Consider the following 113608-nt stretch of genomic DNA (forward strand, 5'->3'; position numbering starts at 1 on the left):
GGATAATCTTTTTCAGATTCAATCAATAATTGAACCGCTCTTTCTCTGATTTCAGGGGTATATTTTGGTTTTGTCATTGGAACATTCTCTCAAGAAAGTTGGTCTCCGACAAACCCGGTACGGTTCATTATTTAAAATAATCAGTACCTTTTCCTGGTAGGAACTGCGCCATTCAATTTTTTTCTCATCAAACCAAATATGCGCAAAATCCTTAAATAGGGGTGTTGATGAGCTCAGTACAGCTTTACGTTGCTGTATCTCACTAAACTGTGCAACTCGTTTGCTTTTAGGAAAATACTTTGCATACTCGAAAGTCCCTAAAGTAATTTCTGCCTCAAGCTGTTCTAAACGTTTCTTTAAAAGTTTACGGTTTTGGGCCGTATCTTCGAGATTGGTTGTTTCTCTGCACCGTACACCTTGATAGCGGAAGTCGACAACGAGCTTTCCATAACGTTCTTGAATATTCGCCATATGCAGGACTCCTTATTGCAAAGTGGTTAGCCCTAGGCTGGTGAATTTCAACATATCTTCTTCGATACGTTCCCATACAAACAAAATTTTGCGTCCACCGAATGGGCGGATGTAATGAATGCCCTCAAGGAAAATACTGTCCTTAAGTTGGTTACGGATGGTACGTGGGTCGTAATGAATTTTTTCAGCCAACTGTTGGGCTGTCATATAGGTGTATGTCATAATGATATTCCTGTAAAACTTCATCGGATGTGGAGATAAATTACATCCTTGAAGATAAATTAACTCTAAAATTGCTCAAATGCAATGAAAAAGTAATCGGATTAGAGGAATTTATTGTGATTATTTGTAAACTTCCAACTCTTTTGGCTGAAAGAAGGATGAGGGTAGCAGATCTTATCCGTGGTACTGGTATTAATAAAACCACATTGCATAAGCTTTATAATGGAGATTTGACACGAATAGATTTTGATACTATTGATCGGGTATGTGATTTTTTAGATATACAGGTTGGGGAGTTATTTATATTTGAGCGGACTAATGATTTGTTAGCGCAGTCAAATAATAGAGATACCGATGATGAATAATAAAATAGATAATCAATAATTTTTGTGTAATTACATGATAGGGGCTTGGTCATACAGATTCGGCCAACTTAGAAAGTAGCGCGTAAAAAAATAGAGTCACTTTTTGGTCACCATTTGGTCACCAATTTTAAATGTAATGTTCTGTTAACTTGCTTTTTTAAGTATCAGAAATTCTGATAGATAATAATACTATTTAAAATCAATAAAAAAGCCCCCATCTTTCGATGAGGGTTTTTTTGAATTTGGAGCGGGAAACGAGACTCGAACTCGCGACCCCAACCTTGGCAAGGTTGTGCTCTACCAACTGAGCTATTCCCGCATGCGGTGTATAATACATGATGCAAAAATAGGGTCAATCATTTTTTGCATGTCATTGTACTGACTGAATAAATAAACAACATTTTTGGAAAATAGTGCGGTTAAATGACTTAGGTTGTTTGTTTTATAAAAGTTTTCATTGTCTGCAAAAATATTAATATCACTTACAATGCGCTGCAGCTATGCGAAAAATAAAAGCATCAGACATAAAAAATCCGCAGTACTAAATTTCTAAAAATGAAGCCGACTGCGGATTTTTTAGGTGATTCAAAATAATTTTATTAAATTTAAATAATTGAATTTAATCAACATTATTCCACTGTTACGCTTTTTGCCAAGTTTCTAGGTTGATCGACATCAGTACCGCGCAAAACTGCCACATGATAAGACAACAACTGCACAGGAATGCTATACACAATTGGCGCAAGCAACGCGCTGACTTGCGGTACATAAACCACATGCTGACGCTCTTTATCTGCAGGAATGCCGCTGTGTTCATCTGCAAATACAAACAGCTCACCACCACGTGCCTGTACTTCTTCCATATTGGATTTCAGTTTATCCAGCATGTCATCTTGCGGTGCTAAAATCACCACAGGCATGTCATTGTCTACCAATGCCAATGGGCCGTGCTTTAATTCACCCGCAGCATAACCTTCTGCGTGAATATATGAAATTTCTTTCAGTTTCAAAGCACCTTCCAAGGCAATTGGGAATTGTGTGCCACGACCCAAGAACAAGCAGTGATTTTTCTCTACAAACAATTCAGACAAACGTAAAATTGCCGTATCATTTTGCAAAGTATCTAAAATTACTTTTGGTGTGTGCCACAAGTCTGCAATAATTTCCGCTGTTTCTGTCGCTGCAATTGCATTTTTCACCTGACCAATTTTGAGCACCAACAGCATTAATGCTGCCAACTGTGTCGTAAAGGCTTTGGTCGATGCCACACCAATTTCAGGACCCGCAAGCGTTAACAAACTATGGTTGGTTTCACGTACCATTGACGACGTTGCCACGTTACAAATGGTCATGGTTGTGATATCTAAACCTTTTGCAGCAGCACGTTTTTGTGTATCACGTAACGCAGCTAAAGTATCTGCAGTTTCGCCAGATTGTGAAATGCACACATACAACGTGTTATTCACAATGACTGGGGTACGATAACGGTATTCGCTGGCAATTTCCACATGACATGGCAAGTTAATCAGCTGTTCAAACCAATATTTTGCAATCATCCCTGCATGGTAGCTGGTACCGCAGGCAATAATCTGTACCTGTTGGATGTTGGCAAAATCAAGTTCAGCATCTTTCAGGAAATCTTCACGTAAAGCGTTGCCATTTAATGCTTGTGAAATGGTTTGTTGAATTGCTTCAGGCTGCTCATAAATTTCTTTGAGCATGTAGTGTTTATATTCACCTTTCGATGCATTGCTTACAGTTGCATCCAACTCTTTTACAGGGCGTTCAACCGTTTGACCGTTTACAAAAACTTCAATGCTGTCGCGGGTTAAGCGGGCGATATCACCTTCTTCCAAATACATAAAACGGTTGGTGATCGGCAATAACGCCAATTGGTCTGAACTGATAAAGTTTTCGCCAATACCGACACCAATCACCAAAGGAGAACCTTCACGTACCGTGATCAATTCATCTGGATAATCGGTATGGATAATTCCCAGAGCATAAGCACCTTTCAGTTGAGGCACGACTTGCTGTACCGCAACCAATAAATTCGGTGCAGTTTTAAGAGCATGGTTGACCAAGTGCGCAACCACTTCAGTATCCGTTTGAGAGCTGAACATATAGCCTAAAGCTTCTAGCTCATCTTTCAGTTCTTGATAATTTTCGATAATACCGTTGTGTACGACAGCAACATTGCCAGAAATATGCGGATGTGCATTGTTTTCTGTCGGTTTGCCATGTGTTGCCCAACGTGTATGGGCAATACCGAGTGAACCTGTGACTTGAGAATCTAGTACTGCTTGCTCAAGATTTGCTACTTTACCGACACGACGCTCACGCAAGACCTGACCTTGACTAATCAATGCCAAACCTGCGGAATCATAACCGCGATATTCTAAACGCTTTAAACCTTCAATGAGGATATTGGTAATACTACGTTCTGCAACGCCACCGACAATACCGCACATAGGAACTTCCTCTTATTTTTTCAATTTCTGTGGACGTTGATAATTTTCTTTAGTGAACTGTTTAGAACGTTCCACAGCTAAACACTGTTCTGCAACATCACGGGTAATGGTCGAGCCTGCGCCTACCGTTGCACCATTGGCAATGGTGACAGGTGCAACCAATGAACTATTTGAACCAATAAAGACTTGGTCACCAATAATGGTTTTAAATTTATTGGCACCATCATAATTGCAAGTAATCGTACCTGCACCAATATTGCTGCCTGCACCCACTTCGGCATCACCTAAGTAGGTAAAGTGGTTGGCTTTGGAGCCTAAACCAATTTGACTGTTTTTCACTTCAACAAAGTTGCCAATATGCACTTCATTGGCCAATACCGCGCCCGGACGTAAACGTGAGAATGGACCAATTTGCGCAGCTTCACCTACAACCGCTTGGTCAAATACGCTATACGGCTGAACTTTAGTGCCCGCAGCAATTTTGGTGTTTTTGAGGATACAACCTGCACCAATTTCTACGCCATCACCCAGTTCGCAATCGCCTTCAATAATTACGTTAATATCAATGCGAACGTCTTTACCTGCAGTGAGATTACCACGTAAATCAAAACGGGTTGGGTCAATTAAATGCACACCTTGTTGCATGAGTTGCTTGGCTTGAAAGTTCTGGAACTCGCGTTCTAATGCAGCCAATTGCACACGGTCATTCACGCCTTCTACTTCAAAAGCCAGTTGAGGTTCTACCGATGCAACTTCTAAGCCATCGGCAATTGCCATCGCCACAATATCGGTCAGGTAATATTCACCCTGCGCATTGTTATTGCTCAGTTTTGGCAGCCATTCATGTAATTTGGCATTGCTGACGCAGTAAATACCCGTGTTAATTTCCTGAATTTGACGCTGGGCTTCAGACGCATCTTTATGTTCAACAATCGCTTGAATTTTACCGTTTTCACGTACAATACGACCATAACCCGTGGCATCAGCAAGGGTAAGTGTCACCAAGCCAATTTGGGTTTCACGTGAAACATCGAGTAGCTTTTGTAAAGTTTGCTCTGTAATACAAGGTACATCTCCCGATAAAATCAGTGATACACCTTCACGTGGTAAAACAGGCAAAGTCACTTTGACTGCGTGACCTGTGCCCAACTGTTCAGCTTGTTCGACCCACTGTACCTGTTCATGCGCAAACGCATTTTGCACCAAAGCACCGCCATGACCGTAAATGGTAATTATATGATCTGCTTGTAATTTTTTTGCGGTATTAATCACGTGACCCAAGAGTGGGCGTCCTGCAAGAGGTTGTAATACTTTTGGTAAATTTGAACGCATGCGCGTGCCTTTACCTGCTGCAAGAATAATCACGGTGGTAGACATGTTGAATCCTAGTGATGGCTAAACCAAAGTAAAAGATAAATAAATATAAATACATAATGCGGCCCAAAGACCCGCAATAATATCGTCCAGCATGATGCCAAAACCACCTTCGACCTGACGATCAATGACACGTATTGGCCAAGGTTTCCACACATCAAATAGTCGGAATAGGGCAAAACCCACAATTACCCAGACCCAGCTGATTTGATTGATAAAAATCAGGGGTAAAAAGGTAATCGATTGTCCTGCAAATTCATCCCAAACAATACGACCATCATCATGTACGCCCATAACCTGTGCAGTACGTCCACAGATATATATGCCAACGAGGGACATGATGGCAATGGCAAAAAGGCTTGGAATGAAACCAAGCGCGAACCAAATGGGAATGAACAGTAGGGCAAAGGCCGAACCAAAGGTACCGGGAGCTTTGGGTAGTAGACCTGAACCGAAGCCAACACCACAGCATACAATCAGTCGGTCAGTCCAAGACATGGCTTTGAAATTAATCGCGGGTTTTTGCAAAGTGTTGGTATCCATGAAAATGAAGTGAACGATCTACGCCATTCTGTTCAAAGCTTAAGCGGTTTTGATTGTTAATTTTGCCAATAATATGAATAGGGGTATTCAGCGGTTTTTGCAAAAGCTGCTGATAATTTTGTGGGCTTATTGTAAAGCATAACTCATAGTCATCGCCACCTGCCAAGGCATATTGCCACTGCTTTTGTTGTGGTAATTCGGTTAATGCAGCATCTATAGGCAGTTGGCTGAGTTCAATACAAGCACCGACCTGAGAGGCTTTGAGAATATGCCCTAAATCTTGTGCCAAGCCATCTGAAACATCAATCATGCTTGAAGCCAGACCTTTGAGTTGTTGTCCAAGTTGACAACGTGGTGTTGGGTAGTCGAGACGTTGTTTTAAAGGATGATCGAGATGATCTAAACCAAAAGCGGCATCACCGACTTGTCCGCTGACGCAAATATAATCACCGACTTGCGCGCCTGAACGTGGAATGGCATGTCCTTGTTCAATCCAGCCTAAGGCGGTAACGGAAATGGTGAGATGCGGGCTTTGTGTGGTATCTCCACCAATTAAACTTACCCCAAATTGATCGCAACAATCATGTAAACCCTGACTAAACCCTTTGAGCCAGTCGTGATCAATTTGGGGTAGGCTCAATGCCAATAATATACTGTGTGGGGTGGCACCCATGGCGGCAATGTCAGATAAATTGACCGCAACCGATTTCCAACCAATCGCATGTGGGTTGGTATCGAGGGGGAAATGTCGTCCAGCGACTAAAGTGTCGGCACAAATGACCAATTGTTGTTGCGGCGGAGGGGTGAGCAGAGCTGAGTCATCACCGACACCTAAATCGACTGCATCGGGACGCGGTCTGTTGAAATAGGTCTCAATAATGGAAAACTCAGCCATACAACAATCGACTCAATACTTTGAATTAGCTGCTTTGTTGCTTTTCTGCTGCACGTAAGCTGTTGGCAAGACGGTCTAATACACCATTGATGTATTTGTGGCTGTCTGCACCACCAAAGTGTTTTGCCAATTCAATCGCTTCATCCAATACCACACGGTATGGAATTTCCAGATGTTGTTCTAACTCATAAGCACCTAAACGTAAGGTGGCGAGTTCAACACCATCGAGGGCTTGAATGTCACGATCAAGAACAGGCACCAGTAATGCATCCAATGCTTCATGATTGGCAACCACTTGAGTCAACAATTCATGATAATAGCCGAGATCCACTTTGTGCATGGCATTTTCCACACGGGTACGTGCTTCAATTTCATGTACTGGATTGTGGCTCATCTGCCATTCATAAATACCTTGCACAGCAAAACGACGTGCTTTACGTTTTGCTGCATAAGTTGCTTGAAGTGTTTGCGACATAGCGTTAAATAGCCTTTAACAAGTTAACCATTTCAATTGCAGTTAAGGCAGCTTCACTTCCTTTATTACCTGCTTTTGTTCCAGAGCGTTCAATTGCTTGTTCAATACTATCCGTAGTCAATACACCGTTAATCACAGGTAAGCCAGTATCTAAACCAACCACACCTAAGCCTTTGGCACATTCACCTGCAACAAAGTCAAAGTGTGGAGTGCTACCGCGAATCACTGCGCCGAGTGCAATAATGGCATCATAACCATTCGATGCAGCTAATTTTTTAGCCACAACAGGAAGTTCCCAAGCGCCTGGTGCATGAACAACGGTGATATTATCCTCTGATACGCCATGACGTTTCAATGTGTCAATTGCGCCATCAAGCAAATGCTCAACCACAAAACTATTAAAACGACCGACTAAAATCGCATAACGGCCTTCGCTAGCGAGATGTAATAAACCTTCAATACGGCGAATTGCCATAGCAACCTCGATTATTTCTCTGATGTTGGATCTGCGGTGATATATTCCACCACTTCTAAGTTAAAGCCTGATAAAGCATTGAAACGTAATGGTGAGCTGAGTAGCTTCATTTTTTCAACGCCTAAATCACGTAAAATTTGTGCACCCACGCCAATGGTTTGGTATTGCTGTGACAATGCAGCATTGGCTTTGCCTTGTTTCGGGGATTTAAGGCTGTCTAGAGCAGGGCCCAAGTCTTGCAATTGAGCTTGACCAATCCAGACCAAAACACCACGTTCACTGTTGGCAATTTCTTTTAAAGCACGGTCTAAATTCCAAGTTGCCGAACCATCTGCTTTTTTCAGCTTCAGCAAATCACGGGTTGGATTAAAACCATGCACACGTACTGTGGTAACGCCTTCTTTCGGCTCGCCTTTGACCAATGCCAAGTGAATGTCTGGGTTCCCCAGTTCACGGTAGCGATATAAGTCAAAAGTACCATATTCGGTGTCGATGCTTTGCTGATCCAAACGCTCTACAGTTTGTTCATTGGTCATGCGATAGTGGATTAAATCGGCAATAGTACCAATTTTTAACCCGTGCTTTTCAGCAAAAATTTCTAAATCTGGACGACGCGCCATCGTGCCGTCTTCATTGATGATTTCACAAATTACCGATGCAGGCTCTAAACCTGCCAAACGGGCAAGATCACAACCTGCTTCGGTATGTCCTGCACGGTGCAATACACCACCTGGCTGTGCCATGAGTGGGAAAATATGCCCAGGCTGAACAATATCGGCAGGCTTGGCATGTGCAGCGACAGCGGTTTGAATGGTATGCGCACGTTCTGCGGCAGAAATACCCGTGGTAATGCCTTCAGCAGCTTCAATCGACAAAGTAAAGTTCGTACCGTGTTGTGCACCATTGGCATCAACCATTAACGGTAGGTTTAATTGCTGGCAACGGTCACGACTTAAGGTTAAGCAAACAAGACCACGCGCGTGTGTGATCATGAAGTTGATATCTTCAGGGCGAACGTGGGTTGCGGCAATGACTAAATCACCTTCATTTTCACGATCTTCATCATCCATGAGGATGACCATTTTTCCTGCACGGATATCTGCTACAAGCTCTTCGACAGTATTGAGCGGCATCAACCTTCACCTTCTTATTTGTCTGAAACGACATTGAATGAGAGAGATGCATAGTCTAACGGTTTTTTACCTGTTTTGCCTATGCTTATCATTTTCATTGCGTGACTTATGGTTATACACAGTGTCATCAGGCTTGGAAAGAGGTGAAAAGGAGGATTTGCTGCGTTGCTGTAGATTGTTTAGGCAATTAAGATGAAATGCAAAATCTGTGAAAAATAAAACTGTAGAGGGCATAGGATATTATCGCCCTCATTCTCGCCTTCACTTGAGCCCAGTTGGGTTTTGGGAGAAGGCAAGAATCAGAGATGAGATAATTCATTAAATTCAGGTATAAGAGAATTTCTGTTTAGCGCTCACGTAAGGCTTCTTTGGCTTTGTTGAATGGTTTGATCAGATAATCCAACACCGTTTTTTCACCCGTTTTAATATCGACTGTTGCGACCATGCCCGGGGTAATATCAAACGCTTGTCCTGCTTTGTTGCTGAGTTTGTCTGAATCGGTACGGATATAAACCCTTATCTTGGGATATTTTCTATTTCATATTACATCTTGTTTTGAGCGTTTTGGTTGTAAAATAAAACTGATTAAAAAATCCACAAAATGATCAACCTTTTTGACTGAGCGCTGAAAACATAAAAAATAAACACTTTTCTGTGATTAATTGCACAATAAATGCAAAAAAGTCATGTCTTGCATATCCTTAATTGTCTTTGTGTGGTTAGAATATAACAACTGTGCCCAAGATCTCTCACGTCTGTTATGAATATATTAATCGTTGATGATCATCCGCTGTTTCGCCATGCCTTAATTCAGGCGGTTCGTTATAGCTTACCGCAAGCTCAAATTCATGAAACTGCTGCAGTTAATGAATTGTACGAACGTTTGGAAAATGGACCTGAGCCTGATCTTGTTTTATTGGACTTGAATTTACCAGGGGCATCGGGCTTTTCTGCATTGGTGCATGTGCGTGCGCAATATCCATCTATCCCAATTATTGTGGTGTCCGCTCACGAAGAAGCATCGATTATTCAACGTTCAATTGCGCATGGGGCGATGGGTTATATCCCAAAATCGGCACATCCGAGCCATATTGGTGAAGCAATTCGTCAAGTTTTAGAAGGTGAGATTTGGTTGCCGCCAAACTTGGCTGCGAATGTTAACTTTGACCCTCGCGCTGCAGATGAAACAGCTTTGGCTGAACGTATTCAGTCTTTAACACCACAGCAATTCCGTGTATTGATGATGGTGGCAGAAGGTTTGTTGAATAAGCAAATTGCCTATGAATTAGATGTTTCTGAAGCGACGATTAAAGCGCATGTGACCGCAATTTTCCGTAAATTGGGTGTGCAAAATCGTACTCAGGCGGTATTGGCAATCAATGCTTTAAATATTGAAGAAAAGAAAATGTAAGATGTGACTGATCTGTAAAAGATGAGTTTAAAACCGCTGTGTTGATCTGGAAGATTGAGCAGCGGTTTTTTTATTGGGTGGGTGGTTGGCTGATTATGACCTTTTTAAAAAGCTAATTCGCTTTAGGATGTGACATTTAGCGTTCAGGTTGTTGATGTGCTTAAAACCTAAAAGGAATATTGTCTTATTCCTTTAGCTGTATGGCATAAACATATTCAGGCTTTCATGTCGATAAAACTGACAAAAATCGACATGAGAGAGTTGTCATGTCGATGACATAAACATATTCAGGTTGTCATGTCGATAAAATGGGTAAAAATCAACATGAGCTGAATAGCTATCAGTCTAATGCAGGCGATATGCTTCTTTCAGATTCTTAGGCTTTGATTGTATCTGTACCCATAAATCCAATAGTGTGAAGTTGTCCGCAGCGGGAAAACCCGCCACTAATAAGAAATACATAGAAGGACGAATATATTTTAATAGTAATAGATGAATGGTGATTTGAATAAATCATACCTAAGTGAGTAGGGGGCTTCCCCCTATATGGGTTCAACTTTTAGAATTCACGATAACCAAGCCCGCCAGCCGTGATATGTGCTAGATTTCGATCATAGGTAATTATTTGGCTTTCTTTTCCGATGGTTTTATTTTTCTGACTTGAGCATCTGTAAGCATTGCAATGATTCCACAGAATTGGGGGTATAATTTTGGGGGTAATTTATTATACCCCTAGTTATACCCCCAACAAGATCAAGCTTGCAATAGATAAAGTAGATTGCATTAGACATAAAAAAAGCTTAAACCCTTTAGATTTAAGCTTTTTAAGATCACATGAGACTTCATGAGAATAATGTTTGGCGGTGAAAGAGGGATTCGAACCCTCGATACGCTATTAACGTATACACACTTTCCAGGCGTGCTCCTTCAGCCACTCGGACACTTCACCATAGGCGGTGGATAATAACCAAAAAATAGTACAAAGCCAAGTTGAAAAATTTGATTTAGAGAAAAACTTTCAGCGTAGTGCTATGATTCTCAAAAATACCGTCTAAATCGAAGACACCTATGCAAAGTACTGCAAAAAAAGCAGCCTTACCCGTCATTACCTTGGCTGCACTCGGAGTTGTATTTGGGGATATCGGAACCAGTCCTCTGTATGCCTTCAGACAAACTTTTTTAACGGCGCATCTTGCAATTACTCAAGCCAGTGTATTGGGAATTTTATCCCTAATTTTCTGGTGCATGATGCTCACCATCAGCTTCAAATACGTCACCATTATTATGCGTGCCGATAACAATGGCGAAGGCGGGATCATGTCATTATTGGCATTGAACCTGCGCACCACCCGTATTGCCGAAGACAAAAAAATCTTCCTGATCGCACTTGGCTTTATTGGTGCATCCCTGTTCTTTGGCGATGGCATTATCACCCCCGCCATTTCAGTATTGTCTGCCATTGAAGGACTAAGTATTGCCACGCCTATCTTTAATCAATGGCTCGTACCGCTCTCCATTGGTATTTTGGCAGGACTGTTCATTGTGCAGCGTCATGGTACAGGCACTATGGGCAAATTTTTTGGCCCACTGACTTTGCTGTGGTTTTTAGCCATTGGCGGTGCAGGGCTGCTCAGTATCATCCAAACCCCATTTGTATTGGCCATGGTCAGTCCACACTGGGCGTTTAACTTTGTAGTAGAGCAACCCTTTGTTGCATTTCTCACCATGGGTGCGGTGATTTTAACCATGACGGGTGGCGAAGCACTCTATGCCGATATGGGGCATTTTGGGCGGATGCCTATTCGCCTCGCGTGGTTTTTGATTGTCTTACCTTGCTTGTTATTGAATTACGCAGGACAAGGGGCATTATTGCTACGTAACCCTGCAGCGATTGAAAATCCGTTCTATATGTTGGTGCCTGAATGGGGCTTATACCCGATGATTGGTTTAGCCACAGCTGCAGCGGTGATCGCTTCTCAAGCGGTGATCACAGGGGTATTTTCAATGGTCAATCAGGCCATTCAATTGCGTTATTTACCACGCCTGACTGTACGTCACACGTCCGATGTTGAACGTGGTCAAATCTATTTGCCATTCATTAACTGGGCCTTATTTATTTCGGTGCTTATCTTAATTTTATTATTTGAAAATAGTGCCAGACTTGCCAGTGCTTATGGCGTGGCAGTGACCATGACCATGCTGTGTGGCACGATTTTAATTTCAGTGCTGGCCTATGGTTTTTGGCGTTGGCCGATGTGGAAAGTTGCCCTTTTTGCAGTGCCATTTTTAACCCTAGATTTAATTTTTGTGGCTTCGACCTCGCTCAAAATTGTGTCAGGGGGATGGGTGCCAATTTTAATTGGCGCCATCATGTATACCATTTTAATGACGTGGAAAGATGGTCGTGCATTGGTTTTCAATCGTTTGGAAAAAGATGCCTTGCCGATAGACCTATTCATTCACAGTATTAGTATGGGCAATGAAACCAAATTTGTCCCTGGCGATGCGATTTTTTTGACAGGTACGCCTAACATTGTGCCACATGCCATGTTGCATAATATTAAGCACAACAAGGTCTTACATGAACGCAATATCATGGTAACGGTCATCACGCGTGATATTCCATTTGTGGCGCAGCAAGATCGGATTCAAGTCGAAAAACTGGATGATCGTTTTTATCGGATTGCCATGTATTACGGTTTTAAAGATCAGCCAAATATTCCAAATGCCTTGAAACAAGCCTATGAACAGCTTGAGTTTGAATTCGATATGATGCAAATGAGCTTCTTTATTTCGCGTGATCGAATTGTGCATACGGTGGGCGATGGCATGTCACCGTGGCGTGAAAAACTGTTTATTTCAATGCAGCGCAATACCAGTCCTGTGAGTGATTTCTATCAAATTCCAACCAACCGTGTGGTGGAATTGGGTAGTCAAATCGAAATTTAAAAACTGCTCAATAGATTTTAAAAAACCAGCATTATAAAGTGCTGGTTTTTTATTTTTAGCTCAAGATTGGTCTTAAACAGATCTTATTGTTCCGTATCACTTGGTTGTAGATGGCTTAAATCTATATCGTTTACATCTGCGCCCTGTGCCGCAGGTGCTGTGGTTTCAAGCCGTTCAGTCGTGGGCAGATTGGCTGCTGCTTGTTCAGATGCAGCAGGGTTTTGTGGTGCAGCATTTAGCGCTTCTGCGGTGACATCCACATCATCGCCAGCATTTACAGGTAAATCGGCTGAAGATGACAATAATGGCGCAGAGGTGGCTTGTATGTGTTGTTCGCTCACTTGCTCTGCCTGCGCTGCGTGTTGCAGTTCGGATTCAGTCCCGACAGGCATCGTCATCGGTACATTGTCTTGAGCCAGATTGGCTTGTTCGGCTGAAATTTGGTTTGCAGGCTGTTGCGCTATATTTTCTGCTGGACTTGTTAAGTTTGTATCTGTACTCGGTACAATGCGTATCTGACCATTGGCGATTAATTCTTGTAGTGAGCCTGCTTGCCCATTAATCGTGGTGCTTATTTTGACTTTAGATAAACTTTCTAAAGTATCACCTGCTTGAATGGGTGGTTCGGCAAAGGCAGAAATGCTGATACTGCTACCAACCAAAGCACAAGCAAAAAGATGAAAACGCATGTATTTCTCCATCAAAAATCGCAAAAATAAAGTTAAAATCAATTTAAATCGTCAATGACATCCAGCTAGAGCAGCGCAATGCGCTTGGGTGTCGCTGAGCGATGTCTTTAAGGTGTATTTAGCTTGGCAGATTCGCTAAAACGGATGCAATCAAATCTACCAAACTTGATCTAGACTGATGTCAAAAGTGCTTAAAACTCAGGCTGTGTATGGCTTTTGTGGTGTTGTGGCGCGGGTTTTGTTTAATTGTTAGACGAACAAGAGGTGCTTCATATACAAGCTGTGAGTGGATTGTTAAGCTCGGGCAAACTCTGCGGATTTAGAGCGAAGTCACAGTAACGGTTATGGCAAGAAAACGGCGCAATTCCAACAACATTTGGACTCAAATTTTCAATCAAAACAGCTTGAAAGTGCTACTCGGTGTAGTGGCAACAGGGAGTTTTGTGATTGCTTTTGGTCAAGAAAAAATTAGCCAGTGGACTTCACTGGTGCCGAGTTCAGGAAATAGTGCTTGCCTAACCCAGTTCTATCGAGAAACGCCGCCCTATTTACTGAAAAATAGCCTGCAAAAAGACAGCTATCCGCTGTGTTTTAATGACTTTAATGTGATGTATTCAGGGGTATCCAAAACCCCGTTATGGGTGGCAGAAGCCTTAACACCAGCGCGTTTGAGTCAGCGGATTCCACGTGAAGATAACTTTCACGAAGAACCGCGCGTCAAAGCCGAGCATCGTGCGACTTTGCTGGATTATCGTGGTTCGGGTTATGACCGTGGACACATGGCACCGAATGCCGACATGACCAACTTGGCAGCCCAGTTTGACAGTTTTTCTTTGGCAAATATGGTGCCGCAAGCCCCTAAAAATAATCAGCAGGTCTGGCGTGAACTTGAAGAAGCCACCCGAGCGGTGGTGACTAAGCAAAAGCAAGATGTGTATGTGATTACGGGGCCAAGTTTTAATGCCAAGCGTCTAAAAACCATTGGGCAGGGCGTTATTGTGCCGACTGCGGTGTATAAAGCTGTGTATATGCCCAAAACAGGCGCGATAGGGGCTTATTACGCGCCCAATAACGACTCGTTACAGGTGCAAGTGGTGAGTGTCTGCTATTTAGAAGAACAGTTGGGCATTAATTTATTCCCACAATTAAGTGAAGAACAAAAGCGCAATACCTATAAATTGCCTTTGACTGCAAATGCTGTAAAAGCCAATACACCGATTGCCTACTCACATTGGGATGCAGAAAGCCAGTGCGCAGAAGATGTATCTGCTGAGCAATTACAAGCCTTGCAAACCGAATTTAAACGCTCAGGCAGTAGTCCTGCATCGGGTGCTAGCATTGATGCAGATACCCAAGATGCAATTGTGAAGCAATTGATTGAAGCTTTATTGCAATATATTTTACAGTTGTTGAAATCTTAAACTGGGTTAAGATGATGGATATTGCATCCTTCATGCTAAGGTGAATTCAATGTTTAAACCGTTTCAAAATGGGACTGAATCACATGCGATTCATGACTTAACCTTAGAAAATGATTTAGATTGCATCAATGTGTATGGCAATTTGCAAATCAGCAAAGATCAGGCGGGTTTACAGGCAGCCAAAGCACTACAGGCTTTTTTGAATGAAGTTGTTGCAACTTTGGAGCAGACTCCGAATCTGCCTGAAAAGTTAGATCGTCCCGAAGCGGGTGAAATTGAAAATCCATTTTTATAATGGATGCCATCTCAAGATATTAAATCTACTTTAATCTGCTCATCTAAGCCATTAAAAAGCCCGCTCAAACGCTTGAACGGGCTTTGTTGTTTTGTGTGTTTTTAGATAAATCCCAGACATCTTGAAAAGCTGTGGATTTAAAGTTTTGAAGATCAGTCTTCAGCTTTTGCCATAGCGCGATACAGCACCGCACCAATCACCGCACCTACAATCGGTGCAACCCAGAAAGCCCAAAGCTGGCTGAGTGCTGCAGTTTCAGCAAAGAACGCCACACCTGTACTACGTGCAGGGTTCACGGAAGTATTGGTTACAGGAATACTGATCAGATGGATTAAGGTCAGTGCCAAACCAATTGCAATTGGAGCAAAACCTGCAGGTGCACGTTTGGCGGTTGAACCCATAATCACCATCAAAAAGCCAGCAGTGAGTACCACTTCAATCAATAATACTGAACTGAGGGCATATTTTCCTGGAGATAAATCACCATAACCGTTGGTCGCGAAACCGCCTGTGCCTGCAAAACCTGCCTGACCCTGTACAATCAGATACAACACCAGTGCGGCCAGAGTCGCACCAATAATTTGTGAAATAATATACGGTGCGAGTTCTTTGGCTTCAAAACGTCCACCTGCCCACAAACCAATACTGACTGCAGGGTTAAATTGACCACCTGAAATGTGCCCAAGTGCATAGGCCGCGGTTAATACGGTCAGACCGAACGCGAGGGATACCCCCACAAAACCAATGCCCAATTCAGGAAAAGCTGCAGCCAATACCGCACCACCACAACCACCAAATACCAGCTAGAATGTGCCAGCCAGTTCTGCGAAATACTTATTCAATTTGATTCTCCAGTGCTTATTTTTTGAGTTAATTAATCAAACTTCAATTAAATTTATCGCATTTTAGATCGATATTGTGATGAATTTAACATAAATTAAAGTAAAAAGAAGCAATCATGAAGCACGTTGCATCCGCCATTGTTGTGGTGTGTGCTGCGTCCATTGTTTAAACGCACGCTGAAAGGCACTTTGTTCTGAATAACCCAGCAATAGCGCAATTTCTTGCAGACTTAAATGTGGGTCTTGTAAATATTGTTCTGCCAACAAACAGCGTACTTCCTGCATGCGTTTTTGGTAGGTCGTGCCTTGCTGTTGCAAATGACGTTGCAACTGACGTACAGAAATATGTAATTGCTGAGCAATATGTTCAATTTGATACATATTTTTTTGCAGCCCCGTCAAAATGGCTTGCTGTAAACGCTGATCGGTTTGGGTGCTATTCGGTAGCTTTTCCAATAAGGCTTGTGCCTGTTGCAACAATAAATGCTGTAAGGTCTGATCGCCCTGATGAAAGGGTTTTGCCAGTTCGGAAACAGGCAGCAACACTTGGGTAATTGGCTGAGAAAAACGCACTTTGCAATGAAAATACTGCTCATACAGTGCAATATTTTTAGGCGCAGGATGATGAAAATGTACTTCGTGCAGGCAAATATCTTCAAACTGCATAAAGTGCTTCAAAAATTCCATCATTAAAGCAATGGCAATTTCATCGGTTAATTGTGTGGTCATGTGCACGGGCAATTCTGACCAACGAATGGATAAATAATCGTTTTGTGCTTCGACTTGCAACGGGCCACCATCGTAAATCAAGCGATGAAAATCGTGGTAACGCTGTAATGCTTCACCCAGATGATCACAGGACAAGGCTAAATATGCAATGATGCCTAAATGTTTGGGCTGCACGTATTTGGCAATTTCCAAACCCAAAGCAGGTTGTGGTAATTGTTGCTCCAAAGTGCTGAGCAAGTCACGCCAGAGGGCATAATCAAAACGTTCCAGATTTTGAATCTGATGTAATTTTTCTGGAATGGGCAGCTTTTTTGCTTGGTAATAGCACATCAATAAATGCCCTAAGCCACCATAGACCGAGCCCGTATATTCTTTGAATTGTTGCATGTGTTATCGGTTTATTTTTGTCGTCATTTGTCAATGATATTGATTTTTTTGGTCAAGATCTAGTCAATCTCACATGCCTATAGTGAACATCAGAGTCAAGATGTCCTGTGTTTAAGGAGAAATAGCGATGTGGAAAGGATTTCTAGCAGGTTTGGTGGTTGCCAATGGTTTTGAATGGGTGGCACATAAATATATTTTGCACGGAACGCATCGAGCAGGGCAGCGCCGTTATAGTCCTGTGCCTGAAAGTATGAAATCACATTGGGAACATCATCGTGAAGTGCGTAAAACCAGTTTTCACGATCATGGCTATGTCGAAGGGATTCGCAACTGGCGTACCAAAAATGAAATTGTGTCTTTGGCTGTGGTGGCAACGGTGGCCAGTGGCGTGTTCTATCCAATTTCTAAGGGTATGAGTTTGGCTGCGCTATATAGTGCTGCGAATTATTATTATATTCACCGTCGTGCGCATTTAGAGCCAGAGTGGGCAGTTAAGAAAATTCCGTGGCATTATGACCATCACATGAACAGCAATCAGGATGCGAACTGGTGCGTGACCAAACCGTGGTTTGATTATATTTTAGGAACGCGAGTGATTTCAGCACCTGCCTTACAGGAGCAAAATCCGTTAGGCATTGCCTTACCTCGGGTGATTGCACAGGGTTTAAACCATCTGTCTGCTGCATATTTTCCTGCCAAATGGGTCGAGAAAAAATTAGCTGTGGCAGAGCAGTTATCTTAACTGTATTGCAGCAAATGAAGGTTTGTACTGACAGCTTGGGCAAGTCTTGTCGCAAATGGTCAATGTTTTTGGTGTTTTTGGTCAATATTTCAGCTAAAGCTCTGCGTATATTGTGTGCAGTGAAATATCCACGGATGTTTCGGTTGAATATTGTGTGATGATAAATTGATTTTGTTGATTATTTTTTTATAAGTCTATTTAAAAAGATAAAAGAACCTCAGCGCTGTGGTTTTTTGAGTTGATAGGAGTCTTCGGACTCCTTTTTTTCTGCCTAAATTTTACCTTTACTTCAATTTTAAGCTAAAAAAAGTGCAATCCTCAGATTGCACTTTTCACAGTTCGTTTGCACTATGATTTTACAAACGCATTTCAATGCCTTGCGCTGCCAAATATTGTTTGGCTTCTGGAATAGTGTGCTGACCAAAGTGGAAAATTGAGGCAGCTAGTACCGCATCTGCACCGCCTTTTAAAATACCATCTGCCAAGTGCTGTAAATTACCTACACCGCCAGACGCAATCGTCGGTACAGTCACACGGTCATTGATGGCACGCATGAGCGCCAAGTCATAGCCTGCCTTGGTACCATCGGCATCCATTGAAGTGACCAATAGCTCACCTGCGCCGTAGTCCGCCATTTTCACAGCCCATTCAATTGCGTCAATACCAGTGGGTTTACGACCACCGTGGGTGAAAATTTCCCATTTGTTATCACCCGTTTTTTTCGCATCAATGGCAACCACAATACATTGCGCGCCAAAACGCTGTGAGGCTTCTTGCACAAATTCAGGGTTAAAGACGGCTGCAGAGTTAATGCTGACTTTATCTGCACCTGCGTTAAGTAACAGGCGGATGTCCTCAACCTTACGCACGCCACCACCAACGGTGAGGGGCACGAACACGGTTTCTGCCATACGTTCTACGGTACGATAAGTCGTATCACGACCATGATGGGTAGCGGTAATGTCTAAAAAGGTGATTTCATCGGCACCTTGTTCATTATAACGACGCGCCACTTCGACAGGGTCGCCCGCATCACGAATATCAAGGAATTGCACGCCCTTAACCACGCGACCATTATCTACGTCTAGGCAAGGAATAATACGTTTCGCTAGCATAAATTTTTCCAATTATTACAGCCGATTATGAAACTCACCCACACAAGCGCTACACCTTGGCAGATGGAGCGGGTATTCTATCAAACTTAGCTCAGGTTTTTCGCAGGTTTTCTATGTCGGTTTATACTCCTTTGACTTTAAAGGAAGTTCAGGTCTTTGCAGCGCCTTATGGATTGGAGGTGGTCGAGCTGATTCCCATTCAAGGGGGGATTCAAAATACCAATTATTTTTTGCGTTGCGACAATCAAAACGAGTACGTGCTGACCATTTTTGAAGAATTAGATCAGCAAGCGGCAGGCGAATTAATTCCTGTATTACAGCATTTGGGGCAAGCGGGTTTGCCTGTGGCAGTGCCTTTATCCTATTCGGGACAAGCCATTCACCAATTAAAAGAAAAACCTGCACAAATTGCACCGCGTTTAATTGGGCAGCATCCGACACTGGCAACAGTGGCGCAAGTGGAAGCGATTGCGATTGCACAAGCCAAAATGCATGTGGCCTTACAAAATTTTCCTTTGCAGCGCGATCATGTACGTGATCACGCTTATTGGGCAGGGGTCGCACGCCAATTAAAACCAAGCATGCATGTGGCCGATCAAGCCTTACTGTCCAAACTTTTGGGCTTGTATGAAGCCTTAACCGCAGTCTATCCGCAGCGTCCTAAAGGTTTTATTCACTCGGATTTATTCCGTGACAATACCTTGTTTGTAGATGATCAGTTGCAAGGCATTTTAGATTTTTATGAATTAAATCAAGATGAATTGCTGTTTGATATTGCGATTACCCTAAATGATTTTTGTACCGACTTTCCTGAGTTGAGCTTAAATGAAAGCAAGGCGATGGCATTTTTAAATGCCTACGAAACCGTGCGTCCTTTAACCCAAGACGAAAAGGCTTGTTTAGAACTGTATTTGGCAATGGCGGCAGGACGTTTTTGGTTAATGCGTTTGCAGGTGGCTGCTAAAAATGCGGCAGAAGGGCGGACAGGCGCAGATATTCTGCAGAAAAATCCAGATGAAATGCGGAATATGCTGATTGAACGCTTAAAGTTTGTGACAGCTTGAGGGATATAGAACATGCGTGATCAAGGGCGTTTAGTCGAATGGTTTGATGAGCAGGGTTATGGGTTTATTCAGCCGAATGACCACCAAAAAGATCGCGTGTTTTTACACATTAAGGACTTCGCCCGACAAGGTCCACGTCCAATTGTGGGCTGTGCCTTGGAATATACCGTGACTGTGGATGAGCGTGGACGTTACCGAGCGCAGCAAGCGGTGTATTTAAAAGCTACACAGACCAAAGCAACAGCGGCATCTTCTGCGAAAGCCAAAACATCCAACAGCACACAAAAAATGCAGCCCATGCAGATGCTATGTGTGGCCTATATTGTTGTTTTGGCTTTGTTGACCATGTTGGGGCTACTGAGTGGGATGTTGTTATTATTCATCAGTTTGATGAATGCTCTGAGTTATTGGCTGTATGCACAAGATAAAGAAGCTGCACAGCAGGGCGGGCGTCGTATTCCTGAAAATAACTTGCATATCGTGGCTTTTTTAGGGGGTTGGCCTGCAGCATGGTTAGCACAACAAAAATTACGCCATAAAACACAAAAACAACCCTTTGGTAAGATTTATTTTTGTACGATAGGCTTAAATATCTTTCTGATTTTATGGATGATTTCTCCGTTGAATCAGCTTAACATCTAATTGGGAATATTGTTCCAGTAACAGGCTTGTCAGGTGCATTATGTCAGACGCAGAGCATTCATATTCAGTAGATCAAGACCCACATCGTTCATTGACCATGATTTTATATGTGCTGTATATCGTGGCGATTTTTTCTGCGGGGATATTGGCTGTTATTGCTTTAATCATCAATTATTTAAAACGTGGTGATGTGCAAGGTTCAATTTTTGCCAGTCATTTTACTTGGCAAATTCGTAGCTTTTGGTGGTATTTGGTCTGGAATATCGTGGCATTCATTCCCTTTGTTTTTGTGCTGTTCAGTCAGGATGTACAAGGCTTTGCCAGTATGACACTGTTTGCCACCCTGTTTTGTATCAGCGTGGTGGGGCTGTCATGGTTATGGATTGTTTATCGTGCCATTCGTGGTTTAATTCGGGTGAATGATAATCTGCCGATGTACCATTAAAAATCCTACACTTATTTTAAATCACAACAGCGCTGCAAAGGTCGGGCTGTCGGGATGCCTGTATCAAGTGTTTTAAGGCATGGTTTATGTTCAGGTTTAGGTTTGGGGTTTAGTTTTAGATTTAAAAAGTTTAGGTCGCCATTCACTGATGAATACGCCTAAAACAACCAAAAGCCCACCAAATAATGCCAGAATGGGTAAACGTTCTCCTGCTAAACGCCCAATCAGGGCTGCCCACACCGGTTCACCTGCATAAATAATGGCGGCTTGCGCAGGGTCTACCTGACGTTGTGCCCAGTTCATCACCCATTGAATCAGGGCACTGGCCATCCCCAAACCCAGTAAAACCACAACCAAGGGCAGCCGAAATTCAGGCAGTTGCGTTTCACCTAGCCAAGGTGCAACAGCAAAACACAGCAATGAAGCAAAAGCCAGTTGTAGCAGCGTCACACGTTTTAAATTGACCCGTTTGGCAAAATAACCAATCAAAATAATTTCAAATGCAATCGCAATGGCGCCAATGAGCGTCATGATTTGCCCAAAATTAAATTGCAGCGCACCCAAGCCATTGCCTGTGAGCAATAGCAGTCCCATAAAAGCCAAGACTGCGCCCAGCCAAGTCATAACATGCGGACGCTGACCAAAGCATAACCAGAGCAGCAGCGGCACAAGCGGGACATACAGCGCAGTCAAAAATGCAGATTCACTGCTGCTGATACTTTGTAAACCTATGGTTTGGGTGGCATAACCCAGTGCAATCACAGCACCAATTGTAAAACCTGCAAAAACTTCATATAGGTTGATCGCACTTAAACTACGCCATGACAGCAGTGCAACGGCTAAAGTTGCTGCAGTAAAACGTAAGGCCACAAATAAAATTGGGCTGCTGAAATTCAAGCCATATTGCACTGTAATAAAGGTCGCACCCCAAATCAGCGTGATGAACATTAACGCCAGTTGAGGTGCTTTATGACGCAATGTATGGGTAAGATGAGGCATAGAAATGGATCAAAAATAGGTGAGGAAGAGCAAAAATCAATAAAAAAGAGGTCCGTAGACCTCTTTGAGCATCTCAGAACCAATTACAAGGCTTGTTCATCTAACAGCAATTGCGCTTCACGCAGGCTTAAAGTGCCTTCATAAATTGCACGACCTGTAATAGCGCCTAGAATGCCTGGCTGACCTTTTAAGTTGCGTACGTCATCTAAGTTGGTTACACCACCCGACGCAATCACAGGCAAGCCTGAATATTGCGCCAAGTTCACGGTTTGCTCAACGTTTACACCTTGCATCATGCCGTCACGGGCAATATCGGTATAGACAATGCTAGATACGCCTGCATCGGCAAAACGTTTGGCTAAATCAGTCGCTTTGACGTCAGTCACGTTGGCCCAACCATCGGTTGCCACCATGCCATTCATGGCGTCAATTCCGACAATAATGTGTCCTGCAAACTTTTTGCATGCTTCTTCTACAAAAGCAGGCTCTTGCACGGCTTTAGTGCCAATAATCACGAAAGACACGCCAGCATCTAAATAGTGTTCAATGGTTTCGAGTGAACGAATACCACCACCAATTTGAATTGGAAGCTCAGGTTGTGATTTTGCAATGGCTTCGACCACAGGCTTATGAATTGGCGTACCTGCGAAAGCACCGTTTAAATCGACTAAATGCAAGCGACGCGCGCCTTCATTTACCCAGTGCTGTGCAGTCGCCACTGGATCGTCAGAAAATACAGTATCATCTTCCATACGACCTTGTTTTAAACGAACACACTTGCCATCTTTCAGGTCAATTGCAGGGATGATCAGCATGCTTTCGCTCCTTGCCAAAAACTTAATGAATTCAATCTGTGCATCTTAACAAAGTATTGTTAAATCTCTAAGCATCTGTTGCAGGTTTTGTTTTAGATGGGCGAATCCGCAATTTGAGTGAGCTGTTGGGAATGTGATCGGGCAATAAACCTAAACGCCCTAATTCTTCAAATACCAATACAGGTGCGTAGGCATCGGCTGCGGCATAGGCAATTTGCGCTTCACTAAGTGATTGACGTGCCCAGTTTGAGGTGCTGATGCTTTTACTTTTGGGAAAATTCACATGAAATAACAGAGCCATGGCATTTTTGAGCCCCAATGGACTTTTAAAGCCAAAGCTACCAAAACACTTGGATAATTCAATCACGCTATTCAACTGCATGCCTTTTTTACGAAATAAATGGGCATCATTTTTAAGCCCAAAACCGACTTTAATTTGATCCCGATTGGCAAAAATCGGTTGTAAAAATTGCCAAATATCGGCATTGACCTGAAATAAATAGGCTTTTTCTAGCGTTGCCAGTTGAATTAAATGCGGGCCCGTAGACACTTCACCGACATTAAAGGTGGGTTTAGATTCGGAGTCGAAACCCAAAACGGCTGCGGTTTTTAATTCTGCTTCCACTTCAAGGCATTGTTCCAGCGTTTGAATCAGCATAATCTGCGCGCGGGGCAGATTTTCAAAGTGTGGTAATTGTTGAATTTGCTCAGGGCTTGGCAGGGTGCGCAAACGGGTTTGATCCATAATATTCAAAGCGGTAAAGAAGCCGTTTTAGCCTAAAGAATTTTGCAGAATTTGGCAAAGTCTAAAATATTGAAATATCACTTTGCTTGAAAATTTTAAAAGTTAAAAAATAGCCCAAGCGGTGTGGACTATTTTAAACTTCAATGGGGTATGATTTAGGCCGCTATGCCATAAAGCCAGAAAATAAGCCGCCAAGGATTGCCAAAATAATTAGGACAATGAAAATCCAAGCCAGTACTTTTTCCCAACCTGCGGTTGGACGTGGCGCACCATAGCTATTCTGACGGTCATCGCCCGGGGCAAAGATCAGATATAAACCCAGAATAATGTTGACCACAGGCACTAAAATCAGTAAAGACAACCAACCCGTATGATTGCGGTCATGTAGGCGGCGGATGGTAAAAATAAAGCTAAAGTAGAATGCAACGATATAAATAATAACAAGTAAGATCATGCCAATGCCCATAGAGCCTGAGCTTAGATCGACCAAAAGATTAGGTGCAATAATTGCAATGACTAAAATAAGCAGGGTCAGTGCGAAACTGAGTAAGCAGTTCCAAGCTAAAAAAGACATGCGACCAAAACGCCCCGTTGCACTCAGTGCAGAATCTTCTACATATTGACTCATTGTTGTAATTCCTTGGTTTTTAAATTGAGTTAAAATTTTTTTGAATTAAAGGTATAAAAAACGTGCTAATTTTAAACAATAAAATAGCAGATGAAAAGTGAAAAACATTCACGCAAAAATAAAGCCGAGATTCACTCGGCTTTAGAAAAAATTCAGTGCTTTGAAAAACTTAAATTTTCCATTCCACAAAATTTTTAAGTAGCTGTAAGCCCGCAGTATGGCTCTTTTCAGGGTGGAACTGCGTTGCAAACAAGTTATCTTGATGCAGTGCAGTACAGAAGGTCAGACCATAATCACAGGTTGCAGCCACAATGCTGTCATCTTGTGGTTCAACATAGAAACTGTGCACGAAGTAGAAACGCGCGTCTTGTTCAATGTTGTTCCACATTGGGTGGCTCGGGTCATGTTGATGTACCTGATTCCAACCCATGTGCGGTACTTTTAAGCCTTCCACTTCTGGAAAGCGTTTAACCGTACCAGCAAAAATACCCAACGCATCTGCACCGCCATTTTCTTCAGAACGTTGCATCAAGGCTTGCATGCCCACACAAATGGCGAGTACAGGCTTATTAAAGACTGCATTACGTACCACCTCATCAATTCCTGCTTCATGCATGCCCTGCATACAGTCACGCATGGCACCCACACCTGGAAACACAATTTTATCGGCTTGTGCAATCAGTTTTGGGTCATTGGTCACATCTACCGTTGCACCCACATGCTCTAAAGCTTTCGCTGCAGAGTGTAAATTTCCCATGCCATAGTCAAGAAGGGCAATTCGGGTCATTAGAGTGTTCCTTTGGTTGATGCCACTGTATTTTCAGCACGCGGATCGACTTCACATGCCATGCGTAAAGCACGTGCAAATGCTTTAAATACGCTTTCAATTTGGTGGTGGCTGTTTTTACCTTTGAGGTTGTCGATGTGCAGTGTCATTAATGCATGGTTGACAAAGCCTTGGAAGAATTCTGAGAATAAATCCACATCAAAAGTACCAATACGTGCGCGGGTAAATGGAATATCCATAAATAAACCCGGACGACCCGATAAATCGACAATCACACGGCTTAAAGATTCATCAAGTGGTGCGTAAAAGTGACCGTAGCGTCGTAAACCTTTTTTATCGCCCAAAGCTTGAGCAAAAGCTTGTCCAAGCGTGATACCACAGTCTTCTACAGTGTGGTGATCATCAATTTCCAAGTCGCCATCACAATGAATATCAATATCAAACAAACCGTGTCGCTTGATTTGATCAATCATATGGTCTAAAAATGGAACTCCAGTGTTGAGTGTGCCTTGACCCGTACCGTCCAGATTCACACGAACTCGAATTTTAGTTTCGTTGGTATTTCTCACCACTTCACTGATACGTTGGGTCATAGACACGTTCCTCAAAAAACGTCAAAAATGATTGATGTAAAATGTTTTCGCTGTGACGAAGTCTCAGCATATTAGATTGCTCAGGAGGGTTAATCAATGCCTATTACCGTACATGCCTATACTTCACTGGAAAATACCGAAGTGCGCAGCCAGCTTGAGCGACTGTATGATACCAGCCCTGAATTTGGCGATGGGCAAGATGCGGTAAGCCAACTTGAGCAGAACTTGGCTCAGTATACCCTACTTTACACGGCAGAATTTAATACTAAAGTGATTGGTGCGATTTGGTGCACAGGGCAAGATGATCATCGTACGCTTGAATATATTGTGGTGCATCCTGCAAACCGTGGTCGAGGTGTGGCAGATCGTTTGGTGAGTGAGGTGTGCCGTATGGAAGAAGCCAAAGGTGTGCAGCACTTTCAGCCGGGTTGTGGTGCGATTCATCGTTGTTTGGCGCATTTGGGTAAGTTGTGAGTTTTTAAAAAGCTGACGTTGTGTCTGTCTTTTCAGTTTATCCGTATAGGTCAAAATTAAATTAGTATCGAAAATCCCTTCTCTTGCGCCATATATGGCTCAGGGATGAGGAATATCTTCCGTAAGAGGATGATGGGGGATTGAAGTATGGTTTTAATCGGATTTGTGAAAGAAGTTTATCTAAATCCTATATTGTTTTTTGTGCTTGCACAGCCACAATTTTTAGCTAAGGTTTAAATAGCTTTGCGTAGGCATCTTCCTACTTTGGCAAGACCCAAAGTAGGCAAAAGTCTTTTGTTACCCATACACGACATCCTTGTCGTGATGGGTAACGTGGGGCATCCGTGCCCCACATTCGCGTATCGGAAGTTTGTCAAAATTTAATTGGAAAAGAACTCATTTTTAAATTTTTGGGTGATATTTCAGCAGAAATAGAATGAGGTTGCTGTAAAAGTAAACATTTGCACTGAAAAGCGAAAAAGACTATTGACGATTTACAGCTGAAACTGTTTAATACGCGTCATTGGCGTGATAGCTCAGTCGGTAGAGCAACGGATTGAAAATCCGTGTGTCCCCAGTTCGATCCTGGGTCTCGCCACCATATTCAAAACGGTTAAACGTTTTCAATCCCTGATCCCATCAGGGATTTTTTTTGCATAAAATTTATGCGATCAAATAAAAAAGTGATGATTTTTATTGACTATTCAGCCGAGATACGGCTTAATACACGGCATTGGCGTGATAGCTCAGTCGGTAGAGCAACGGATTGAAAATCCGTGTGTCCCCAGTTCGATCCTGGGTCTCGCCACCATATTCAAAAAGCCTCAAACACTGTTTGAGGTTTTTTTTTCGCCTCTAGGTTGGTCATAGAGAATTATAATTACATGCAAAGCGCATTAAAATTCCAAGAAAAATTGCATACCCATAATAGATTTAAGAAAGTGAAAAAGACCGTTTATCCGAGTCAAGGTGAGCCAAAATTGATTTTCAGGTAGGCTATAAAACGTATACGGTTGCAGTGAAAAATTTTTTTCTTGCATGGTGTAAAACTGCATTGTCCTGAAATTACGTTGCGAGACAAGTTTATGAAATTTATAAAAATATATCCTTTGCTGCTGATATTGGGCTGTCCATGGAGCATGATGGTCCACGCGGATGACGCGGTGACCTTACCCACCCTGCACGTACTGGCCGAGCCAGAGTTACGTACAGAAACCGGGATTGTGCCGTATCAGAATGATGAAAAAAATCTCCGTGCTTTACAGCATCAAGTTATTCGTAATTCACGTGAAGCACAAAACTTTATGATCGACAGCCATGTGGTTGCCAATCTGGAAATTCAGCCCTTACAAGCACAACCCGACCTAAATTCGTTATCGCCCTTTCTACAACAGTATGTATTGAGTATTGCTCAGGGTTTACAGTCGAGTGATCCTACACAAGGCTTGTATATTATGTTGCAACCCTTTGGTATAAACCGTAGCAACAGTATGCAGCATATTGATCGTAGCAATAGCAACAGTATGCAGCCCATCGATCGTGATATGCATATACAGCTCGACCTGAAAAATGTCAGCATTGGTACGATTGAACATTCTATAAATAATTTTTCTGTACCTGAGCTACCGACACCGAAAAAGTAATCATTTTTCTTTTGAAAAAATCCTTAGCTTTGCCAGCGAAGCCTATATTTGCCGCCGCGAGAAAGTGGCAAATGCCTGCGCAGTTGAAAATTGGGGCTGTTTTCAGCCTGTGAGCTAGTCATGTTCTTCAGAGATCATTACTCCGTTATATGCTCAGCCAGTCGGGAACCACCGGGTCAGTTTTAATCCTGCCCAGAGCTGGAAATTGGCTCCATACGATGTTAAATATTATCAATTGAATGATCAGCGGGTGCTCATTGCCCAGACCAGTTTTAGAATTGATCAGGTCATTGATTAAATTTATAAATATTATGAGCATCGTTAAATGAAAGATCTGTTTTCTGATGACAGCTTGCGCTATAAACAGGCCCGTCCGGCTTATTCTGCAGAAATTGTCCAGGAAATTTTAAAGCATGTACCTGAACGAACTTTTGCCTGGGATTGTGGTGCCGGTTCGGGGCAGTTTACCCAGTTATTGGTACCACATTTTCAGCAGATTTTAGCCACAGATTTAAGTCAAGCACAGTTGGATTTGGCACCGCAGTGGGCAAATGTGAGTTATCGTATCTGCTTGGCGCAAGACAGCGGATTGGCAGATGCGAGTGTGGATTTAATTACCGTTGCACAAGCGATTCACTGGTTCAATTTTGATGCCTTTTATGCCGAAGTGCATCGGGTGCTAAAACCGAGTGGAATATTTGCTGCGGTGGGCTACGGTCTGATTCAAGCTGTAGATCCTGAGGTGAATACCGCAATTCAACGCTTGTATTTTCAGACCTTAAAAGGTTGTTGGGATGCTGAACGTCGTTATATTGATGACTTATATCGCACGATTCCTTTCCCATTTCAAGAAATCGTGACACCCGAACTTTGCCTGAAATATCGTTGGTCGGCAGCACAATTGCTGAATTATTTAAACACTTGGTCGGGACTGCAGCATTATTTAAAGCAACATACTGATACGCCCTTGCTTGAATTACAACAATTGTTGCAGCAGCAACCTGCTCAGGGCTTGGAAATTCAGTTTCCAGTTTTGCTGCGTTTAGGTCGCTTGGTATAAAAAGTCAATGTATTGAGTGATTTTTGAACTTAAAATATAAGTTGGTGAAAAAAGGATGTTTCTCCACAGGTGTAATTTACCTATGTGCGAGGTGTCCAATGTTAAAATTTTCTCTCCCTATTTTATTCAGTCTTGCGCTGAGTCTCCCTGCGACTGCTTTTGCCAATCTTGATCAGCCTTTACAGGTCTTGGATGATTGTGCATTAAGTGCAGAATATGGGCAATCCAACAGCTTAAATTTGCTGCATGATCAATACCGTTTTACCGCGCAAGATGTGGTGAATCAAGTTCGAGCTGAACAAAACCTAGACTTAGCAAGCAAATTTGCAACTTTGGGTTCTCGTTTTTATATCAACCCGCAAGGTCAAACTGTGCTGCAAATTCAACGTGATGTGGTGTCTTTGGGTGTGATTGAAACCACACTCAGTGTGGATGGTTTACGCCAGTTAGGGCAGCATTTTATAGATGAATTTAAAGCTTTGGCATTTGAGTAAAATGGAGTGCGTTGTCGCAAATGACCTTGTGACAATCTAAGACATAAAAACTTAAGACATAAAAAAACGCCCTGAAAAATCAGGGCGTTTTTTATTGCACGCGAATTATGCTGGTTGCGCAGATTCTTGTTGTGCAGGAGTCAACATGTGACCGTGTTCTTCGAAGTTTGCATGCCAAGATAATGCTTCACGAAGTAGGTGAGGAGTGTGACCACCTTTTGCACATGCACGCTCAAAGTAATCATTCAATGCATTGCGGTACATTGGGTGTACACAGTTGTCGATAATCGCACGAGCGCGTTCACGTGGTGCAAGACCGCGTAAATCTGCTAAACCTTGCTCAGTGACTAAGATGTCAACGTCGTGTTCGTTGTGGTCTACATGCGCAGCCATTGGAACGATAGATGAAATGTCACCGCCTTTCGCAATCGATTTAGTCACGAAAATCGCCAAGTGTGCGTTACGCGCGAAGTCACCTGAACCACCAATACCGTTCATCATTTTGGTACCGCATACATGGGTTGAGTTCACGTTACCGTAAATATCAAACTCAAGTGCAGTGTTAATACCAATGATGCCTAAACGACGTACTAACTCAGGGAAGTTAGAAATTTCTTGTGGACGTAAAATGAATTTGTCTTTGTAGTGTGCAAGATTACCAAATACGCGATCGCCACATTTTTCAGACAAAGTCATTGAACAGCCAGAAGCGAACTTCATTTTGCCTGCATCAATCAATTCAAACGTACAGTCTTGGAGTACTTCTGAGTACATCACCAAGTCTTCAAAGTTAGAGTGTTTGAAGCCTGTTAATACTGCATTTGCAATTGAACCGATACCTGCTTGTAAAGGTGCCAAGTTTTTCGGTAAACGACCTTGTGCTACTTCGTTTTCAAAGAATGCGATCAAGTGATCTGCAATTGCTTGAGTTTCGTCATCTGGATCGGTCACGTTAGATGGAGAGTCAAGCAAGGTATCGTTAAATACAATACCCACAACTTTTGCAGGGTCTAACTGAATACCTTTGGTTCCAATACGTTGTTCAACGTGAGTTAATGGCACTGGACCACGTGTTGGACGTGCTTCAGGAATATAAATGTCGTGTAGGCCTTCAAATTCTGTGCTTACAGTGGTGTTGATTTCGATAATGACTTTATCTGCATATTCAACAAAGCTTGCAGAGTTACCTACAGAAGTTGTTGGAATAATTAAGCTGTCTTCAGTAATTGCAACTGCTTCAACAATCGCGATGTCTGGGCGTTTTAGCGTGTTGTTACGCATTTGCTCAACAGTTTCAGACAAGTGTTGGTCAATGAACATAACTTGACCTTGGTTAATTGCTTTACGCAAAGTGTTGTCTACTTGGAACGGCATACGACGAGCCAAAACACCTGCTTCAGTCAATTGCTTGTCTAAATCATTACCAAGACTTGCCCCAGTAATTAAGTCAATTTTTAAAGGATTGGTTTTAGCGCGTGCCACCAATGCAAGTGGAACAGCTTTTGCTTCACCCGCACGAGTAAAGCCACTCATACCTACGGTCATACCATCTTGAACGAATTCAGCAGCTTGTTCTGCGCTGATTACTTTGTCGTGGAGGGAGGCTAAACGGATGCGATCTAAAGACATGGCGAACTCTCGTAAAATACTAGACTGATACCGATTGTACCGATCAAAAAAGGTATTTTGCATAGGTGTTAGGCTAAGGTCTAATTTTTTGCCTAAATGGTGGTATAAAAATATAAAATAATACATAAATAATTGAATTTAATCGTTTATTTATATATCAAAAGGTAAATATTACAATTTGTTTGATATATTTTTATACAATTTTGATATGCACCATCTGAATTTTTTACTTTGATCGTCCATCCGATTTGCTGTTGGTCTGAAATTGGTATATAGCAAGCCAGATAGAGATCAAAAGCGTCAGCCGTTTAGAAGTGTTCACTCAAACTTTGTTTGATTTTTTCCAGCGTGCCAACATTATTTTTTTCTTCAACGATTTCAGGTTGTAACGGCAGGGTAATGATGGCTTCAAGACCACCGTGTTCACGGTTTTGAATGGTGAGCTCGCCCTGATGAATATCGACAATACGTTTTACAATTGCCAAACCTAAGCCACTGCCTTGTACAGTACGTGCTTCATTGCCGCGTACAAAAGGCTGCATTAAATCGGCAATTTGGTCTTCTGGAATGCCTGTACCGTTGTCTGCCACGCTAATCCGAATGTGTTCATCCAGCACTTCTGCAGACAACTCAATTGGCTCTGCACCATAGCGTTTCGAGTTATTAATCAGGTTGCCAATCAGACGTTTCAGCGACAAACTGCGCGCCTGAATTAAAGGTAATTCTTGTGCGTTAAAGCGAATATCCAACGGTTTAAATTGAATAATCAATTCCTGCAGCAAAACATTTAAATCGGTTTCTTGTAATTCTTCATCGGAACCATCACGCATATAAGAAATGAATTGATTTAAAATCGCATCCATATCTTCTACATCGTAAATTAAGCCTTCTTTTAAAAAATCATCATCGGGCATCATTTCGGCACTTAAACGAATCCGTGTCAGTGGCGTGCGCAGGTCGTGTGAAATACCTGCCAACATGATACGACGGTCACGTTCAGTCTGTTCCAAGGTATAAATCATGTGATTAAAGGCTTGGTTGACCTCACGAATTTCCTGCGGACCGTGATTGGTTTCTAAATAAGGTGCTTTGCCTGTTTTACTGTAGCTATTGGCGGCATTTTGCAGACGACGCAAAGGACGATTCAGCTGACGTACTAGAGTTAAAATAATTGCTGCAGCTAACAGTGGAATACCCAAAAGCCAGCCAAAGACCAATTCAGGGCTGTAGTTGGCATAGGTTTTAAGGGGTTCACGTACCCAGTTGCCATTCATTTCTGGGGTTTGAATCCAAATACGCGGGCTTGGTTTGAACTGGAAATAGACCGTGACATCCTGCATTTTTAATTCAGTTGCCAGTTTCTTTTCTATTTGTTGGGTAAAAAACTCTGCAATGACTTTTTCCCGTACATTAGGAAACTCACGTGGATCGGTTACATATTCAATGCCGACCCGATTTTTAAGCCACGCATCGACATCGACTTCGGCTTCATTGTGAAAAATGCGCAAATCTGGATTGTTTAAAATTTCCAGTTCAACCGCTAAATAGCGGGCGTGTTGTTGAATTTCAGGTAAATACAAGGTGCGCCAAAAGAACCACAACGACATAAACAGGCTAAACAACACCACAAAAACCACCAGTACCGTGGTGCGCATGGCTGCAGAGCGTGGTTTGATTTTGTCCAGAAAACGCTCCCAGCGGGTACGTTTCTTTTCAGAATACGCCACATAGTCGGTAAATTCTTGTGGGTCGATGGGTTCGAGTTTCACATCTTGTCCTGTGGCAGAGGTTGTAAAGCGAATTTAGTAAGTGAAATTTTATGATGAATATACTTGTTATTGGAATGTCTGTTCTTTAAATCTAGCACAATGATCGGTGTGCATAAATGTTGATCATTGCATGAAGATGTGAGGCTGAAGCCTCACATCATTTTCAACTTATTCCGCACCATCTGGAACAAATACATAACCGACACCCCAAACCGTTTGAATATAACGTGCACGGGCAGGGTTTTCTTCAATTAAACGACGTAAACGTGAAACCTGAACATCAATCGAACGCTCCATCGCACCCCATTCACGACCACGCGCCAAATTCATTAACTTGTCACGGGTTAAAGGCTCACGAGGATGTTGTACCAACGCTTTGAGTACTGCAAATTCACCTGTAGTTAGGGTCACGACCTGACCTTCACGTGTCAAAGTACGGGTCGATAAATCTAGTGACCATGGGCCAAAACCAACCACTTCCATTTGCTGACTTGGTGCACCTGGTACCTCGCGCACTTGACGACGCAATACAGCACGAATACGCGCTAACAGCTCATTTGGATTAAACGGTTTTGGTAAATAATCATCTGCACCTGCTTCAAGTCCTGCAATACGGTCAGAGTCACTGCCGCGAGCCGTCAGCATAATAATTGGCGTGTCGATGTTAGATTGACGTAAACGACGGCAAATACTTAAACCATCTTCAACAGGCAGCATAAAATCAAGCACGATTAAAGAGAACAGTTCACGCTGTAACAAACGATCCATTTGTGTCGCATCGTGGGCAGTTTTGACCACAAAGCCCTTATCTTCCAAGAAACGCTGTAACAGGGTACGTAAACGCACATCATCATCGACAACGAGAATGCGTTCGACGCGGTCAGTTTCGGTGTGTACGGCATCTGTTTTTTCAGCAGGTACAACTAAACTCATGATGTGCTCCTTTATTCTTTATTGTCATCGTAAACAAAAAGTTGAGTTGGCTTTGAGTATACGATTCATTTGTATCTATTGCCTATGTTCTAAAGCAACAAATATTGCAGATAAAATCAAGACATAGATACCAAATATATACAGCATTCCTGTGTGAAAATCTGACATATTTGCCCGTTTCAGTCTAACATGGGCCTGAATTTTATTTAGATTTATAAAATTCTGTCGAATTGGCAAAATCCACCAAAAAACCGCCATTTATAAAATTCATAAAACAATTGTGGATTTTATAGTCTTGGTCTTTATAATCATGGCTTTTAGTACTTATCCTTGTAGGATCACACACGATGACTGACTTAGTTCAGCAGTTAGCAAAAGAACTTGCCGTACGACCAAATCAAGTAGAAGCTGCCATCAAACTTATTGATGAAGGTGCTAGCGTTCCATTTATTGCACGTTACCGTAAAGAAGTGACGCAAGGTTTAGATGACACGCAGCTACGTCAGCTCGATACACGTTTATCGTATTTACGTGATTTATATGAGCGTCGCGAAAAAGTAATAGAATCACTCAAAGAACAAGATAAATTATCTGATGATTTATTGGCACGGGTAAACGCTGCTGAAACCAAAAATGCCTTAGAAGAAATTTATGCGCCTTACCGTCCTAAACGTACCAGTAAATCGTTTAAAGCCAAAGAAGCAGGTTTAGGCCCAATTGCAGCGCAAATTTTTGCAGAACAGGTTGAGCCAAGCGAAGCTTTAGCAGGCTTTAGTCATGCAGACTATCCTGATGCAGACAGTCAGCTAGATGCGGTACAACACATTCTGATTGATGAATGGGCACAAAATATTGCCTTAACCACAGAATTAAAAGAAATTTTTGCCAAAACAGCGGTATTAAAAAGCTTGGTTGCTTCTGAAGAGAAAAAAGAAGTGGGCAAAAAATTCCGTGATTACTTCGATTTTTCAGAAAACCTCAACAAAGTGCCTTCACATCGCCTATTGGCGATGTTGCGTGGTCGCCAAGAAAACGTCTTGGGTTTAAAAGTCGATGGTGAAGACAGTGCACCTTTGGCACGTATTGAAACTGAATACAATTTAGATCAAATTCAGCCGCAAGCACGTCAGGACTTTTTAAAGCAAACGGCAAAATTGTTCTGGTTGGGCAAAGTGCGTCCACAAATCGAACATTCATTATTGACTGAAAAGCGTTTGGCTGCCGAAGCTGAAGCGATGGATGTCTTTGCAGAAAACTTGCGTCATTTATTGCTCTCTGCACCTGCAGGTGCGCGTTGTACGCTGGGCGTAGACCCTGGCATCCGTACAGGTGTCAAACTGGCTGTGGTGAACCAATCTGGCGATGTGGTTGCACATAGCACGGTTTATCCATTTGCACCTAAAGAAGACAAAGCAGGCGCGATTGAAGAACTTGCACGTTTATGCCGTGAGCACAATGTTGATTTAATCGCGATTGGTAACGGGACTGCAAGCCGTGAAACTGAAGCGGTTGTGGCAGAAATGATGGCGGCGCACAGTGACTTGAAATTAACACGTGTGTCTGTATCTGAAGCGGGTGCATCTGTGTATTCAGCTTCTGAATTGGCATCGCAAGAGTTGCCAGAACTAGATGTGTCGATTCGTGGTGCAGTGTCGATTGCACGTCGTTTGCAAGACCCATTGGCAGAATTGGTAAAAATTGATCCAAAATCAATCGGTGTGGGTCAGTATCAACATGACGTGAATCAGGCAGGTTTAGCAAAAACCTTAGAAGCTGTGGTAGAAGACTGTGTGAACTCGGTCGGTGTTGATGTCAACACGGCATCTTCAGCAATTTTGGGTTATATCGCAGGTTTGAATAAAGCCATTGCACAGCAAATTGTTGAATACCGTAAAGAACATGGCCGTTTTGACAATCGCCAAGCTTTGAAAAACGTACCGCGTTTAGGCGAACGTACTTTTGAACAAGCAGCAGGTTTCTTACGTATTCAGGCAGGTTCTGAGCCTTTGGATGCTTCTGCAGTGCACCCTGAATCTTATGGTTTAGTAGAAAAAATTGTGGCTGCCAAAGCGACCACGGTTAAAGATATTATTGGTAATACTGAAATTATCCGTTCGGTGAATGCTGAAGAATTTGTGGATGAGCAAGTCGGCTTACCAACTATTCAGGATGTTTTGTCTGAATTGGAAAAACCAGGTCGTGACCCACGTCCTGAATTCCGTACGGCTAAATTCCGTGAAGATATTACTGAAGTGGCGCAGTTGACTGAAGGCATGCAGCTTGAAGGTGTTGTAACCAACGTGACCAACTTTGGTGCTTTCGTGGATGTGGGCGTACATCAGGATGGTTTGGTGCATATTTCTGAGTTGGCCAATGAATTTGTGGCTGATCCGCATAAAGTGGTGAAACCAGGTCAAATTGTTCAAGTGCGTGTGTTGCAGGTTGATGTAGAGCGTAACCGTGTGAATTTATCGATGCGTCCTGAAGGTTCGGCTGCACCTGCAAAAGCAGCGCGTGCACCACGTCGTGATCAAGAACAGCGTACAGAGCGTAAGCCACAAGCGAAACGTCCACAGCAGTCACGTCCTCAGACTGAGCGTCCACAAGCGAAAAAACTACAAGCCGCTAAACCACAAGAAAATAAAATTGGTGGTTTAGGTGCATTGTTGTTACAAGCAGGGATTAAAGGTTCGAAGTAATTTTGAATTGCTCTAACAAAAAGCTCCCGAAATTCGGGAGCTTTTTGTTTTGCAGGAACATTTTTATATACAGATTTTTTGATGGATTTTAAATCAACGGTACAATCCAACTCACCAAAATCAGCATAATTCCCAAATGTCCAAGTTTACGAGTCACTGCGACTAGTTTTGACGGTGGTGCTTCAAGTTGGCGAGCATATTCCTGAAGATTTAAACCTTGTGAGGCTTTGCTGCTAAATAAAAATACGCCCAAATCAATACAAATTAAAATCGTGCCGACATCGGCAACAACCTCTAAAAGTTCATATTCTTGCTGATAAAGCGCCGTTGCAACCTGATAACTCAGAAACAAGGCAAAGGCAAAACAGCCATACTGTAAAATGAGGGCCAGTGCTCGCATAATCCATTCAAAATACTTAAAACAGCTGTGTTATAGCATAAAAATGCGGTGCAATTGAATGTTTTGTTATGGTTGAGATTGTGGATCTTAAATAAGCAATTAACGGATTAAGCCTTGCAGAACAAAACTTGTGGCAATACTGCCTGCTGCCAATTTAGACATGAAATAACTGTAATTAGAAGAGGCAGAAACTTCGGACATCGCACCAGATGAATGCGACATGGACACGGCAAGTTGGCTGCGATAGCCCAATTCGACTAACAAGACCACCAGGCCTGTCAGTGTCATCACTTGAAATGTGTCTACATGATTGCGCGTAAGCTCAGTATATAAGTGATAAAAACTTAAGCCCGCAGCAGAAAAACAAAATAGCTTAAACAGATACAGAGTTTTCATGTGTTGTACCTTTCATTATTGTAATGTCATTTTGAATGCTATTTCTTAAACCAATATTAAAATCACATGAAAAGTTGCGGCTGCACAATTTAAAAATTGTTGAAGTGATGTTGTATTGTTGTGCGCTGTTCAACCTAAGCTGTAAAAACAAATAGGCGACCCGTAGGTCGCCTAAAGCAAAACTTGAATTGTGTATAAATTACCAGTGTTCACCTGGGAACAAGCGCGCATACGCTTTTTGTACCCAGTTCAGTTTTTGCTGCTCGCCCACAGAAGCGGTAGAGCTTGGGAATAAGTTATAACCAATCGACATGAGTTTGTTGTTAATGTCTGGTGCAATCGCATAAGTGATTGAAGCCAAACGACCCAAATGTGTCGCAATTTTCTTCGGACGTTTCACAATCGCATAAGCAATTAAATCTGCCGCTTGCTCAGGTGAAAGGGTGGGCACGTACTTATAAATTTTGGTTGGTGCGATCATTGGGGTACGAACCAATGGCATATACACCGAAGTAATCGCAATTTTGTGTGTATGCGCTTCTGCAGATAGACAGCGACTAAACGCATCCAATGCGGCTTTAGATGCCACATAAGCCGAGAAACGCGTTGCGTTGGCTAATACACCAATCGAGCTGATGTTGATGATGTGACCATCTTTACGGTGCATCATCTGCGGCAAAATATTGAGTACCAAACGCACAGCACCAAAATAGTTGAGCTGCATGGTACGTTCAAAGTCGTGGAAACGATCAACCGACTCATGTACTGCACGACGGATTGAGCGGCCTGCGTTGTTAATTAAAATATCAATATGATCGACAGAGGCAAGAATTTGTTGCGATACAGCATCAATAGAGTCCATATCGTTTAGATCACAAGGGAAAACTGAAGCCTTGCCACCACGTGCTTCAATTTCAGCTTTGACTTGTTCGAGCGTTTCCTGAGTACGTGCCACCAAAAGCACATGCGCACCTGCATCGGCTAGCTTATGTGCCACGGTTAAACCAATACCACTCGATGCACCTGTAATAAGGGCAACTTTACCATTTACACGCTGTTGAAAAAGTTTCTCTAATTTTGGCTTCACGCTAATATTCCTGATTTAGATTCCTGAGTTGTCATTTTTATTGAGATTGACGATTCAAATTTCAGACTGAATTTGAACTGTTTTACTTGGCTTTATGATAGCCGATTGCACAAAAAAAGCTATGGAATAAGTGGTTGAATTTAAAAATGAATTTAGAGTAATTGCTCTATTTTTGTGAGCTGTATATCTTTATTTTTACCATGAAATAAAGCTAATGCAAAGACATACAAAGAAAAATTAAAATAAAAAAGCATCCTGTTGAAATTAATCAGCAGGATGCCAGTACAAAGTTTGAACTGATGAGTTTTATACGGCTGCTAAAGCTTGCTCTAAATCGGCAATTAAGTCATCGGCATGTTCAATCCCGATGGATAAACGCACCATATCTTCACTCACACCAGCCGCTTTGAGTTCATCTGCACTCAACTGACGGTGAGTGGTGGTTGCAGGGTGGCAAGCCAGACTCTTGGCATCGCCAATATTGACCAAGCGTGTGAATAATTGCAGTGCATCAATAAAGCGGGTTCCGCCTTCACGGCCATCTTGCACACCAAAAGACAGAATTGCAGAAGGTTTGCCTTTCACATATTTTTGTGCCAACGCATGTTGCGGGTGATCTTTCAAACCTGCGTAATTGACCCATTTCACTTTTGGATGTGCCTGTAAATATTCCGCTACTTTTTGCGCGTTTTCAGTATGGCGTTCCATACGCAGGCTTAAGGTTTCTAAACCTTGTAAAATTAGGAATACGTTATGCGGGCTAATCGCTGCACCTGTATTGCGTAGTGGTACTACACGTGCACGTGCAATAAATGCTGCAGCGCCTAAGGCTTCTACATAGTTCACACCATGGTAACTTGGGTCAGGTGTATTTAAGGCTTTAAAACGCTCAGGATATTTGCCCCAAGGGAATTTACCGCTATCGACAATAATGCCGCCAATAGACGTACCGTGACCACCAATATATTTGGTCAGTGAGTGAATGATGATATCTGCGCCAAAATCAAATGATTTTTGCAAGACAGGCGTGGCTACAGTGTTATCCACCACCACTGGAATGCCGTATTCGTGCGCAATTTTCGCAATCGCTTCAAGGTCAATAATATTGCCCAATGGGTTACCAATGGATTCTACAAAGACCAGTTTGGTTTTGTCATCAATCAGGTCGCGTAAGCTTTCAGGCTGTTGATAATCGAAGAAACGTACTTCAATGCCTTGTTTAGGCAAGGTGTGGGCAAATAAGTTGTAAGTACCGCCGTATAAAGTTGATACTGAAGCAATGTTATCGCCTGCTTCGGTAATGGTCTGAATTGCGTAGGTAATTGCAGCCATACCCGATGCTAAAGCCAATGCGCCAATCCCGCCTTCAAGTGCTGCAACACGTTGCTCCAATACTGCAGTGGTTGGGTTCATAATACGGGTGTAAATATTGCCTTGTACTTTTAAATCAAATAAATCGGCACCATGTTGCGTATTATCAAAGGCATAAGAAGTGGTTTGGTAAATAGGCACAGCCACGGCTTTGGTGGTTGGTTCTGGGCTATAGCCTGCATGAATGGCCAAAGTTTCGTCTTTATAGGTCATGTTTACTTCATCTTCGTGAGTTAAATTTGTTTGAGTCTAGCACTTTTAAATATGAAAGAAAGTGTAAAAATGCTGCAATATTTAGCTGTAAATTTGATATAGCAGGCAAAAAGTCCTGTGCTTATCCGCTGATCGCTAGAGTTGTAACAAAGCATGCAAGATGTTTGAGGTGTCTTATTTTTTCTCTGTATTCAGGTATAATACCCGATTATTTTTTCGCTCATTAGAGCAGGGGCTGCTCATCTGAGCCCCAGATTTGGTTTTCTATTGAGGAGTCCTACGTGGCCCAATATATTTATACGATGAACCGAGTGTCCAAAATGGTTCCGCCTAAGCGCGAAATCCTGAAAGACATCTCTTTATCATTTTTCCCAGGTGCGAAAATTGGTGTGCTTGGTTTAAACGGTGCAGGTAAATCGACTTTGCTCCGTATTATGGCGGGCGTAGATAAAGATTTCTCTGGTGAAGCTCGTGCACAGCCAGGCATCAAAATTGGTTATCTTGAGCAAGAACCACCACTAGACCCGAGCAAAGATGTACGCGGCAACGTGGAAGATGGTGTGCGTGAAGCTTTAGATGCTTTAGAGCGTTTAGACCAAGTTTTTGCAGAATATGCAGATCCAGATGCAGATTTCGACAAACTTGCAAAAGAGCAAGAGAAGTTAGAAGCGATTATCCAAACTTGGGATGCACACAACCTGAACAATCAGCTTGAACAAGCAGCGGCAGCATTAAATTTGCCAGCTTGGGATGCTGATGTTAACAAATTATCGGGTGGTGAGCGTCGTCGTGTGGCTTTATGCCGTTTGTTATTGTCTAAACCAGACATGCTGCTTCTAGACGAGCCGACGAACCACTTGGATGCAGAATCTGTATCTTGGTTAGAGCGTTTCTTAAAAGACTTCCCGGGTACGATTGTGGCAATTACCCACGACCGTTACTTCTTGGATAACGTTGCAGAATGGATTTTAGAACTTGACCGTGGACATGGTATTCCATATCAAGGTAACTACTCTTCATGGTTAGAGCAGAAAAATAACCGTTTAGAGCAAGAACAGAAGCAAGAAGAATCTTTTGCTAAAGCCTTGAAAAAAGAATTGGAATGGGTACGTTCTAATGCGAAAGGCCAGCAAAAGAAAAACAAAGCGCGTATGGAGCGTTTTGAAGAGCTTAACTCGCGTGAATTCCAACAGCGTAACGAAACTTCTGAAATTTATATTCCACCTGGCCCACGTTTAGGGAACAAAGTGGTGGAAGTGGAAAACATCAGCAAGTCATTTGGTGATCGCTTACTTTACGAAAACCTTTCCTTTACTGTGCCGCCTGCAGCGATTGTGGGGATTGTCGGTCCAAACGGTGCGGGTAAAACGACTTTATTCCGTATGATGACTGGCGAGCAACAACCTGATACGGGCAGCGTGACTTTAGGTGACTCGGTAAAAGTGGCTTATGTCGGTCAGATTCGTGACACTCTAGATGATGACAAAACTGTTTGGGAAGAAGTTTCTGGCGGTTTAGACATTTTGAAAGTGGGCGATTATGAAATTGCATCGCGTGCTTATATTGGTCGCTTTAACTTTAAAGGTCAGGATCAGCAAAAACGCGTTGGTGAATTGTCGGGTGGTGAGCGTAACCGTTTACAACTGGCAAAAATTCTACAGCAGGGCGCAAACGTGATCTTGCTGGATGAGCCATCAAACGACTTGGATATTGAAACTTTACGTGCACTGGAAGATGCAATTTTAGTCTTCCCAGGTACAGTGATGGTGGTATCGCACGACCGTTGGTTCCTAGACCGTATTGCAACGCACATCTTGTCATTCGAAGATGAGCAACCAGAATTCTTTACAGGTAACTATACTGAGTTTGAAGAATATCGCCGTAAGAAATATGGTGATGATCTGGCAACCAAACGTAGCAAATACCGTAAAATTGGCGCTTAAGTCTAAAAACTTGAGTTCTCATTAAAAAAACCAGCCGAGAAGGCTGGTTTTTTTATATTTGCTCGATGATGTGGTCTTGTGATCAACCTAGCAACATTTTTCTTAATCTAGATGTAGACCAGTGAGGTTTAAACTTCCCACTCATGTGCACATTCACGGCACTTCCATTTTTTTTGTGACTGCATAAAGGCTTGCATAGAAATTTTGAAATCAGGCAAATCACGATAAAACAAGAAACCTGCAATTACACACAGCACAAATACCGCCACAGTAATGCTTTGTAAGGTTGTGCCTGCACCATCACCAAAAATCCACATGGCGATACTGATCAAGACAAGAAGTAATAAGACAAATACCGCTGGAATAAGCATCACCAAGCTTTTTGGCACCACAGGACGCGGTGTTGTTTGACCTGCCTGCGCAACAGGCATGATTTTTGGGCTTTGACATTTAGGGCATCGGTATTGCATTACAACTCCAAAATTCTAATCTGATCGTTATTCTAACCAAATGTACGGCAAATCAAAAACAGTCTGTCAGAAAACAGGGCAATAAAAAAGCCCAAGTCATTGCTTGAGCTTTATTATAAGATGAAGATAAGTGAATTTATATTCATCTTGAATATGGCGTCCCTACGGGGATTCGAACCCCGGTTACCGCCGTGAAAGGGCGATGTCCTAGGCCTCTAGACGATAGGGACTTGATGAGGCAACACAGGTAAAGCCTTATTTAAACTTGGTGGAGTCAAGCGGGATCGAACCGCTGACCTCTACAATGCCATTGTAGCGCTCTACCAACTGAGCTATGACCCCAGTCTGTGTGAGCGCAATATTAGGGCTATTGCGCGCACACGTCAACAAAAAAATGAATTAAGCTGGATCAATTGCATCATTTTTCGGCAATTTGATGCTTTCATTCAGTTTTTCCCAGACTTTAACTTCTTTTTTGCTTGGTCCGCCAACCACTTCTAAGGCATGACGCAAACGCGCAAAGGTCAGGTCAGGACCAATGGTGACCATGGTTTGCATCACAGGTGTAGATGCGGTTGAACCTGCAATTGCAATAAAGAACGCAGGCATGAAATCACGCAATTTGATTTCCATTTGGTTGGCTAAATCCATTAGGGTTTGGCTCACCGTGTCGTTGTTCCAAGTAAATAGACTTTCTAAACGCCAAATTGCAAATTGTAGGCTTTGACGCACTTGTTCTTCAGACAGTTTTTTACTTTCAAACTGTTCCTTGCTCAAGCTTGGGAAATGGTTGAAGTAATGTGCAGACCAATTGACCGCTTCTGAGAGTAAATTAATACGCGGTTGAATCGCGGCAGCAATCTCTTCCAATTTGGCACGATCTGCTTTCCAAGCCAATAAGGTATCTAACAGCTCAGCAGGTGAAAGCGCTTTAATCCATTGACCATTCAGCCAATTGAGTTTTTCCACATCAAAGATAGGGCCGCCTAGTGAAACACGTTGAATATCAAAGTGTTCAATCATTTCGGCTAAGGTGAATTTTTCACTTTCATCTGGCATTGACCAACCCATGCGACCTAAATAGTTCAGCAAAGCTTCAGGTAATACGCCAATGTCTTTGTAGTAGTTGATTGAAGTTGGGTTTTTACGTTTAGATAATTTTGATTTGTCTGGGTTACGCAACAATGGCATGTGGCATAACACAGGCATATCCCAACCAAAATATTGATAAAGCAATTGGTGTTTCGGTGCCGATGGAATCCATTCTTCACCACGAATCACGTGAGTGATTTGCATCAAATGGTCATCGACCACGTTGGCCAAATGGTAAGTTGGCAAGCCATCTGTTTTCAGCAAAATTTGCATATCGACTTGCGCCCATGGAATTTCCACTTCACCGCGCAGCATGTCATTAAATTTACATACGCCTTCGGTTGGCACTTTCATACGAATAACATGCGCTTCGCCTGCCGCTAAACGACGCTGCACTTCATCTGCAGACAAGTTTAAACCACGACCATCGTAGCGCGGGCTTTCACCACGTGCTTGTTGTTCTGCACGCATTTGATCTAGTTCTTCGCTAGTAGCGAAGCAATAGAAAGCATGCCCTTGTTCAACCAATTGCAAGGCGTATTGCTTATAAATATCCATACGTTCAGATTGGCGATACGGTGCATGTGGGCCGCCGATATCTGGACCTTCTGCCCAATTTAAGCCTAACCAACGCAATGAATCCAAAATCATTTTTTCAGATTCAGGGGTTGAGCGCAGTTGGTCAGTATCTTCAATACGAAGAATAAATTCACCACCGTGTTGTTTGGCAAAACATAAGTTAAACAAGGCGATATACGCTGTTCCCACGTGCGGGAAACCAGTAGGAGAAGGCGCGATACGAGTACGAACAGTCATAAGCAAAAATTAATTCAAAATGTAAATTGCAACCATTATAACGAAAAAGCCCAAGTACTTAATGTTAAATTCAACATTCTGTACTTGGGCGTTTCAACTGCATTTGAAAAGGGGATTAAAGGCAGTGAGTTTGATGCAGACTTATGAGTTACCTTGCGGGAATAAGGCTTGTACGAAACGGCTAAAACGCTGATTTTGCAAGGCAAAGAAATTTTGAGTTGGGGCAAGATTAATTGAAGTCAGCACTTTTAAATCATTATTCGATTCAAACTTTTGCTTGTCTGCCTGTTTTTGCTGGGTAATGGCTTTTTCAATTAAAGAGCCTTTTGCCTCAGTTAAATTGGTTTTGCTTTCAGCAGATTTGATCACTGCACTGTGACCGACTGTACTTAAGCTGAGTAATACTGCGAACATGAGTTTAGATTTCATTTTGATTCCCCCTTTCCTTTATGAGTGAACTCACAATTTATAAATTGTTTTAATCACTTTAATATTTAATCACAAAAATCATAACAAAAGTAGATTTGCGTCACACTCTTAATAAGATCTTTATCATCATTTACTCACTATATACCGATTTTTCAGATGATCTTTGATTTAGAACATGTTGTAACAAACAACTGTGGAGATATCGTGAAGATTGTTACAAAAGTCACAATAAAATAGTTTTGAAGCGGGTTTGATTGCTGTGATGTCGCTTATTTTACCGTTGAGTCTAAAAACGGATCAAAGTTTTATTCACTTTTCATATATCTAATCCATAAAAAGGTATAAATTTGGAATAAACGCCGCATCTTGAATTAAATTGATTAAAAACAATTAATTAAAGCTAAATTATTTGAATTTAATCATTTTTTGCATGTTTTTTACAAATTGCGCAGCGCCTGAGCATTGCATATATTGAGCGACAGATTAAAGGTGATGTGTGCTGTAATGAAAACTCAATTGAAAGCTTTATTGGCTGCTGCGCTATTGGCAACAGGTTTTGCTGCAACGACTGCTCAGGCTGCAGATCGTCAGTTTTTAAATGTATCGTATGATGCGACCCGCGAATTTTATGATGAATTTAACAAGTCGTTTGGTCAGTACTGGAAAAAACGTACAGGTTTAGACGTCAACTTTAAACAATCACATGGTGGTTCAGGCAAGCAAGCGCGTTCTGTGGTCGATGGTTTAAAGGGCGATGTCGTAACTTTGGCATTGGCGAATGACATTGAAGAAATTGTAAAGTCAGGTCAAATCCAAGCAGGTTGGCAAAAAGAATTTCCTCATAACTCTGCGCCTTATACCTCGACCATCGTCTTTATGGTGCGTAAAGGCAATCCGAAAAACATTAAAGACTGGAATGACTTAACCAAACCAGGCGTACAAATTATTACCCCTAACCCGAAAACAGGTGGTTTGCCACGTTGGGTGTATTTATCGGCTTGGGGTTATGCAGAAAAGCAGCCGGGCGGCTCTAAGGCCAAAGCGCAAGAATTTGTGGGCAAGATGTACCACAATGTAAAAGTGATGGATTCGGCAGCACGTGCGTCGATGACTACATTTGCTGAACGTGGCATTGGTGATGTGTTGTTGACTTGGGAAAATGAAGCCCTTGTAACTTTAAAAACCTTAGGCAAAGACAAGTTTGATATTGTTTATCCATCTATTTCTATTTTGACTGAACCTTCGGTGGCAATCGTAGACCGCACAGTAGAAAAAAATGGCAATAAATGGTTAGCGACAGGCTATATCAACTATTTATATTCACCTTTAGGTCAGGAAATGGCGGCTAAGCATTTCTACCGTCCACGTAATGAAAAAGTCCTTGCAAAATATGCAGCACAATTCCCGAAATTAAAAACCTTCACGATTGATGAAGTGTTCGGTGGCTGGGAAAATGCACAAAAAACACATTTTGTGAATGGTGCGATTTTCGACCAAATTTATAATACTAAGCGTTAAACAGATATCCATTTTCGGCTAATCTTTTATTGGATTGGCACACAAAAAAATCTCTACGGAGATTTTTTTGTGCTTTAAAAAAGTCAAAAACGGTTTTCCCTATGGAAAGTAATATTTATCTACAAAAAGACGTTTGGAGCTTTGCCAAAACAAGGTAATAATGTGCAGTTACATTTTAGCTGTATTGATTGAACCTTATGTCGCATATTTCTGTATTACTTCATGAAACTGTTGATGCCGTGTTGGCAGATCGCAATACAGGAATTTATGTCGATGCCACCTTTGGACGAGGTGGACACACGCGTTTGTTGTTATCCAAATTGGATGCGCAGGCACGAGTCTATGCCTTTGATAAAGATCCACAAGCTTTGGCCGTGGCAGCAGAATTGGCGCAGCAAGATTCGCGCTTTCAAATTATTCATGCCAGTTTTGCTGATATGCAGCAAGCGTTGAATGATTTGGGCGTCACTCAGGTCGATGGTGTGATGGCCGATTTAGGCGTGTCGTCACCACAGCTAGATCAGGCAGAACGCGGTTTTAGCTTTATGAAAGACGGCCCGCTTGATATGCGTATGGACAATTCACAAGGCCCGACTGCAGCAGAATGGCTGGTGGATATTGAAGAAGAAGCCTTAGCCAATGTGATTTTTCAATATGGTGAAGAACGTTATAGCCGCCGTATTGCCAAAGCCATTAAACAGGCGGGTTATATTGAAACCACCGCACAATTGGCTGAAATTGTAAAAGTTGCCCATCCGAAGTGGGAAAAAAACAAACACGCTGCAACGCGTACTTTTCAGGCAATTCGTATTGCGATTAATAAAGAATTAGAAGATATTGAAAACTTCTTACCGCAGGCGGTTGAGGTATTAAAACCCGAAGGTCGTTTGGCTGTAATTAGCTTCCACTCTTTGGAAGATCGTTTAATTAAACAGTTTATTCAAAAAGAATCGAGCCTGCCTGAAGATTCAGGTTGGGGCTTGCCACAACAGCAACAAGATACACGTCGATTGAAAAAAATCTCACGTGTGCGTGCCAGTGATGAAGAAGTCAAAGCCAATCCACGCTCACGCAGCGCATGGCTACGTGTTGCAGAACGATTAGCTTGAAAAGGCCAATAATGAAAACTGAAACCGTTAAAAAAAATCAATCTCAAGTGCGACTGAAAAAAATGGTCGCCTATTTTATTTTATTGGCGCTGGTGTTTATCAGCGCGATTATGGTGGTGTTTCAAGTGTTTGAATATCGCCATGATTATCGTGAGCTGAGTTCTTATATGCGCGAGCGAGATGACTTAAATGCCGAATGGGGACGTTTGTTAATTGAACAGCAGACCTTTGGTGCAACTGCACAAATTGGCACCCGTGCGGTGACGCAACTGCGTATGTATTCACCGCCCGCACCGCAAACTGTGGTGATTTCTTTGCCTACAACCTCAGAACAACAATAAGGCGAGTTGCACATGGTCGATACGCGTAAAAAGCAAACCCGAAAGAAACAGCAATCGGTAACTGGAAAAAATGCCATTCATGTAGAAATGTGGCGTTTTTACTTAATGTGGGCTGTGGTACTGCTGGTGTTCGTGGCACTGGTGGGACGTGCTTTTTATGTGCAAATTGTGAACCATGACTTTTTACAAAACAAAGCCAATGCCAATATTTTAAGAACAGAAAAGCTCAAAGCTATGCGCGGGGTGATTTATGATCGCCACGGTGTGCCTTTGGCAATTAGTACCCCTGTAATGAAAGTGGTGATTGATCCACGTGATTATTTTGACAATAAAAAACTGTTTGAAGAAATTACAGCCGAGTTGGAAAAAAATCCGACCAGTCGTAAATTGCAGCGTCAATTGCCAGATAAAAACTTGAATTTAGATGAACTTGCCGATGCAGTTGGGATGGATCGCCAAGAACTGAAAAATAAAATGAACGAGCGTCCGCGTTCACGTTATTTGGTTTTACAAAAAGAAGTGCCGCCGCAACAGGCAGAGCTGATTCTAAAACGTAATTTCCAAGGGGTATATACCGAGAAAAACTATAAGCGTTATTACCCGCAGCCACAGCCGAATGCACAAATTATTGGTTTGACCAATAGTGAAGGCACAGGCATTGAAGGCTTGGAAATGCAGCTAAATACCCGCTTGGCAGGCGTGGATGGCGAACAGCAAATCGTGCGCGATAAAAAGGGTAACCGTGTCAAAGACCCAGAAGTGGTGAGAGAGGTTGAACCGGGCGAAAATATTACCCTGAGTATCGACTCACGTTTGCAATACATTATGTATCGTGAATTGACTGCAGCAGGGGTGGCAAATAATGCCCGTTCAGCCACAGCAATTGCGGTAGATGTGAAAACGGGTGAAATTTTGGCGATGACCAGTTGGCCGTCGTATAACCCGAATGACAAAAAAAGTTTGTCCAATAAAGATGCCATGCGTAACCGTGGTGCGGTGGATTCTTTTGAACCGGGTTCGACCATGAAGCCTATGACGGTGGCAATGGCACTGGAAAGTGGCAAATATTCACCGAATACCGTGGTCAATTTAAGTGGTGGTTCAATGCGGGTGGGTAATCACACCATTCGTGATACCCACAATTATGGCTCACTGACTTTGGCGGGAATTATCCAAAAATCGTCAAACGTGGGTGTGGCGAAAATTGCTTTATCTTTACCGTATGCAACCTTACCGACTTTTTATAAGCGTTTAGGGTTTGGTGCGCGTTCTGCAGTGAAATTTCCGGGTGAAAGTGCAGGTTTAATTTTGCCGCCAAGCAAGTGGAATGTGTCGGAAGTGGCGACCATGTCTTATGGTTATGGTTTGAACGCCACTGTGCTGCAATTGGCAGATGCCTATGCCATGCTTGCCAATAAAGGCGTAAAAATGCCGCTGAGTTTATACAAATTAGAAGAACAGCCTAAAGGCGAACAAATTGTTGATGCTAAAATTGCCGATCAAGTTCTACTGATGATGGAAGCCGTAACGTTACCCGGTGGTACGGCACGTCAAGCCAATATTCCAGGCTATCGGGTTGCAGGTAAAACGGGAACAGCGCATAAACTTCGCGCAGACCGCAAAGGCTATTCACAGACTGAATATCGTGCCTTGTTTGCTGGGGTTGCACCGGTCAGTGATCCGCGTTTAGCCATGGTGGTCGTGGTGGAAAATCCAACAGGACAGTATTATGGTGGTTTGGTGGCAGCGCCTGTATTTGCTCGTGTGATGCAAGAATCTTTACGTTTAATGAACGTACCTTTAGATAAACCTTTAGAAACTCCCAACATCCAATAACAGGTGACGCATGTCTATCAGCTTTCAACATATTTATCGCAGTTCTCGCGTTGCAGATTGGATGATACAAGACTTTCAGGGCTTTCAACTTGACAGCCGCCATGTGACAGCAGGGCAAATTTTTATTGCCCTGACCAGTTTGTCGCAGCCTGAAAAAACCGCACAATTTGCACAAGCAGCTTTAGATCAAGGTGCTTTGGCGGTGATTTCGGAAACTGAACTGGCAGTTGCCAATAATTTGGTAGTGCCTGATGTACGTCAGCGCATGGGACAGTGGCAAAAACAATATTTACAAGCACGACAGCCTGTACCTTTAGCGCGTATGCTTGCAGTCACGGGCACCAATGGTAAAACCACGATTTCCCGCTTAATTGCTGAGTTGTTAATGTTACAAGCCCAACGCTGTGCGGTAATGGGCACCACAGGCAACGGAATTTTGCCTAATTTGGAAGCTTCAACACATACCACTTTAGATGCCTTGCAACTGCAAAATGCTTTATACAGCTATGCACAACAGGGGGCAAAATTTGCCGCAATTGAAGCCAGTTCACATGGTTTGGAGCAAGGGCGCTTAAATGGCTGCGATATTGAAATTGCGGTATATAGCAACCTGAGCCGTGATCATTTGGATTATCACGGTACTTTAGAGGCGTATGCTGCAGCCAAAGCCATGCTGTTTCAGTTTGCCAGTTTAAAAGTTGCAATTGTCAATTTAGATGATGAATATGCTGGGATCATGTTGCAAGCGGCGCAACAGAACCCTGCGCAACCGAAAATTTTGACTTATTCCACGCAGCAAGCGGCAGACTATCAAGTACAGCAGATTGAATACAGTCTGAATGGTGTACGTTTCCATCTACAAACTGCTACGGCAGAATATGTGGTGCAAAGTCCGTTGCTCGGACATTTTAATGTTGAAAACTTGGTCGCGAGTTTAATTGCCGCAGAGCAAGCAGGTTTTGCATTACAGGATTTAATACACACGACTGCACAACTCAAAGGCGCACCGGGGCGCATGCAAGTGTTACGTGATGCAGAGCGTTTATTTGTAGTGGATTATGCGCATACGCCCGATGCCCTTATTCAGGTGCTGCAAACTCTAAAACGTCATTTCAGTGCACAGCTTTGGGCGGTATTTGGCTGTGGTGGGGATCGGGATCGTGGCAAGCGTCCCCTGATGACCCAAGCAGCATTAGACTATGCTAATGTTGTGCTTTTGACTTCTGATAACCCGCGTACAGAAGATCCTTTGCAAATTTTTGCCGATATGCAAACAGGTGTCGATTTGTCGGTAGCACAGAGCCATGAAATTCATGATCGTCGTGAAGCGATTAAATATGCCGTCAAACATGCACAATCGGGTGATATTGTCTTGATAGCAGGCAAAGGCCATGAAAATTATCAAGAAATAGATGGGGTAAGACACTGGTTTGACGATGTGGTTGAAGTGCAATCTGCGATTGATGCACAACATTGTTCAGCTACTGCTTATCCTGCCCAATAAGGAATTTGTATGCACACTTCCACCACCAGTACCGCAATTTTAGAACCTTGGACTGCCGAACAACTCAAACAAGCAACACAGGGTTATTGGTTTAATGGGCAAACACCGCAAGGCGACATTCAACGTATTTTGACCGATTCACGTCATGCCAAAGCAGGCGATGCCTTTTTGGCTTTAAAAGGTGAGCGTTTTGATGCGCATGACTTTGTGGCACAAGTGGCGACACAGGGCTGCTTTATGGCAATTGTCAGCCAGCCTGTAGACGCAGATATTTGCCAATTGGTCGTGCGTGATACTCGTTTGGCCTTAGGGCACTTGGGTGCATTTCGTCGTCAGCAACATCCACAATTAAAAGTGATTGCGTTAACAGGCAGTAGTGGCAAAACCACCACTAAAGAAATGCTCGGTAGTATTTTGTCACGTTTGGCACCGACTTTAATTACCCGTGGCAACCTGAATAATGACTTGGGTGTGCCGATGATGTTATTGGAGTTGAATGCTAGCCATCAATATGCAGTGATGGAATTGGGCGCCAGTCATCAAGGTGAAATCGATTACACCTCAAACTTGGTGCAGCCGCAGGTGGCAGGCATTATCAATATTGGTACTGCGCATTTGGGTGAGTTTGGTGGGCGTGATGGTATTTGTCGGGCCAAGTCTGAAATTTATGCACATATTGCCTCGCAAGGTACAGCGATTGTCCCTGCTGCCGATGATTTTGCCGAACAGATTCAGCAAGCGGTTCAGTCAGAACAGCGTCTAAGTTTTGGTGCAGGCGGTGATGTGTTTGCGACAGACATTCAGTTGCAGCCACAATCGGCAAGTTTTTGTTTAAATACTGCCCAAGGTGTGCGTCAGATTCACTTGCCATTCGCGGGTGAACACAATGTTCAGAATGCTACGGCTGCTGCTACTTTTGCACTGGCAATTGGCGTAAGTTTAGATGATATTGTCGCAGGCTTAGAACAGGCGCAGGGGGCAAAAGGGCGCTTGAACTTTATTCAGCAAGGCACACATTTGTTCATTGACGACACCTATAATGCCAATCCAACCTCTATGCGTGCTGCAGGCGAAGTCCTTGCACAGCAAACAGGTGTGCGAGTTATGGTCATTGGTGATATTGGTGAGCTGGGCAATAGTGCAGCACAACAGCACTATATGTTGGGGCGTGATTTGGTGTCTATTGGTGGCATCAACTTTGTGGTGGCGGTCGGTGAATTTGCACCTGCGACCCAAGAAGGTGCGCGTAGTACCCAATATGGAAAAAAATTACAGGCTTTTGTCACTCAAGAACAAGCCTTGCCGTTTTTAATTGATCTGGTAAAAACACATCAACCTCAGTCCATGAGTTTCCTATTTAAAGGTTCTCGTTATACCCATATGGAAACGTTGATGGCTGCATTGATGGAGAAAATTTAAATGCTGTTATGGTTATTTGAACAGCTGGCGGGCTATAACAGCTCGTTTCAGGTGGTTCGTTATTTAACATTACGTTCATTACTGAGTGTATTGACTGCGCTTGGCATCGGTTTGGTGCTAGGCCCTGTGATGATTCGTAAACTGCAAGCATTAAAATACGGTCAGGCAGTCAGCTCTTATGCACCTGAAGGGCATGCCAAAAAAATGGGTACGCCAACCATGGGCGGGGTATTAATCCTGCTTTCCATTGGTATTTCGACCCTATTATGGGCAGATTTATCTAACCCTTATGTCTGGATTGTACTTGCGGTCATGGTCATTTTTGGCGCTGTAGGCTGGGCAGATGACTGGATTAAAATTCGCTACAAAGACAATGCGGGTTTGCCTGCGCGTAAAAAGTTCTTTTGGACTTCGGTGGCATCATTGGGTGCAGGTATTGCGTTGTATGTGATTGCAACCCAACAGCCAAATCCTGCACAAACCGCAGATATGCTGGATGTTTTGATCCCATTTTTTAAAGATTTCAGTATTCCTTTGTCATTGATTCCACTCGGTATAGGCTTCATTATCTTTACCTATTTGGTCATTAACGGTGCCTCAAATGCGGTAAACCTGACCGATGGTTTAGATGGCTTGGCGATTATGCCAATCGTATTAGTTGCGGCCGGTTTGGGTGTATTTGCCTACTTGGCAGGGGATGTTCGTTTTGCCGATTATCTGCATATTCCTTATGTGAAATATGCGTCTGAGTTGGTGGTAATCTGTGCCGCGATGATTGGTGCAGGCTTAGCCTTCCTGTGGTATAACGCGCATCCTGCACAAGTCTTTATGGGCGATGTCGGTGCACTGTCTTTGGGGGCAATGCTAGGTACGATTGCCGTCATGGTACGGCAGGAAATCGTATTTGCGATTATGGGCGGGGTGTTTGTGGTTGAAGCGATTTCGGTATTCTTGCAAATTGGTTCACTACGCATGCGCAATAAACGGGTATTCTTAATGGCGCCGTTGCATCACCACTATGAAAAGAAAGGCTGGCGTGAAACCCAAGTGGTGATTCGGTTCTGGATTATCACAATTATGCTGGTGGTTTTAGGTTTAATGACCTTAAAATTACGTTAAGCCTATCCAACCGAAAATTTTAAAAGTCGGCACTCGCCGACTTTTTTATGTCGTCCACTCTGGAGAAAATGATGAATTTGCTGATGTGTCCTGTATGTCGTCAGGTATTGCAACTGCATGATCGAACATGGCGTTGTGCCAGCAATCACAGTTATGATGTTGCGAAACAAGGCTACGTCAATTTACATGTGGTGCAACATAAGCACAGTAAAAATCCAGGGGATACACCTACTTCTGTGCAGGCACGCCGTGCATTTTTAAGTGCAGGGCATTATGCGCCCTTGCAACAGGCGGTGGTGCAAAAAATTCGTGCCTTACGCATCGAAAATTTGTTGGATATTGGTTGTGGTGAAGGTTATTACACTGCTGCCATGCAAGGCGAAGTGTTGCAGTGTGTCGGGGTGGATATTGCCAAGAATGCCGTACAAGTAGCGGCAAAATTGAATTCCGCAGTGACTTGGGTGGTGGGGACAGGAGCAACCTTGCCTGTTTTGGAGCATTGTATTGATTTATGTGCCAGTCTGTTTAGCCCAATCCCGCAACATGAAATTTTACGGGTTTTAAAACCACTAGGTTATTTGTTGGTGGTGACGCCTGCGCCTGAGCATTTATTGGCGATGCGTCAAGCGTTGTTCGAAGAGGTAAAGCCACATGAACCCGAAAAATTTATCACCCAATTACAAACTACTTTTGATTTGATTGATGCCAGCGTGGTGGAAACACCATTACAGCTCAATCAAAGCGATTTAATTCATTTAATTGCTATGACACCTTATGCCTATAAAGCCAAAGCAGAGCGCCGTCAGGCATTGGAACAGCGAACCCAGTTTGACGTGACAGCACAGCATCAAATTTATCTGTTTCAGAAAAAATAAGTTTGAATAGCCCATAAAAAAGCCCTCATCTTTGCTTGAGAGGGCTTTTTTCTGACTGCTTGTCTGTGGTTATAAGACTTCGTCAATTAAGTTTTCTAACGCATCGGGAGCAGGTTTAGGTGCTGCATTTGGTTTGGCAGGGCTGTTGTTTGGCGCGTGCATGGCAGGCGGTGCAGCATTGTCAGGAATTAATACCTCATCGCCTGGTAAATCGTCAAAATCTCGCTCAGGCGCACGTGCTGGCGCAACAGGTGCAGGTCGATACAGTGGACGTGCCAATGGCGGTGAAGCACGATAATCCTGCTTCTGTTCTGCATTCATTTGATTGAGTTCACGTTGTGGCGCTTTGGCTTTGCTGTCTAAACTGACCCATGCTTCAGGTGTGCCTTTAAGTGCATTGCCCATAAAGTCTGTCCAAATTGGCAGCGCTGCAACCCCCCCATATTCACGACGTCCTAAAGTTGTTGGTTGGTCAAAGCCCACCCAAGCCACAGTCACCAGTTTGCCGTTGAAACCTGCGAACCAAGCGTCTTTTGCATCGTTGGTGGTTCCTGTTTTACCGCCAATATCACCACGACCAATTCTGAGCGCAGCACGTCCAGTACCATGTTGAATTACGTCACGTAAAATATTGGACATATCATACGCCGAGCTAGATTTTAAAATACGTTGTGCCTGTTTGTACTGACTACGCTCTGCCAATAATTGTGGATCCTGTTCAGCTTGTGCCAGTTTTTTATTGGTCACTTCAATCACTTCATCATCTGGTGTGGTGGCTTCGGCGCTTTCAGTCGTTTGTTCTTTGGAATTAATACAAGCAATACACGCATATTCAGGATTGGCTTGATAAATCACCTTGCCATAAGCATCTTCAATACGGTTAATGAAGTGCGGTTGAATACGGTAACCACCGTTGGCAAAAGTGGCATAGCCCGTTGCCATTTGAATAGGCAAAACTTGTGGTGTACCCAATGCAATGGTGTAGTTACGTGGAATCTGATCTTCCTGTAATCCAAAATCCATAAGCAGTTGGCGGGTACGTTCAATCCCTACATTTTGCAATAAACGCACTGAAACCGTGTTACGAGATAAATAGAGTGCACGACGTAACGGAATCATGCCTAAATGACGACCATCGGAGTTACGTGGTGACCATTTGCCAATGGTGATTGGACTGTCATTGACCATAGTATGTGGTGTCATACCACGCTCTAAAGCCAGTGCATACACAAAAGGTTTAATGGTAGAACCAGGTTGACGCCAACCTTGTAAAGTACGGTTGAACTTAGATTGATAGAAATTATATCCACCGACCAACGCTTCAATGGCGCCATTATTTGGGTTAATTGCGACCAATTGACCTTGCACTTTCGGTACTTGTACCAATGACCAAGCGGTTTTATTTTCATTTGGACGTAAACGGACAATATCTTTAACTTTTACAATCTGTGCCGCGCGACTTGGCGCATTGCCTACACTGTTGGCATTGCGATAGGGGCGTGCCCAAGACATACCTGACCACGGTACAGTAACCGTTGTGCCATCTTGCATTAACGCTTCAAAAGAATTATTCAGCACTTTGCTGACTTGCGCAGGGTAGGTGTTGGCATAAGCACGAAACTCGTTCAGCGGTTTGTCGTGTGCCTCTGCGCCACGCCAACCGTGGCGACGGTCATAGGCTTCTAAGCCTTCTTGAACCGCCTGTTCTGCATACATCTGACGTTTGCTGTCTACCGTCGTATAAACTTTATAGCCTGAATCAACAGCTTGTTCGCCAAATTTACTGACCAGTTCAGCACGTACCATTTCCCCAATATACGGATGTTTATTGCTGATGCTGCGGTCTGGCATATCTAAATTAATGGGTTCAGCAATGGCTTTTTGATATTCATTTTGATTGATATAGCCCAGTTGCAGCATACGTCCCAAAATCCAGTTGCGACGCTCCAAAGCACGTTCAGGATTCACCACAGGATTGTAGCGCGAAGGTGCTTTAGGTAGGCCTGCAATCATCGCCATTTGTGCAATCGACAGTTCTTCTAGGCTTTTGTTGTAATAAATTTTGGCAGCTGCCGCGATGCCATAGGCATTTTTACCCAAAAAGATTTTATTGACGTATAAAGTCAAAATTTCTTCTTTGCTTAGGTTCTGTTCAATTTTACGTGCTAAAAAGATTTCGGTGAGTTTACGCTTTAAGGTACGTTCAGGACTGAGATAATAGTTTTTTGCTACTTGCATGGTAATGGTTGAGCCACCAGTTTGCACATTGGAGCCTGTTACCGCCTCGCTCACCGCGCGCCCCAAGCCTTTGAAGCTAATCCCACTGTGTTCAAAAAAGGCAGAATCTTCGGCAGCCAAAAAAGCTAAAATAAATTTTTCAGGAATATGTTCATAATCGACAGGCACAGAAAGCTTGCCGCCATACTCGGCAATTAGCTCATTATCGGCACTATAAACCTGCAATGGTTTTAATAATGGCGCTTTTTTTAAGGTGGTCATTTCTGGCAAAGATGGGGCAATATAGAGATACATGCCATAGAAACCCATCGGTATTGCGACCAAAATTATAATTATGATCAAAAAAAATGGATGAACACGACCCGAACAAGATAGCTTTTTCATAACAAGTGCGTTTTAATAAGCGCTAATAGCAAACTAATTGCTGGTCAGTATAGCGAGTAGATTTACGGATTGTTAGATGAATTATTGTATCCGTAAAAAATTATAGACCAGCGCGGATTAGTAGGTTAAATTTTTTTGGGGATAAAAAAATAATAGGAATGGTACTATTGTGCGTAGGTTATATCGTAAGCCAAGTAAGGGGTTAATAGGTGTAGATATTAGTTCTACTTCTGTTAAGTTATTAGAACTCTCTGTTAAGAATGGTAGATACTGGGTCGAGAGCTATGCGCTGGTCCCACTTCCAGAAGGCAGTGTGGTTGAAAAAAACATTCTCAATCCAGAAGCAGTCGGGGATGCGCTTGAACGTGCATTGAACTTAGCAAACACGCAATCTACATCTGCAGCATTAGCAATTCCAACCTCAATGGTGATTACCAAAATCATTGAAATGGATGCAGATATGACTAGCGATGAGCGTGAAGTTCAAATTCGTATGGACGCCGAGCAATATATTCCATTCCCATTAGATGAAGTCAGCCTAGACTTTGAAGTCCAACCAGACCGTTTAGCCAATCCAAACCGAGTCAATGTGTTACTGGTTGCAACACGTTTAGAAAACGTGGAAGCACGAGTTGAAGCATTGGATTTAGGTGGATTGACCGCCAAAATTGCCGATGTCGAAAGTTTTGCCATCGAAAATGCCTTTAAAGTGTTCTCCGATACCCTGCCAATGGGTGTGAACACCATTGGTATTTTGGATATTGGTCACACCATGACCACCTTGTCGGTGCTGCAAAATAACAAAATTATTTACACCCGCGAACAAACCTTTGGCGGTAAGCAGCTGACACAAGAAATTCAAAACCGTTATGGTTTGTCGTATGAAGAAGCAGGACGTGCGAAAAAAAGCCGTACTTTGCCAGATGACTACGATGTAGAGGTGCTCGAACCGTTCTTAGAAGCGGTGGTGCAACAAGCGGCACGTTCATTGCAGTTCTTTTTCTCATCTTCACAATTTAACGAAATTGATCACATTTTATTGGCAGGGGGGAATGCCAATATTCCAGGTCTTGCGAAGTTGTTGCAGCAAAAACTGGGCTACCGTGTGACCATTGCCAATCCATTCTTACAAATGGGCTTCTCTCCACAAATCGACATTAAAAGAATTGAAAGTGATGCGCCGTCATTGATGGTGGCATGTGGTTTAGCAATGAGGAGTTTTGATTAATGGCAAAGATTAACTTACTCCCTTGGCGCGATGAGCTAAGAGAAAAACGTAAAAAAGAATTTATTGTATTTTGTATTGCAGCGGCTGCTGTTGGGGTGTTATTGGTGGCTTTGGCGTGGTTCTTCTACAACGCGAAGTTACAAGATCAAGAACAAGCCAATCAATTGGTGATCAGTACCAACCAAAACCTAGATGTACAATTAAAATCTTTAGAAGGCTTGCAAGAACAGCGTAATGCTATTGTTGAGCGCATGAAGCTTATTCAGGGCTTACAAAGTCAGCGTCCAATTGCCGTGCGTTTGGTGGATGAATTGGTGCGTGTGACACCAAGCAATATGTACTTAACCAAAGTGAGTCGTACAGGCAATAAATTCACTTTTGAAGGCAAGGCTGAAAGTCCAAATACTGTGGCTGAATTCTTGCGTAATTTGGAAGCATCGCCGTGGTATCGCAATGCATTTATGAATTCATTCTTAGCCAAAGAAGAAAATAAAGATAAAGCACCAAGCTCTGTGGTTCCTCGTGTAGAGGAAAGTTACGGTACTTTTGTAGTGACTTCAGATTTAGAAGAAATTGCAATTCCAGTAACACCAACAGAATCTAATTCAACATCAGCAGCGGGGGCAGCACAATGAGTCTCGATGAATTTGATGAAGTAAATCAGGATGCTGCTGTTGCTCCGAAAAAGAAAATGACAGTTGAAAAGTTTTTTCAACAGTTCAATACCCTAGATCCTAACAATTATGGTTCTTGGCCACTTTCGGTCAAAATTACCTGCTGGATTTTTATTATTTTCCTGATTCTAGCTTTAGGTTACTTTGTCGTAATCAAGCCAAAGTTAGATGCCATTGCAGCAGCACATACACAAGAACAAAACTTGTTAAATGAGTTTCGCGAAAAAGATTCTAAATTACGTAATTTGCAGCAATACCAAGCGCAATTACAAGAAATGGAAGCGAACTTTAACCAACAACTTGAACAATTGCCAAAAGAAACTGAAATTCCAGGTTTAGTTGAAGATATTAACGTGACAGGCGTGAATTCAGGTTTGAAGTTTAAAAACATTCGTTTAGAGAATGAAATTAAACAAGAGTTCTTTATTGAACAGCCAATTTCAATTGAAGCGACAGGCGATTATCATGCCTTTGGTTCATTTGTAAGTGGTACTGCAGCATTGCCGCGTATTGTGACCATGCATGATTTTGAAATTGTGGCGACTGAAAATAAAGACAAGAAAACAGATATTCCACAAGTGACATATAAAGCGCAAGCGAAGACATATCGTTATGTGGGTAGTGCAGATACACAAACTGCGGCTAACACTGCTGGAGGGGCACAGTAATGAAAATTGAAAAGCTTTCGTTGGCTCTACTGGCAACTGTGTTAATGGTAGGCTGTGATTCTCGAATTGATGCAGTCAATGCACAAATGGCTGAAATCCGTAATCAGCCACCATTGCCGATTGAACCTGCCCCCGTGTTTGAGCCTGCGCCAACATTCAACTATGCAGCACACCAGCTCAAAAGCCCATTTATGCCAAGTTCATTGGCGGCAGAGCTTAAAATTATGGCAGGGAAGCGCGTTTATCCGAACCTTGCTCGCCAGTTACAACCACTGGAAAATTACGCACTTGAGTCACTGACTATGAAAGGCAGTATGCGTCAAAATGGTCAAATTTTGGCATTGATTCAAACACCTGATGGTGAAATTGAGCGTATCCAGCGTGGTAGCTATATGGGGGTAAATCATGGTCGTGTGGTGAATATTACACCTACACAAATTGATTTAATCGAAATTATTCCAGATGGTCGTGAAGGTTATGTAGAACGTCCAAGAAGTTTAGTTTTAATTGGGCCTGCGCCATAAATTAAAGGAATAAAAATGAATAACAGTGTGAAAGATTTTATTTTTGGGGATGGTAATACAATGAACAATTTGTTCCGTCAGTTTTCAATGGGCGCAGTCGCAATGGCAGTGATGCAAGTTGCCAATGCCCAAGTCAGCATTACCAACATCGTACCCATGCAAATTCCGGGACAGGGCACCGAAATTCGTGTCATGTTTAATGGTTTGCCACCTCAACCTGCAGCATATCAGCTGGAACAACCTTCCCGCTTGATTTTAGATTTTGATAAAGCGCAACAAACGCTTAAGCAAAACAGCGTTGCAGTCGCGACCAAAGAAGCCAGCTCTGTAGAGGTAAGCTCAGATGCACAGCGTTCACGTTTAACTGTGAACTTGGCCGATGCGGGCGCATTTACCACGCGTGTTGAAGGCAACACCTTTATTTTAAAAATCAACTCAACAACGGCAACCCCTGTGGCTGCCGTGACTGCCCAACGTAGTGCGCAAGGTGTATCCAATATTGGTTTCCAGCGTGGCGGTGAAGGCGAAGGTCAGGTGGTGATTGATCTACTCGGTAGCAATACGCCTGTAGATGTGCAGCAGCAAGGCAGCAAAATTGTGGTGCGTACTTTAGGCAATAAAGTACCAACACATTTGGCACGCCGTTTAAATGTAAATGATTTTGCAACACCTGTGTCGACCATTGATGCACATAATGATGGCAGCAATGGCGTGATTACCATTCAAGCTGCAGGCAGCTATGAATATATGGCATATCAGGCAGAAGACAAGCTAACCATCAGCTTAAAACGCCCTGTCGATAAAAACCCGTTTAAACCGCGTGCAGCGCAAAGCTATACAGGCAAAAAGATTTCACTGGATTTCCAAGACATCGAAGTGCGTCGTGTATTGCAGTTATTGGCTGATTTCACAGGCATTAACATGGTGGCAGCAGACACTGTGCAAGGCAACATTACCTTACGTTTAAAAGATGTACCTTGGGATCAGGCTTTAGATATTATCCTGAAAACCAAAAACTTAGATAAGCGTCGTAATGGCAACGTGATTTGGATTGCACCTGTTTCTGAATTGATTAAAGCCGAAGAAGAAGAAGCCAAAGCGATTGCGCAAAGTGTGAAACTGGCGCCACTACAAACTGAATATATTCAATTGAACTATGCCAAAGCGGCAGATATTGAAAAACTAATTACGCAAGGCAAGAATGCATCACGTGGTGGTTCAAATACCAATACAGGTACTGATCCATTAGGCGATAGCGTTGGTAGCTTGTTGAGTCCACGCGGTACAGTGTCGGTAGATCCACGTACCAATACCTTAATCATCAACGATACATCGGCAAAAATTGATCAGATTCGTCAAATGATTGATTTGCTTGATGTGTCTGTGAAGCAGGTGATGATTGAAGCACGTATTGTTCGTGCAACCACAGATTTCACCAAAGAAATGGGGGTGAAGTGGGGCATCTTGTCACAAGGGATTACCAACAATAATCACTTGTTAGTCGGTGGTAGTGATACGACCTTGTGGAACTTGCGTGAACCAGAAAAAGATGATGATACGGGTGGTTGGAAGTATGAAATTGAACGTCCGCAAAACCTGAATGTCGATTTAGGAGTGACCAGTGCAGGTGCTAGCCGCATTGCCTTTGGTTTAATCAGTTTGTCTGACTTTATGCTAGATTTGGAATTGTCTGCATTACAAGCCGATGGTTACGGTGAAGTGATTTCGACACCAAAAATCCTGACTGCAGATAAGCAAAATGCCAAAGTGGCATCGGGTACGCAAATTCCGTATCAATCTTCTGAAGGTGGTGGTGTCAATGCCGTATCTACTACAGAATTCATTGATGCGACTTTAAGTTTGGATGTGACCCCAAGTATCACGCCTGACGGTAAAGTCCAAATGCAATTAAATATCACCAGTGACTCACCAGGGACACCTACACCTACAGGTCAGCTCACCATTAACAAGAACGCGGTGAATACCAACGTTTTGGTAGATAATGGTGAAACTGTGGTCTTGGGTGGTATTTTTGAGCAACAAACGGCTAACTCACAAACCAAAGTTCCATTCTTGGGCGATATTCCTTATATCGGACGTTTATTCCGTAAAGATATCAAGTCGGACAACAAACGTGAGTTGCTGATTTTTGTTACACCACGAATTGTTAATGACAGTGTTTCAAGAAATCATTAATATATTTTCAATTTAAACAAAATTTATAGGTGACTCCTTGCTAAGCAAAGAGTTTGACACCCTACCAAATATCTATTTGGTAGGGCCGATGGGGGCAGGCAAGACCACTGTAGGACGCCATTTGGCGGAATTGTTAGGGCGTGAATTTCTAGATAGTGATCATGAAATTGAACGCAAAACTGGCGCTACGATCCCTTGGATCTTTGAAAAAGAAGGTGAACAAGGGTTTCGTAGTCGTGAAACAGCGGTTATTGATGAGTTAACCACACGGCATAAACTTGTACTTGCTACAGGTGGCGGTGCGGTGACTCAAGCCCCGAATCGAGACTTCTTAAAACAACGTGGTATTGTTGTTTATCTATATACCCCTGTCGAAATTCAACTTCAGCGAACCTATCGCGACAAAAACCGTCCTTTACTTCAAGTCGAAAACCCCGAACAAAGATTACGCGATTTGCTTGCAGTGCGTGATCCGTTGTATCGTGAGGTGGCACATTATATTATTGAAACCAATCAGGGTGCTGCGCGAGATTTGGCGCAAAAAATCTTAAATACGATTGTTTCAGAGCAAATATCTTAGGTAGAAAGCGACTTTTTCATGCAGACTTTACACGTTGAACTCGGCGATCGCCGTTACCCAATTTTTATTGGCAGTGATCTTCAACCCCAAGAATTACTTGCACCTTATATTAAAGGTCAGCAAGTCATGATTGTGACCAATACCACGGTTGCACCTTTGTATTTAAGTCATTATGTGACGGCTGTTGAAGCACTCGGTAAGAAAGTGGCAACCTGTATTTTGCCTGATGGAGAAAAATACAAAGATATTCAGCATCTCACCCTTATTTTTGATGCCTTGCTGGAAGCTGGTTTTAACCGTGATTGTACGGTGCTGGCTTTGGGCGGTGGCGTGATTGGCGATATGGCAGGTTTTGCTTCGGCAAGTTTTCAGCGTGGAGTGTACTTCATTCAAGTACCGACCACTTTATTGTCGCAGGTCGATTCAAGTGTCGGTGGCAAAACAGGGATTAATCATCCATTGGGTAAAAACATGATTGGCGCGTTTCAGCAACCCCAAGTGGTGCTGGCCGATATGTCGCAACTGAATACTTTACCTGAGCGCGAGTTGTCTGCAGGCTTAGCCGAAGTCATTAAATATGCGCTTTTGGGTGATGTCGAGTTTCTAGAATGGCTTGAAACGCACATGGAAGCATTAGTGGCGCGTGATCCTGCTGTACTGGCAGAAGCGGTATATCGTTCATGTGCACATAAAGCGCGTATTGTTGCCAATGATGAAAAAGAGCAAGGTGAACGCGCTTTATTGAATCTTGGGCATACTTTTGGGCACGCAATTGAATCTTATTTGGGTTATGGTGAATGGTTACACGGTGAAGCTGTTGCGACAGGGATGGTGATGGCAGCCGATTTATCACAGCGTATGGGCTGGATTTCTGCCGAAGATGTAGAGCGTACAAAAAATATCATTTCTCGCGCCAATTTACCGATAGTATGTCCGCAAATTCCACTGGATCAGTTTTTGGCTTATATGGCACACGATAAAAAAGTGCTGAATGGTCAATTACGTTTGGTGCTCATGAAGCAATTGGGTCAAGCCATCATCACCAAAGAGTTTGACTTAGAATTGATGAAACAGGCGATTTCAGCCAATCAAGCATAAAAGGCAGCATATGACAGCACTGCGTACACACTGGCAAAAAATTCAACAGTCAATTTGGTTGCTGGGCGCGGTGCTGTGTTTATTGGCGGCACTGATTTTTTGGGCGGTGACTGACCGTGAAGAACTGGTTGAAATTGAAAAACAACCAGAGTCTGAAATTGAATTACAAATTCAACCCGAAAAGGTTGCTGCAACCACCTATTTGGGTGGCTTGCAAGAAGAAGTCCGCCCTTTGGAACTCACCACGCGTTTAACGGCTTCTGGTTTGCATGAGGCTGAGTTTCGCGGTACTAAATTTATTCAGGAACAAAAAAATAACAGCACGATTGAACTGTTTCGGGTCAATGATGAAAACATCATTAAAAGTTTTATTAAAAAGCAAACAGATCGAAGCAAGCTGTTTTATATCCGTTTAAGCGGTGAGGGGCAGGCTGAACAATATGTGATGTTATACGGCAGTTTTGGCAATAAACGCGAAGCCGCACAAACCTTGACCGCACTGCCATTCAAATTTCCTGAAACCATTCAGCCTGTTGTGGTGCAATTTGCTGACTATCGTCCTTATGTCAATGACTTAGGGGCGGATGAAATGGGGCTGAGCACTAAGCTATATGCGGTAAATTTACGTCCAGCAGCTGTGCCTAAAATAGATGAAAGTGCTTTGGCACGTCCACCTGCAACCACAACGACTGCACCGACTACGCAGGCAGTTGCACCGCAAAATAGTACCACCAGCACTACAATTACCCGCCGTGATCAGGAGGGTAATGTCGTTGATGTACAAAAATCACAAAGTGGTACAGCACCTGCTCAGCCAGATGCACCTGAACCTGAAGTGCGCGATCCTTTTAACTAATCATAAACACTTCCAATATTCTTTTAGCTCAAGTCGAGTCATTCAAATAGCTACTTGAGCTTTATCCTTTTTGTCTATTATTTGCATTGAGCTATTTTGGCTCAATTGCACCAATTTGATCTAAAAAAATTATTCTTCTCACTAAAAAATGCGTTCTAAAATGGCGCAGCATGGTGTATAAAAATAATGAAATGCACAAAAATAGTGCGAATTTGACTTAAAAATGTGATCTGATTTTACATTTTTAGGGTTAAAGCTGAGATTTGGCTCATGTGCGAATAAAAAATAAAGTTGGCATTGTTTTTGCTTTTATTGGTGCGTGAATTGAGTTGTTGTCCCTATTTTGGCGCAAAAAAGATTCAATGATTGTGCGAAACTGTCAAATTTGCCTGCTACATTAAAGTGTAAAAGTTGCGTAAATGATGAATCGGTCACTCAGGCTTTTTAATCGGTATTGATTGAAATAAATGTGTGACATTTCATTTACCCAAGGTTGATGTTTAGAGTTGTAAATTGAGTTAAATCGCAAAAACAGATTGTTTAATTGGCCCAATTGGGCAAGTAAAAGAAGGGTACGCTATGCACATGCCATCGCCTAATACTGTAGCTCCCGCTCAAGGTTTATACCAACCGGATGAGTTTAAAGATAACTGTGGTTTCGGTTTAATTGCCCATATGCAGGGTGATGCAAGCCATGATCTCGTCAAGACTGCCATTCATAGTTTAAGTTGCATGACCCACCGTGGTGGTATTGCCGCAGACGGTAAAACGGGCGATGGATGTGGTTTGCTGTTGGCGATGCCAAAGCAATTTTTCCGCGAAGAAGCAAAACGCTTAAGTGACATTACCCTGAGCGAAATTTTTGCAGTGGGTACGGTCTTTCTGAACCTAGACCCAGTCTTAGCGACACATGCCAAAAACATCCTGGCCAAAGAAATTGAAGCAGAAGGCTGTAAAGTATTGGCTTGGCGTGTGGTGCCAACCAATAATGAGGCATTGGGCGAAATCGCCATGCAGTCTTTGCCTGCTTTTGAGCAAATTATTGTCAATTGCCCATTGGGGGTGACTGAGGTTGAATTTAACCGTAAATTATTCTTGGCACGTCGTCGTGCCGAGCAGCAATTGACTGCTGATCCATATTTTTATGTGACCACGCTATGCTCAACCGTGATCAGCTATAAAGGTTTGATGATGCCTGCAGCGATTGCAGACTTTTATACCGACCTTGCCGATGAACGTTTGGAATCACATATTGTGGTGTTCCACCAGCGCTTCTCGACCAACACTTTGCCACGTTGGCCGTTGGCGCAGCCTTTCCGTTACTTGGCACACAATGGTGAAATCAACACCATTACCGCCAACCGTAACTGGGCGATGGCACGTACCCCTAAATTTGAAAATCCATTATTGCCAGGTTTGACAGAGCTAAACCCAATTGTAAACCGTACAGGTTCAGACTCCTCAAGCTTAGACAATATGCTGGAAATTCTGGTGGGTGGCGGAATGGATTTATTCCGTGCCTTGCGTATGTTGGTTCCGCCTGCATGGCAGAACGTCGAAACCATTGATGCCGATTTACGCGCCTTCTATGAATTTAACTCTAAACACATGGAAGCGTGGGATGGCCCTGCAGGTTTAGTGATTCAGGATGGTCGTCATGCCATCTGTATGCTAGACCGTAATGGCTTACGTCCTGCACGTTGGGTGATCACTAAAAATGGCTACATTACTTTGGCCTCTGAAATTGGGGTATGGGGCTATGAACCTGAAGATGTAATTTCTAAAGGACGTGTTGGCCCTGGGCAAATTTTGGTGGTGGATACCTTTACCGGCAAAGTGCTCGATACGCAGGATGTAAATAACCATCTGAAAAGAATGCGTCCTTACCGTGAATGGTTACGTGAAAATTCAATCCGTTTACAAGGTAGCCCAGAGCTTGAAGAATATTTGTGTGATCAGGGTTTAAAAGGTGATGCCTTAAAAGCCGCACAAAAAATGTTTATGGTGACCTTCGAAGAGCGTGATCAATTATTGCGTCCAATCGCAGAAAGTGGTCAGGAAGCCGTGGGTTCCATGGGTGATGATACCCCAATGGCAGTATTGTCACGTCAGGTTCGTCATGTGTCGGATTATTTCCGTCAGCAGTTTGCGCAGGTGACCAATCCACCGATTGACCCATTACGTGAATCGATCGTGATGTCTTTGGAAACCTGTTTAGGGCGTGAACAAAACGTATTTGAGCAAGGTCCAGAACATGCCGACCGCTTGATTATCTCAAGCCCTGTGTTGACCAACTCCAAAATGCACCAAATTCGCACTTTGGGTCGTAAAGGCTATGAAATTGCCGACATCGACCTGAACTATGCCGAAAATGAAGGTTTGCAAGCTGCAATTCAACGGATTTGCGAAACTGCTGCACAAGCGGTGCGTGAGGGTAAAACTTTATTGGTACTCACCGATAAAAAAATCCGTGAAGGTTACTTGCCTGCGAATGCGGTCATGGCGACTGGTGCGGTGCATCACCACTTAATTCAAGTCGGTTTACGTACCGATGCCAACATTATTGTGGAAACAGGTTTTGCTCGTGATCCGCACCAATTTGCAGTATTGCTCGGTTTTGGTGCAACTGCGGTGTATCCATATTTGGCTTATGATGTGATCAATGACTTGATTGCCAAAGGTGAGTTATTGGGCGACCCTGTCTATGCACAAAGCAATTTCCGCAAAGGCATTGAAAAAGGCTTGCTCAAAGTCTTGTCCAAAATGGGGATTTCAACCGTAGCCTCTTACCGTGGTGGTCAGTTGTTTGAAGCAGTCGGCTTATCTGCCGAAGTGGTGAATACTTGCTTTATTGGTGTGCCAAGTCGTATTCAGGGGGCTACCTTTGCCGACCTTGAAAATGATCAGAAAAAACTGGCAGACACTGCATGGAAATCACGTAAACCAATTGATCAGGGCGGTCTGCTGAAATTTGTATTTGGCAAGGAATACCATGCCTTTAACCCAGATGTGATCAATGCCTTACACAAAGCGGTGCGTTCAGGCAATTATGCAGATTTTAAAGAATATGCAGAAATCGTGAATAATCGCCCAATTGCAACCATTCGTGATCTCTTTAAATTGAAAACAGACAATTCAATTGCCTTAGATCAAGTTGAATCGGTTGAGCAAATTTTACCGCGTTTTGACTCTGCGGGCATGTCTTTGGGTGCTTTGTCGCCAGAAGCACATGAAGCGATTGCGATTGCCATGAACACCATTGGTGGGCGTTCAAACTCAGGTGAGGGCGGTGAAGACCCTGCGCGTTACGGCACGATTCGTAACTCAAAAATCAAACAGATTGCTTCGGGACGTTTTGGGGTCACACCTGCTTACTTAACCTCTGCAGAAGTGTTGCAGATTAAAGTGGCGCAGGGTGCAAAACCAGGCGAGGGTGGTCAGTTACCGGGTGGTAAAGTGAATGGCTTGATTGCCCGTTTACGTTACTCTGTGCCGGGTGTGACTTTGATTTCACCACCGCCACACCACGATATTTATTCGATTGAAGACTTGTCACAATTGATTTTCGATTTAAAACAAGTCAATCCGCAAGCCATGGTATCGGTCAAACTGGTGTCTGAACCGGGTGTGGGTACCATTGCAGCAGGTGTCGCTAAAGCCTATGCCGACTTCATTACTATCTCGGGCTATGATGGCGGTACAGCAGCATCGCCACTGTCATCTATTCACCATGCAGGTTCGCCGTGGGAATTGGGTTTAAGTGAGGCGCATCAGGCATTACGTGTGAATGACTTGCGTGGCAAAGTTCGTGTGCAAACCGATGGTGGCTTAAAAACTGGTTTAGATGTGGTGAAAGCGGCAATTTTAGGTGCGGAAAGCTTCGGTTTTGGTTCAACGCCAATGATTGCCTTAGGTTGTAAATACTTGCGTATCTGTCACTTAAATAACTGTGCAACAGGGGTAGCAACGCAGCAAGATCATTTGCGTCAGGAACACTATATTGGTGAACCACAAATGCTGATCAACTTCTTCACTTTCATTGCGGAAGAAACCCGTGAATGGTTAGCTGCACTGGGGGTTGCTAGCTTGAAAGACTTGATTGGTCGTACCGACTTGCTAGAAATTTTACCAGGTGAAACCGAAAAACATGCGCACTTGGATTTAAGTGCCTTGTTGGAATCGCACCCTGCGGCAGAAGGCAAAGCACAATATTGTCAGGTTGAAGGCAATGCACCATTTGACAAAGGCGTCTTGGCTGAAAAAATGATTGCAGAGATGTTGCCTGCAATTGAAGCAGGTACAGGTGGCGAGTATTACTTTAATGTGAGCAACTGTGACCGTTCTATTGGTGCACGTATTTCAGGTGAAATTGCCCGTCGTTATGGTAACTTGAGCATGGAACATCATCCTGTCAAAGTGAATCTTACAGGTACTGCAGGGCAGTCTTTAGGTGTTTGGAATGCAGGTGGTTTGCATATCAAACTTGAAGGTGATGCCAATGACTATGTGGGTAAAGGCATGGCGGGGGGACGAATTTCTATCTTCCCACCAAAAGGTTCGCCATTCCAAACGCAGAATACGGCCATTATTGGTAATACCTGCCTCTATGGTGCAACCGGTGGTAAATTATTTGCTGCGGGTACGGCAGGTGAGCGCTTTGCGGTGCGTAACTCAGGTGCCTTCGCTGTGATTGAAGGGGCAGGCGACCACTGCTGTGAATATATGACTGGGGGGATTGTCACGGTATTGGGCAAAGTGGGACACAACTTTGGTGCGGGTATGACTGGTGGTTTTGCCTACGTACTCGATTTGGACAATGACTTTGTAGACCGTTACAACCACGAACTGATTGAGCTGAATCGTATTTCGACTGAAGCGATGGAAGAACATAAAGCATTCTTAGGACGTATTTTAGATGAACACATTGCCGAAACAGGCAGTGCGTGGGCGTATAAGATCCGTCATGAGTTTGATTTCTATAGCCGTAAATTCTGGTTGGTAAAACCAAAAGCTGCCAACTTGCAGACTTTGTTGAAAACCACCCAAGCAGATCCACAATAATCCACGACTCAGCATTCGGCAGATGTGGATAACTTTAGACTTATACCCAGTGTAAATGTCGCGTTATCCACATCCACCTACGGAGAAAGACATGGCAGAACGCCTACATAATGACTTTCAATTTCTGGATGTAGCACGCCAAGATCCAGAGAAAAAAGATCTCGATGTCCGCAAAAATGAGTTTGTGGAAATTTATAAACCGTTTACTGCAGAAGTGGCGGCCAATCAGACCCATCGTTGTTTGGGCTGTGGTAACCCGTACTGTGAATGGAAATGCCCGGTGCATAACTACATTCCGAACTGGCTTAAACTAATTTCGGAAGGCCGTATTTTTCAGGCAGCAGAATTGTGTCATCAAACCAATACTTTGCCTGAAGTCTGTGGACGGGTTTGTCCGCAAGACCGTTTGTGTGAAGGCGCATGTACTTTAAATGATGGTTTTGGTGCAGTCACCATTGGCAATGCCGAAAAGTACATCAACGATACTGCTTTTGCCTTGGGCTGGCGTCCAGATATGTCGCATGTGAAATGGACAGATAAAAAAGTGGCGATTATTGGTGCAGGCCCTGCAGGTTTGGGCTGTGCTGATATTTTGGTGCGTAATGGCGTCAAACCGGTAGTCTTTGACAAACGCCCTGAAATTGGTGGCTTGCTCACCTTTGGTATTCCAGAATTTAAAATGGAAAAAGACGTGATGAAACGCCGCCGAGAAATTTTTTCTGGCATGGGGGTTGAATTCCGTTTAAATACCGAAATTGGTACAGATATAACGATTGAACAATTGCTTGCAGATTACGATGCCGTGTTCATGGGCATGGGCACTTATACCTATATGAAAGGTGGATTTGCTGGTGAAGATTTAGATGGTGTTTATGATGCGCTGGATTTCTTGATTGCCAATGTTAACCGTTGCCAAGGCTGGGAAAAAGACCCTGCAGAATACATCAGTGTTGAAGGCAAAAAAGTGATTGTACTGGGTGGTGGAGATACTGCCATGGACTGTAACCGTACTTCTATTCGTCAAGGTGCGCAGGAGGTTACTTGTGCCTACCGTCGTGATGAAGCCAATATGCCAGGTTCACGCCGTGAAGTGACCAATGCACGTGAAGAAGGGGTGAACTTCTCATTTAATCGACAACCCATTGAAATTGTGGGTGAAAATGGTAAAGTCACTGGTGTCAAAGTGGTCACCACACAATTGGGTGAGCCTGACAGTCGTGGTCGTCGCAGCCCAGAGCCTGTTCCAGGTTCCGAAGAAGTTTTAGCTGCAGATGCCGTTTTGCTTGCTTTTGGTTTCCGTGCCAGCCCTGCAGATTGGTTTGCCTCTGCCAATGTTGGGGTTGACGGTTCAGGTCGTGTAGTGGCAGCAGAACAGCAAACATTTAAGTTCCAAACGTCTAACCCGAAAATTTTTGCAGGGGGCGATATGGTGCGTGGTTCTGATTTGGTCGTGACTGCAATTTGGGAAGGTCGTCAGGCGGCAGAAGGTATTTTAGATTATTTAGAGATCTAAACGAGTTTGTTTTGCTTAGATCTTGAAAGGGCTGAGTTTTAAGGAATTCAGTCCTTTTTTATTGGATATTTTATCTAGCTCATCTTCTTGTGGAATATATTGCCATCCCTAATTCATATAAGGTTTAAGAGCTGAAACTTCAACATCAATTCAATCTGCTGTGCAAGGTTATTGTTGGATGTAAACAGTTTGGTGATTCGCTCGATTAAACAAAATACACAAACAGGTCAGAATTTCACGTTAGAATGAAATCATTTCAAACAAATACAAAGATAAGTTAGAGGTTAATTTATGAATTTCACAAAAAAAACCATGCTCGCAGTGGCTTTAACCAGTACTTTGACATTAAGCGGATGTGGCTATAACACCTTACAAGTGAAAGATGAAGCCGTGACTGCCTCTTGGTCAGAAGTCCAAAACCAATATCAACGCCGTGCCGATTTAGTGCCAAACTTGGTGAATGTGGTCAAAGGCTATGCCAAGCATGAAGAACAAGTCTTGACTGAAGTCACTCAGGCACGTGCCAATGTCGCAGGCTTAAAAGTGGATAAATCGGTATTGGAAGACCCAGCACTATTCCAAAAATATCAGGAAGCACAGGCGCAAATGACCAGTGCCTTATCACGTTTAATTGCGGTGTCTGAAAACTATCCAGACTTAAAAGCCAATGAGCAATTCCGTGATTTACAAGTACAACTAGAAGGCACAGAAAACCGTATTGCCGTGGCGCGTAACCGTTACATCAGCACAGTACAAGACTTTAACAGCTATGCACGCCAGTTCCCGCAAGTCATGACCGCAAAAGTCATTGGCATGGACACCAAACCAAACTTCAGTGCCGAACAAAGCGCACAAACAGCACCGAAAGTTTCGTTTGAATAACGCCTAGGAGGATGTCTGGATGCTGCAATCGCACAGCAAGACCTGTATAAATATAGGGCAGATGCTGCTGCTCATGGCAGTTATGTGTTTCAGCTGCCTGGCATATAGTGAAGTTGCTACAGCAACCGATGAAACTGCCGAAGCTGTGGTGCTGGGTAAAATTGTGCAGCAACAGCATCCTCAAAATGCCAACCCTATCCCAGATCTTGCAAACTCACGCCAGTCTACATCGAGCACTCAGCAAGCACCTGTAGAAACACCCGTTCAGCAACCGCAAATTGCCAATGATATGGCAGAGGGTGAATCTATCCGTGCTTTGCCGACCTTGAATCAGCCCGTAGTAGATCAAGCCAATTTGCTCACTGCTGCAGAAAAACAGCAAATCAGCCAGCGGATTTTAAATTTACATCAACACGCCAAAGCGCAAATTGGGGTGGTGATTGTACCGACCACAGGGCAGGAAGATGTTTTTGATTTTGCCATGCGGGTCGCAGAACAATGGCAGTTGGGTTCTGCCAAGCAAGACAATGGTGTGTTGATGGCAATTGCAGTCAATGACCGCCGTATTCAAATTTTAACGGGGTATGGTTTAGAGGGCGTGCTACCCGATATTGTGGTCAGTCGGATTATTAACCAACGCATTACCCCCTATTTTAAACAAGCGCAATATGCACAAGGCATAGATGCAGGCGTGGCAGAAATTGAACGGATTTTAAACTTAGACCCCGAAGTTGCTGCACAGGCGGCGCAAGAACTGAAACAGCGTCAGGAACAAGCTTTGCAAGAACAACAGGCGCGTGAAAAAACCTTGAGCACTGCTTTATTTATTTTAATTGCAGGGGTAATTGGCTCACTGATTGTTGGAAAACGCTTAAGTGCTTCAACCGCTGCCGTGGCAGGTACAGTGGCAGGTTTGGTCTATGGTGCAGGCTTAATCACCAGTTTAATGATTGGCGCGGGAATTTTCTTTTTACTCATCACTGCCATTGCACAGACTATTTTCCAAATTTTCTTGTCCTCTGCAGGGCGTGGAGGCGGACGTGGTGGTGGTTTTGGCGGCGGCGGTTTTGGTGGCGGTGGCTATAGCGGCGGCGGTGGTGGCTTTGGTGGGGGAGGAGCATCAGGATCATGGTAACTACAACAGATACAACAGAAATTATTACTCAACCGAAAATGGACATTGCAGCCCGTCCGAGTGTAAAGCGTTGGCTGAAGCATTTCTTTTATTTGCCTGCTACTAAGCGTTTTTTTAATGCACAAGATCAACATGCCATTGCAGAAGCGGTGACTGCTGCCGAGCATGGGCATGTAGGTGAAATTCAGGTGGTGATAGAAGGCTGTTTACCGTCACGTTTGGCCTACTCTATAGACACCCATGCTCGCGCACGTCAGTTGTTTGCAGAATTAGGTGTTTGGGATACTGAACTAAACAGCGGCGTTTTGCTGTACCTGAATTTGTGTGAACGCAAAGTGGAAATTGTGATTGACCGTGGTATTAAAACGGCAACTACGCAACAGGTGTGGGATGAAGTCTGTGCACATATTGTGCAGGGGTTGGCACAGCAGCAGTTTCGGCAAGCGGTAATCACAGGCGTACAAGAAATTGGTGAAATTTTGGATGCGTTTTATGACCGCCAGTTGCTAGATCAGCAAAATGAATTGAGCAATGCGCCGATTATTTTGGGGTAATTAATTACACATTGATTACATAAGAGCTCAAATTCACTTAGTAAGATTAAAAGCCAACAAACCGATTATTCTACCGAAAGGTTCTGCCATTAATAACGAGACGGTTGCAATGGAGGCTGGACGTAAACGAGGCTCGATTAAAAAGAGCCGTCATGCTGCATTAATTGAGGCTATTGAGCAAGCTGCGCGAGAAGCAGGGCAAAATGTTCTTTCGCCGACACAACAGATAGAACAGGCTTAAAATAAAACTAAAGCTGTGAGAACTGATGACGAACAGTTAAAAGAAGATTATAAAAAACTGCAATTCACTATTGCTAGAAAATTTTGAGTTAAAAAAAACGCATCAAATTTGATGCGTTTTTTTTATTAACAGAAATTACTCAATTTTACCTACTGTACAATTATTTGCAAATTCAGCAACTACATCTGTTAAGCATGCCCAAGTACCACCAGAACTAGCTCCAGCTGGAGTATAAGTATAACGTACTTTTTTGTCTTGCAAGTTTTTATTTACATTTTTACCAAAAGTATAGTCAATAGTTGCACTAGTTCCATCTGCCGCGAAAGCAGGGTAACTAACAGTTCCATATTTACCAGTTAATGTAACACCAAGTTCATTTGCGTCTTTACTGCTAGCCTTATACGCAGTTCCTTGATCCACTTTTTCTTGGATGGCCGTCTTTGCTCCAGATAGTAGTACCTGTGACTCTGAAAATTGAGAACGTGCAATATAATTTTGATAAGCAGGAATCGCAATTGCAGCCAAAATACCAATAATAGCGACAACTATCATCAACTCGATAAGCGTAAAGCCTTTTTGAGCGTTCATAAACATTCTCCACAAACGTTGTTAATTTAATTATAAGCTTTGTAAGCTATTTTAATATTAGCACTAAACGTGCCAACTTTTATTATAGACAATTTACACAGAAAAACAGCACCTTATACATAAAAAAATTCAGACTATAAATTCATCTGTATATTTTTGTTAAAAAGTGACAAATATTGTCAGGTTGAATTTTATACTTTGGACAAATATTGTCATTGTGTGATTTCTGTCACATTTTATGATAATATTTTATGGTCTGTTTATGACTAATAGCGTATTTAATCTTCGCCACATAACTATCCCACTTAAAACTGGCAGAATTCCAATCAAACTTGCTACACAAAGCACTATCATCTTGGCTAAAAAAATATAAGATAGAGCCAGTTTTTTGGTCTGTTTTTCCTATGAAATCTGCATTGCTATTTTTGGCTGCCATCCTCATCTCCCTTGCATGGCTATTGCCCATTCACTACCGTCCGTGGGTCACTTATACAGGTGAACTTTACGCATTTTTTGCCCTATTTGCCCTTGCAGCCTGCCTTTTTAAAGCAAAATTACAGATACCCAAAATCAGCCTGCCATTACTGGCACTGTGCAGTGTTCCGCTCATTCAGTGGGGCTTTGGCTTAGTCTACTTCTTTGACAAAGCCTTGCTCAGCAGCGTGTATATCTTCAGTTTTTGGTTAGCAATCATTTTTGGCTACAACCTCACGCAAAATAACAGCGAACGTGAACGCATCTTCACAGGCTTTAGTTATGTACTACTCGGCGTGGGAAGTATTACCGCATTCATGGCAATTTGCCAGTGGCTGACACTCGATCAATACCTGCCGATTATGGTAGATATTAAAATCGGACAACGCCCTTATGCCAACTTCGCCCAACCCAATAACATGGCGACCTTTTTGGTGATGTCGCTTATGGCATGCCTATATTTATACGAAAAGCAAAAACTTAAAACCGTGTGGATTGTAATTGCTGCTGCCATGATTTTGGTGGGTGTGGTATTGAGTCAATCGCGGACTTCATGGTTGGCATCGCTGTGTCTCTTGATCTATTTGAGCTATCAACAATACCGTGGTGTGATGCGGATAAAATGGCGTTATAGCTTACTGTGGTTTGCGGCATTTATTGGGCTGATTTTTATCGCACCTGCTTTTAGTCAATTACTCGCGCAAAGTGCAGAACTTTCGGTGCAATCTCGTGATGTGGTGCAGCGCGCCACAGGTGATATGTCACGCTTGGCCATTTGGCAGCAAATGCTCGCTGCGATTGAACATCAACCGTGGTGGGGCTATGGTTGGCATCAAACCAGTGTGGCGTATGTCACGATTAGTGAATTTGTTCAAGGTCCAGTGTGGATTCGTAGCGCACACAATTTTATTTTGGATTTTTTACTTTGGAATGGTGTGATACTCGGCGTGCCATTTTTGGTGTATTTGGGTTATTGGGGCTACCAACTGCATAAATATACCCAATCGGTGGAATCGGTTGTGGGGATTTTAATGCTCGGTGCATTTAGTGTACATGCCATGCTGGAATTTCCACAAAACTATGCCTATTTTCTGCTGCCTGCAGGTTTTATTATCGGTATGGTTCAGTCACAACGCGTAGTGAAAGGTCTTACTTTATCTCCACTATATTTACGCAGCACTTTTGTGGTGGGTGCATTGTTACTAGTGCTGATTTATCGTGATTATGAAGTGATGGTGCCAAAACTGAATCAGTCGGTACGCTATGAACACACCCCTGAAAAAATCACCCACCAAGAGCGTATTTTGGTACTCGAAGAATTTAACCGCCGCATTGCGTGGATTCGATTAAATCCGTATAGCCTACAAACGCCTGAACAGCTGCAAGAGATTCATGAAATTGTATTGAACTATCCAACCACTTACGATTTATTGAAATATGCGCGAGTCTTGGCGTTTAACGGTTATGAAGCAGAAGCTAAAAAGCAATTGTGGTTGTTAAGCACTTTGCGCAAGGTCAATGTGGATTATGCAACTTTGTTGGATGAAGCAGAGCAGCGCTGATTTGTGTAGCGCAAGGAGGGGGATTTGAAAATAGTGAGCCAAATATGGTGAAAATTTTCAATGTTGAAAATCTCTCCCAACTTCTCTTTAAAAAGAGAGGGGGTATTCATTATAAAATTGATTTCATGTGCGAAAATTTAAAGAGATGCTGAACTTTTGTTCAGATAAAGGGAGTTGTGTTAGAATTGTATGATCTATTCAAACAATAAGGCATGCTGATGGCGAGAACTACAAGTGTAACAATTGGCCCACAACTCGATAACTTTGTGAGCAAACTGATTGAATCTGGACGTTATGGTTCAACCAGTGAAGTGATGCGATCTGCACTAAGATTATTGGAGCAGCAAGAAAATCAAACTGCAGCTTTAAAGCAAGCGATTGAAGCAGGTGAGAACAGTGGAGAAAGTACACTTAGCCTAAAAGATATTGCGGCTCAAGTGAAGCAGAAGCATCGTGTATAAGCTATCAAATTTAGCTGTCGACGACTTCACTGCTATTTATGAATACACCTTGCTTAATTTTGGTGTAGCTCAAGCTGACCAATACACGCAACATTTGGAAAATACCTTTCATTTGTTAGTGAGTTCACCGCTGATTGGTTATGCATGTGTAGATATTGGCGAGGGAATACGCCGTCACGATCATCATCAACATGCTATTTTTTATAAAAAACAGGATTATGGAATTTTTATTATTCGGATATTGCATCAACAGATGCAACCCATGAAACATTTTTTTGCGTTATAAATACTTTTTTATAAATCCAAGAATTTAAAATGCGCATAAGTAAAATATATTGATATTGAGAGCTTCTTCATTAGAGATAGGCAAGATACTGAATTTTAGGTAAAGTGCCTCAAAAAACAAAAGACTGGAAAACCAGTCTTTTGAGTTATCTAAACCAGATGAATCTTAGAGTTGGCTTTGAATATAGTTTTCAATACCCACAGTTTCAACCAAATCAAGCTGTGTGGTGGCCCAGTCTAAGTACTCTTCTTCTTTCTCTAGAATTTCCTGAGCCAAATCACGAGTCACATAGTCGAGTTGTTGCTCTGCCAAAACCACCGCTTTTTGGATTGCTTCAATATTTTCTTGGACTTTACGGACATCACAGTTCAGCACTTCAACTGTATGCTGACCAATATACAATTTGCCCAAGTGTTGTAAATTTGGCAACCCTTCTAAAAATAAAATACGTTCAATAATTTTGTCAGCATGTTTCATTTGACGAATCGACTCTTTATATTCAGCCGAGCCGAGTTGTTCAATGCCCCAATCATTAAACATACGTGAATGTAAAAAATATTGGTTAATTGCTGTCAGGTGATGATATAGCACTTGGTTTAACTGATTAATCACATCGCGATTGCCTTTCATTGCAGCACTCCATCAACAATTTCTGCCTTAAACCGCTTAAGGCAATCTATGCTTCTATCTTAAACAAGACTGGGCAAAATGGCGAGTGATTTAGGGGCTATTTATACTTCATAAATGGTTTGCGCTGTCGGCTAAAACTGAGCAGATAAGGCATGAAACGAAGGGAATAGCGAGACTATTGCCAAGTTTCATAACGCAATCTGAGAAAGTTTTAGCCACATGAGCAAGAACAAAGCACTGCTTTGTTTGCTGCGCAAGGGGACAAGCATATTTTTTTCTGCTATTGCGTTATGCGTCAGTCATTTAGAATGACTAAACTTCCTGCCTCATGCCTTATATCAGCTAAAAAATATGCGTCGTCGCAAACGTAGATGAAGTATAAATAGACCCCAGACCGCAAATGAAAATCGCAATCAAAAACAATTGGCTAGGCAATGTGGAAAAATGTAAGCCAAGAAAAACCCGCTGTAGTCGGAAGCGGGGGAGGAAAAACACGGTAAAAATTTAAATAACTAAATGTGGGGAATGTATTGGAAAATACGAGCTTTATGCAGCAATAGCGAGACGAGACGCAATTTGAGCAATTTCATCACTGATGATGGCACGAGTTTCAGGTGCACAGCGACCGCAGCACGTACCTAAGTCAAACATATCGCGAATTTCACGATAGCTCTCTGCACCATTGGCAACGGCTTCTTTGATGTCTTGATCTGTAATACCACGGCATAAGCAAACGTACATGAATGCAACCACAATAATTGAAATAAGATAAGTGTTATTATTGATAATTATTATCGTTTGTCAATAAAAATCATTTGAAAAGTCATTTATCATGATTGGGTTTTTGAATAAAAAAATGCCACTCAATAGGTGGCATCGTTTAGTATTTTTTAAGTCTATGAATAATAATGACTTATGAGTTAATAATCACCACACCATCCATTTCAACCAATGCACCTTTAGGTAAGCTGGCTACACCCAGCGCTGCGCGTGCAGGGTAGGGTTGCGCAAAATATTCTCCCATAATTTGATTGACCAATTGGAAGTGAGATAAGTCAGTCAGAAAAATATTCAGCTTGGCAATATCGGCCAAAGAACCGCCCGCAGCTTCACAAACGGCTTTTAAGTTATCAAACACGCGGCGAATTTGCGCTTCAATGCCTTCTACCAATTCCATGCTGTATGGGTCTAAACCAATTTGACCTGATAAATAAACAGTATTGCCCACTAAAATGGCTTGAGAGTAAGTACCAATTGCTGCAGGTGCATTTTCAGTATGGATGACTTGGCGAGACATTGATTTCTCCTAAAATAATGTACGAACATCATAGACCATCCGACTGCATTTCAGTAGCCTGATGAGTCTATAATGCAAAATCGGTGAATATGCGGCACAGTCAAACTATGCAGCCGCATTAAATTAACAAGCTTTGGCTTCTTCTGCGATGCTGATAGGGCGCGCTAAACGGCTAATTCGTGGGAAACCGAAGTGCATACGCAAATCACGAATAATTTTGGCAATTTGCTTACGGTTATTCACCACAATATTCACATAGGTTTTGCCATCGTGGCTGCGTACCATTTCTACTCCCGTTTTGGCCTTACGACATTGATAGATCAAATCGGAAATTTGTTCGTCATTCATATCCATATCAATGCTGAGATAAGCCGTAAAACTCACGTCATCTACATCTTCCGAAGTCCATTGTAGCGGCATGATATTTTCAGGATGTTGATGTTGCTCATGCAGTAAGTTGTTGCAACGCGCACGATGCACAATCAAACCACGACGTGACAAATTGCCCTGAATAGGATCGCCCAGCACCGGGTTGCAACAGTGCGCATATTTCACGTCAATACCTTCTGTACCTTGAATCAGACGGTCAGAGTGTTCGCTGCTGTCTTGATCGAGTGCATAGATGTGATTCGCAACCAACTGTGGCAACAGGTCACCCACCGCAATTTGCTCAAATAAGCGGTCTTTAGAGTCGATATGACGCCATTGCAACACATTTAACCAATCTGCTTCGGTCAAGTCTTGAATCGAGTGATTAAACAATTTCAGCGCACGGTTAAGCGCTTGCTGACCCACCAAACGCTGTTCTTCAATATCCTGATCACGCAGAATATTTTGTAAGGCACGACGGGCTTTTTGGGTATTAATAAAACTCAGCCAGTCTGGGTTGGGTGTGGCTAAAACATCGGTGATGATTTCGACCACTTGTCCGCTAATTAGTGGCGTCGAAAGTGGTTTGCTTTCGCCATTAATTTTTGTGCCAACAGCGTGGTTGCCTAAGAACAGACTGGCTGCATAGGCAAAATCTACCGCAGTTGCACCTTGTGGTAATTCATGTAAATGCCCGTGCGGGGTATAGACATGAATTTTCTCTTGATGCAGATAATCCAGCAAATCGCTAAATGTGGTTTTGGCACACTCTCCATCAATCAACACGTTCAAACTTTTCATAGATGCCTGAATGGCAGAACGACAGGCTTGAGGCGCATTTTCACCCAAGACCACGCCAAAACGTGCCGCTTTTCGCATCAGTTCAGTTTGAATGGTGAGAGATAAGGTGGTTTGCTCACCTTTCAGACGCATCATCAGCGATTGGTTACCACCTGGCAATGGACGACGGATATGGTCTTCATAATGCAAGACCTGAAAGCTGTCACGTAAAATATCGGCTAAACGGTCACAGTCAGCAATACTTTGTAAAATAATTTCGAAGGCGTGGCTGTGGGTCAGTTCTTGTAGATCAATATCGTTTTTAACAAAGTGGCGCAGTAATTCAATGTTGTTATTTTTCTTTTTAATACGGCCTGCAATTTGATTGTCTTGCAGCAGGTCGGCAAGGTTTTGTTCCCATTTAGATTGGTATTCGCAGCGTTTTGGCTTGGTGTGCAACAGGGCAGCTTGCACATCGTTATACATATCTAAATCTAGGTTTTGATAACACAGATGTTCGAGGTTATCGGCCATTTCATTCATACCCACGATACGTGCCATAGGTACAAATACATCAAAGGTTTCTTGGGCGATACGTGCACGTTTGTCTGGTCGCAGCGCATCTAGTGTGGTCATGTTATGATAGCGGTCTGCTAGTTTCACAATAATGACACGTGGATCCTGTAAGGTGGCTTGCAGAATTTTGCGGAACGAAGCAGCTTTGTTGTATTCTTTGTCGCTAGAATGGCTAAGTTTGGTTACACCATCGACCAGTTCAGCAACGGTACGTCCGAATTTTTCTGTGATGTCATCTTTGCTGTAGTCGGTATCTTCAATGACATCGTGCAATAGCGCAGCAATGAGCGTGTCGGCATCCAAACGCATGTGCGCCAAAATGCAACTCACCGCAATCGGGTGTAGCACATAAGGTTCACCACTTTTACGGGTAACGCCATCATGCGCATGTTCGGCATAATCGCAAGCCGTAAGCACCTGTTCGACTTCACTTACACTCAGGTAAGGTTCGATCATGGCTTGAAGCTGTTGTTTGGCTTGGCTGACCATCGTGCCTGGCATATAACACCCTTTAAAATACAAGTGATAACGAATTTACAGTGAGACCTTATAATGAAAAGCATATTGCATGACTTGTCAATTTTTTTCATGCCAAAATAGTGATAAATTTGGCATTAATAAATAGGGTCTTAATCCTTATGTTATAACGGTTTTTAGTGCAAGATTAAAGTTCAGACAACAAAAAAGCCTAGTAAAAAACTAGGCTTTTTCAGAAAGTCGTTCTTATTGGAAAGAAAAACCATCTAAATTCAAGTTATTTGCTGAAAGTGCGAGGTCAAGACTCGAAGTTTGATAATCTTGATCACGTTGTTTCAAAATGTCTTTAGAAACGTGACCTTCTGCAATTTCACGTAAAGCAACAACGGTAGGTTTGTCGTTATCCCACTCAACGGTAGGCTCTATGCCTTGACGTGCCAATTGACGCGCGCGCTTGCTTGCCACTAGTACAAGCTCAAAGCGGTTGTCTACATGGTCTAAACAATCTTCAACGGTAACGCGTGCCATAAGAATTCTCGTTTGAATAGTAAATTTAAACAGACTGTGCAGTATAAGGTGCTTTGCCTATAGACTCAAGTTTTAATCACGCGCTTGGCGGGCTAATTAACTTTTGAATCAAGGCTTGATGACGATGCGCCTGCTGCGCCATCACCAAACGATTAGCCGTAATCACCGATTCTAAATCGTGCAGAGCCTTATTAAAGTCATCATTAATAATCACATAGTCAAAATTGACATATTGTTGCATATCTTCAACTGCGCAGCCCAAACGATGCTCAATTACATCGACTGCATCGGTGCCACGGTTAGACAATCGCTCACGTAAATCGAACTGGCTTGGTGGGAGAATAAAAATTTGCTTCGATTCAGGAAAAAGATTGCGCACCTGCTGCGCACCTTGCCAGTCAATTTCCAGTAACACATCGTGACCTTTGGCTAACTGCTCTTTAACCGTCGCTTGCGCGGTGCCGTAATAATTGCCAAACACCTCTGCATACTCAATAAAACCGCCTTGTTCTACCAAGTCGATAAAATCTTGTTTTTGCGTGAAGTGATAATGCACACCATCGAGTTCGCCGGGACGTTGACCACGTGTTGTGTGAGAAACTGAAACGTGTAAATTATTCACACGCTCAAGCAGGGCTTTAACAAGGGATGTTTTGCCTGTTCCTGAAGCGGCAGAAACGACAAACAATAGACCCGACATGATATTTTTCCTGATATGATAAAATATCTTCTCTATTTTAGAGTAGACGCCCCTTAAACAAAATAGCCAAGATGGCTTTTGTTGGCATAAATTTTAAAACATTCCACCTATTTAACTTCAACATAGAGGGTTCTATGGAAATTGTATTGGCGAATCCACGTGGTTTTTGTGCAGGTGTAGACCGAGCAATTGCGATTGTAAATCGTGCCCTTGAGTGTTTTAACCCACCTATATATGTACGTCACGAAGTGGTACACAATAAATTTGTGGTAGATGACTTACGCCAACGCGGTGCAATTTTTGTCGATGAGCTAGATGAAGTGCCTGATGACAATATCGTGATTTTTAGTGCGCATGGCGTATCTAAAGCAGTACAACAAGAAGCGGAGCGTCGTGGCTTAAAAGTATTTGATGCGACATGTCCGTTGGTCACCAAAGTGCATATTGAAGTCACCAAATATGCGCGTGAAGGCACAGAAGCGATTTTAATTGGTCACGAAGGACATCCCGAAGTTGAAGGGACGATGGGTCAGTACGACAAGAAAAATGGCGGCGAAATTTATTTGGTAGAAGATGAAGATGATGTGGCTGCGCTTGCGGTTCAGCATCCAGATAAAGTGGCTTTTGTAACACAAACTACTTTGTCGATTGATGATACTGCCAAAGTGATTGATGCCTTGCGCCAAAAATATCCGAATATTCAAGGGCCACGTAAAGACGATATTTGTTATGCCACTCAAAACCGTCAGGACGCAGTGCGTGACTTGGCCAATCAGTGTGATGTGGTGTTGGTGGTTGGTTCTCCAAACTCATCTAACTCCAACCGTTTGCGCGAGTTAGCCGAACGTATGGGGAAACACGCCTATTTGGTGGATAATGCAGACGAGTTGGAGCAAGCATGGTTTCAGCCGAATACAAAAATTGGTGTAACTGCGGGCGCATCTGCACCAGAAATTTTAATTAAACAAGTGATTCAGCGTTTGCAAGACTGGGGTGCAAGTACCCCTGAAGAGCTGGCAGGTCGTGAAGAAAACATTACCTTTAGTTTGCCCAAAGAGTTACGTATTCCTGTAACACAGGCTTAAACTGCGAAGCATATAACACTTTAAAAAACTGATTAAAAATAGGCAGATAACCGTTATATGACGGTTATCTGTTTTTTTATGCCTTTTATCCTGAAGTGTGAGGGTTTTGTAAAGTTGTTCGCTATTATTTTTAATAGGGCAAAGTCTGTGTCTTGGGGGGAGTATGCGAAAAAAAGAAAACGGGTTCACCTTAATTGAGTTGATGGTGACCATTGCGGTGTTGGCGATTATCGCGATGATGGCGGCTCCTTCAATGACCAGTATGATTCGTAAAAATCAATTACACAGTGATGCGAGAGAAGTTATTGAGTTGGCAACAATGGCTCGCTCTAATGCGGTTTTTTCTAAGAAAGAACAAAAGCTTGCATTGGATTCATCAGTAACAGATGGTCAGCTGAAGTGGTTGCCTGAAGAACATACCAGTTGGGCTACAAAACCCGTCAATAGCATAAGTTACAACATGTTCGGCTTCTTGGTTTCTGCGAATGACCGTGAATGTTTTATTTTGCAACATCAAAAAGATACGACACAAAAAGCAGTTATTGAATTTTATAAAAATGGTTCGATTCGATATGAACGTTCAAATAGCACGTGCCCAAATTAATTGGATGAGGGTGGAGCAATGATAAAAAATCAACAAGGTGTTGGCTTGGTGGAAGTTCTGGTAGCTCTAGTGCTGCTTGGGATAGCTGTATTAGGTTTTACTGCTTTGCAGATTAGAGCGGTCTCGGCCAGTGCAGACGCAGGTCAAAACATTCAAGCTATGAATATCGCACGAGATTTATCAGAGCGTATGCGTATGAATCGCGCTGGATTAGATGATTATGAAGCGAGTGCCACTGTGTTGGATTGTTCAGCTAGATTTTGCACTAGTAGTGAAATGGCTGTTTATGAATTTAATCAGGTGAGATTGCAGGCAGAAGACTTGGGAATGTCTATTGCTGTGCATGACTGTCAGGGCTCAACATTAAAAAGAAAATGTGTGTATGTCGCATGGGATACCACGACAGCGACCAATGGAAGTGGAGGTAATCACTGTACCAATGGGACAGCGTATAACCCGAATGCACAATGCATAATTATGGAGGTCTATAATTATGACTAAAGTTCAGAAAGGTTTTACTTTACTTGAGTTGATGATTGGTTTGTCCATTGGGCTATTGGTTGTGAGTGCGGCAACGGCCATTTTTCTGAGTGCGCAACGATCTTTAGGATTTCAGTTGGGCATGGGCGATGTGCAACAAAACTCGAATTTTGGCTTAGCAATGCTGACCCATGATTTACGTCATGCAAATTTAAATACACCGTCAAACCAAAAAATTAATAATAAAATGGTAGGTTCTGGAGTAGCTTTTGCACAAGAAAACTACCCATCAGCTCTGCATGCGAGTCTGGCAAATAGTGCGTATAGCGCCCAAAATGCTGTAGATGATGCAACCACAGGTAAGAGTGACCAATTGGTAATTCAGTTTGTGCCTCAGTATCAAATTGCAGAAGCATCGGACGTAGATCCAGATGATGACACCAAGAAAATTAATGAAAGACTACTCAGTAATACAGACATGTATAACTGTGAAGGTACTAGAATTGAATTTGTGACAGCCAAGGCAAATGAAGAAACACAGGCGATTCGTCCAACAGTGGTTCAACGCTACTTTATTCAAAAACTACCAGATGCTTTACAAGGTAGTGATGGTTTAGATCGTTACGGGTTGTACTGTGATGCGGGGCATTATAATGCGGGCGATAGCAGCATTACAGGCTTAAATAATAACGCACAATTACTCATGCAAAATATTGATGCATTTAAAGTTTTACTGGGCGTGAAAAATCCAGGAAATAACCAATTGCGTTATGTCACCATAGATGAATACAAAAATTTAATGTCTTCAATTACCGCTGAAAAAGATTATCTACAGGTCATTTCTTTACAGGTATCTGTGGTGGCGAGATCTGCAACCAATGTTGGGGCAGATGCAAGTTTGAATAATAAGACGATCACATTGCCTGGTGCTACAACGGCTATTGCATTTGATGGTGATGCAAATTTGAATAAGAAATACTTACGTCAACTGGTCACTCAAGTGGTTGGCTTGCGAAATACATTGGGAGCATCGTGATGAAACAACAAAAAGGTGCAACGCTCATTGTGGTTTTGGTCATTCTTATTTTAATTACTCTGATTGGTACATTAGCTGTCCGTTCTGGGATTTTAGGATTAAGACTGGCAACAAACAGTCAGGTGCAGGCTTTGTTATTAGAAAACAGTAACGCTGCATTATTTAATTTGGAAAATCCAAATCAGGTTGAGCGTCAATTGGCGCGTGATGGTATGTACAGTTATTTCAACTCGGCTGCCAATGCAGAAGATGAGTTGGTATTTTGCTACCGTGCATCACAAAACACATTTTTTTCTATGAACCAAGCCAGTGCGATTTCACGTACAGGGTCAAAGACAAAAATTGGTGTAACAGGTTTTTGTAAGGCGAATCAATTTGCAACAGGGCGTTCAGCTGTTTTGGCGCAAGTCTATTTAAAGAAAAATATAGACAATGTAGTGCCATTTGCCCATGTTGCACAGAAAACCAGTATTGGCTCAAGTAGTTTACCTGTGGTATCGAACAGTATTAGCGTAACCGTGATTTCAGTCTTGCCAAGTTTTTCTAGTGCAAGTAAAGAAGAAATTGAAGGTTGCTTTAAAGAGCGTGCGGCAAATGTATCACGCTGTTTTGAAGGTTTAAATATTCCCTATAACACGCAACGTGCAGACTATGTAGTTGGTGGTCAGCCGCAACTAGTGTCGTAGTTGAACAGAATCAGTGAGGATTAACAAATGAAACAGTTTAATAAAAAAGTTCTTTCTGCCACTGTGTCAATGATGATGACATGGGCAGTGTGTGGAAGTATTCAAACTTCGGTTGCGAGTGATATTGAGATTTATAAAGATTCAACCAAGGGTAAAACCAATATTCTTTTAATGTTGGATACCTCTGGGAGTATGGGAATTAGTTCATTGGTATTGCCAAAAAACAATCCCTATGGCAGTCCAGGTGATGTGACTGAGCCATTATGTGGGCGAGCTACTGTACCTGAATATTATAGTGACGGCTCTTCAACTGCTAATATCTATCAGTGGCACTATAATTTAAAAGACCCTGCTACTAACAGAACAGCGATCAAAAAGACTGTGGATATTGGTGGGACCCTGATTGATTATTATATGCGTGGCTGCCGCAAGCAAATCAATGGTCAATGGGTACAAGAATATGATCGACTCTCTCGTTTAAAAGATGCAATTTTACCATTACTAGCGAGTGATGAATTGGGTTCCGATGTTGTGATGGGATTGGGGCAATTCTCATCTAAAACAGAGCTAACCATTGGTAATGTGTCAAATCGACTTACTGATGGTCACTCAGGACGTATTTTAGTACCTAATGCACCACTAGACACTGCTCAACGAATCAAAATTGCACGACAAATTGCAGCAATTAAATCATTGGATACGATTACGAATGAAGATGGGACAGCTAATCCAGATTTAAAGTTATCTAGTAATAATTATCCAAATGTTACCAAAGCTGCAAGTGGTACCCCAACCGTACATGCGTATGCAGAAGCAGGTGCTTATATGATGGGAACCACCACAGGTGGCACGGGTACAAATAGTGGGCAGGTCAATACCATTTACGATGGTTATATGGCCATGCAGAATGGCTCAGCCCAAGCTTATTTTATTTGTGTAGAGGTCGGGACTACAACCACGGATGCTTTGGGGGCAACAGTACAGCAATGTATCAATAATTGGCCTTGGTATGATGGGAATAATAGAACAGTTACTACAGGAACGATAAGTGGTGGTGTATTTAAACCCGACTCTACAAGCCCTACAGGTTGGAGACAAATTACGAGTCAGGCGGCTTTCAAAAATGAAGTAGGTTCAATGGACTCTGCATGGGAAGTGTTTTCTAAGATGCCCGAAGGCTGGCGCTATGGCGGTTGGATGAAAGTCAATAATGAGCCGATGGATATTGAGCCGATTGTAGGTACAGTATGGGGGGGGTATGAAGGTGGTACCATTGGGATTGTGTCATATCGTACCAGTCCTTTTTCGATTCGATCTACGACCACTCTAGGTACTGGTAGATGTACACAAACCCAATCAGCCACGGTTCGTCCTCATCGTCTTTGGGGCAATGGTAATTTTAGGGATTGGCAAAGCTGTCCTTCAGGTTCTAGTCCACTCAGTAGTTGGGCATCACTATGTGGACGAACAACAGGTGGCCCTTGGACTAGAAATGCAACAGCAAACGAAGTCGCTGCTGGACGATGTTTAGCCCCTGCTGATGGCAGTATTGATCCCTTACCTGGTGCTAGAAATCCACAAGGCGGTTTGCATACAGAAAATTATAATATGACACGTACAACTTACACTGCTCTTACTCCAACCGTCATCACACCTATAGATAATAATGGGGGTTTTGCTTATTCTGCTTCTGATGCAAAAGAGGGCAATAAGTATAAAGCAGGAGGGTCGACCTATAGCTGTGATGGCAATGGGATTTATTTCTTAACAGACGGTGCGCCAAACTCGACTAAAGACAGTATGGCACGTACGATTATGAATCATTCCTTAGCCAATGGCACTTATGCTTTTACAGGCAGACCTGATATTAATAGTAGTGATGTACTAAAGCCTGTACCGCTAAAATCTAATCTATTTGCGGGTGAAACAGGTGGTTGGGAATATATAGGTGCCTACGCGAAAAAATTGCGTAATCGTACGTTATTATCCAACACTCAAAAGAACCCTGCAGATATGAGTATCAAAACAGCGGTAGTTGGTTTTGGTTCATCTTTTGCAGGTATTAATAAAAATGCAAATGGTACTTATGATTGTGACAGTGCACCAAATCAAGATGCAAAAAATGCCTGTTTGTGGGGTAGTGCAGAATATGGTGATGGTGGATTCTACTATGCTGAAAACTCAGAAGATATTAAAAACAGTATTCTTGATTTTGTAAAAAAAGCTGGGGCAGACTTTGAACCTATTGCAACAGGTAGCCCGACAATTCCTGTCGATAGCTTAAACCCAATACAATTACAACCCTATGGTTATTATGCGGCATTTGAACCAAAGCCAAGTGAAACTACACAACTTTGGGCGGGGAATTTAAATAAATATAACTTAAGAAATGGCGAGTTGGTGGATAAAAACTTACAACGCTTAATTTTAAGTACGGGTGCTCTCAACAAAGATGCCGTAGGTTTATGGACCAATGGTGTTAAAGGTCAATTACCACTGGGCACTTTAGTTGCCGCAAATGGCGAGCAAAATTCAAAACGTAAAGTATTCACCAATCGAGTGATTAAACAGGATAAAACTGCTGTTTCAGGTGATCGTTTGGCACAAGTGAGTTTATTGAGTTTATTTGCAGAGAATAATGAAATTGCCAAATTTAAGTATGATGCCGATAAAAACTATTGGTTAAATTTCCTAGGTTATGATGTAGGTATTACAGAGAGCATTGCGAGTTTAGCTGATTTAACCAGTAAAGAAGTGTACCGAGAGCTTGGAAGCGTGATGCACTCTACGCCAGTCATGCTGACGCAAGAAGGAAAAATTACGGTTGTAGATGGTAAGTTAACTACAACGGGCCGTAAAGATTATCTGATGTTTGGGTCTACGCAGGGTGCGTTACATGTAGTTGATGATGATGGTAAAGAAGTATTTGCTTTTGTACCGCATGAAATGATGAAAACTCAAAAAAATGCATTTATAGGTAGTGGCAAATATACAGGCTCAGGTAAGAACAACTTATTTTATGGCGTAGATGGCCCTTGGACAGCACATACGCAATATGTTTCAAAAAGTGATGGGACTTTAACGGTTAAAGATTCTGGCCGTAAAGCAAGTGACGAAGAAGATGCGCAGAATCTGATAGGTATGCAGTGGGTGTATGGCGGTTTGCGTATGGGGGGTAAAAGTTACTATGCGCTGGACTTAACTGACATTGAAAAGCCTGAACTAAAATTCCATATTAACCCAGATGCTGATAATGCTTCTGCTGCACTCAAACAAATGGGGCAAAGTTGGTCAAAACCGACTCTCGCTTATGTGAATTGGGGCGATACGCGCAAACTTGTAATGTTTGTAGGTGGTGGTTACGACCCAGTTTATGAAACTCATAATGCAAATCCAAGTGGAACCAAAGGTAATGGTGTGTATATGTTTGATGCACACAATGGTGATTTGCTTTGGTGGGCGAGTGATAGTGAAAAAACAGGTGCTAGCCGTTTTACTCAAAACAATGAGTTAAAATACAGCGTTGTTTCGCAAATTAATGCCATTGATCGTGATGGAGATGGTTTAACAGATCATCTGTATTTTGGTGATTTAGGTGGGCAAGCATTCCGTGTTGACTTTAATAATCGAGCAACAGATACAGCTAACTTTGTAACTCGTGCGGTTCGTTTGTTTACAGAGCATCAGGGTTCTGGTCTGAGTCCTCGTTTCTATGAAATGCCGAGTGTTTCTATTCATCAAGATGATGGTAGCTACTTTGCTGTAGTGGCATTCAGTTCAGGTAATCGTAGTTCACCACTAGCAGGTTTAAACTCTACTGTCAGTGCAAACGATGCTGTATTTGTGGTTTATGACAATGATGTTGCACGTCAGGACTTATATAAATCTTCAACTTCGCTAAATACTCATGATGAAACTTTAACCGAACTTAACTTTGATAATGGTGTGCCACGTCGTGGTCAAAATAATACTTTAAATGGTGGTTGGAAAGCGTACTTTGATAGTGATAATGTGGGACGCTATAAAGGTATGAATGACCTGTATGCCCTAGATGGTATGCTCTATGTCAATGTGTATGACCGAGATGGTACTGGTATTGGTGGTAACTGTGGTGCAGGTGTAGCGGGTGACTCTTACTTGTATCAATATTGCTTACCTACAGGAAAGTGCGATTTCTATTCGGGTTCTGGCAACAAAGCAAATCGTGTGAAACTCGGTGCAGGTATTCTGGGTACAGGTTTAGGTCAAGGCTTTAAAAATGATGCTAATACCGTGAGTCTAGTGGTGAATCGTGATGAGCCATCTGCACTGGATTGTAGCTTACCTGCCAATAAAAACTTGCCACAATGCCAGCTGTTTAATACACAGGTAAAACTCAAGCAAATGCGCTGGTATGAGTCGCGTTAAGGGGGGAGTATGCAATTCAAGAAAGGCTTTACCCTAATTGAGCTAATGATTGTGGTCGTTGTGATCGCAATCATTGCAGCCATCGCGATTCCGAGTTATGCCGCATATATTGAGCGTAAAGATCTTGCTTTAGCAAAGCAGGAAGCATTGCGAATAGCGACAGAGCTAGAAAAATTCAAAGCTAAAAACTTCAGCTATAAAGGTTTTGATGCAACCTACTTATATACAGGTTATGCACCATCTACAGGTACTTTAGCAATTCCTGTAGATGGTTCAGATACTAAATTCAACCTTACTTTATTGGATTTAGCCACCAAGAAGCCTTTGTCTATACAAAGAGACGCACATGGTAATGAAACCGCAGATTCAAGTTCTGTACGTGGTTTAAACTGGGTGATACGTGTTGAACGTGCTAAAACAGGTACAACCTTAAAACAACCACGTAATTATGATTTATTATTGACCAGTGAAGGTGTACGTTGTCAAACTCGGACTCCAGATATGGTATCAACATATACTTGTGGGACTACAAATAATGAGAGTTGGTAATCATGAAAACGGATTTACACTAATTGAACTGATGATTGTTGTTGCTGTCATAGCTATTTTGGCTGCAATCGCTTTGCCTTCTTATAATAGTTATAAAGTACGTGCTAATCGTGTAGAAGTTCAAACGGAGTTGATGCAACTGGCACAGCGTTTACAAAGCTATAAGGCAATGAATCACAGTTATAGAAATGCGACATTGGCGAGTATTGGAGGAAGCGGTACGTTTCCAAGTCATCAAGCTTTATATAATATTGATTTGGTAATTGACGCATCTAATCAAGCATACGTGTTATCTGCCTTACCTACTTCTACAGGGGCACAAAAAGGGAATGGCGGCTTGAGCCTCGATCAAACAGGGCGACAATGCTGGTTTAAAGGTAAAGATTCACCTGTAGCAACAGACACTTGTTCTACCTGGTCTGACAAATAAATTCAAATCTGCGGATAAATACGTTTTGATCTTTCATTCAGGGCAAATTTCACGTAAAATATTGCCCTCTATGAAAGGGGTTTGAAATGTGTCGATGGTCGATACAGGGATAATCCGTAAAAACTATAAGGTTGTATCATGGTAGTTATTCGTCTTACTCGTGGTGGTGCTAAAAAGCGTCCATTCTATCAAATCGTTGTAACTGACAGCCGCAATGCACGTGACGGTCGTTTCATCGAACGTATCGGTTTCTTTAACCCAACAGCTCAAGGTAAAGCAGAAAAACTTCGTTTAGATGCTGACCGTTTTGCTCACTGGGTTGCACAAGGTGCTCAACCTTCTGAACGTGTTGCTTCTTTAGCTGCTCAAGCGAAGAAAGCTGCAGCTGCTGCATAATTAAATGAATTAAGTAGTAGTAGGTAGCCCATGACACCAACACAGAATGTGCCCGAAGATCGTATTCAGATTGGACAGCTACGTTCAGCTTATGGATTAAATGGGTGGCTCTGGGTCTATTCCAATACAGAACCAATGAGCAATATATTTGACTACCTGCCTTGGTACATCGAAACCAAAGCAGGTTGGCAAGTCGCAGATGTAAAACGTTGGAAACCACATGGCAAAGGCTTGGTGGTCAGCTTAAAAGGTGTGAGTGATCGTACCGCAGCAGACAACTTGGTTGGCGCAAATATCTGGATTTCAAAAGCGCAACTGCCTCAACCAGGCGTGGACGAGTATTATTGGTCTGATTTAAAAGGTCTAACAGTGTTAGGTCTGGACGATGACGAACAAGAAGTGAACCTCGGTCAAATCCATGAACTGTTTGAAACAGGTGCCAATGACGTGATGGTGGTTCGCGCAACTGCCGATAGCGTCGATGGCGAAGAGCGTATGATTCCATGGCATAAAGATGTGGTACAACGCGTTGATCTCGAAGCGGGTCGCATCTACGTGAATTGGGGCGTAGATTATTAATCCTTTCAGGATTCGCAGAGCAGGAAAATAGAGGAGTCTGCGGTGTTTTTTGCAGTCATTACGCTTTTTCCTGAAATGTTTGAAGCGATTACAGCTTACGGTATTAGCGGACGTGCAGCAAAACGTGACTTGATGCAAATTCATTGCATTAATCCACGTGATTATGCACAGGGCAACTACAAAAGGGTGGATGAACGTCCATTTGGTGGTGGTCCGGGTATGGTGATGATGGCAGAGCCTTTGGCGCAAGCAATCCAGCATGCCAAACAGCTTGCACAGCAAGCAGGAGCAGTTCATGTACCTGTGGTGTATATGTCGCCACAAGGTAAAACCTTAAACGAAACTGCAGTACAACAATTCGTTGAATATGATGGATTAATTGTATTGTGTGGTCGTTATGAAGGGGTCGATGAGCGTTTAATCCAAAACTATGTTGATCAGGAATGGTCAATTGGAGATTACGTTTTATCGGGTGGGGAGCTACCTGCAATGGTGTTGTTGGACAGTATTATTCGGAGACTTCCAGGTGCTATGTCTGATGAGCAATCTCATGTGCAAGACTCATTTGTGGATGGTCTTTTAGATTGCCCACAATATACCAAGCCAGACCATTTTGAAGGTTTGGATGTCCCTGAAGTACTAAAGTCGGGACACCATGCCAATATTGAAAAATGGCGGTTTTTGCAGCGTTATCAACGGACTTTAGAGCGTCGACCTGAGTTGATTGAAAAAGTTGAGTTGAGCAAGCAGCAAAAAAAATGGCTAAAAGATTCGCAAGGACAGACCAAGTAATCGGTTTATCTAAGCAAAATTGCTACAGACAGTGTGTTTGTAGTTTTTAAATAGGCTCTTTATGCATTGAAGCGGTCAGGCATAAAGGGAAAGTCAATCGGGTCTATGCGCTTTAGCCTCTATACCCAGTGGAAATCAGACCTCTTCTGACCCACACATATTGGAGATACCCCATGAGTGGTAAGCATCCTTTAGTACAAGCTGTTGAGAATGCACAGCTTAAGCAAGACATCCCAGCTTTTGCACCAGGCGATACAGTTATCGTTCAAGTAAAAGTAAAAGAAGGTGATCGTGAACGTCTTCAAGCATTTGAAGGTGTTGTAATTGCGAAGAAAAACCGTGGTTTGAACTCTGCGTTCACAGTACGTAAAATTTCTAGCGGTGTTGGTGTTGAGCGTGTTTTCCAAACTCACTCTCCAATCGTTGCGAAAATCGAAGTGAAACGTCGTGGTGACGTTCGTCGTGCTAAACTTTACTACCTACGCGAATTGTCTGGTAAAGCTGCACGTATTCGTGAGAAATTACCAGCACGTAAACAAGGTTAATTTTAACTTTGCTTTACAGCTAAAAAATGCGCCGTTTAGGCGCATTTTTTTATGTCTGGTATTTGAGTTTATAAACCTTGCATTTTTAAGCGATTGGCATGTTGACGATATACATCAACAGGATCTGGTGCAAAAATATCTTTCATGCCCAAGAGTTGATTGACTTCATCTAAGTGGTTCCAATAGTAATTATCACGAATGGTTTTACCAAATTTGGCGCTGCAGCGTGATACCAAACCATCATTATCACGACCATTATCAATCAACAAACTGGTCGCCAACATGGCTGAGTCTGGATCAAGTAAATTGGTGACAGCCGTATTGCCCGTAAATGAATAGAACTGGATGCCTTTTTCTTGATAAGCGCCCTCGCCACAACTCGTCGTTGGCATACCCATTGGGAATTTGCTGTTAAATTGTGCAGAACCAGCCAAAGTTAAGCTTTTTGCACTCGCCAACGAATCATGTGGATAGCTGTTTGGATCTAAACCTTGTGCCCAAGTGATGGTTTTGGAAACTAAATTGACCATGTCGATTAATGGCTTTTCAAGTGGTGTGCCTTGTACTTTTAAAATAAAGTCAGCTACAGGCGAGCCTTTGTTAGGTGAACCGACCGCAGTCAGCGATGCGACTTTAGACGGCATCACGCCTGCAACATAACGAATGGTTGGTCCACCATGTGAGTGACCAATTAAGTTGACCTTGCTTGCGCCTGTAATCGCAAGAATTTCATCGACTTGTTGTGCCAATTGTTCGCCACGAACTTCTGATGAGTTAAATGGAGATACGCGGGTTGCCCAAGCGTTAGCACCGTTACGTGCTAAATTGGGTAAAATTTGGTACCAATAATCGACACCTAACTGATCTCCACCAATATTGATAAAGCCTGCCATACCGTGAGTAAACACAATCGGATATTTGGTTTTGGCATAACTGGAGATCACGAAGTTAGATTTGACCTGTTCTGCATTGGATGCGTGCGCGGTACTGAAGGTACTAGCCGCAATTAAGCCTGCAATGAATAATCCATATTTCATATAACATCCTCTATTTTATTGTGCTTTCCTAGCATGACAATATCTATTGTCAAATATCATTATTCAGGAAATTTGCTAGATTGCAAGTTCTGAATGATTCATGGTTATTGAACTTCTTGCACTTGAGTTTCAAGCACAGGAAGATGGTTTTGCCAAGATTGAAATGAGTTTTACTATTACAAGCCTTGTAATTTCAATCGGTTGGCATGTTGTCGATACAGTGCAACTGGGTCAGGTGCAAACAAACCAGTTAAGCCAAACATCATGTTGGCAAGGTCGGTATGATTCAGTCGGTAGTTGTCACGAATGACGTGTCCAATGTGGGCACTACAGCGTGCGACCATGCCATCGTTATCTAAATTGCCATAAGACAGTGGGCCGAGTTGCATTAAAACAGTGTCAATATCTAGTAAATTGGTGGCTTGAGCGACACCTGTCCATGAATAGTAATGAATTCCGCGATCTACTTTGGCACCGCTGCTGCTGCAATTTGCGGCCAAGGCTGTGGTTGGAAAACGACGGTTAAAATCTGCAGACGCTGTTTCGGTTAAAGAAGCCATCGATGCATCAAAATCGACAGGCATATCTGGCTGTTGCTGCGCCCAAGTAATGAGTGGAGCCACCATGTAGTCGCCTAAAATATTAAACGCGGTGCGTGATAAACGATTATTTTGAATATCATCGGCAACTTTGGAGCCACGGAATGTTCCTGCAACACCGGTAATTGATGCCACATATTCAGGTTTGGTCGCAGCTACATAACGTACTGTTGGGCCACCATGTGAGTGACCAATTAAATTGACTTTGGATTTGCCAGTGATTGCCATGACTTCTTCGACTTGGGCAATCAGTTGCTCACCTCGAAATTCAGTACGGTGTGCAGGGGAGAGTTGTGCGGCAAATACGGTTGCGCCATTACGTGCCATATCTGGCAAAATTTGATACCAATAATCCATATTAAAGGTTTCATTGCCAATGCGTGACCATCCGAGCCAGCCGTGTACCATGAGCAATGGATATTTGGTTTTGGCATAGTCAGATTTGGCCTGTTCCTGAATAGGCAACACGCTTGGAGCAGCTTGAGCGACACCCATTGAACCGAGCAAGCAGCTAGTGACAGCCAATGTAATTGCCCGTATGTTAGAGATGATGGTCATAAAACAATCCTGTGTTCTTTATTTTTATTACAAGTGAAGTGGTGGCTTCGCTTCCCTCCTGAAAGCTCAGATATGCAAATTGCCGTTGGTTACGGCACATTATTGTGAGTCATCCTCGACTATTTTTTGTACGCTCAGGTATTTTTTCATGCGTAATTTAGAAAAAACATATCATTTGGGGACAGTTATTGCGCATTGTCCCAGAGATTTGTAAATCTACATGCATATTGATATCTATTTAATATTTATAGACATTTGTATATTAAATCGTTGTGGTGAGTTTGTACTAAAACAGCTTTTCAGGCATAAAAATAGGGCATGTTGAATGCCCCAGTTTCCTATGTAGATATGTTAGTCAGCAAAAGGTAATTTTCCACCTTGATCATGTACCTGTTCAAAGGTTTCTAAACGCAATTGCTCTTGTGGATTTTGAAAATGCTGTCCGCGTAATTGTTTCACGGCTTGTTGCTTGGCTTGATCATTCATTCCACTTTGCATGATTTGATCACGCGCACTTAAATAATCCTCTACTCGTGATTTCCACTGACTGCGTTGCCCATCTAATTGTTCTAAACGTTGGGTTGCTTCTGGACCAACCAGATTTAAACGCATTTGGCGGATTTCAGCAGCAGAACCACCACGTGCTTTAATTGCCGCAGTCAAGCTGCGTAAATCTTGCAAGGTGTTCAGCTGTTCTAAATTTTCTTGCCAATCTTGAGGTAATTGTTTAAATAATTCCTGCAATTGTCGTGCTTTTTCAGCTTCAGATAATTTTTTATCATCCATGACTGCCATGCGCTTTAGGGTATATTCGTGATAGGCATCTTCCGTACCAAATAAACCTTCAATTTCATAATCAGAAAAATATTGTTTACGCAGATTTTGCATGCTGCTAAAAATGCTGCGGTAATATTGCGGATCTTCCTGATTTAAATTCGGTGCTTGCAGTTGTCCAAGCGCATTGCGATAGTCCAAATAACGCTGCCATAAATCTAAAATTTGCGATAAGGCAGGCTTTTTATGCCCTTGTTGAATATAGCTTTTAAAATCACCACGAATCTGTTCAATGCTTTTTTCGCCATATTGGGTAATAAAATATTCAAAACAGTTACGGGTTTGCTCATTCACAATCAGATGATTACTTGCATCCAGTTTAAGCTGACAATTGACTTCGGTGTCCTGCTGACTTGGGCTTAAAAAATTTGCAGCAGGGTTATTTTGCATGGCTTGCTGCATGCTCAAAGCTTGAGATGTTTCATCATTTGAGCTTTGCTGGGGTGATGTATCGGGGGAGTTTGATTGTGGCATCAGCCAATACACCAAAGTTGAAATGAGCAGTATCACTACGCCTAAAACAATCCATATTTTATGTTTCTGCATTCCAATGCACCTGTATATCCATTTTATTTTTTTAATCCTAAGCCCCAAATATGCCATAAAAGTAAATCGCTGTTCTAGAAATGTTGTCATTTATCGCGGCAGATTGTTACCATGACGCAGTTTTGCTTTGACCTATGTGTGCTATGAAATCATCTGCGGCTAAAATCCAGCGTCGTGCCATTAGTGGTGTATTTTTATTGAATAAACCTTTGGGCATCAGTTCCAATGCAGCATTGCAAAAAGTGCGTTGGCTATATCGGGCGCAAAAAGCAGGGCATACAGGAGCATTAGATCCATTGGCTTCGGGTTTGCTGCCGATTTGTTTGGGTGAAGCGACCAAGTTTTCGCACTACTTACTCGATTCGGTGAAACGCTACCAAACTACCATTCAATTGGGACACAGCACCACCACAGGAGATGTTGAGGGTGAAGTGCTGTTGCAGCAGGCTGTACCTGCATTGAGCCAAGAGCGCATTGAACAGGTATTGGCACAATTTCAGGGCGATATTATGCAAGTTCCGCCCATGTATTCTGCCTTAAAAAAAGAAGGTCGTCCGTTATATGAATTAGCGCGACAAGGCATTGAAATTGAACGTGAAGCGCGTCCAGTCACAATTTATGCCATTGAATTGCTGTCTTTTACAGAACAGAGCATCACTTTGGATGTAACTTGTTCTAAAGGCACGTATATTCGTGTTTTAGGTGAAGACATTGCCAAAGCCTTGGGTACTTATGGACATTTGACCTATTTGCATCGGATTAAAACGGGGCATTTTGACTTGATTCCGAGTTATAGCATTGAATATTTGGAAAGTTTAAGTGAAGCAGAACGTGAGGCTTTATTGCTGCCTGCGTATGCACCTGTACAGCATTTTCTACACATTCAAGTTCCTGAAGGACGCGCTGAATATTTTAGTCGTGGCATGGAAAGTAATATTGACCATCCTGCAGCAGCGCAAGTGTTGGTCTTTGATGGTGAAAAGTGTTTAGGTTTGGCTGAAATTACAGATAAAAAGCGCTTGGTACCGAAACGGGTTTTAAATCTCTAAATTTTGCTCAGATACATAACTTGAATAAAGTGGGTAAGTGAATTAAAGCTTTCTATACAAATAGTTGCAGGAATTTGGATTGATCCTCTATACAGTAGCTAGAGGATTAAAAAACGAAATCAAAACTGACTCCAAAACCGATGTGGATGTGCGAGTAGATTCTTATCAATCTGTTCGCCGCGCATGGGTTAAAAATAGAGGGCTGCACATGAATATTTTTGAAGCTTTACGCCAAAGTCACGACATCCAACGAGATTTAGCCCGCCAACTGACGCAAACTTCAGGCGATAGCCCTGAACGTAGAGCGGTATTTGAACAACTTAAAAACGAATTGTTTGCCCATGCCGTGGCAGAAGACCGTTATTTTTATATCCCTTTGATGATGATGGATGCAGGGTTGAATATTACCCGCCATGCCTTGTCTGAACATCATGAAATTGATGAGTTGCTGGAACAGTTGACCGAAACTGAAATGAGCAATACAGGCTGGTTGGCTGTGGCCAAACAATTGTCAGAAAAAGTCCATCACCATTTAAAAGAAGAAGAACACGGTTTTTTCCAACAGGCAGGCAAAATTTTATCTGAATCGCAAAAACAAAGTTTGGCCAAACAATACTTGGCAGAGTATGAAAAATATAAACAAATGTCTAAAGACAGTTTGGTTTAAGTTTTCATTCAAAATGCCATTTAAGCACTGTGTGGCTGTTTGGATTTTTTCACGGCTCTAAAGGTCACACCAACTGAAGCCAGCATAATGCAGCACAAAGCCAGCCATTGCAGGCTGGTGATTTTCTCACCCAATAAAACCAAACCTGTAAGTGCAGCCAAAGCAGGCGACAAACTGGACAGTGTGCCATAGCTCATTTTGCTGAGTTGTTTCAGCGCTTGTAAATCTAAAGCATAAGGAATGGCGGTGGCGAGTACTGCAATGGCAAGTGCTTTGCCCCAATATTGAGTTTCAAACAGTGCGGGTGCATTGTTATACAATCCAAATGGAATCAAAGCCAAAGCCGAAATACTGATGGCGATGGTCAGCGCGTGCATGCCAATATTTTGTTGCACCACTTTTTGCCCAAAATAAATATAAAAAGCCCAGCACAATCCTGCACCTAAGGCACATGCTGCACCAAACAGACTAAAATGATCTCCCTGCGCTTGTCCCCAAGGCACCATAAGAATAATGCCTAAAATCGCCAACAATACCCAGACATAATCTTTACGGTTTTGAATAGACAATAAAGCTAAGCCCAAAGGACCGACAAACTCTAAACCCACCGCAATACCTTGCGGCAACTTGCCCAAAGACAGATAAAACAGAATATTCATTAAGCCCAAGGCTGCACTATAGCACAATAAATCACGCCATTTTAAATGTGCGAGCCGCGACAGAATTTGCCATGAGCGAAACATGATTGCCACAATTACACTGGCAAAGCACAGTCGTAAAATCGTCACAGTAAGCGGGTCAAGCACCTGAAACAATTGTTTGGCAAAAGAAGCACTGATTTGATAGGAGATCATGGATAAAACCATGAACAACACCGCAGTGAGTTGGGCGTTTGGCATGGGGCAGAAAAATACTCAACAGTGTGGAAATGGGAAGGTCAGGCAGATTATAGCAAGTTTAAAAATACAGGGATGTGGCAACTCAAGGTTACTCATAGATCAGGCATAAAAAAACCACAGTGCTAAGACTGTGGTTTTTTGTAGCATCAGCGTGTGGTCTTAGAACAAGACACGTACGCGAATTGTGCCTTCAACTTCGTGTAAAGTATCTAGTGCTTCTTTAGATGCAGTCGCATCAACATCCATCACTAAATAACCGACATCACCTTTGGTCATAAGTGATTGACCAGAGATGTTGATGCCGTGTTCAGCAAACAAGTTGTTGATTTTAGACAATACACCTGGAATGTTTTGGTGAATGTGCAATAAACGGTGCTTGCCTTCAGTCAATGGCAATGCAATTTCAGGGAAGTTCACTGCAGACAAAGTCATACCTTTATCTGAATATGCAACAAATTTCTCTGCCACTTCTAAACCAATGTTCGCTTGCGCTTCCATGGTAGAACCACCCACGTGCGGTGTTAAAATCACGTTTGGTAGGTTACGTAGTGGGGAAACAAATTCTTCACCATTGGCTTTTGGTTCTTTCGGGAATACGTCAACTGCAGCACCTGCAATATGACCAGACTTGATGGCATCTGCCAAATCTTCAATCACCACACAAGTACCACGTGCCGCGTTAATGAAAATTGCGCCTTCTTTCATTTGTGCAAATTGTTCTTTTGCCATGAAATTGCGGGTAGATGGTACATCTGGAACGTGTAAAGAAACCACGTCAGCATTTGCCAATAATTCGCCCATAGAGCCAACTTGACGTGCATTACCTAACGGTAACTTGGTCACAGCATCATAATAAATGACCTGCATACCCAAGCTTTCAGCCAATACTGAAAGTTGAGAACCGATTGAACCGTAACCCACGATACCTAAAGTTTTACCACGTGTTTCAAATGAACCTACAGCAGACTTGTTCCAGCCACCTGCATGTGTATCGGTTGATTTTTCAGGTACGCGACGTAGCAATAAAATTGCTTCAGCCAATACCAATTCTGCAACCGAACGGGTGTTTGAATAAGGGGCATTGAAAACTGGAATACCACGTTCCATTGCTGCAGTTAAGTTCACTTGGTTTGTACCAATACAGAAACAACCTACCGCAATTAGTTTGTTCGCAGCTTCAAAAACTTCTTCAGTTAGCTGTGTACGTGAACGAATTCCGATGAAATGCGCATCTTTAATCGCTTCTTTTAACGCATCGCCCTCAAGCGCTGTTTTACGATAATCGATGTTGGTATAACCCGCTGCATTTAACACGTCGATTGCGTTCTGGTGTACGCCTTCTAACAACAAGAAACGAATTTTATCTTTAGGTAGTGAAAGATGTTGGCTCATTACGGCTCCGCTACAAAGGCCAAATTTAGTGGCGGTATGATAACATAGGAGACGGGTCGATATACATTTCCTTTATGACCAAGAGTGCAGGTATTTTTTGTCAGATATAATCTCTTTCAGAAATATTGCCCAAAATTACCCTGTTCTTACCAGGTTATATTATCGGAATTGCCAATATTCACAGGTTTTTCAAAAAAATCGCTTATAATAAGCGGCACACATGAAAGCCAACCCACGCTGTTGCTTTGATGCACATATTTAGTCTGCAGTATCTTCAAATTGATCAAGATATGCAGACAGTCGCTTTTCTTCCTGTTTAATTCTTGCTAGGTCTGCAAACGATGAATGCTCCAGTCGCTTTAACCCCTGAGTTATTGACCCAATTAACGGCAATAGTCGGTGAAAACCGTATTAAAACGGATGCCGATAGCCTCCAAAACTGGGGTCGTGACCATACAAAGCATTTTGATCCGAACCCATCGGTCATCGTTTTCCCATCAAGCACAGAGCAAGTACAAGCCATTGTAAAACTGGCGAATCAGTTTAATGTGGCCATTACTCCATCGGGCGGACGTACAGGTTTATCTGCGGGTGCGGTGGCAGCCAATGGTGAAATTGTCGTCAGCATGGACAAGATGAACCAAATCTTGGAATTTTTCCCTGCAGACCGTATGGTACGTGTGCAAGCGGGTGTGGTGACTGAGCAACTACAAAACTATGCCGAAGAACAAGGCATGTATTATCCAGTCGATTTTGCATCTTCAGGTTCTTCACAAATTGGCGGTAATATTGGTACCAATGCGGGCGGTATTAAAGTCATTAAATACGGCATGACCCGTAACTGGGTGTTGGGTCTGACTGTGGTAACAGGCAAAGGAGATATCCTGCGTCTGAACAAAGGCATGATCAAAAACGCAACAGGTTATGCGCTGCAACATTTATTTATTGGCGGTGAAGGCACACTTGGCTTAGTGACCGAAGCTGAAATTAAGCTAGAACGCCAACCGCAAGATTTGCAAGTGATGGTGTTGGGCGTACCTGATTTTAATTCGGTGATGCCTGTATTACATGCTTTCCAAGCTAAAATTGATCTGACTGCATTTGAATTCTTTGGTGAATTGGCGATGCAAAAAGTCTTGGATCATGGTCATGTGCAACGTCCATTTGAAACCCAATGTCCATTCTACGTGTTACTTGAATTTGAAGCGCCATTTGAGCCAATTATGGACAAGGCGATGGAAATTTTTGAACACTGTATGGAACAAGGCTGGGTGATGGATGGCGTATTGAGCCAAAGCCTAGACCAAGTTGAAAGTTTATGGCGTTTGCGTGAAGACATTTCTGAGTCGATTGCACCGTTTATTCCATATAAAAACGATATTTCAGTATTGATTACTCATGTTCCTGCATTTATTCAGGAAATTGATGCAATTGTGGCAGAAAACTATCCTGACTTTGAAATTTGCTGGTTCGGCCATATTGGTGATGGTAACTTGCACCTGAACATTCTTAAACCTGCAGATTTAAGCAAAGACGAATTCTTTGCCAAATGTCAGGTGGTAAATAAGTATGTATTTGATACTGTGAAGAAATATGATGGTTCTATTTCTGCAGAACACGGTGTAGGCATGACCAAAAAACCATATTTGGAATATTCACGTTCAGCTGAAGAAATTGAATATATGAAAGCGTTGAAAAAGGTTTTTGACCCTCAAGGCATTATGAACCCAGGCAAATTATTTGATTTGTAATTCCTTTCGCCTTTCATTTATTTAAGTGAATTGAAAAACGCATCCTCGTGATGCGTTTTTTTATGCCGCCGTTTTAATTTTACATTTCTGCTCTAGCGTTTCTGTTCGAACAAGGCATCATAGAAGCATAAATAATAATCAACATTTTGGAGGAGTTATGTTGCGTTTAATCACGGTTTCCGCATTGGGTGTTGCGTTATTGTCAGGCTGTGCGACTACACAGAATATTATTTCACAAGTTACGCCTGCAGAAACACCTTTGGCGCAGGTACTCAAACAACGTCCAGATTTGCGTAAAGAATTGGCTACCGTTGAAATTCGTCAATACTTTAACCGTGTTGAAGCACCGACTGCGGCAGAAGTGAAAATTACCGAAACAGGCTTAATGGATGATTCGGTGCGCTCAATTCGTAGTATTTATCACTTTAAAAATATTAATGGACAATGGCAGCAGGGCGATGTGCAAACCGCTTATTTATGCGCACGTGGTAAAAATACCAAGACTTTCCAAAGCAAAAAATGTCCTTAAATTGCTGTAGGGCTTAGATAAATCTTGCATGATGTTCTAAAAATGCAACAAAGCGTCTGTGGATAATACTCGTGTTATCCACAGCTTTTATTTAGGATGACTTCATCCTATTCAAAAACGTGTGAGCGCAGCATGTCCATCAAAACTCTAGCATTTCTACACCGCAATGATAGCCGTTTTGCCGTGGGTGATTTTTATCCTGTGCTTTCGGTATTTTCACATTATGAATTGGGCAATACTGTATCGCCTTAACCCGCTGAAGGAGGTGATGCCTAACTTGGTCTGATGTCACATCAAGTGCCGCAATTTATTTAACGGACTTAAAAAATGCGCCATAAATTTGCCATTCAACTCTGTTAAACTGCAGCTCAATTTTCTATTTTTATGGGCTAAACGCGGCTGACTTGCATCGTTTTGTCCTTTATAACTCATGCCACAGCAGCAAAAAAATACCATTCAACGTGCCACACTCATGTTTCCCTTGGCTTTGGTCTTGTTTGAGTTCGCGGTTTATATTGGCAATGACTTGGTTCAACCCGCGATGTTGGCCGTCACACAAGATTTTGGTGTCAGTAGTGCATGGGCAGCTTCGTCCATGTCATTTTATTTGCTGGGGGGGGGCTTGTGTGGCGTGGTTATTGGGGCCACTCTCTGACCGTTTGGGACGCAAAAAAGTATTATTGGGCGGCGTGGCATTTTTTACCCTAACCTGTTTATTGATTTTATTGACTCAGAACATTGAAAGCTTCCTTGTTCTTCGTTTTTTTCAAGGTTTTGGTTTGTCAGTCATTAGTGCAGTCGGTTATGCGGCTATTCAGGAAAACTTTGCAGAACGTGATGCAATTAAAGTCATGGCGCTCATGGCGAACGTCTCTTTACTTGCTCCCTTGCTCGGCCCAGTCTTAGGCGCATTTATGATTGAGCATGTTTCTTGGCATTGGGGTTTTATCGGCATAGCACTGTTGGCATTTTTGAGTTGGTTTGGACTGAAAGCCAAAATGCCTGAAAATCAGCAGCGTATTCCCAAACCTCCATTTCGAGATGTATGGGATGATTTTAAGGAAGTTTTTCAAAATACCAGATTCTTAGGTTTGACATTGGCGCTGCCCTTATTGAGCATGCCTTTAATGTTGTGGATTGCGTTATCTCCTGTGATGTTGGTGGAAGAGTTAGGCTTTAGTAGTCTGCAATACGGTTTGGCGCAGTTTCCTGTTTTGGGTGGTTTGATTTTAGGCAATCTGGTACTGATGAAAGTCATTGACCGTTTACCTTTAGGAAAAACAGTCTTGATTGGTTTACCTTTAATGTTGTTGGGTAGTGTGCTGATCGTATTTGGGGCAATTTGGCAAAGCTATTTTGTTTGGTGTTTGGTGATTGGTATGAGCTTGATTAGTTTTGGTGAGGGAATGAGCTTCTCAGTCTTATACCGTTTCGCCTTAATGTCATCGGAAGTGTCTAAAGGTACTGTTGCTGCTAGTGTTTCAATGATATTGATGCTGTGCTTTTTTATTGTGATTGAACTGGTGCGTGTTTTATATATGCGGTTTGATATTTGGGCGTATAGTTTGGCTTGTTTGGTGCTGATAACGCTCTGGTTTAGTTTGCCACGCATGATGCTTAAACAGGTGATGCAGGAGCGAGTTGCTGCAGGGCAGTTTTAAGGGGTTAAATTTTTCAGCTGCATCATAAAACAAGGTGATGTGGCATCACCTTGCAAACATTTGATTTATAAATTAAAGTTGAGAAAATGTGTAATATGATGAAAGCTGAAAAGGACTTGCAGATTAAGCTTGTACTGGTTGTTCCATCTTTTTCAATTTAGCATCAAAAACAAATGGGCCAAAAGGTAAAATTGAAGCAATTAAGCCCAAAATAAACATTTTAAGAGACCATTTTTGTTTTTCACAAACCACAAAAAGCACCACTAAAAATGCGATAAACAATACGCCGTGTCCCATACCTACATATTTCACTAAAATTGGGTTATCGAACATATATTTCATGGGCATAGCAATAAATAACAACAATAAGAATGAAATACCTTCTAGGAACCCAACCCAACGTAATGTTTTAATGTTCATGCCCAAATCTTTTTCATGTCGATAAAACAGCAGTGTAGCGCAAATAGTGACAATCGCAAAGACGAGCTGTTGGGAGCTCTGCACATTGATGAGCTAGATACGATGGCTGCAAAATTGAGCTAATTTTTTGCAAATTAGTAGCAAGTTATTCAAAAACGAGTAAGTGTGGTTATGAAAGACGACCGATATAAAGCAAGAAGAGCTGCATTGAGTGTCGTTTGAGAATAATCCTCAAAAAGATAAATTTTACTTTTTGCGGATAAGTCGAAAGGCATGTGTATAACCCTTAACTTATCCACAATTGGTAATAAATGTTTTATTGAAAATGCATCATGCTCGCTTAAATAATCCCACAGGCAATTCGCTCACCGCCGCCGCCCAATGGTTTTGGATGGTCAGCATAGTTATCACCGCCTGCATGAATCATCAAGGCCAACCCTTCAACTTGTGCCAATGTTAAACGGGGTGCAATCACAGTCACTTTGGCTGTTCCGTCGTTTGCAACACTTAAAGCCGGTAAGTCCCCTAAATGTCCTGTCAGCGGTGTACCATGATTCGGGATATTTTTGGGATTAAAATGTCCGCCCGCTGCCAAAGCAGCAACCATTTTTCCATCTTTTTCTGCTGCTGCACATGAACCTTTTTCATGGATATGAAAACCTCGTTCGCCTGCAGGGAGTTGTTGGAGTTGGGAGTGAATGATTAAGCCTGCTGCACTGTCACGCAGTTCAACCGTACCTAATTCCTTGCCAATCCCTTGTGCTGAAACAGCATGCATTTTTAAGATTTTAGATTTTTGTTGTGTGGTCGCGGTGGTGCTGCAACCCATAAGTACTAGGCTGCTAAAAGCAGCAAGACTGGCAAATTTGAGTATTGAGCGCATAAAAGACATCCTGTTTGTTGTGCATAATATTTAGGGATGTCTTGATTGAAGCAAAGTTAGCTCCGTTACAATACAACGTTTGCGTAGTAGTATGTATGTACTGTGTTGAGCTGATTTATTCAGATCAACACAGCCATGTGAGCAATATGATCAGTAAAACAGCTTAATCAAGCTTTGAATTGGATGATGAATCGTCTTCAGGGAGATCATGCGCAAGCGTGGCTTTGGGCAACATTAAAGCTTCGGGCTGGTTGTTTTCATGCAACCATTCACGCCAAATGGCCAGTAACACGGCCAAAATCACAGGGCCAATAAATAGACCAATCAGACCAAAACTGGCAATTCCACCTAAAACTCCAAACATGATCAACAGGAATGGAATTTGAGTGGCACCCGAAATCACCAAAGGACGAATCACGTTATCAGCAGTGCTGACCACACACACGCCCCACGCCATCACACCAATGGCTTCCATGGTATGCCCTTGGCTAAATAACCACAGCGACACCGAACCATAAGCTAACGGTGGGCCAAACGGAATTAAGGCAAATAAGAAAGTCACAATGGTCAGTACCATCGGATTAGGTACCCCAGCGACAAAATAGCTCACGCCTGCGAGTAAGGCTTGCGCAATTGCGGTGAGTCCAACGCCATAGACCACAGCACGTGTGGTTTCAGAAATAGTATCTAAATAGTGATGAATACGTGGCCCAATCACCATTTCCAAAGCTTTGCTGACTTGATGCAAAATGGTGTGACCATCGCGGTAGAAAAAGAATAACGATAGCAGGGCAAAACCAAGTTTGATTAGGTTTTTGCTGACTTCATTAATCACCACTTTGCCGTAATTTAAATGCCCTTGAATCCATAAGGAAATGGATTGCACAATGCTGTTCGGATCGTGATTAATTTCTTTAAGGGTGCGGGTGACTTCTTTACCAATAATAGGTAAATTGCGAATGAAATCAGGGACATTTAAGTGTCCGGAAAAGACCTGTTTTTGTAATTCGTAATATAAGTTGCGACCTTCATGTTGCAGGATAAAAATGGCAAAAGTGAGTGGAATGCCGACCACCAACGTGACCATCAGCATCATTAAGGCTGCGCTAAGCGTAGGACGATGACCGCATAAACGTAGCACCGACTGATATAGTGGCCAGCTCATATAGGCAATGATTGCTGCCCAAACAACAGGAACAATAAAATATTTGAGTATGTGAAAACCCAAAAAGATCAGGACAAAAAACAGTCCAAACAATAAAATTTTTTGTAATGTTGGCGCGTACTGTTGCACTGAATTCACTGAAACATTCCTAAGGTCATGTGCCATATTAACTGAAAAAAAAGCTCCCGAAAACGAGAGCTTGGTAAGTTCTGGTGAATAAGTTCTAAACGGTGGCGATTCTAGGCTTTAAAACCATTGAGCAGGGTCATCTACAATGGCATTCAGTACAGGCTGCCATTGATCTTGCATTTGCAGATAAGTTTTTTGGGTTTTATCAAAAATACTTAAACCTTGCATTGCCAATTGTCCATAGGCTGCACGTTCTGAAATCCATGCCACAGGCTGTTGCTCGATTTTCTGGAAAAAATCCTGAATATCTTTAGAGCTGGCAGAGTTGGGTTTGACCCGATTGGCCAGCAGCAAAATTTGGACTTTACCTTTACGAATCCGCTTAATGTCTTGTAAGTGTTTTAAGAAGCGGCGGGTTGAGTCAATATCGAAAAAAGAAGGTTGCAGCGGAGTAATAATCGCATGCGCTTCACTAATCAATTGCTCGGCATGTTCGCCCGATAATGCGCCAGGTGCATCAATAATTAAATATTCAATGTTTTTGGGTGCATCGCCAATCGACTTTTCATGACGCCAATCTAAACTTTGAATTGGAGCGGCTGTTTCTGGTCGTTGTTTTAACCATTGCAGCGCAGATTTTTGATTGTCGGCATCCGCCAAAGCAACTTTATAGCCTTTTTGTGCAAGCGCAGATGCTAAACTAATAGCCGTAATGGTTTTTCCACAGCCACCTTTTTGGTTGGCAATTAATATAGTTTTCATGACCCTCGAATCGATTTTAATCTGCTCATCCCTAGCATATCATTGTTTTGTGCTCGGAATATGACAGTTGACAAAAGTCGTATCGAGTTCTGCAAAAAAGGTTTAGGAAGGTTTTATGTCAATCTGGATGGCGATGCTGATAGGTGCCTGTATAGGCGTGGTGCTGACCACCTTAATTTTAAGCAATAGCCGCAATGGACGGATTAAAGCCGAGTATGAACAATATATTGCAGAAATTGAATTGGCACATCAGCAGGCGTTATTGCAGGCACAAAAGCGCAGTGTGAATACCAGTCGTGCGGTGTTGAAAGGAAAAATGGCAGAGCAATTGGCGCCGATTATGCCCGAATTTCAGTATTTACCGAGCGATGCTAAATTTTTAGGTGATCCTGTTGATTATATCGTTTTCGATGGCTATACCAATTATCGGGATGGCAATGGGCGTGCCGAAGATATTGCAATTGTCCTGATTGATATTAAAAGTGGTGGCGCACGTTTGACCAAAGGGCAACAGGCGATTGCCCAAGCGATTCAACAGGGCAAAATTCGTTTTGAAACCATTCGGATTGATTTTCAAGATGCTGATTAAGCTTGATCAAGGTGAAGTATGAGTCAAATACAGGACAGCGTAACATGAAACAACTTTCCATTGCCTTGGCTTTATTTTGTGTGCTGTTATGGAGTTGGGCCGAGTTTTTTCGTGCCATTCCACATTTACAAGAATCTGGGGTTTTAAAGAATTTCAAACTAAGTTCAGTCGCAGCGTTTCAGACAGAAGTGACCGTGCTCAATAAGCGTTTTGTTAAACCACAGCGGCAGGTTCTACACCAAGCCAGCCCTTATGTGGGGCATTTTAATGACTTGGCTTATGTGAGTAATATTGATGTATTGGTGACTCAAAAAAGTTTGCCAAATATGTCTGCAAAACTGACGTTTGACCAACCTAGACGTTGCTTCAAGGTTGAAGGACAGCTGAGTGCAGCAGAACAGGCAGTAATACAACAGCAGGTTCAACATTTAAGTGTGATTGCCGCCAATGCGCAAATCGCAAATCAAATTCGTCGGCTAAAAGCGGGGCAGCGTATACAGCTACAAGGCGATATTGTTCACGTGCATTCTGTGAAATCTGGGCAGGCCTTTTGGGTTGGCGTTGGTTCAGCCTATGCAGCGCAATGTGTGTTGCTGCGTATCACTCATATTCAGAAAATTGCTGCTTGAGGTTTATGCACTCGCGCCAATAACATGCGCTGTGCCAGCCTTGGAATGCCTGCAACATCGAAATATTGAACTTCTCCCAATTCAAAACCAGTTTCGAGTAGGGCAATTTCAATGTCACGGTTTAAGTGACAGCCATCTGCAACTTTTTTTTGAATAGGCGTGAGCAGATGCTGTAAACGCTGAATATTCAAGTTGTGTCGATTTAAAACGTGTTCTACGAGGTGCAAAGTGCCGCCCGGTTGTAAGACGCGATAAATTTCTCGCAGGCTTTGTTCTAGGTCTGGAATACTGCACAACGTCCAAGTGGATACCACATGCTGCAATTGATCATTTGTAAAAGGCAATTGTTCTGCGCTTGCGGTGATCTGCTCAACCACGAACGGTGTTGCATCAATTCGTTCCTGCGCCAATTGGAAAATTGCTGTATTGGGTTCTAAGGCATATACAGTATCTACACCTTGATAAAAAGGTAAATTTAAACCTGTGCCAAAGCCAATTTCCAAAACTTCACCCGATACGCCCAATAAAAGCTCACGTCGCAAATCCATTAAGGAAGGGGTTTGCATGACCTGATTCAGCAAGTGCGGGAAAATATGTTTTTGATAAAATTTATAGAGCATGTGCAGATCTAATTATTGATTTTTATGCCGATAAGCTTAGCTGAAATTACAGGGTTTTTGCCATGTCAGAATGAGCCAATGACTGCATTTTGTTACCAATTTCAACTATTGTATTCATGATCTGTGATTAAGATAAATATAGATAGATGAATTTAATAGGCAGATTTTAAGATGAACACGCATATTTCGCTAAAACTCACGGCATTGTTACTGACTCTGGCTTTGCCATGTTCTGGCTATGCTTCGGTTGAGCGTAATATTGCCAAAGGCTTACCACCTGTCGTGAAAGGTCAGTCGATTGAAGTCTTGCAACCCTTTAAAGGTGATTTTCGGATTTTGGGTTCTAAAACCTATCAACATGATGCCCAAGCCAAATTTTCTCCAATTGATTATGCGGTGAGTTGGGGTTTATTTGCTGAACCTGAAATTGCCCGTCATATCACGGTCAATCAATATGACCGCTATTTAAACTGGAAAATAGATCGTTTGCCTGTACCTGCGGAACAAGCCATGCAAATGGTCTCCAATATGCACATCATTCCTGCCAACCCACAAATTGCCAAGGAAATTAAGAAGGTCAAACGTGGCGATTTGGTGCGTTTAAAAGGGGAGTTGGTGGAAGTCAAAGATCAGGATTTGGTCTGGACATCATCGCTTACCCCTACCGATACGGGGGATGGTGCTTGTGAGGTATTTCGCGTCAGTTCAATTCAGTGGATTGAAAAGGTTAAAAGTTAGGACAGGGTGATGAATGGCTATTTGCGCATGTGTTTGAGTGGATGTGTTGTGGCAGTGGGCATAAGCGCATGCACAGGTATGAATTCAAGCATTGATGGACAAACGTTTAAATTTACGGCACAGCAGCAATGTCCCGCATTGTTAGAGATGGATGTAGGGCAAACTCTAGAATTACAACTGAATGAAAACCTAAGCACAGGCTATCAATGGAGTTTGGTAGAGCCGCTGAAGTTATTTGATGTAGAAAGTATTTATCACACTGCTGAAGCTTCATCTTCTGCCCAAGTAGGGCAAGGCGGACAAAAAATATTTTATTTTCAGGCTATCAAGGCTGGTCAGGAATTGCTCCACGTGAAATATGCCCGAGCATGGGAAAAAACCGCAATACAAGAATGGCAATGTCGGGTGCGTATTTCTTGATGTGTTTGATTATGCTAAACAGCTCGAATCATTGTTAGATTCAACGGCAAAGAATCTATAATTTCTTAAAATAAAAAGCCGTGTGAGGCTGTTTATAATCAGTATCACACGGCTTTCCTATCTAAATTTAAAACTAAAATACTCAAAATTATTTGGCGCTGAGTGCTTGCCCTTCAAATCGGATACCATCCCAACCATGTTGCATAAACTGGCGAATGTTTTGGTGGTCACTGCCTGTCGGGTTTGCACGTACCGAGGCATAGTGTTCTGCAAACAAACTGAGGGTTTGTGCCTGATCTAGACCTTTTAACTGAGCAAAAGAAAATACTTTAGCGCTGCCCTGATTTTCAGTGGCAGCATTGTTTTGTTGTCCATTTTTAAATGCGGTTGGGGTGTGGTTATAGTGTGCTTCAATGAATGCAATCACATCGGCAAATGTTGCACTGCCTGCCTCAAGTTGAGCCAATAATTCTTTTGCCATGACATCCTCCACATGTGCCTAAATTGAAATAATATGCAGACTAGCGCAATTTAGTTTTGAGTGGAAAACTTTTTCGTGTATTTAACTTATGTGATTTAGGAAGATGTAAAATCTGAGCAAAGATATGGATGCTTCGGGCAAGATATCTTGAAATACAGAGTGAGATCACGTGTGACTAAAAATTATGGCTGTGAGAAATACACGACATAGCCGCAAAAAGGACAGCAGAACAGATGAATTGGCTATTGGTGGCAATTGGCGGTGCATTGGGGGCAAGTTTACGTTATGCCGCAAGCCTGTATTTATTTAAATCGGCACAGCATTTTCCATGGGCAACGTGGTCGGTCAATCTATTTGGCTGCTTTTTGGCGGGTGTGTTTTTTGCATTGAGTCAGAAATATCCTGTGTTGCAGCAGGAAGCCCGCTTATTGCTGATGGTTGGAATTTTAGGTGGTTTTACCACATTTTCTAGTTTTGGGTTGGAAACTTGGCAACTCTTAAGACATGGACAGCAAGGTATGGCGTTTAGTTATGCGCTTTCCAGTGTGGTTTTGGGAGTGATGTTGCTGGGATTGGGTTTTTATGTGATTCAACAGTTTTTAAAACATTAGATTAACCCCAGTTACGGATAAGCCAAAGATTTAATCACATGAATTTTAGGCTTATTCTTTTGGCAAAGTTGATACGCACATAGTGAAGAAAATACGCCTGCTAAAAAACCAGCAATCGAACGATGTTTA

General features: G+C 42.6%; 108 protein-coding genes, 6 tRNA genes and 6 pseudogenes. 65 read left to right on the forward strand and 55 right to left on the reverse strand.

Annotated features, from left to right (window positions below; genetic code table 11):
- Positions 1 to 126: 126 nt before the first annotated feature.
- Positions 127 to 471: pseudogene (locus FTU58_RS06965) on the reverse strand (Arm DNA-binding domain-containing protein); the annotation flags it as partial.
- Positions 472 to 483: 12 nt separating this feature from the next.
- Entirely contained in the window at positions 484 to 693 is a 210-nt protein-coding gene (locus FTU58_RS06970) for a hypothetical protein (RefSeq protein ID WP_004644831.1), read from the reverse strand.
- A 116-nt stretch (positions 694 to 809) separates the two neighbouring features.
- Between FTU58_RS06970 and FTU58_RS06975 the strand changes: the two genes are divergently transcribed.
- Positions 810 to 1058: a helix-turn-helix transcriptional regulator gene (locus tag FTU58_RS06975; RefSeq protein ID WP_004644833.1), complete on the forward strand. Its 249-nt coding sequence runs from the start codon at positions 810 to 812 to the stop codon at positions 1056 to 1058.
- Positions 1059 to 1301: 243 nt separating this feature from the next.
- Here the strand turns inward: FTU58_RS06975 and FTU58_RS06980 are convergent.
- From FTU58_RS06980 to FTU58_RS07020, 9 genes and pseudogenes are all read right to left on the reverse strand, one after another.
- Positions 1302 to 1377, reverse strand: a tRNA-Gly gene (locus FTU58_RS06980).
- Positions 1378 to 1687: 310 nt separating this feature from the next.
- Positions 1688 to 3529, reverse strand: a complete 1842-nt coding sequence (glmS, locus tag FTU58_RS06985; RefSeq protein WP_004974344.1) for a glutamine--fructose-6-phosphate transaminase (isomerizing) — start codon at positions 3527 to 3529, stop codon at positions 1688 to 1690.
- Positions 3530 to 3541: 12 nt separating this feature from the next.
- The gene (gene glmU, locus FTU58_RS06990; RefSeq protein WP_096902632.1) at positions 3542 to 4906 is read right to left on the reverse strand and encodes a bifunctional UDP-N-acetylglucosamine diphosphorylase/glucosamine-1-phosphate N-acetyltransferase GlmU; all 1365 of its coding nucleotides are present in this window, start codon (positions 4904 to 4906) and stop codon (positions 3542 to 3544) included.
- Between the two features lie 18 nt (positions 4907 to 4924).
- The gene (locus tag FTU58_RS06995; RefSeq protein ID WP_131260658.1) at positions 4925 to 5446 is read right to left on the reverse strand and encodes a phosphatidylglycerophosphatase A; all 522 of its coding nucleotides are present in this window, start codon (positions 5444 to 5446) and stop codon (positions 4925 to 4927) included.
- Positions 5412 to 6341 carry a thiamine-phosphate kinase gene (gene thiL, locus FTU58_RS07000; RefSeq protein WP_004974348.1) on the reverse strand — a complete coding sequence of 310 codons (930 nt, stop codon included), beginning with the start codon at positions 6339 to 6341 and terminating at the stop codon, positions 5412 to 5414. Before thiL ends, FTU58_RS06995 begins: the two co-directional genes overlap by 35 nt.
- A gap of 25 nt (positions 6342 to 6366) precedes the next feature.
- Positions 6367 to 6816 carry a transcription antitermination factor NusB gene (gene nusB, locus FTU58_RS07005; protein WP_180062256.1) on the reverse strand — a complete coding sequence of 150 codons (450 nt, stop codon included), beginning with the start codon at positions 6814 to 6816 and terminating at the stop codon, positions 6367 to 6369.
- A 4-nt stretch (positions 6817 to 6820) separates the two neighbouring features.
- On the reverse strand, positions 6821 to 7291 hold the full coding sequence (gene ribE, locus FTU58_RS07010) for a 6,7-dimethyl-8-ribityllumazine synthase (RefSeq protein WP_004974350.1): 471 nt from the start codon (positions 7289 to 7291) through the stop codon (positions 6821 to 6823).
- Between the two features lie 11 nt (positions 7292 to 7302).
- Complete coding sequence (gene ribBA, locus FTU58_RS07015) at positions 7303 to 8424, reverse strand: bifunctional 3,4-dihydroxy-2-butanone-4-phosphate synthase/GTP cyclohydrolase II (protein ID WP_096902634.1); 1122 nt, start codon at positions 8422 to 8424, stop codon at positions 7303 to 7305.
- A gap of 346 nt (positions 8425 to 8770) precedes the next feature.
- A pseudogene (locus tag FTU58_RS07020) lies at positions 8771 to 8941 on the reverse strand (secretion protein HlyD); the annotation flags it as partial.
- A gap of 243 nt (positions 8942 to 9184) precedes the next feature.
- On the opposite strand from FTU58_RS07020, the gene FTU58_RS07025 reads away from it, so the two are divergent.
- Complete coding sequence (locus FTU58_RS07025) at positions 9185 to 9835, forward strand: response regulator transcription factor (RefSeq protein WP_004974358.1); 651 nt, start codon at positions 9185 to 9187, stop codon at positions 9833 to 9835.
- 858 nt (positions 9836 to 10693) lie between these two features.
- Here FTU58_RS07025 and FTU58_RS07030 read toward each other — a convergent pair.
- Positions 10694 to 10784 (reverse strand) — tRNA-Ser (locus FTU58_RS07030).
- A gap of 119 nt (positions 10785 to 10903) precedes the next feature.
- Here FTU58_RS07030 and FTU58_RS07035 point away from each other — a divergent pair.
- The gene (locus FTU58_RS07035) at positions 10904 to 12784 is read left to right on the forward strand and encodes a potassium transporter Kup (RefSeq protein ID WP_004974367.1); all 1881 of its coding nucleotides are present in this window, start codon (positions 10904 to 10906) and stop codon (positions 12782 to 12784) included.
- A gap of 83 nt (positions 12785 to 12867) precedes the next feature.
- Here the strand turns inward: FTU58_RS07035 and FTU58_RS07040 are convergent, their stop codons facing one another.
- Positions 12868 to 13473 carry a hypothetical protein gene (locus tag FTU58_RS07040; RefSeq protein WP_180062257.1) on the reverse strand — a complete coding sequence of 202 codons (606 nt, stop codon included), beginning with the start codon at positions 13471 to 13473 and terminating at the stop codon, positions 12868 to 12870.
- Positions 13474 to 13817: 344 nt separating this feature from the next.
- Between FTU58_RS07040 and FTU58_RS07045 the strand changes: the two genes are divergently transcribed.
- Positions 13818 to 14894 carry a DNA/RNA non-specific endonuclease gene (locus tag FTU58_RS07045; protein ID WP_004974371.1) on the forward strand — a complete coding sequence of 359 codons (1077 nt, stop codon included), beginning with the start codon at positions 13818 to 13820 and terminating at the stop codon, positions 14892 to 14894.
- A gap of 49 nt (positions 14895 to 14943) precedes the next feature.
- Positions 14944 to 15189, forward strand: coding sequence for a hypothetical protein (locus FTU58_RS07050; protein WP_004974374.1), 246 nt, complete (start codon positions 14944 to 14946; stop codon positions 15187 to 15189).
- A gap of 152 nt (positions 15190 to 15341) precedes the next feature.
- On the opposite strand, the gene aqpZ is transcribed toward FTU58_RS07050, so the two are convergent.
- Both aqpZ and FTU58_RS07060 read right to left on the reverse strand, forming a co-directional pair.
- Positions 15342 to 15992, reverse strand: coding sequence for an aquaporin Z (gene aqpZ, locus FTU58_RS07055; RefSeq protein WP_180062293.1), 651 nt, complete (start codon positions 15990 to 15992; stop codon positions 15342 to 15344).
- Between the two features lie 153 nt (positions 15993 to 16145).
- Entirely contained in the window at positions 16146 to 17147 is a 1002-nt protein-coding gene (locus FTU58_RS07060) for an AraC family transcriptional regulator (RefSeq protein WP_004974378.1), read from the reverse strand.
- Positions 17148 to 17274: 127 nt separating this feature from the next.
- On the opposite strand from FTU58_RS07060, the gene FTU58_RS07065 reads away from it, so the two are divergent.
- Positions 17275 to 17889, forward strand: a complete 615-nt coding sequence (locus FTU58_RS07065; RefSeq protein ID WP_154320231.1) for a hypothetical protein — start codon at positions 17275 to 17277, stop codon at positions 17887 to 17889.
- 356 nt (positions 17890 to 18245) lie between these two features.
- Here FTU58_RS07065 and hisF read toward each other — a convergent pair whose 3' ends face one another.
- A complete protein-coding gene (hisF, locus tag FTU58_RS07070) occupies positions 18246 to 19004 on the reverse strand; it encodes an imidazole glycerol phosphate synthase subunit HisF (protein ID WP_004974384.1) in 759 nt (252 codons plus the stop codon).
- Between the two features lie 113 nt (positions 19005 to 19117).
- Between hisF and FTU58_RS07075 the strand changes: the two genes are divergently transcribed.
- The 3 genes from FTU58_RS07075 to FTU58_RS07085 are packed head-to-tail and all read left to right on the forward strand — an operon-like array spanning position 19118 to position 21155.
- Positions 19118 to 20068, forward strand: coding sequence for a homoserine kinase (locus FTU58_RS07075; RefSeq protein WP_004974386.1), 951 nt, complete (start codon positions 19118 to 19120; stop codon positions 20066 to 20068).
- Between the two features lie 12 nt (positions 20069 to 20080).
- Entirely contained in the window at positions 20081 to 20710 is a 630-nt protein-coding gene (locus FTU58_RS07080) for a DUF1294 domain-containing protein (protein ID WP_180062258.1), read from the forward strand.
- 40 nt (positions 20711 to 20750) lie between these two features.
- Positions 20751 to 21155: a hypothetical protein gene (locus FTU58_RS07085; RefSeq protein ID WP_180062259.1), complete on the forward strand. Its 405-nt coding sequence runs from the start codon at positions 20751 to 20753 to the stop codon at positions 21153 to 21155.
- 96 nt (positions 21156 to 21251) lie between these two features.
- Here the strand turns inward: FTU58_RS07085 and FTU58_RS07090 are convergent, their stop codons facing one another.
- The 6 genes from FTU58_RS07090 to hisB form a co-directional block, all read right to left on the reverse strand.
- Complete coding sequence (locus FTU58_RS07090; protein WP_180062260.1) at positions 21252 to 22154, reverse strand: DMT family transporter; 903 nt, start codon at positions 22152 to 22154, stop codon at positions 21252 to 21254.
- A gap of 83 nt (positions 22155 to 22237) precedes the next feature.
- Complete coding sequence (gene hisA / locus FTU58_RS07095; RefSeq protein ID WP_168526034.1) at positions 22238 to 22969, reverse strand: 1-(5-phosphoribosyl)-5-[(5-phosphoribosylamino)methylideneamino]imidazole-4-carboxamide isomerase; 732 nt, start codon at positions 22967 to 22969, stop codon at positions 22238 to 22240.
- 67 nt (positions 22970 to 23036) lie between these two features.
- Entirely contained in the window at positions 23037 to 23714 is a 678-nt protein-coding gene (locus FTU58_RS07100; RefSeq protein ID WP_168542174.1) for a 3'-5' exonuclease, read from the reverse strand.
- 163 nt (positions 23715 to 23877) lie between these two features.
- Entirely contained in the window at positions 23878 to 24342 is a 465-nt protein-coding gene (locus tag FTU58_RS07105; protein WP_104852664.1) for a DUF805 domain-containing protein, read from the reverse strand.
- Positions 24343 to 24511: 169 nt separating this feature from the next.
- Positions 24512 to 25129, reverse strand: coding sequence for an imidazole glycerol phosphate synthase subunit HisH (gene hisH, locus FTU58_RS07110; RefSeq protein WP_104852663.1), 618 nt, complete (start codon positions 25127 to 25129; stop codon positions 24512 to 24514).
- On the reverse strand, positions 25129 to 25722 hold the full coding sequence (gene hisB / locus FTU58_RS07115) for an imidazoleglycerol-phosphate dehydratase HisB (RefSeq protein WP_096902642.1): 594 nt from the start codon (positions 25720 to 25722) through the stop codon (positions 25129 to 25131). Before hisB ends, hisH begins: the two co-directional genes overlap by 1 nt.
- Before the next feature lie 96 nt (positions 25723 to 25818).
- Between hisB and FTU58_RS07120 the strand changes: the two genes are divergently transcribed.
- The 6 genes from FTU58_RS07120 to FTU58_RS07145 all read left to right on the forward strand — a co-directional run bounded on the left by FTU58_RS07120 (position 25819) and on the right by FTU58_RS07145 (position 29393).
- The gene (locus FTU58_RS07120) at positions 25819 to 26196 is read left to right on the forward strand and encodes a GNAT family N-acetyltransferase (RefSeq protein ID WP_096902643.1); all 378 of its coding nucleotides are present in this window, start codon (positions 25819 to 25821) and stop codon (positions 26194 to 26196) included.
- A gap of 525 nt (positions 26197 to 26721) precedes the next feature.
- Positions 26722 to 26797, forward strand: a tRNA-Phe gene (locus tag FTU58_RS07125).
- A gap of 134 nt (positions 26798 to 26931) precedes the next feature.
- A tRNA-Phe gene (locus FTU58_RS07130) sits at positions 26932 to 27007 on the forward strand.
- A 328-nt stretch (positions 27008 to 27335) separates the two neighbouring features.
- On the forward strand, positions 27336 to 27839 hold the full coding sequence (locus FTU58_RS07135; RefSeq protein ID WP_228262050.1) for a hypothetical protein: 504 nt from the start codon (positions 27336 to 27338) through the stop codon (positions 27837 to 27839).
- Positions 27840 to 28164: 325 nt separating this feature from the next.
- Entirely contained in the window at positions 28165 to 28899 is a 735-nt protein-coding gene (locus FTU58_RS07140; RefSeq protein WP_154320240.1) for a class I SAM-dependent methyltransferase, read from the forward strand.
- Between the two features lie 98 nt (positions 28900 to 28997).
- Positions 28998 to 29393 carry a hypothetical protein gene (locus tag FTU58_RS07145; RefSeq protein ID WP_004974410.1) on the forward strand — a complete coding sequence of 132 codons (396 nt, stop codon included), beginning with the start codon at positions 28998 to 29000 and terminating at the stop codon, positions 29391 to 29393.
- Between the two features lie 105 nt (positions 29394 to 29498).
- Here the strand turns inward: FTU58_RS07145 and FTU58_RS07150 are convergent, their stop codons facing one another.
- From FTU58_RS07150 to ompR, 3 genes are all read right to left on the reverse strand, one after another.
- A complete protein-coding gene (locus tag FTU58_RS07150; protein ID WP_004974412.1) occupies positions 29499 to 31022 on the reverse strand; it encodes an acetyl-CoA hydrolase/transferase family protein in 1524 nt (507 codons plus the stop codon).
- Positions 31023 to 31330: 308 nt separating this feature from the next.
- Positions 31331 to 32791 carry an ATP-binding protein gene (locus FTU58_RS07155; protein ID WP_004974413.1) on the reverse strand — a complete coding sequence of 487 codons (1461 nt, stop codon included), beginning with the start codon at positions 32789 to 32791 and terminating at the stop codon, positions 31331 to 31333.
- 168 nt (positions 32792 to 32959) lie between these two features.
- Positions 32960 to 33724: a two-component system response regulator OmpR gene (gene ompR, locus FTU58_RS07160; protein ID WP_096901297.1), complete on the reverse strand. Its 765-nt coding sequence runs from the start codon at positions 33722 to 33724 to the stop codon at positions 32960 to 32962.
- 347 nt (positions 33725 to 34071) lie between these two features.
- Here ompR and FTU58_RS07165 point away from each other — a divergent pair, with 347 nt between their 5' ends.
- The gene (locus FTU58_RS07165) at positions 34072 to 36423 is read left to right on the forward strand and encodes a Tex family protein (protein WP_179995881.1); all 2352 of its coding nucleotides are present in this window, start codon (positions 34072 to 34074) and stop codon (positions 36421 to 36423) included.
- Between the two features lie 88 nt (positions 36424 to 36511).
- Here the strand turns inward: FTU58_RS07165 and FTU58_RS07170 are convergent, their stop codons facing one another.
- The 4 genes from FTU58_RS07170 to FTU58_RS07185 all read right to left on the reverse strand — a co-directional run bounded on the left by FTU58_RS07170 (position 36512) and on the right by FTU58_RS07185 (position 39890).
- Entirely contained in the window at positions 36512 to 36823 is a 312-nt protein-coding gene (locus tag FTU58_RS07170; protein WP_019838218.1) for a hypothetical protein, read from the reverse strand.
- Positions 36824 to 36922: 99 nt separating this feature from the next.
- On the reverse strand, positions 36923 to 37219 hold the full coding sequence (locus tag FTU58_RS07175; protein WP_004974421.1) for a hypothetical protein: 297 nt from the start codon (positions 37217 to 37219) through the stop codon (positions 36923 to 36925).
- Between the two features lie 199 nt (positions 37220 to 37418).
- Positions 37419 to 38306, reverse strand: coding sequence for an SDR family NAD(P)-dependent oxidoreductase (locus tag FTU58_RS07180; RefSeq protein ID WP_004974423.1), 888 nt, complete (start codon positions 38304 to 38306; stop codon positions 37419 to 37421).
- A 306-nt stretch (positions 38307 to 38612) separates the two neighbouring features.
- Positions 38613 to 39890 carry an O-acetylhomoserine aminocarboxypropyltransferase/cysteine synthase family protein gene (locus FTU58_RS07185; protein WP_004974425.1) on the reverse strand — a complete coding sequence of 426 codons (1278 nt, stop codon included), beginning with the start codon at positions 39888 to 39890 and terminating at the stop codon, positions 38613 to 38615.
- 281 nt (positions 39891 to 40171) lie between these two features.
- Between FTU58_RS07185 and ettA the strand changes: the two genes are divergently transcribed.
- On the forward strand, positions 40172 to 41833 hold the full coding sequence (gene ettA / locus FTU58_RS07190) for an energy-dependent translational throttle protein EttA (protein WP_004974427.1): 1662 nt from the start codon (positions 40172 to 40174) through the stop codon (positions 41831 to 41833).
- Between the two features lie 128 nt (positions 41834 to 41961).
- Here ettA and FTU58_RS07195 read toward each other — a convergent pair whose 3' ends face one another.
- From FTU58_RS07195 to FTU58_RS07215, 5 genes are all read right to left on the reverse strand, one after another.
- Positions 41962 to 42303 carry a hypothetical protein gene (locus FTU58_RS07195; protein ID WP_004974430.1) on the reverse strand — a complete coding sequence of 114 codons (342 nt, stop codon included), beginning with the start codon at positions 42301 to 42303 and terminating at the stop codon, positions 41962 to 41964.
- Between the two features lie 154 nt (positions 42304 to 42457).
- A tRNA-Glu gene (locus tag FTU58_RS07200) sits at positions 42458 to 42533 on the reverse strand.
- 36 nt (positions 42534 to 42569) lie between these two features.
- A tRNA-Ala gene (locus FTU58_RS07205) sits at positions 42570 to 42645 on the reverse strand.
- Positions 42646 to 42702: 57 nt separating this feature from the next.
- The gene (gene gltX, locus FTU58_RS07210) at positions 42703 to 44211 is read right to left on the reverse strand and encodes a glutamate--tRNA ligase (protein ID WP_096901292.1); all 1509 of its coding nucleotides are present in this window, start codon (positions 44209 to 44211) and stop codon (positions 42703 to 42705) included.
- A 141-nt stretch (positions 44212 to 44352) separates the two neighbouring features.
- Positions 44353 to 44640 carry a hypothetical protein gene (locus tag FTU58_RS07215; protein ID WP_004974433.1) on the reverse strand — a complete coding sequence of 96 codons (288 nt, stop codon included), beginning with the start codon at positions 44638 to 44640 and terminating at the stop codon, positions 44353 to 44355.
- 504 nt (positions 44641 to 45144) lie between these two features.
- Between FTU58_RS07215 and FTU58_RS07220 the strand changes: the two genes are divergently transcribed.
- From FTU58_RS07220 to FTU58_RS07255, 8 genes are all read left to right on the forward strand, one after another.
- Entirely contained in the window at positions 45145 to 46158 is a 1014-nt protein-coding gene (locus FTU58_RS07220; RefSeq protein WP_096901291.1) for a sulfate ABC transporter substrate-binding protein, read from the forward strand.
- A 197-nt stretch (positions 46159 to 46355) separates the two neighbouring features.
- Positions 46356 to 47267 (forward strand): 16S rRNA (cytosine(1402)-N(4))-methyltransferase RsmH, encoded by a 912-nt coding sequence (rsmH, locus tag FTU58_RS07225; RefSeq protein ID WP_004974437.1) that lies wholly within the window; start codon positions 46356 to 46358, stop codon positions 47265 to 47267.
- A gap of 11 nt (positions 47268 to 47278) precedes the next feature.
- Positions 47279 to 47608 (forward strand): cell division protein FtsL, encoded by a 330-nt coding sequence (gene ftsL, locus FTU58_RS07230; RefSeq protein WP_136144459.1) that lies wholly within the window; start codon positions 47279 to 47281, stop codon positions 47606 to 47608.
- Between the two features lie 12 nt (positions 47609 to 47620).
- Positions 47621 to 49444: a penicillin-binding protein PBP3 gene (gene ftsI / locus FTU58_RS07235; protein ID WP_131260649.1), complete on the forward strand. Its 1824-nt coding sequence runs from the start codon at positions 47621 to 47623 to the stop codon at positions 49442 to 49444.
- A gap of 10 nt (positions 49445 to 49454) precedes the next feature.
- Positions 49455 to 50948, forward strand: a complete 1494-nt coding sequence (locus FTU58_RS07240) for a UDP-N-acetylmuramoyl-L-alanyl-D-glutamate--2,6-diaminopimelate ligase (protein WP_180062261.1) — start codon at positions 49455 to 49457, stop codon at positions 50946 to 50948.
- A 9-nt stretch (positions 50949 to 50957) separates the two neighbouring features.
- Positions 50958 to 52367 carry a UDP-N-acetylmuramoyl-tripeptide--D-alanyl-D-alanine ligase gene (gene murF / locus FTU58_RS07245; RefSeq protein ID WP_180062262.1) on the forward strand — a complete coding sequence of 470 codons (1410 nt, stop codon included), beginning with the start codon at positions 50958 to 50960 and terminating at the stop codon, positions 52365 to 52367.
- Positions 52368 to 53486: a phospho-N-acetylmuramoyl-pentapeptide-transferase gene (gene mraY, locus FTU58_RS07250; RefSeq protein ID WP_019836136.1), complete on the forward strand. Its 1119-nt coding sequence runs from the start codon at positions 52368 to 52370 to the stop codon at positions 53484 to 53486.
- A gap of 71 nt (positions 53487 to 53557) precedes the next feature.
- Positions 53558 to 54361: a putative RNA methyltransferase gene (locus tag FTU58_RS07255; RefSeq protein WP_131260646.1), complete on the forward strand. Its 804-nt coding sequence runs from the start codon at positions 53558 to 53560 to the stop codon at positions 54359 to 54361.
- Between the two features lie 69 nt (positions 54362 to 54430).
- Here the strand turns inward: FTU58_RS07255 and ponA are convergent, their stop codons facing one another.
- On the reverse strand, positions 54431 to 56983 hold the full coding sequence (gene ponA / locus FTU58_RS07260; RefSeq protein WP_180062263.1) for a penicillin-binding protein PBP1a: 2553 nt from the start codon (positions 56981 to 56983) through the stop codon (positions 54431 to 54433).
- A 169-nt stretch (positions 56984 to 57152) separates the two neighbouring features.
- Between ponA and FTU58_RS07265 the strand changes: the two genes are divergently transcribed.
- The 14 genes and pseudogenes from FTU58_RS07265 (at position 57153) to FTU58_RS07330 (ending at position 74305) form a co-directional block, all read left to right on the forward strand.
- Complete coding sequence (locus FTU58_RS07265) at positions 57153 to 58211, forward strand: pilus assembly protein PilM (RefSeq protein WP_179991402.1); 1059 nt, start codon at positions 57153 to 57155, stop codon at positions 58209 to 58211.
- A complete protein-coding gene (locus tag FTU58_RS07270) occupies positions 58211 to 58846 on the forward strand; it encodes a PilN domain-containing protein (RefSeq protein ID WP_004974461.1) in 636 nt (211 codons plus the stop codon). Before FTU58_RS07265 ends, FTU58_RS07270 begins: the two co-directional genes overlap by 1 nt.
- Positions 58843 to 59553, forward strand: coding sequence for a type 4a pilus biogenesis protein PilO (locus FTU58_RS07275; RefSeq protein ID WP_180062264.1), 711 nt, complete (start codon positions 58843 to 58845; stop codon positions 59551 to 59553). The genes FTU58_RS07270 and FTU58_RS07275 overlap by 4 nt, the downstream gene beginning before the upstream one ends.
- Positions 59553 to 60077 (forward strand): pilus assembly protein PilP, encoded by a 525-nt coding sequence (locus FTU58_RS07280; protein ID WP_104852650.1) that lies wholly within the window; start codon positions 59553 to 59555, stop codon positions 60075 to 60077. Before FTU58_RS07275 ends, FTU58_RS07280 begins: the two co-directional genes overlap by 1 nt.
- Positions 60078 to 60137: 60 nt before the next feature.
- A complete protein-coding gene (locus tag FTU58_RS07285; protein ID WP_180062294.1) occupies positions 60138 to 62273 on the forward strand; it encodes a type IV pilus secretin PilQ in 2136 nt (711 codons plus the stop codon).
- A 37-nt stretch (positions 62274 to 62310) separates the two neighbouring features.
- Positions 62311 to 62853 (forward strand): shikimate kinase AroK, encoded by a 543-nt coding sequence (gene aroK / locus FTU58_RS07290; protein ID WP_004974468.1) that lies wholly within the window; start codon positions 62311 to 62313, stop codon positions 62851 to 62853.
- Between the two features lie 18 nt (positions 62854 to 62871).
- Positions 62872 to 63951: a 3-dehydroquinate synthase gene (gene aroB / locus FTU58_RS07295; protein WP_180062265.1), complete on the forward strand. Its 1080-nt coding sequence runs from the start codon at positions 62872 to 62874 to the stop codon at positions 63949 to 63951.
- Positions 63952 to 63961: 10 nt separating this feature from the next.
- Positions 63962 to 64807 carry a hypothetical protein gene (locus FTU58_RS07300; protein ID WP_180062266.1) on the forward strand — a complete coding sequence of 282 codons (846 nt, stop codon included), beginning with the start codon at positions 63962 to 63964 and terminating at the stop codon, positions 64805 to 64807.
- A gap of 585 nt (positions 64808 to 65392) precedes the next feature.
- Positions 65393 to 69868 carry a glutamate synthase large subunit gene (gene gltB, locus FTU58_RS07305; RefSeq protein ID WP_180062267.1) on the forward strand — a complete coding sequence of 1492 codons (4476 nt, stop codon included), beginning with the start codon at positions 65393 to 65395 and terminating at the stop codon, positions 69866 to 69868.
- 91 nt (positions 69869 to 69959) lie between these two features.
- Positions 69960 to 71381, forward strand: coding sequence for an FAD-dependent oxidoreductase (locus FTU58_RS07310; RefSeq protein ID WP_180062268.1), 1422 nt, complete (start codon positions 69960 to 69962; stop codon positions 71379 to 71381).
- 291 nt (positions 71382 to 71672) lie between these two features.
- Positions 71673 to 72263, forward strand: a complete 591-nt coding sequence (locus FTU58_RS07315) for a LemA family protein (RefSeq protein WP_019836149.1) — start codon at positions 71673 to 71675, stop codon at positions 72261 to 72263.
- A gap of 19 nt (positions 72264 to 72282) precedes the next feature.
- On the forward strand, positions 72283 to 73398 hold the full coding sequence (locus FTU58_RS07320) for a YgcG family protein (protein WP_180062269.1): 1116 nt from the start codon (positions 72283 to 72285) through the stop codon (positions 73396 to 73398).
- Positions 73392 to 73952, forward strand: a complete 561-nt coding sequence (locus FTU58_RS07325) for a TPM domain-containing protein (RefSeq protein WP_180062270.1) — start codon at positions 73392 to 73394, stop codon at positions 73950 to 73952. Before FTU58_RS07320 ends, FTU58_RS07325 begins: the two co-directional genes overlap by 7 nt.
- Positions 73953 to 73962: 10 nt before the next feature.
- Positions 73963 to 74305: pseudogene (locus FTU58_RS07330) on the forward strand (hypothetical protein).
- A gap of 23 nt (positions 74306 to 74328) precedes the next feature.
- Here the strand turns inward: FTU58_RS07330 and FTU58_RS07335 are convergent.
- Both FTU58_RS07335 and FTU58_RS07340 read right to left on the reverse strand, forming a co-directional pair.
- Complete coding sequence (locus tag FTU58_RS07335) at positions 74329 to 74781, reverse strand: pilin (protein ID WP_180062271.1); 453 nt, start codon at positions 74779 to 74781, stop codon at positions 74329 to 74331.
- Between the two features lie 229 nt (positions 74782 to 75010).
- Positions 75011 to 75217, reverse strand: coding sequence for a hypothetical protein (locus tag FTU58_RS07340; RefSeq protein ID WP_180062255.1), 207 nt, complete (start codon positions 75215 to 75217; stop codon positions 75011 to 75013).
- On the opposite strand from FTU58_RS07340, the gene FTU58_RS07345 reads away from it, so the two are divergent.
- The 3 genes from FTU58_RS07345 (at position 75186) to FTU58_RS07355 (ending at position 77564) form a co-directional block, all read left to right on the forward strand.
- On the forward strand, positions 75186 to 76817 hold the full coding sequence (locus FTU58_RS07345; RefSeq protein ID WP_180062272.1) for a PglL family O-oligosaccharyltransferase: 1632 nt from the start codon (positions 75186 to 75188) through the stop codon (positions 76815 to 76817). The two genes, FTU58_RS07340 and FTU58_RS07345, sit on opposite strands and share 32 nt — an antisense overlap.
- Positions 76818 to 77035: 218 nt before the next feature.
- Positions 77036 to 77278: a type II toxin-antitoxin system ParD family antitoxin gene (locus FTU58_RS07350; protein ID WP_004974509.1), complete on the forward strand. Its 243-nt coding sequence runs from the start codon at positions 77036 to 77038 to the stop codon at positions 77276 to 77278.
- Positions 77271 to 77564 carry a type II toxin-antitoxin system RelE/ParE family toxin gene (locus FTU58_RS07355; RefSeq protein ID WP_070153485.1) on the forward strand — a complete coding sequence of 98 codons (294 nt, stop codon included), beginning with the start codon at positions 77271 to 77273 and terminating at the stop codon, positions 77562 to 77564. Before FTU58_RS07350 ends, FTU58_RS07355 begins: the two co-directional genes overlap by 8 nt.
- 165 nt (positions 77565 to 77729) lie before the next feature.
- On the opposite strand, the gene bfr is transcribed toward FTU58_RS07355, so the two are convergent.
- The 6 genes from bfr to gmk form a co-directional block, all read right to left on the reverse strand.
- Positions 77730 to 78194 carry a bacterioferritin gene (gene bfr, locus FTU58_RS07360; protein ID WP_168418472.1) on the reverse strand — a complete coding sequence of 155 codons (465 nt, stop codon included), beginning with the start codon at positions 78192 to 78194 and terminating at the stop codon, positions 77730 to 77732.
- Between the two features lie 546 nt (positions 78195 to 78740).
- A complete protein-coding gene (locus tag FTU58_RS07365; RefSeq protein WP_178866789.1) occupies positions 78741 to 78935 on the reverse strand; it encodes a bacterioferritin-associated ferredoxin in 195 nt (64 codons plus the stop codon).
- 172 nt (positions 78936 to 79107) lie between these two features.
- Positions 79108 to 79491: a RidA family protein gene (locus FTU58_RS07370; RefSeq protein WP_004809961.1), complete on the reverse strand. Its 384-nt coding sequence runs from the start codon at positions 79489 to 79491 to the stop codon at positions 79108 to 79110.
- A gap of 123 nt (positions 79492 to 79614) precedes the next feature.
- Positions 79615 to 81717, reverse strand: coding sequence for a bifunctional (p)ppGpp synthetase/guanosine-3',5'-bis(diphosphate) 3'-pyrophosphohydrolase (locus FTU58_RS07375; RefSeq protein ID WP_180062273.1), 2103 nt, complete (start codon positions 81715 to 81717; stop codon positions 79615 to 79617).
- Between the two features lie 222 nt (positions 81718 to 81939).
- Positions 81940 to 82221 carry a DNA-directed RNA polymerase subunit omega gene (rpoZ, locus tag FTU58_RS07380; protein ID WP_004809957.1) on the reverse strand — a complete coding sequence of 94 codons (282 nt, stop codon included), beginning with the start codon at positions 82219 to 82221 and terminating at the stop codon, positions 81940 to 81942.
- Between the two features lie 76 nt (positions 82222 to 82297).
- A complete protein-coding gene (gene gmk, locus FTU58_RS07385; RefSeq protein WP_004974513.1) occupies positions 82298 to 82921 on the reverse strand; it encodes a guanylate kinase in 624 nt (207 codons plus the stop codon).
- 134 nt (positions 82922 to 83055) lie between these two features.
- Here gmk and ispH point away from each other — a divergent pair, with 134 nt between their 5' ends.
- From ispH to rplS, 12 genes are all read left to right on the forward strand, one after another.
- Complete coding sequence (gene ispH, locus FTU58_RS07390; RefSeq protein ID WP_180062274.1) at positions 83056 to 84006, forward strand: 4-hydroxy-3-methylbut-2-enyl diphosphate reductase; 951 nt, start codon at positions 83056 to 83058, stop codon at positions 84004 to 84006.
- A 163-nt stretch (positions 84007 to 84169) separates the two neighbouring features.
- Positions 84170 to 84610 (forward strand): Tfp pilus assembly protein FimT/FimU, encoded by a 441-nt coding sequence (locus FTU58_RS07395; RefSeq protein ID WP_180062275.1) that lies wholly within the window; start codon positions 84170 to 84172, stop codon positions 84608 to 84610.
- A gap of 18 nt (positions 84611 to 84628) precedes the next feature.
- Positions 84629 to 85111, forward strand: a complete 483-nt coding sequence (pilV, locus tag FTU58_RS07400) for a type IV pilus modification protein PilV (protein WP_180062276.1) — start codon at positions 84629 to 84631, stop codon at positions 85109 to 85111.
- The gene (locus FTU58_RS07405) at positions 85104 to 86126 is read left to right on the forward strand and encodes a PilW family protein (protein ID WP_180062277.1); all 1023 of its coding nucleotides are present in this window, start codon (positions 85104 to 85106) and stop codon (positions 86124 to 86126) included. Before pilV ends, FTU58_RS07405 begins: the two co-directional genes overlap by 8 nt.
- On the forward strand, positions 86126 to 86812 hold the full coding sequence (locus FTU58_RS07410) for a pilus assembly protein PilX (protein WP_180062278.1): 687 nt from the start codon (positions 86126 to 86128) through the stop codon (positions 86810 to 86812). Before FTU58_RS07405 ends, FTU58_RS07410 begins: the two co-directional genes overlap by 1 nt.
- A 27-nt stretch (positions 86813 to 86839) precedes the next feature.
- Positions 86840 to 91219, forward strand: coding sequence for a pilus assembly protein (locus FTU58_RS14065; protein ID WP_257222344.1), 4380 nt, complete (start codon positions 86840 to 86842; stop codon positions 91217 to 91219).
- Between the two features lie 9 nt (positions 91220 to 91228).
- Positions 91229 to 91768: a type IV pilin protein gene (locus tag FTU58_RS07420; RefSeq protein ID WP_180062279.1), complete on the forward strand. Its 540-nt coding sequence runs from the start codon at positions 91229 to 91231 to the stop codon at positions 91766 to 91768.
- Positions 91755 to 92198, forward strand: coding sequence for a type IV pilin protein (locus tag FTU58_RS07425; protein WP_180051417.1), 444 nt, complete (start codon positions 91755 to 91757; stop codon positions 92196 to 92198). Before FTU58_RS07420 ends, FTU58_RS07425 begins: the two co-directional genes overlap by 14 nt.
- A gap of 138 nt (positions 92199 to 92336) precedes the next feature.
- A complete protein-coding gene (gene rpsP / locus FTU58_RS07430; protein ID WP_004974526.1) occupies positions 92337 to 92594 on the forward strand; it encodes a 30S ribosomal protein S16 in 258 nt (85 codons plus the stop codon).
- Positions 92595 to 92624: 30 nt separating this feature from the next.
- Positions 92625 to 93173, forward strand: coding sequence for a ribosome maturation factor RimM (rimM, locus tag FTU58_RS07435; RefSeq protein WP_180062280.1), 549 nt, complete (start codon positions 92625 to 92627; stop codon positions 93171 to 93173).
- Between the two features lie 42 nt (positions 93174 to 93215).
- Positions 93216 to 93965: a tRNA (guanosine(37)-N1)-methyltransferase TrmD gene (trmD, locus tag FTU58_RS07440; RefSeq protein ID WP_179995186.1), complete on the forward strand. Its 750-nt coding sequence runs from the start codon at positions 93216 to 93218 to the stop codon at positions 93963 to 93965.
- Positions 93966 to 94138: 173 nt separating this feature from the next.
- On the forward strand, positions 94139 to 94510 hold the full coding sequence (rplS, locus tag FTU58_RS07445; protein ID WP_004974529.1) for a 50S ribosomal protein L19: 372 nt from the start codon (positions 94139 to 94141) through the stop codon (positions 94508 to 94510).
- Positions 94511 to 94578: 68 nt separating this feature from the next.
- Here rplS and FTU58_RS07450 read toward each other — a convergent pair whose 3' ends face one another.
- The 3 genes from FTU58_RS07450 to FTU58_RS07460 all read right to left on the reverse strand — a co-directional run bounded on the left by FTU58_RS07450 (position 94579) and on the right by FTU58_RS07460 (position 98084).
- A complete protein-coding gene (locus tag FTU58_RS07450) occupies positions 94579 to 95547 on the reverse strand; it encodes a triacylglycerol lipase (protein WP_131260617.1) in 969 nt (322 codons plus the stop codon).
- Positions 95548 to 95723: 176 nt separating this feature from the next.
- The gene (locus FTU58_RS07455) at positions 95724 to 96641 is read right to left on the reverse strand and encodes a triacylglycerol lipase (RefSeq protein WP_257222346.1); all 918 of its coding nucleotides are present in this window, start codon (positions 96639 to 96641) and stop codon (positions 95724 to 95726) included.
- Between the two features lie 414 nt (positions 96642 to 97055).
- The gene (locus tag FTU58_RS07460; RefSeq protein WP_180062282.1) at positions 97056 to 98084 is read right to left on the reverse strand and encodes a lipase secretion chaperone; all 1029 of its coding nucleotides are present in this window, start codon (positions 98082 to 98084) and stop codon (positions 97056 to 97058) included.
- Positions 98085 to 98227: 143 nt separating this feature from the next.
- On the opposite strand from FTU58_RS07460, the gene truB reads away from it, so the two are divergent.
- Both truB and FTU58_RS07470 read left to right on the forward strand, forming a co-directional pair.
- A complete protein-coding gene (gene truB / locus FTU58_RS07465; RefSeq protein ID WP_131260614.1) occupies positions 98228 to 99133 on the forward strand; it encodes a tRNA pseudouridine(55) synthase TruB in 906 nt (301 codons plus the stop codon).
- A gap of 208 nt (positions 99134 to 99341) precedes the next feature.
- Positions 99342 to 99800 (forward strand): hemerythrin domain-containing protein, encoded by a 459-nt coding sequence (locus FTU58_RS07470; RefSeq protein WP_180062283.1) that lies wholly within the window; start codon positions 99342 to 99344, stop codon positions 99798 to 99800.
- A gap of 20 nt (positions 99801 to 99820) precedes the next feature.
- On the opposite strand, the gene FTU58_RS07475 is transcribed toward FTU58_RS07470, so the two are convergent.
- Together FTU58_RS07475 and serA are read right to left on the reverse strand one after the other, a co-directional pair.
- Entirely contained in the window at positions 99821 to 100699 is an 879-nt protein-coding gene (locus tag FTU58_RS07475; protein ID WP_180062284.1) for a DMT family transporter, read from the reverse strand.
- A 159-nt stretch (positions 100700 to 100858) separates the two neighbouring features.
- Positions 100859 to 102091, reverse strand: coding sequence for a phosphoglycerate dehydrogenase (gene serA, locus FTU58_RS07480; RefSeq protein WP_104852617.1), 1233 nt, complete (start codon positions 102089 to 102091; stop codon positions 100859 to 100861).
- A gap of 341 nt (positions 102092 to 102432) precedes the next feature.
- Here serA and FTU58_RS07485 point away from each other — a divergent pair, with 341 nt between their 5' ends.
- The 4 genes and pseudogenes from FTU58_RS07485 to FTU58_RS07500 all read left to right on the forward strand — a co-directional run bounded on the left by FTU58_RS07485 (position 102433) and on the right by FTU58_RS07500 (position 106032).
- A complete protein-coding gene (locus FTU58_RS07485) occupies positions 102433 to 103842 on the forward strand; it encodes an FAD-binding oxidoreductase (protein WP_004974544.1) in 1410 nt (469 codons plus the stop codon).
- Positions 103843 to 103999: 157 nt separating this feature from the next.
- Positions 104000 to 104371 (forward strand): hypothetical protein, encoded by a 372-nt coding sequence (locus FTU58_RS07490; protein WP_004974545.1) that lies wholly within the window; start codon positions 104000 to 104002, stop codon positions 104369 to 104371.
- Positions 104372 to 104509: 138 nt separating this feature from the next.
- Positions 104510 to 104620, forward strand: a pseudogene (locus FTU58_RS07495) (pirin family protein); the annotation flags it as partial.
- A 181-nt stretch (positions 104621 to 104801) separates the two neighbouring features.
- Positions 104802 to 106032: pseudogene (locus FTU58_RS07500) on the forward strand (MFS transporter).
- Between the two features lie 123 nt (positions 106033 to 106155).
- Here the strand turns inward: FTU58_RS07500 and FTU58_RS07505 are convergent.
- From FTU58_RS07505 to FTU58_RS07520, 4 genes are all read right to left on the reverse strand, one after another.
- Entirely contained in the window at positions 106156 to 106452 is a 297-nt protein-coding gene (locus FTU58_RS07505; RefSeq protein WP_004974548.1) for a DUF3817 domain-containing protein, read from the reverse strand.
- A gap of 340 nt (positions 106453 to 106792) precedes the next feature.
- A complete protein-coding gene (sodC, locus tag FTU58_RS07510; protein WP_180062285.1) occupies positions 106793 to 107335 on the reverse strand; it encodes a superoxide dismutase family protein in 543 nt (180 codons plus the stop codon).
- Positions 107336 to 107498: 163 nt separating this feature from the next.
- Positions 107499 to 108638: an AI-2E family transporter gene (locus tag FTU58_RS07515; RefSeq protein WP_131260611.1), complete on the reverse strand. Its 1140-nt coding sequence runs from the start codon at positions 108636 to 108638 to the stop codon at positions 107499 to 107501.
- Positions 108639 to 108746: 108 nt separating this feature from the next.
- Entirely contained in the window at positions 108747 to 109391 is a 645-nt protein-coding gene (locus tag FTU58_RS07520) for a ParA family protein (RefSeq protein WP_004974554.1), read from the reverse strand.
- A gap of 115 nt (positions 109392 to 109506) precedes the next feature.
- On the opposite strand from FTU58_RS07520, the gene FTU58_RS07525 reads away from it, so the two are divergent.
- Both FTU58_RS07525 and FTU58_RS07530 read left to right on the forward strand, forming a co-directional pair.
- The gene (locus FTU58_RS07525; RefSeq protein ID WP_180062286.1) at positions 109507 to 109980 is read left to right on the forward strand and encodes a Holliday junction resolvase-like protein; all 474 of its coding nucleotides are present in this window, start codon (positions 109507 to 109509) and stop codon (positions 109978 to 109980) included.
- A gap of 44 nt (positions 109981 to 110024) precedes the next feature.
- Positions 110025 to 110609 carry a hypothetical protein gene (locus FTU58_RS07530; RefSeq protein ID WP_180062287.1) on the forward strand — a complete coding sequence of 195 codons (585 nt, stop codon included), beginning with the start codon at positions 110025 to 110027 and terminating at the stop codon, positions 110607 to 110609.
- On the opposite strand, the gene FTU58_RS07535 is transcribed toward FTU58_RS07530, so the two are convergent.
- A complete protein-coding gene (locus FTU58_RS07535; RefSeq protein WP_180062288.1) occupies positions 110591 to 111229 on the reverse strand; it encodes a class I SAM-dependent methyltransferase in 639 nt (212 codons plus the stop codon). The genes FTU58_RS07530 and FTU58_RS07535 overlap by 19 nt on opposite strands.
- Positions 111230 to 111400: 171 nt before the next feature.
- Between FTU58_RS07535 and FTU58_RS07540 the strand changes: the two genes are divergently transcribed.
- Both FTU58_RS07540 and FTU58_RS07545 read left to right on the forward strand, forming a co-directional pair.
- On the forward strand, positions 111401 to 111967 hold the full coding sequence (locus tag FTU58_RS07540) for a hypothetical protein (protein WP_180062289.1): 567 nt from the start codon (positions 111401 to 111403) through the stop codon (positions 111965 to 111967).
- A 9-nt stretch (positions 111968 to 111976) separates the two neighbouring features.
- Positions 111977 to 112387 carry a protease inhibitor I42 family protein gene (locus FTU58_RS07545; protein ID WP_180062290.1) on the forward strand — a complete coding sequence of 137 codons (411 nt, stop codon included), beginning with the start codon at positions 111977 to 111979 and terminating at the stop codon, positions 112385 to 112387.
- 148 nt (positions 112388 to 112535) lie between these two features.
- Here the strand turns inward: FTU58_RS07545 and FTU58_RS07550 are convergent, their stop codons facing one another.
- Positions 112536 to 112868, reverse strand: a complete 333-nt coding sequence (locus FTU58_RS07550; protein WP_180062291.1) for a HopJ type III effector protein — start codon at positions 112866 to 112868, stop codon at positions 112536 to 112538.
- 233 nt (positions 112869 to 113101) lie between these two features.
- Here FTU58_RS07550 and crcB point away from each other — a divergent pair, with 233 nt between their 5' ends.
- Positions 113102 to 113479, forward strand: coding sequence for a fluoride efflux transporter CrcB (gene crcB / locus FTU58_RS07555; RefSeq protein WP_180062292.1), 378 nt, complete (start codon positions 113102 to 113104; stop codon positions 113477 to 113479).
- 11 nt (positions 113480 to 113490) lie between these two features.
- On the opposite strand, the pseudogene FTU58_RS07560 reads toward crcB, so the two are convergent.
- Positions 113491 to 113608: pseudogene (locus tag FTU58_RS07560) on the reverse strand (IS982 family transposase); the annotation flags it as partial.

The organism is Acinetobacter sp. YH12120 (assembly GCF_013418795.1).
In the GTDB taxonomy this organism is placed as follows: Bacteria; Pseudomonadota; Gammaproteobacteria; order Pseudomonadales; family Moraxellaceae; genus Acinetobacter; species Acinetobacter towneri.

Coding starts and splice junctions, on each gene's coding strand:
- FTU58_RS06970 (WP_004644831.1), bottom strand. CDS start 693: ATGACATACACCTATATGACAGCCCAACAGTTGGCTGAAAAAATTCAT.
- glmS (WP_004974344.1), bottom strand. CDS start 3,529: ATGTGCGGTATTGTCGGTGGCGTTGCAGAACGTAGTATTACCAATATC.
- glmU (WP_096902632.1), bottom strand. CDS start 4,906: ATGTCTACCACCGTGATTATTCTTGCAGCAGGTAAAGGCACGCGCATG.
- FTU58_RS06995 (WP_131260658.1), bottom strand. CDS start 5,446: ATGGATACCAACACTTTGCAAAAACCCGCGATTAATTTCAAAGCCATG.
- thiL (WP_004974348.1), bottom strand. CDS start 6,341: ATGGCTGAGTTTTCCATTATTGAGACCTATTTCAACAGACCGCGTCCC.
- nusB (WP_180062256.1), bottom strand. CDS start 6,816: ATGTCGCAAACACTTCAAGCAACTTATGCAGCAAAACGTAAAGCACGT.
- ribE (WP_004974350.1), bottom strand. CDS start 7,291: ATGGCAATTCGCCGTATTGAAGGTTTATTACATCTCGCTAGCGAAGGC.
- ribBA (WP_096902634.1), bottom strand. CDS start 8,424: ATGCCGCTCAATACTGTCGAAGAGCTTGTAGCAGATATCCGTGCAGGA.
- FTU58_RS07025 (WP_004974358.1), top strand. CDS start 9,185: ATGAATATATTAATCGTTGATGATCATCCGCTGTTTCGCCATGCCTTA.
- FTU58_RS07035 (WP_004974367.1), top strand. CDS start 10,904: ATGCAAAGTACTGCAAAAAAAGCAGCCTTACCCGTCATTACCTTGGCT.
- FTU58_RS07040 (WP_180062257.1), bottom strand. CDS start 13,473: ATGCGTTTTCATCTTTTTGCTTGTGCTTTGGTTGGTAGCAGTATCAGC.
- FTU58_RS07045 (WP_004974371.1), top strand. CDS start 13,818: ATGGCAAGAAAACGGCGCAATTCCAACAACATTTGGACTCAAATTTTC.
- FTU58_RS07050 (WP_004974374.1), top strand. CDS start 14,944: ATGTTTAAACCGTTTCAAAATGGGACTGAATCACATGCGATTCATGAC.
- FTU58_RS07060 (WP_004974378.1), bottom strand. CDS start 17,147: ATGCAACAATTCAAAGAATATACGGGCTCGGTCTATGGTGGCTTAGGG.
- FTU58_RS07065 (WP_154320231.1), top strand. CDS start 17,275: ATGTGGAAAGGATTTCTAGCAGGTTTGGTGGTTGCCAATGGTTTTGAA.
- hisF (WP_004974384.1), bottom strand. CDS start 19,004: ATGCTAGCGAAACGTATTATTCCTTGCCTAGACGTAGATAATGGTCGC.
- FTU58_RS07075 (WP_004974386.1), top strand. CDS start 19,118: ATGTCGGTTTATACTCCTTTGACTTTAAAGGAAGTTCAGGTCTTTGCA.
- FTU58_RS07080 (WP_180062258.1), top strand. CDS start 20,081: ATGCGTGATCAAGGGCGTTTAGTCGAATGGTTTGATGAGCAGGGTTAT.
- FTU58_RS07085 (WP_180062259.1), top strand. CDS start 20,751: ATGTCAGACGCAGAGCATTCATATTCAGTAGATCAAGACCCACATCGT.
- FTU58_RS07090 (WP_180062260.1), bottom strand. CDS start 22,154: ATGCCTCATCTTACCCATACATTGCGTCATAAAGCACCTCAACTGGCG.
- hisA (WP_168526034.1), bottom strand. CDS start 22,969: ATGCTGATCATCCCTGCAATTGACCTGAAAGATGGCAAGTGTGTTCGT.
- FTU58_RS07100 (WP_168542174.1), bottom strand. CDS start 23,714: ATGGATCAAACCCGTTTGCGCACCCTGCCAAGCCCTGAGCAAATTCAA.
- FTU58_RS07105 (WP_104852664.1), bottom strand. CDS start 24,342: ATGAGTCAATATGTAGAAGATTCTGCACTGAGTGCAACGGGGCGTTTT.
- hisH (WP_104852663.1), bottom strand. CDS start 25,129: ATGACCCGAATTGCCCTTCTTGACTATGGCATGGGAAATTTACACTCT.
- hisB (WP_096902642.1), bottom strand. CDS start 25,722: ATGACCCAACGTATCAGTGAAGTGGTGAGAAATACCAACGAAACTAAA.
- FTU58_RS07120 (WP_096902643.1), top strand. CDS start 25,819: ATGCCTATTACCGTACATGCCTATACTTCACTGGAAAATACCGAAGTG.
- FTU58_RS07135 (WP_228262050.1), top strand. CDS start 27,336: ATGATGGTCCACGCGGATGACGCGGTGACCTTACCCACCCTGCACGTA.
- FTU58_RS07140 (WP_154320240.1), top strand. CDS start 28,165: ATGAAAGATCTGTTTTCTGATGACAGCTTGCGCTATAAACAGGCCCGT.
- FTU58_RS07145 (WP_004974410.1), top strand. CDS start 28,998: ATGTTAAAATTTTCTCTCCCTATTTTATTCAGTCTTGCGCTGAGTCTC.
- FTU58_RS07150 (WP_004974412.1), bottom strand. CDS start 31,022: ATGTCTTTAGATCGCATCCGTTTAGCCTCCCTCCACGACAAAGTAATC.
- ompR (WP_096901297.1), bottom strand. CDS start 33,724: ATGAGTTTAGTTGTACCTGCTGAAAAAACAGATGCCGTACACACCGAA.
- FTU58_RS07165 (WP_179995881.1), top strand. CDS start 34,072: ATGACTGACTTAGTTCAGCAGTTAGCAAAAGAACTTGCCGTACGACCA.
- FTU58_RS07170 (WP_019838218.1), bottom strand. CDS start 36,823: ATGCGAGCACTGGCCCTCATTTTACAGTATGGCTGTTTTGCCTTTGCC.
- FTU58_RS07175 (WP_004974421.1), bottom strand. CDS start 37,219: ATGAAAACTCTGTATCTGTTTAAGCTATTTTGTTTTTCTGCTGCGGGC.
- FTU58_RS07185 (WP_004974425.1), bottom strand. CDS start 39,890: ATGACCTATAAAGACGAAACTTTGGCCATTCATGCAGGCTATAGCCCA.
- FTU58_RS07195 (WP_004974430.1), bottom strand. CDS start 42,303: ATGCAATACCGATGCCCTAAATGTCAAAGCCCAAAAATCATGCCTGTT.
- gltX (WP_096901292.1), bottom strand. CDS start 44,211: ATGACTGTTCGTACTCGTATCGCGCCTTCTCCTACTGGTTTCCCGCAC.
- FTU58_RS07215 (WP_004974433.1), bottom strand. CDS start 44,640: ATGAAATCTAAACTCATGTTCGCAGTATTACTCAGCTTAAGTACAGTC.
- FTU58_RS07220 (WP_096901291.1), top strand. CDS start 45,145: ATGAAAACTCAATTGAAAGCTTTATTGGCTGCTGCGCTATTGGCAACA.
- rsmH (WP_004974437.1), top strand. CDS start 46,356: ATGTCGCATATTTCTGTATTACTTCATGAAACTGTTGATGCCGTGTTG.
- ftsL (WP_136144459.1), top strand. CDS start 47,279: ATGAAAACTGAAACCGTTAAAAAAAATCAATCTCAAGTGCGACTGAAA.
- ftsI (WP_131260649.1), top strand. CDS start 47,621: ATGGTCGATACGCGTAAAAAGCAAACCCGAAAGAAACAGCAATCGGTA.
- FTU58_RS07240 (WP_180062261.1), top strand. CDS start 49,455: ATGTCTATCAGCTTTCAACATATTTATCGCAGTTCTCGCGTTGCAGAT.
- murF (WP_180062262.1), top strand. CDS start 50,958: ATGCACACTTCCACCACCAGTACCGCAATTTTAGAACCTTGGACTGCC.
- mraY (WP_019836136.1), top strand. CDS start 52,368: ATGCTGTTATGGTTATTTGAACAGCTGGCGGGCTATAACAGCTCGTTT.
- FTU58_RS07255 (WP_131260646.1), top strand. CDS start 53,558: ATGAATTTGCTGATGTGTCCTGTATGTCGTCAGGTATTGCAACTGCAT.
- ponA (WP_180062263.1), bottom strand. CDS start 56,983: ATGAAAAAGCTATCTTGTTCGGGTCGTGTTCATCCATTTTTTTTGATC.
- FTU58_RS07270 (WP_004974461.1), top strand. CDS start 58,211: ATGGCAAAGATTAACTTACTCCCTTGGCGCGATGAGCTAAGAGAAAAA.
- FTU58_RS07275 (WP_180062264.1), top strand. CDS start 58,843: ATGAGTCTCGATGAATTTGATGAAGTAAATCAGGATGCTGCTGTTGCT.
- FTU58_RS07280 (WP_104852650.1), top strand. CDS start 59,553: ATGAAAATTGAAAAGCTTTCGTTGGCTCTACTGGCAACTGTGTTAATG.
- FTU58_RS07285 (WP_180062294.1), top strand. CDS start 60,138: ATGAACAATTTGTTCCGTCAGTTTTCAATGGGCGCAGTCGCAATGGCA.
- aroB (WP_180062265.1), top strand. CDS start 62,872: ATGCAGACTTTACACGTTGAACTCGGCGATCGCCGTTACCCAATTTTT.
- FTU58_RS07300 (WP_180062266.1), top strand. CDS start 63,962: ATGACAGCACTGCGTACACACTGGCAAAAAATTCAACAGTCAATTTGG.
- gltB (WP_180062267.1), top strand. CDS start 65,393: ATGCCATCGCCTAATACTGTAGCTCCCGCTCAAGGTTTATACCAACCG.
- FTU58_RS07310 (WP_180062268.1), top strand. CDS start 69,960: ATGGCAGAACGCCTACATAATGACTTTCAATTTCTGGATGTAGCACGC.
- FTU58_RS07315 (WP_019836149.1), top strand. CDS start 71,673: ATGAATTTCACAAAAAAAACCATGCTCGCAGTGGCTTTAACCAGTACT.
- FTU58_RS07320 (WP_180062269.1), top strand. CDS start 72,283: ATGCTGCAATCGCACAGCAAGACCTGTATAAATATAGGGCAGATGCTG.
- FTU58_RS07325 (WP_180062270.1), top strand. CDS start 73,392: ATGGTAACTACAACAGATACAACAGAAATTATTACTCAACCGAAAATG.
- FTU58_RS07335 (WP_180062271.1), bottom strand. CDS start 74,781: ATGAACGCTCAAAAAGGCTTTACGCTTATCGAGTTGATGATAGTTGTC.
- FTU58_RS07345 (WP_180062272.1), top strand. CDS start 75,186: ATGAAATCTGCATTGCTATTTTTGGCTGCCATCCTCATCTCCCTTGCA.
- FTU58_RS07340 (WP_180062255.1), bottom strand. CDS start 75,217: ATGGCAGCCAAAAATAGCAATGCAGATTTCATAGGAAAAACAGACCAA.
- FTU58_RS07350 (WP_004974509.1), top strand. CDS start 77,036: ATGGCGAGAACTACAAGTGTAACAATTGGCCCACAACTCGATAACTTT.
- bfr (WP_168418472.1), bottom strand. CDS start 78,194: ATGAAAGGCAATCGCGATGTGATTAATCAGTTAAACCAAGTGCTATAT.
- FTU58_RS07365 (WP_178866789.1), bottom strand. CDS start 78,935: ATGTACGTTTGCTTATGCCGTGGTATTACAGATCAAGACATCAAAGAA.
- FTU58_RS07370 (WP_004809961.1), bottom strand. CDS start 79,491: ATGTCTCGCCAAGTCATCCATACTGAAAATGCACCTGCAGCAATTGGT.
- FTU58_RS07375 (WP_180062273.1), bottom strand. CDS start 81,717: ATGCCAGGCACGATGGTCAGCCAAGCCAAACAACAGCTTCAAGCCATG.
- rpoZ (WP_004809957.1), bottom strand. CDS start 82,221: ATGGCACGCGTTACCGTTGAAGATTGTTTAGACCATGTAGACAACCGC.
- gmk (WP_004974513.1), bottom strand. CDS start 82,921: ATGTCGGGTCTATTGTTTGTCGTTTCTGCCGCTTCAGGAACAGGCAAA.
- ispH (WP_180062274.1), top strand. CDS start 83,056: ATGGAAATTGTATTGGCGAATCCACGTGGTTTTTGTGCAGGTGTAGAC.
- FTU58_RS07395 (WP_180062275.1), top strand. CDS start 84,170: ATGCGAAAAAAAGAAAACGGGTTCACCTTAATTGAGTTGATGGTGACC.
- pilV (WP_180062276.1), top strand. CDS start 84,629: ATGATAAAAAATCAACAAGGTGTTGGCTTGGTGGAAGTTCTGGTAGCT.
- FTU58_RS07405 (WP_180062277.1), top strand. CDS start 85,104: ATGACTAAAGTTCAGAAAGGTTTTACTTTACTTGAGTTGATGATTGGT.
- FTU58_RS07410 (WP_180062278.1), top strand. CDS start 86,126: ATGAAACAACAAAAAGGTGCAACGCTCATTGTGGTTTTGGTCATTCTT.
- FTU58_RS14065 (WP_257222344.1), top strand. CDS start 86,840: ATGAAACAGTTTAATAAAAAAGTTCTTTCTGCCACTGTGTCAATGATG.
- FTU58_RS07420 (WP_180062279.1), top strand. CDS start 91,229: ATGCAATTCAAGAAAGGCTTTACCCTAATTGAGCTAATGATTGTGGTC.
- FTU58_RS07425 (WP_180051417.1), top strand. CDS start 91,755: ATGAGAGTTGGTAATCATGAAAACGGATTTACACTAATTGAACTGATG.
- rpsP (WP_004974526.1), top strand. CDS start 92,337: ATGGTAGTTATTCGTCTTACTCGTGGTGGTGCTAAAAAGCGTCCATTC.
- rimM (WP_180062280.1), top strand. CDS start 92,625: ATGACACCAACACAGAATGTGCCCGAAGATCGTATTCAGATTGGACAG.
- rplS (WP_004974529.1), top strand. CDS start 94,139: ATGAGTGGTAAGCATCCTTTAGTACAAGCTGTTGAGAATGCACAGCTT.
- FTU58_RS07450 (WP_131260617.1), bottom strand. CDS start 95,547: ATGAAATATGGATTATTCATTGCAGGCTTAATTGCGGCTAGTACCTTC.
- FTU58_RS07455 (WP_257222346.1), bottom strand. CDS start 96,641: ATGGGTGTCGCTCAAGCTGCTCCAAGCGTGTTGCCTATTCAGGAACAG.
- FTU58_RS07460 (WP_180062282.1), bottom strand. CDS start 98,084: ATGCAGAAACATAAAATATGGATTGTTTTAGGCGTAGTGATACTGCTC.
- truB (WP_131260614.1), top strand. CDS start 98,228: ATGAAATCATCTGCGGCTAAAATCCAGCGTCGTGCCATTAGTGGTGTA.
- FTU58_RS07470 (WP_180062283.1), top strand. CDS start 99,342: ATGAATATTTTTGAAGCTTTACGCCAAAGTCACGACATCCAACGAGAT.
- FTU58_RS07475 (WP_180062284.1), bottom strand. CDS start 100,699: ATGCCAAACGCCCAACTCACTGCGGTGTTGTTCATGGTTTTATCCATG.
- serA (WP_104852617.1), bottom strand. CDS start 102,091: ATGAGCCAACATCTTTCACTACCTAAAGATAAAATTCGTTTCTTGTTG.
- FTU58_RS07485 (WP_004974544.1), top strand. CDS start 102,433: ATGAATGCTCCAGTCGCTTTAACCCCTGAGTTATTGACCCAATTAACG.
- FTU58_RS07490 (WP_004974545.1), top strand. CDS start 104,000: ATGTTGCGTTTAATCACGGTTTCCGCATTGGGTGTTGCGTTATTGTCA.
- FTU58_RS07505 (WP_004974548.1), bottom strand. CDS start 106,452: ATGAACATTAAAACATTACGTTGGGTTGGGTTCCTAGAAGGTATTTCA.
- sodC (WP_180062285.1), bottom strand. CDS start 107,335: ATGCGCTCAATACTCAAATTTGCCAGTCTTGCTGCTTTTAGCAGCCTA.
- FTU58_RS07520 (WP_004974554.1), bottom strand. CDS start 109,391: ATGAAAACTATATTAATTGCCAACCAAAAAGGTGGCTGTGGAAAAACC.
- FTU58_RS07525 (WP_180062286.1), top strand. CDS start 109,507: ATGTCAATCTGGATGGCGATGCTGATAGGTGCCTGTATAGGCGTGGTG.
- FTU58_RS07530 (WP_180062287.1), top strand. CDS start 110,025: ATGAAACAACTTTCCATTGCCTTGGCTTTATTTTGTGTGCTGTTATGG.
- FTU58_RS07535 (WP_180062288.1), bottom strand. CDS start 111,229: ATGCTCTATAAATTTTATCAAAAACATATTTTCCCGCACTTGCTGAAT.
- FTU58_RS07540 (WP_180062289.1), top strand. CDS start 111,401: ATGAACACGCATATTTCGCTAAAACTCACGGCATTGTTACTGACTCTG.
- FTU58_RS07545 (WP_180062290.1), top strand. CDS start 111,977: ATGAATGGCTATTTGCGCATGTGTTTGAGTGGATGTGTTGTGGCAGTG.
- FTU58_RS07550 (WP_180062291.1), bottom strand. CDS start 112,868: ATGGCAAAAGAATTATTGGCTCAACTTGAGGCAGGCAGTGCAACATTT.
- crcB (WP_180062292.1), top strand. CDS start 113,102: ATGAATTGGCTATTGGTGGCAATTGGCGGTGCATTGGGGGCAAGTTTA.